Source organism: Vibrio sp. CyArs1 (assembly GCF_022432925.1).
Classification (GTDB): domain Bacteria; phylum Pseudomonadota; class Gammaproteobacteria; order Enterobacterales; family Vibrionaceae; genus Vibrio; species Vibrio mediterranei.
In genome coordinates this window covers 115,343-230,685 of sequence record NZ_JAKRBO010000005.1, presented here as the reverse complement: position 1 = coordinate 230,685, position 115,343 = coordinate 115,343, and the positions used below count along the sequence as shown (strand labels likewise).

General features: G+C 44.1%; 107 protein-coding genes, 1 pseudogene and 1 other annotated feature (1 of these 109 cut by a window edge). Of the genes and pseudogenes, 54 read left to right on the top strand and 54 right to left on the bottom strand.

Features of this window, described 5'->3' with window-relative positions; all coding sequences use genetic code 11:
- The 3 genes from rimJ to MMA19_RS16370 all read right to left on the bottom strand — a co-directional run.
- Positions 1-56: the beginning of a ribosomal protein S5-alanine N-acetyltransferase gene (rimJ, locus tag MMA19_RS16380; RefSeq protein ID WP_006072288.1), read on the bottom strand. The gene continues 523 nt to the left of window position 1, outside the view; only the first 56 of its 579 coding nucleotides appear in the window; its start codon is at positions 54-56; its stop codon lies beyond the left edge, outside the window.
- Positions 56-1,597, bottom strand: a complete 1,542-nt coding sequence (gene tyrR / locus MMA19_RS16375) for a transcriptional regulator TyrR (RefSeq protein ID WP_038228270.1) — start codon at positions 1,595-1,597, stop codon at positions 56-58. The genes rimJ and tyrR overlap by 1 nt, the downstream gene beginning before the upstream one ends.
- Positions 1,598-1,730: 133 nt before the next feature.
- Positions 1,731-2,060: an STAS domain-containing protein gene (locus tag MMA19_RS16370; RefSeq protein WP_006072285.1), complete on the bottom strand. Its 330-nt coding sequence runs from the start codon at positions 2,058-2,060 to the stop codon at positions 1,731-1,733.
- A 212-nt stretch (positions 2,061-2,272) separates the two neighbouring features.
- On the opposite strand from MMA19_RS16370, the gene MMA19_RS16365 reads away from it, so the two are divergent.
- Positions 2,273-3,160 carry a DMT family transporter gene (locus MMA19_RS16365; RefSeq protein WP_006072283.1) on the top strand — a complete coding sequence of 296 codons (888 nt, stop codon included), beginning with the start codon at positions 2,273-2,275 and terminating at the stop codon, positions 3,158-3,160.
- 66 nt (positions 3,161-3,226) lie between these two features.
- On the opposite strand, the gene glpD is transcribed toward MMA19_RS16365, so the two are convergent.
- A complete protein-coding gene (gene glpD, locus MMA19_RS16360) occupies positions 3,227-4,756 on the bottom strand; it encodes a glycerol-3-phosphate dehydrogenase (protein ID WP_171388694.1) in 1,530 nt (509 codons plus the stop codon).
- A 277-nt stretch (positions 4,757-5,033) separates the two neighbouring features.
- On the opposite strand from glpD, the gene glpK reads away from it, so the two are divergent.
- Positions 5,034-6,527, top strand: a complete 1,494-nt coding sequence (gene glpK / locus MMA19_RS16355) for a glycerol kinase GlpK (RefSeq protein WP_171388695.1) — start codon at positions 5,034-5,036, stop codon at positions 6,525-6,527.
- 59 nt (positions 6,528-6,586) lie between these two features.
- Here glpK and MMA19_RS16350 read toward each other — a convergent pair whose 3' ends face one another.
- The gene (locus tag MMA19_RS16350) at positions 6,587-7,741 is read right to left on the bottom strand and encodes a benzoate/H(+) symporter BenE family transporter (protein ID WP_240206691.1); all 1,155 of its coding nucleotides are present in this window, start codon (positions 7,739-7,741) and stop codon (positions 6,587-6,589) included.
- A gap of 98 nt (positions 7,742-7,839) precedes the next feature.
- Here MMA19_RS16350 and MMA19_RS16345 point away from each other — a divergent pair, with 98 nt between their 5' ends.
- On the top strand, positions 7,840-8,379 hold the full coding sequence (locus tag MMA19_RS16345) for an XRE family transcriptional regulator (RefSeq protein WP_240206690.1): 540 nt from the start codon (positions 7,840-7,842) through the stop codon (positions 8,377-8,379).
- A 42-nt stretch (positions 8,380-8,421) separates the two neighbouring features.
- Here the strand turns inward: MMA19_RS16345 and MMA19_RS16340 are convergent, their stop codons facing one another.
- Positions 8,422-9,033, bottom strand: a complete 612-nt coding sequence (locus tag MMA19_RS16340) for a TetR/AcrR family transcriptional regulator (RefSeq protein WP_124940999.1) — start codon at positions 9,031-9,033, stop codon at positions 8,422-8,424.
- Between the two features lie 111 nt (positions 9,034-9,144).
- On the opposite strand from MMA19_RS16340, the gene MMA19_RS16335 reads away from it, so the two are divergent.
- From MMA19_RS16335 to MMA19_RS16320, 4 genes are all read left to right on the top strand, one after another.
- Positions 9,145-10,032, top strand: a complete 888-nt coding sequence (locus tag MMA19_RS16335) for a DMT family transporter (RefSeq protein WP_171388698.1) — start codon at positions 9,145-9,147, stop codon at positions 10,030-10,032.
- A gap of 11 nt (positions 10,033-10,043) precedes the next feature.
- On the top strand, positions 10,044-10,466 hold the full coding sequence (gene tsaA, locus MMA19_RS16330) for a tRNA (N6-threonylcarbamoyladenosine(37)-N6)-methyltransferase TrmO (protein WP_240206689.1): 423 nt from the start codon (positions 10,044-10,046) through the stop codon (positions 10,464-10,466).
- Between the two features lie 143 nt (positions 10,467-10,609).
- Positions 10,610-11,074, top strand: a complete 465-nt coding sequence (locus MMA19_RS16325) for a hypothetical protein (RefSeq protein WP_240206688.1) — start codon at positions 10,610-10,612, stop codon at positions 11,072-11,074.
- 165 nt (positions 11,075-11,239) lie between these two features.
- Positions 11,240-12,544 carry an alpha/beta fold hydrolase gene (locus MMA19_RS16320; RefSeq protein WP_240206687.1) on the top strand — a complete coding sequence of 435 codons (1,305 nt, stop codon included), beginning with the start codon at positions 11,240-11,242 and terminating at the stop codon, positions 12,542-12,544.
- A 51-nt stretch (positions 12,545-12,595) separates the two neighbouring features.
- On the opposite strand, the gene MMA19_RS16315 is transcribed toward MMA19_RS16320, so the two are convergent.
- Positions 12,596-13,480, bottom strand: a complete 885-nt coding sequence (locus MMA19_RS16315) for a LysR substrate-binding domain-containing protein (RefSeq protein ID WP_240206686.1) — start codon at positions 13,478-13,480, stop codon at positions 12,596-12,598.
- Between the two features lie 104 nt (positions 13,481-13,584).
- On the opposite strand from MMA19_RS16315, the gene MMA19_RS16310 reads away from it, so the two are divergent.
- The gene (locus MMA19_RS16310; RefSeq protein ID WP_006072265.1) at positions 13,585-14,835 is read left to right on the top strand and encodes a D-amino acid dehydrogenase; all 1,251 of its coding nucleotides are present in this window, start codon (positions 13,585-13,587) and stop codon (positions 14,833-14,835) included.
- Positions 14,836-14,863: 28 nt separating this feature from the next.
- On the opposite strand, the gene MMA19_RS16305 is transcribed toward MMA19_RS16310, so the two are convergent.
- The 4 genes from MMA19_RS16305 to MMA19_RS16290 form a co-directional block, all read right to left on the bottom strand.
- Complete coding sequence (locus MMA19_RS16305; protein WP_038222536.1) at positions 14,864-15,622, bottom strand: DeoR/GlpR family transcriptional regulator; 759 nt, start codon at positions 15,620-15,622, stop codon at positions 14,864-14,866.
- 31 nt (positions 15,623-15,653) lie between these two features.
- Complete coding sequence (locus MMA19_RS16300; RefSeq protein ID WP_006072262.1) at positions 15,654-16,319, bottom strand: HAD family phosphatase; 666 nt, start codon at positions 16,317-16,319, stop codon at positions 15,654-15,656.
- A gap of 87 nt (positions 16,320-16,406) precedes the next feature.
- Complete coding sequence (locus MMA19_RS16295) at positions 16,407-20,015, bottom strand: ATP-binding protein (protein WP_240206685.1); 3,609 nt, start codon at positions 20,013-20,015, stop codon at positions 16,407-16,409.
- A 37-nt stretch (positions 20,016-20,052) separates the two neighbouring features.
- On the bottom strand, positions 20,053-21,090 hold the full coding sequence (locus MMA19_RS16290; RefSeq protein ID WP_031494127.1) for a two-component system response regulator: 1,038 nt from the start codon (positions 21,088-21,090) through the stop codon (positions 20,053-20,055).
- Positions 21,091-21,240: 150 nt separating this feature from the next.
- On the opposite strand from MMA19_RS16290, the gene MMA19_RS16285 reads away from it, so the two are divergent.
- Entirely contained in the window at positions 21,241-22,260 is a 1,020-nt protein-coding gene (locus MMA19_RS16285) for an AbrB family transcriptional regulator (RefSeq protein ID WP_239941163.1), read from the top strand.
- 3 nt (positions 22,261-22,263) lie between these two features.
- Positions 22,264-22,536: a DUF134 domain-containing protein gene (locus MMA19_RS16280; protein ID WP_006072255.1), complete on the top strand. Its 273-nt coding sequence runs from the start codon at positions 22,264-22,266 to the stop codon at positions 22,534-22,536.
- Between the two features lie 14 nt (positions 22,537-22,550).
- Here the strand turns inward: MMA19_RS16280 and nqrM are convergent, their stop codons facing one another.
- The 4 genes from nqrM to MMA19_RS16260 form a co-directional block, all read right to left on the bottom strand.
- Complete coding sequence (nqrM, locus tag MMA19_RS16275; RefSeq protein ID WP_006072254.1) at positions 22,551-22,751, bottom strand: (Na+)-NQR maturation NqrM; 201 nt, start codon at positions 22,749-22,751, stop codon at positions 22,551-22,553.
- 12 nt (positions 22,752-22,763) lie between these two features.
- The gene (locus MMA19_RS16270; protein WP_006072252.1) at positions 22,764-23,204 is read right to left on the bottom strand and encodes a NifB/NifX family molybdenum-iron cluster-binding protein; all 441 of its coding nucleotides are present in this window, start codon (positions 23,202-23,204) and stop codon (positions 22,764-22,766) included.
- 186 nt (positions 23,205-23,390) lie between these two features.
- The gene (locus MMA19_RS16265; protein WP_006072250.1) at positions 23,391-24,308 is read right to left on the bottom strand and encodes a pseudouridine-5'-phosphate glycosidase; all 918 of its coding nucleotides are present in this window, start codon (positions 24,306-24,308) and stop codon (positions 23,391-23,393) included.
- Positions 24,302-25,393: a PfkB family carbohydrate kinase gene (locus MMA19_RS16260; RefSeq protein ID WP_240206684.1), complete on the bottom strand. Its 1,092-nt coding sequence runs from the start codon at positions 25,391-25,393 to the stop codon at positions 24,302-24,304. The genes MMA19_RS16265 and MMA19_RS16260 overlap by 7 nt, the downstream gene beginning before the upstream one ends.
- 231 nt (positions 25,394-25,624) lie before the next feature.
- On the opposite strand from MMA19_RS16260, the gene MMA19_RS16255 reads away from it, so the two are divergent.
- Positions 25,625-26,767: an HD domain-containing phosphohydrolase gene (locus MMA19_RS16255; protein ID WP_240206683.1), complete on the top strand. Its 1,143-nt coding sequence runs from the start codon at positions 25,625-25,627 to the stop codon at positions 26,765-26,767.
- Here MMA19_RS16255 and MMA19_RS16250 read toward each other — a convergent pair.
- On the bottom strand, positions 26,764-27,528 hold the full coding sequence (locus MMA19_RS16250) for a DeoR/GlpR family DNA-binding transcription regulator (RefSeq protein ID WP_031493606.1): 765 nt from the start codon (positions 27,526-27,528) through the stop codon (positions 26,764-26,766). The genes MMA19_RS16255 and MMA19_RS16250 overlap by 4 nt on opposite strands.
- A gap of 63 nt (positions 27,529-27,591) precedes the next feature.
- A complete protein-coding gene (locus MMA19_RS16245) occupies positions 27,592-28,326 on the bottom strand; it encodes a glycerophosphoryl diester phosphodiesterase (RefSeq protein WP_240206682.1) in 735 nt (244 codons plus the stop codon).
- A 241-nt stretch (positions 28,327-28,567) separates the two neighbouring features.
- Here MMA19_RS16245 and ugpB point away from each other — a divergent pair, with 241 nt between their 5' ends.
- Genes ugpB through MMA19_RS16220 form a run of 5 tightly spaced genes read left to right on the top strand, consistent with a single transcriptional unit; the run spans position 28,568 to position 33,577 of the window.
- On the top strand, positions 28,568-29,875 hold the full coding sequence (gene ugpB, locus MMA19_RS16240; protein WP_198557678.1) for a sn-glycerol-3-phosphate ABC transporter substrate-binding protein UgpB: 1,308 nt from the start codon (positions 28,568-28,570) through the stop codon (positions 29,873-29,875).
- Positions 29,876-29,935: 60 nt separating this feature from the next.
- On the top strand, positions 29,936-30,817 hold the full coding sequence (gene ugpA, locus MMA19_RS16235) for a sn-glycerol-3-phosphate ABC transporter permease UgpA (RefSeq protein WP_006072238.1): 882 nt from the start codon (positions 29,936-29,938) through the stop codon (positions 30,815-30,817).
- Complete coding sequence (gene ugpE, locus MMA19_RS16230) at positions 30,817-31,665, top strand: sn-glycerol-3-phosphate ABC transporter permease UgpE (protein WP_240206681.1); 849 nt, start codon at positions 30,817-30,819, stop codon at positions 31,663-31,665. Before ugpA ends, ugpE begins: the two co-directional genes overlap by 1 nt.
- A complete protein-coding gene (locus tag MMA19_RS16225; protein ID WP_240206680.1) occupies positions 31,666-32,772 on the top strand; it encodes a sn-glycerol-3-phosphate import ATP-binding protein UgpC in 1,107 nt (368 codons plus the stop codon).
- On the top strand, positions 32,765-33,577 hold the full coding sequence (locus MMA19_RS16220) for an HAD-IIB family hydrolase (RefSeq protein WP_062461059.1): 813 nt from the start codon (positions 32,765-32,767) through the stop codon (positions 33,575-33,577). Before MMA19_RS16225 ends, MMA19_RS16220 begins: the two co-directional genes overlap by 8 nt.
- An 84-nt stretch (positions 33,578-33,661) precedes the next feature.
- Here MMA19_RS16220 and MMA19_RS16215 read toward each other — a convergent pair whose 3' ends face one another.
- Complete coding sequence (locus MMA19_RS16215) at positions 33,662-35,044, bottom strand: nucleobase:cation symporter-2 family protein (protein WP_240206679.1); 1,383 nt, start codon at positions 35,042-35,044, stop codon at positions 33,662-33,664.
- A gap of 249 nt (positions 35,045-35,293) precedes the next feature.
- Here MMA19_RS16215 and MMA19_RS16210 point away from each other — a divergent pair, with 249 nt between their 5' ends.
- Together MMA19_RS16210 and MMA19_RS16205 are read left to right on the top strand one after the other, a co-directional pair.
- Positions 35,294-36,433, top strand: a complete 1,140-nt coding sequence (locus MMA19_RS16210; protein WP_236109716.1) for a fatty acid desaturase — start codon at positions 35,294-35,296, stop codon at positions 36,431-36,433.
- A gap of 90 nt (positions 36,434-36,523) precedes the next feature.
- Positions 36,524-37,747, top strand: a complete 1,224-nt coding sequence (locus MMA19_RS16205; protein ID WP_240206678.1) for an MFS transporter — start codon at positions 36,524-36,526, stop codon at positions 37,745-37,747.
- Here MMA19_RS16205 and MMA19_RS16200 read toward each other — a convergent pair.
- On the bottom strand, positions 37,744-38,697 hold the full coding sequence (locus MMA19_RS16200; RefSeq protein WP_006072227.1) for a sensor domain-containing diguanylate cyclase: 954 nt from the start codon (positions 38,695-38,697) through the stop codon (positions 37,744-37,746). The genes MMA19_RS16205 and MMA19_RS16200 overlap by 4 nt on opposite strands.
- Positions 38,694-39,656, bottom strand: coding sequence for a response regulator (locus tag MMA19_RS16195; protein ID WP_240206677.1), 963 nt, complete (start codon positions 39,654-39,656; stop codon positions 38,694-38,696). The genes MMA19_RS16200 and MMA19_RS16195 overlap by 4 nt, the downstream gene beginning before the upstream one ends.
- A 421-nt stretch (positions 39,657-40,077) precedes the next feature.
- On the opposite strand from MMA19_RS16195, the gene MMA19_RS16190 reads away from it, so the two are divergent.
- Entirely contained in the window at positions 40,078-41,277 is a 1,200-nt protein-coding gene (locus tag MMA19_RS16190; RefSeq protein WP_240206676.1) for a helix-turn-helix transcriptional regulator, read from the top strand.
- Positions 41,278-41,385: 108 nt separating this feature from the next.
- Positions 41,386-43,872, top strand: a complete 2,487-nt coding sequence (locus MMA19_RS16185; protein ID WP_240206675.1) for a hypothetical protein — start codon at positions 41,386-41,388, stop codon at positions 43,870-43,872.
- Between the two features lie 32 nt (positions 43,873-43,904).
- Here the strand turns inward: MMA19_RS16185 and MMA19_RS16180 are convergent, their stop codons facing one another.
- Positions 43,905-44,159, bottom strand: coding sequence for a DUF1289 domain-containing protein (locus MMA19_RS16180; protein ID WP_240206674.1), 255 nt, complete (start codon positions 44,157-44,159; stop codon positions 43,905-43,907).
- Positions 44,160-44,388: 229 nt separating this feature from the next.
- On the opposite strand from MMA19_RS16180, the gene MMA19_RS16175 reads away from it, so the two are divergent.
- A complete protein-coding gene (locus MMA19_RS16175; RefSeq protein ID WP_006072222.1) occupies positions 44,389-44,844 on the top strand; it encodes an META domain-containing protein in 456 nt (151 codons plus the stop codon).
- 59 nt (positions 44,845-44,903) lie between these two features.
- Here MMA19_RS16175 and MMA19_RS16170 read toward each other — a convergent pair whose 3' ends face one another.
- From MMA19_RS16170 to MMA19_RS16160, 3 genes are all read right to left on the bottom strand, one after another.
- Complete coding sequence (locus MMA19_RS16170; protein WP_038222543.1) at positions 44,904-45,836, bottom strand: class I SAM-dependent methyltransferase; 933 nt, start codon at positions 45,834-45,836, stop codon at positions 44,904-44,906.
- Positions 45,837-45,862: 26 nt separating this feature from the next.
- Positions 45,863-46,549 (bottom strand): TIGR01621 family pseudouridine synthase, encoded by a 687-nt coding sequence (locus MMA19_RS16165; RefSeq protein ID WP_006072220.1) that lies wholly within the window; start codon positions 46,547-46,549, stop codon positions 45,863-45,865.
- Positions 46,550-46,641: 92 nt separating this feature from the next.
- Positions 46,642-47,985, bottom strand: a complete 1,344-nt coding sequence (locus tag MMA19_RS16160; RefSeq protein WP_240206673.1) for a sodium-dependent transporter — start codon at positions 47,983-47,985, stop codon at positions 46,642-46,644.
- Between the two features lie 509 nt (positions 47,986-48,494).
- Here MMA19_RS16160 and cls point away from each other — a divergent pair.
- From cls to MMA19_RS16145, 3 genes are all read left to right on the top strand, one after another.
- Positions 48,495-49,952, top strand: coding sequence for a cardiolipin synthase (gene cls, locus MMA19_RS16155; protein WP_038228207.1), 1,458 nt, complete (start codon positions 48,495-48,497; stop codon positions 49,950-49,952).
- A 142-nt stretch (positions 49,953-50,094) separates the two neighbouring features.
- Positions 50,095-51,300, top strand: coding sequence for a cystathionine beta-lyase (locus tag MMA19_RS16150; RefSeq protein ID WP_240206672.1), 1,206 nt, complete (start codon positions 50,095-50,097; stop codon positions 51,298-51,300).
- A 56-nt stretch (positions 51,301-51,356) separates the two neighbouring features.
- Entirely contained in the window at positions 51,357-51,671 is a 315-nt protein-coding gene (locus MMA19_RS16145) for a DUF6693 family protein (RefSeq protein ID WP_006072214.1), read from the top strand.
- Between the two features lie 69 nt (positions 51,672-51,740).
- Here MMA19_RS16145 and MMA19_RS16140 read toward each other — a convergent pair whose 3' ends face one another.
- Entirely contained in the window at positions 51,741-52,376 is a 636-nt protein-coding gene (locus MMA19_RS16140) for an SDR family NAD(P)-dependent oxidoreductase (protein ID WP_240206671.1), read from the bottom strand.
- A gap of 150 nt (positions 52,377-52,526) precedes the next feature.
- Between MMA19_RS16140 and MMA19_RS16135 the strand changes: the two genes are divergently transcribed.
- Positions 52,527-53,141, top strand: coding sequence for a DsbA family protein (locus tag MMA19_RS16135; RefSeq protein ID WP_239914056.1), 615 nt, complete (start codon positions 52,527-52,529; stop codon positions 53,139-53,141).
- Between the two features lie 61 nt (positions 53,142-53,202).
- Here the strand turns inward: MMA19_RS16135 and gyrA are convergent, their stop codons facing one another.
- Complete coding sequence (gene gyrA, locus MMA19_RS16130; protein ID WP_240206670.1) at positions 53,203-55,845, bottom strand: DNA topoisomerase (ATP-hydrolyzing) subunit A; 2,643 nt, start codon at positions 55,843-55,845, stop codon at positions 53,203-53,205.
- Positions 55,846-56,157: 312 nt separating this feature from the next.
- Here gyrA and ubiG point away from each other — a divergent pair, with 312 nt between their 5' ends.
- The 6 genes from ubiG (at position 56,158) to MMA19_RS16100 (ending at position 62,161) form a co-directional block, all read left to right on the top strand.
- On the top strand, positions 56,158-56,868 hold the full coding sequence (gene ubiG, locus MMA19_RS16125; RefSeq protein WP_240206669.1) for a bifunctional 2-polyprenyl-6-hydroxyphenol methylase/3-demethylubiquinol 3-O-methyltransferase UbiG: 711 nt from the start codon (positions 56,158-56,160) through the stop codon (positions 56,866-56,868).
- A 488-nt stretch (positions 56,869-57,356) separates the two neighbouring features.
- Positions 57,357-59,648: a class 1a ribonucleoside-diphosphate reductase subunit alpha gene (gene nrdA, locus MMA19_RS16120; RefSeq protein ID WP_006073933.1), complete on the top strand. Its 2,292-nt coding sequence runs from the start codon at positions 57,357-57,359 to the stop codon at positions 59,646-59,648.
- A gap of 74 nt (positions 59,649-59,722) precedes the next feature.
- A complete protein-coding gene (nrdB, locus tag MMA19_RS16115; RefSeq protein ID WP_006073932.1) occupies positions 59,723-60,856 on the top strand; it encodes a class Ia ribonucleoside-diphosphate reductase subunit beta in 1,134 nt (377 codons plus the stop codon).
- Positions 60,856-61,131 (top strand): class I ribonucleotide reductase maintenance protein YfaE, encoded by a 276-nt coding sequence (yfaE, locus tag MMA19_RS16110; protein ID WP_006073928.1) that lies wholly within the window; start codon positions 60,856-60,858, stop codon positions 61,129-61,131. The genes nrdB and yfaE overlap by 1 nt, the downstream gene beginning before the upstream one ends.
- Positions 61,132-61,456: 325 nt before the next feature.
- Positions 61,457-61,669 carry a cold-shock protein gene (locus tag MMA19_RS16105; RefSeq protein ID WP_006073927.1) on the top strand — a complete coding sequence of 71 codons (213 nt, stop codon included), beginning with the start codon at positions 61,457-61,459 and terminating at the stop codon, positions 61,667-61,669.
- 282 nt (positions 61,670-61,951) lie between these two features.
- Positions 61,952-62,161 carry a hypothetical protein gene (locus MMA19_RS16100; protein ID WP_038222859.1) on the top strand — a complete coding sequence of 70 codons (210 nt, stop codon included), beginning with the start codon at positions 61,952-61,954 and terminating at the stop codon, positions 62,159-62,161.
- Positions 62,162-62,352: 191 nt separating this feature from the next.
- Here MMA19_RS16100 and MMA19_RS16095 read toward each other — a convergent pair whose 3' ends face one another.
- From MMA19_RS16095 to MMA19_RS16080, 4 genes are all read right to left on the bottom strand, one after another.
- The gene (locus tag MMA19_RS16095; RefSeq protein WP_038222857.1) at positions 62,353-63,201 is read right to left on the bottom strand and encodes a sterol desaturase family protein; all 849 of its coding nucleotides are present in this window, start codon (positions 63,199-63,201) and stop codon (positions 62,353-62,355) included.
- 27 nt (positions 63,202-63,228) lie between these two features.
- Positions 63,229-64,248 carry a DUF2804 domain-containing protein gene (locus MMA19_RS16090; RefSeq protein WP_240206668.1) on the bottom strand — a complete coding sequence of 340 codons (1,020 nt, stop codon included), beginning with the start codon at positions 64,246-64,248 and terminating at the stop codon, positions 63,229-63,231.
- A 206-nt stretch (positions 64,249-64,454) separates the two neighbouring features.
- Positions 64,455-64,694 carry a hypothetical protein gene (locus tag MMA19_RS16085; RefSeq protein WP_006073920.1) on the bottom strand — a complete coding sequence of 80 codons (240 nt, stop codon included), beginning with the start codon at positions 64,692-64,694 and terminating at the stop codon, positions 64,455-64,457.
- 193 nt (positions 64,695-64,887) lie between these two features.
- The gene (locus MMA19_RS16080) at positions 64,888-66,129 is read right to left on the bottom strand and encodes a CinA family nicotinamide mononucleotide deamidase-related protein (RefSeq protein WP_124940975.1); all 1,242 of its coding nucleotides are present in this window, start codon (positions 66,127-66,129) and stop codon (positions 64,888-64,890) included.
- 162 nt (positions 66,130-66,291) lie between these two features.
- On the opposite strand from MMA19_RS16080, the gene MMA19_RS16075 reads away from it, so the two are divergent.
- Positions 66,292-66,861, top strand: a complete 570-nt coding sequence (locus MMA19_RS16075) for a TetR/AcrR family transcriptional regulator (protein ID WP_240206667.1) — start codon at positions 66,292-66,294, stop codon at positions 66,859-66,861.
- Between the two features lie 44 nt (positions 66,862-66,905).
- Here the strand turns inward: MMA19_RS16075 and MMA19_RS16070 are convergent, their stop codons facing one another.
- The 9 genes from MMA19_RS16070 to MMA19_RS16030 all read right to left on the bottom strand — a co-directional run bounded on the left by MMA19_RS16070 (position 66,906) and on the right by MMA19_RS16030 (position 75,994).
- On the bottom strand, positions 66,906-68,393 hold the full coding sequence (locus MMA19_RS16070) for an arylsulfatase (RefSeq protein WP_086027638.1): 1,488 nt from the start codon (positions 68,391-68,393) through the stop codon (positions 66,906-66,908).
- A gap of 32 nt (positions 68,394-68,425) precedes the next feature.
- The gene (locus tag MMA19_RS16065; protein WP_124940974.1) at positions 68,426-68,827 is read right to left on the bottom strand and encodes a DUF4345 domain-containing protein; all 402 of its coding nucleotides are present in this window, start codon (positions 68,825-68,827) and stop codon (positions 68,426-68,428) included.
- Positions 68,828-68,907: 80 nt separating this feature from the next.
- The gene (locus tag MMA19_RS16060; protein ID WP_240206666.1) at positions 68,908-69,375 is read right to left on the bottom strand and encodes a hypothetical protein; all 468 of its coding nucleotides are present in this window, start codon (positions 69,373-69,375) and stop codon (positions 68,908-68,910) included.
- 4 nt (positions 69,376-69,379) lie between these two features.
- Positions 69,380-70,621 (bottom strand): anaerobic sulfatase maturase, encoded by a 1,242-nt coding sequence (locus tag MMA19_RS16055; protein ID WP_240206665.1) that lies wholly within the window; start codon positions 70,619-70,621, stop codon positions 69,380-69,382.
- Between the two features lie 100 nt (positions 70,622-70,721).
- Positions 70,722-72,464 (bottom strand): arylsulfatase, encoded by a 1,743-nt coding sequence (locus MMA19_RS16050; protein ID WP_240206664.1) that lies wholly within the window; start codon positions 72,462-72,464, stop codon positions 70,722-70,724.
- Positions 72,465-72,477: 13 nt separating this feature from the next.
- On the bottom strand, positions 72,478-72,900 hold the full coding sequence (locus MMA19_RS16045; RefSeq protein WP_240206663.1) for a tetratricopeptide repeat protein: 423 nt from the start codon (positions 72,898-72,900) through the stop codon (positions 72,478-72,480).
- A gap of 9 nt (positions 72,901-72,909) precedes the next feature.
- Complete coding sequence (locus tag MMA19_RS16040) at positions 72,910-73,317, bottom strand: hypothetical protein (RefSeq protein WP_240206662.1); 408 nt, start codon at positions 73,315-73,317, stop codon at positions 72,910-72,912.
- A gap of 63 nt (positions 73,318-73,380) precedes the next feature.
- Positions 73,381-74,556, bottom strand: coding sequence for an iron-containing alcohol dehydrogenase (locus MMA19_RS16035; RefSeq protein WP_240206661.1), 1,176 nt, complete (start codon positions 74,554-74,556; stop codon positions 73,381-73,383).
- A gap of 22 nt (positions 74,557-74,578) precedes the next feature.
- Positions 74,579-75,994 (bottom strand): coniferyl aldehyde dehydrogenase, encoded by a 1,416-nt coding sequence (locus MMA19_RS16030; protein ID WP_240206660.1) that lies wholly within the window; start codon positions 75,992-75,994, stop codon positions 74,579-74,581.
- A gap of 290 nt (positions 75,995-76,284) precedes the next feature.
- On the opposite strand from MMA19_RS16030, the gene MMA19_RS16025 reads away from it, so the two are divergent.
- On the top strand, positions 76,285-76,800 hold the full coding sequence (locus MMA19_RS16025) for an ACT domain-containing protein (RefSeq protein WP_006073901.1): 516 nt from the start codon (positions 76,285-76,287) through the stop codon (positions 76,798-76,800).
- A gap of 100 nt (positions 76,801-76,900) precedes the next feature.
- Here MMA19_RS16025 and MMA19_RS16020 read toward each other — a convergent pair whose 3' ends face one another.
- A complete protein-coding gene (locus MMA19_RS16020; protein ID WP_031493125.1) occupies positions 76,901-77,581 on the bottom strand; it encodes a DNA-3-methyladenine glycosylase I in 681 nt (226 codons plus the stop codon).
- Positions 77,582-77,709: 128 nt separating this feature from the next.
- Here MMA19_RS16020 and MMA19_RS16015 point away from each other — a divergent pair, with 128 nt between their 5' ends.
- Entirely contained in the window at positions 77,710-78,504 is a 795-nt protein-coding gene (locus MMA19_RS16015) for a fumarylacetoacetate hydrolase family protein (RefSeq protein WP_240206659.1), read from the top strand.
- A gap of 3 nt (positions 78,505-78,507) precedes the next feature.
- Here MMA19_RS16015 and MMA19_RS16010 read toward each other — a convergent pair whose 3' ends face one another.
- From MMA19_RS16010 to MMA19_RS15990, 5 genes and pseudogenes are all read right to left on the bottom strand, one after another.
- Positions 78,508-79,113 (bottom strand): DNA-3-methyladenine glycosylase I, encoded by a 606-nt coding sequence (locus MMA19_RS16010; protein ID WP_240206658.1) that lies wholly within the window; start codon positions 79,111-79,113, stop codon positions 78,508-78,510.
- A 60-nt stretch (positions 79,114-79,173) separates the two neighbouring features.
- Entirely contained in the window at positions 79,174-82,275 is a 3,102-nt protein-coding gene (locus MMA19_RS16005) for an efflux RND transporter permease subunit (protein ID WP_240206657.1), read from the bottom strand.
- Entirely contained in the window at positions 82,275-83,351 is a 1,077-nt protein-coding gene (locus MMA19_RS16000) for an efflux RND transporter periplasmic adaptor subunit (RefSeq protein ID WP_038222853.1), read from the bottom strand. Before MMA19_RS16000 ends, MMA19_RS16005 begins: the two co-directional genes overlap by 1 nt.
- A gap of 1 nt (position 83,352) precedes the next feature.
- Complete coding sequence (locus tag MMA19_RS15995) at positions 83,353-84,387, bottom strand: efflux RND transporter periplasmic adaptor subunit (protein ID WP_006073890.1); 1,035 nt, start codon at positions 84,385-84,387, stop codon at positions 83,353-83,355.
- A 167-nt stretch (positions 84,388-84,554) separates the two neighbouring features.
- Positions 84,555-85,321: pseudogene (locus tag MMA19_RS15990) on the bottom strand (carbohydrate deacetylase).
- A gap of 192 nt (positions 85,322-85,513) precedes the next feature.
- Here MMA19_RS15990 and MMA19_RS15985 point away from each other — a divergent pair.
- A complete protein-coding gene (locus tag MMA19_RS15985) occupies positions 85,514-86,410 on the top strand; it encodes a LysR substrate-binding domain-containing protein (RefSeq protein WP_240206656.1) in 897 nt (298 codons plus the stop codon).
- An 82-nt stretch (positions 86,411-86,492) separates the two neighbouring features.
- Here MMA19_RS15985 and pspC read toward each other — a convergent pair whose 3' ends face one another.
- From pspC to pspA, 3 genes are read right to left on the bottom strand one after another with little or no spacing between them, the layout of a single operon-like run.
- Complete coding sequence (pspC, locus tag MMA19_RS15980) at positions 86,493-86,912, bottom strand: envelope stress response membrane protein PspC (RefSeq protein ID WP_207383189.1); 420 nt, start codon at positions 86,910-86,912, stop codon at positions 86,493-86,495.
- Positions 86,872-87,108 carry an envelope stress response membrane protein PspB gene (gene pspB / locus MMA19_RS15975; RefSeq protein ID WP_006073883.1) on the bottom strand — a complete coding sequence of 79 codons (237 nt, stop codon included), beginning with the start codon at positions 87,106-87,108 and terminating at the stop codon, positions 86,872-86,874. The genes pspC and pspB overlap by 41 nt, the downstream gene beginning before the upstream one ends.
- Positions 87,109-87,127: 19 nt before the next feature.
- Positions 87,128-87,796: a phage shock protein PspA gene (pspA, locus tag MMA19_RS15970; RefSeq protein ID WP_240206655.1), complete on the bottom strand. Its 669-nt coding sequence runs from the start codon at positions 87,794-87,796 to the stop codon at positions 87,128-87,130.
- 190 nt (positions 87,797-87,986) lie between these two features.
- Here pspA and pspF point away from each other — a divergent pair, with 190 nt between their 5' ends.
- The 6 genes from pspF to MMA19_RS15940 all read left to right on the top strand — a co-directional run bounded on the left by pspF (position 87,987) and on the right by MMA19_RS15940 (position 94,380).
- Positions 87,987-89,006, top strand: a complete 1,020-nt coding sequence (gene pspF / locus MMA19_RS15965) for a phage shock protein operon transcriptional activator (RefSeq protein ID WP_124940960.1) — start codon at positions 87,987-87,989, stop codon at positions 89,004-89,006.
- Positions 89,007-89,146: 140 nt separating this feature from the next.
- On the top strand, positions 89,147-90,766 hold the full coding sequence (locus MMA19_RS15960; protein ID WP_006073878.1) for an ABC transporter substrate-binding protein: 1,620 nt from the start codon (positions 89,147-89,149) through the stop codon (positions 90,764-90,766).
- Positions 90,767-91,729: an ABC transporter permease subunit gene (locus MMA19_RS15955; RefSeq protein ID WP_240206654.1), complete on the top strand. Its 963-nt coding sequence runs from the start codon at positions 90,767-90,769 to the stop codon at positions 91,727-91,729.
- Positions 91,716-92,603: an ABC transporter permease subunit gene (locus MMA19_RS15950; RefSeq protein ID WP_006073874.1), complete on the top strand. Its 888-nt coding sequence runs from the start codon at positions 91,716-91,718 to the stop codon at positions 92,601-92,603. Before MMA19_RS15955 ends, MMA19_RS15950 begins: the two co-directional genes overlap by 14 nt.
- Positions 92,603-93,598: an oligopeptide/dipeptide ABC transporter ATP-binding protein gene (locus MMA19_RS15945; protein ID WP_006073871.1), complete on the top strand. Its 996-nt coding sequence runs from the start codon at positions 92,603-92,605 to the stop codon at positions 93,596-93,598. The genes MMA19_RS15950 and MMA19_RS15945 overlap by 1 nt, the downstream gene beginning before the upstream one ends.
- Positions 93,595-94,380, top strand: coding sequence for an ABC transporter ATP-binding protein (locus MMA19_RS15940; RefSeq protein ID WP_006073870.1), 786 nt, complete (start codon positions 93,595-93,597; stop codon positions 94,378-94,380). The genes MMA19_RS15945 and MMA19_RS15940 overlap by 4 nt, the downstream gene beginning before the upstream one ends.
- A gap of 97 nt (positions 94,381-94,477) precedes the next feature.
- Here the strand turns inward: MMA19_RS15940 and rluB are convergent, their stop codons facing one another.
- The 3 genes from rluB to MMA19_RS15925 all read right to left on the bottom strand — a co-directional run bounded on the left by rluB (position 94,478) and on the right by MMA19_RS15925 (position 97,135).
- A complete protein-coding gene (gene rluB / locus MMA19_RS15935; RefSeq protein ID WP_006073868.1) occupies positions 94,478-95,410 on the bottom strand; it encodes a 23S rRNA pseudouridine(2605) synthase RluB in 933 nt (310 codons plus the stop codon).
- Between the two features lie 139 nt (positions 95,411-95,549).
- A complete protein-coding gene (locus MMA19_RS15930) occupies positions 95,550-96,170 on the bottom strand; it encodes an L-threonylcarbamoyladenylate synthase (RefSeq protein ID WP_062460921.1) in 621 nt (206 codons plus the stop codon).
- A 71-nt stretch (positions 96,171-96,241) separates the two neighbouring features.
- A complete protein-coding gene (locus MMA19_RS15925) occupies positions 96,242-97,135 on the bottom strand; it encodes a PHP domain-containing protein (protein ID WP_240206653.1) in 894 nt (297 codons plus the stop codon).
- A 135-nt stretch (positions 97,136-97,270) separates the two neighbouring features.
- Positions 97,271-97,373: a sequence feature (Trp leader region), on the top strand.
- Positions 97,374-97,499: 126 nt separating this feature from the next.
- Between MMA19_RS15925 and MMA19_RS15920 the strand changes: the two genes are divergently transcribed.
- The 12 genes from MMA19_RS15920 to gspS2 all read left to right on the top strand — a co-directional run bounded on the left by MMA19_RS15920 (position 97,500) and on the right by gspS2 (position 108,568).
- Positions 97,500-99,065, top strand: coding sequence for an anthranilate synthase component 1 (locus MMA19_RS15920; protein ID WP_240206652.1), 1,566 nt, complete (start codon positions 97,500-97,502; stop codon positions 99,063-99,065).
- A gap of 5 nt (positions 99,066-99,070) precedes the next feature.
- The gene (locus tag MMA19_RS15915) at positions 99,071-99,676 is read left to right on the top strand and encodes an aminodeoxychorismate/anthranilate synthase component II (protein WP_006073861.1); all 606 of its coding nucleotides are present in this window, start codon (positions 99,071-99,073) and stop codon (positions 99,674-99,676) included.
- A gap of 39 nt (positions 99,677-99,715) precedes the next feature.
- Positions 99,716-100,714 (top strand): anthranilate phosphoribosyltransferase, encoded by a 999-nt coding sequence (gene trpD, locus MMA19_RS15910; protein WP_006073858.1) that lies wholly within the window; start codon positions 99,716-99,718, stop codon positions 100,712-100,714.
- Between the two features lie 28 nt (positions 100,715-100,742).
- The gene (trpCF, locus tag MMA19_RS15905; RefSeq protein WP_240206651.1) at positions 100,743-102,107 is read left to right on the top strand and encodes a bifunctional indole-3-glycerol-phosphate synthase TrpC/phosphoribosylanthranilate isomerase TrpF; all 1,365 of its coding nucleotides are present in this window, start codon (positions 100,743-100,745) and stop codon (positions 102,105-102,107) included.
- A 46-nt stretch (positions 102,108-102,153) separates the two neighbouring features.
- Positions 102,154-103,344, top strand: coding sequence for a tryptophan synthase subunit beta (gene trpB, locus MMA19_RS15900; RefSeq protein ID WP_006073854.1), 1,191 nt, complete (start codon positions 102,154-102,156; stop codon positions 103,342-103,344).
- Positions 103,344-104,162, top strand: a complete 819-nt coding sequence (trpA, locus tag MMA19_RS15895) for a tryptophan synthase subunit alpha (protein WP_240206650.1) — start codon at positions 103,344-103,346, stop codon at positions 104,160-104,162. Before trpB ends, trpA begins: the two co-directional genes overlap by 1 nt.
- Positions 104,163-104,513: 351 nt before the next feature.
- Positions 104,514-105,749: a dicarboxylate/amino acid:cation symporter gene (locus MMA19_RS15890; RefSeq protein ID WP_124941237.1), complete on the top strand. Its 1,236-nt coding sequence runs from the start codon at positions 104,514-104,516 to the stop codon at positions 105,747-105,749.
- Between the two features lie 130 nt (positions 105,750-105,879).
- Complete coding sequence (locus tag MMA19_RS15885; protein WP_240206649.1) at positions 105,880-106,545, top strand: hypothetical protein; 666 nt, start codon at positions 105,880-105,882, stop codon at positions 106,543-106,545.
- A gap of 179 nt (positions 106,546-106,724) precedes the next feature.
- Positions 106,725-107,297 (top strand): septation protein A, encoded by a 573-nt coding sequence (locus MMA19_RS15880; RefSeq protein WP_240206648.1) that lies wholly within the window; start codon positions 106,725-106,727, stop codon positions 107,295-107,297.
- 85 nt (positions 107,298-107,382) lie between these two features.
- The gene (gene yciA / locus MMA19_RS15875) at positions 107,383-107,784 is read left to right on the top strand and encodes an acyl-CoA thioester hydrolase YciA (protein WP_006071599.1); all 402 of its coding nucleotides are present in this window, start codon (positions 107,383-107,385) and stop codon (positions 107,782-107,784) included.
- Positions 107,785-107,857: 73 nt separating this feature from the next.
- Positions 107,858-108,154: a YciI family protein gene (locus tag MMA19_RS15870; protein ID WP_006071598.1), complete on the top strand. Its 297-nt coding sequence runs from the start codon at positions 107,858-107,860 to the stop codon at positions 108,152-108,154.
- A gap of 9 nt (positions 108,155-108,163) precedes the next feature.
- Positions 108,164-108,568: a GspS/AspS pilotin family protein gene (gene gspS2, locus MMA19_RS15865; protein ID WP_124940956.1), complete on the top strand. Its 405-nt coding sequence runs from the start codon at positions 108,164-108,166 to the stop codon at positions 108,566-108,568.
- Positions 108,569-108,623: 55 nt separating this feature from the next.
- Here gspS2 and metE read toward each other — a convergent pair whose 3' ends face one another.
- Positions 108,624-110,903 (bottom strand): 5-methyltetrahydropteroyltriglutamate--homocysteine S-methyltransferase, encoded by a 2,280-nt coding sequence (gene metE, locus MMA19_RS15860; protein WP_240206647.1) that lies wholly within the window; start codon positions 110,901-110,903, stop codon positions 108,624-108,626.
- A 197-nt stretch (positions 110,904-111,100) separates the two neighbouring features.
- Between metE and metR the strand changes: the two genes are divergently transcribed.
- Positions 111,101-112,012, top strand: a complete 912-nt coding sequence (gene metR, locus MMA19_RS15855) for an HTH-type transcriptional regulator MetR (RefSeq protein ID WP_240206646.1) — start codon at positions 111,101-111,103, stop codon at positions 112,010-112,012.
- Between the two features lie 75 nt (positions 112,013-112,087).
- Here the strand turns inward: metR and MMA19_RS15850 are convergent, their stop codons facing one another.
- Positions 112,088-113,548, bottom strand: a complete 1,461-nt coding sequence (locus MMA19_RS15850; protein WP_240206645.1) for a glycosyltransferase family 39 protein — start codon at positions 113,546-113,548, stop codon at positions 112,088-112,090.
- A gap of 377 nt (positions 113,549-113,925) precedes the next feature.
- Entirely contained in the window at positions 113,926-115,299 is a 1,374-nt protein-coding gene (gene melB, locus MMA19_RS15845) for a melibiose:sodium transporter MelB (protein ID WP_038228117.1), read from the bottom strand.
- Between the last annotated feature and the right edge of the window lie 44 nt (positions 115,300-115,343).

The following is a 115,343-nucleotide window of genomic DNA, read 5'->3' as shown; positions in this document are numbered from 1 at the left end:
ACTAGAACATTCCCTTCGCGACGGTGCAACTGCACCGCCGAGCTAAGATCTTCCATTAATTCTTCCTGATATTGTAATCACGCAGCTTATTGGCAATGGAGGTATGTGACACATTAAGACGCTTAGCTAACTTACGACTTGATGGGAAGGACTGATAGAGTTTTTCAAGTACACGTGATTCATAGTCCTTCATGATGTCATCGAGAGAGCCATCGATGTTTAGATTGACAGAGCCGGAGTTCACACTTTCCAACTTAGGCAAATTAAAGTCTTCTAGCTCCAATGTTGACCCCGTTACCTGTGTCAACGCACGCAACACCATATTGTCTAGCTGACGCATATTGCCTGGCCATGGATAGTTGCTGAGAGACTTCACGAGTTCCTCATCAATATCAGGCTTGGCGATGCCTAGCTTATTGCTATGTTTTGCGACAAACAAATCCAATAGCGGTGCGATATCACTAGCTCTCTCGCGCAGGGGAGGAATAGTAAGCGTCAAAACATTTAATCGGTAATAGAGATCTTCTCGGAATGCACCTTGCTCTGCCAGATCCGCCAGATTATAGCGAGTCGATGCAATAATACGCACATCAACGTGTACTTCGTGCTCTTCCCCTACGCGTCTAAAGGTGCCATCTTGTAAGAAACGCAGCAATTTGATTTGTAAGTGAGGGCTCATTTCACCGATTTCATCCAATAGCACAGTACCGCCATTAGCTTGCTCGAAAATACCTTTGTGACCATGTTCATGATTAAATGAACCAGGAGCGTGACCAAACAGTTCCGTTTCTGCAACATCATCAGGCATCGATGCGCAGCTCAATACCAAAAAGGGATTAGAAGCACGATTAGAACGATTATGGCAAGCTTTCGCTAGCATTTCTTTACCGGTACCCGTTTCGCCTTCAATCAGTAGCGGTTGGTCTAACATAGCTAGCTTTTTCGCTTGACTCATCAGAGCTTTGTGACGGTTCGATACGCCAACAAAGTGCTCAAACCCTAGCGAATTGCTGTCGGCAAGTACCTCGGGCGCACTTGAGGTTGTAGTTGGGTGGATACTCATAACCGCACTGGCTAATAAAGTTTCATTCGACTCGCCAGTAATGTAAACCGGTAGGATTTCCATGGTGTAATCTAAACCATCAATAACAATGGCTTGTTTCTGTCGGGAGATCTCTCCTTCAATCCACTTGGTGAAGTTAAAGCTTGGTAATAGATGAGAGATTAACTGACCAATGGCTTCTTCTTCGCTTTTCGCAAGTAATTTCAAAGCTGCATGGTTAGCCATATCAATCGCCCCTTTAAGGTCAATTGACAATACCGGATAAGGTAAATTGGTGAGCAGTGACACGAGTTCTGTATTGTGTCGTTCGCTAGGCATAAACTGGATCTTTCGAACGTCTTTCACCCCGGAAATTCGGCGAATTTCGGCCATTAAGTCCCTAAACGTCTCGAAATCAATATCTGGACAGTTCAAGTAGATAATCCCAGATATATCGATTTCAATGCCACGCAAATCAATACTATTGGACGCAAGAATGTCCAATAGCTCGCGCGTGAGCCCCAGTCTATCTTCGCAAAAAACCTCTAAACGCACTTTGTTTTCCTATAGAAAGTGTCACGAAATGTTGACAGTAAGTGTGTATGACAAGCGGTTTCGCGTCAACAAAAACAGTATGTTGGCCCTACGATTTGACTTATTTTTGTACGTTATGCAAGCAAAGTGATAACTAGTTCGCAGTTATCGCTTGTTCAAGGTCGGGATAGACGGTAACTAACTGATCTACTTTGGTAACTTTTAACAATTGGAGAACAGGTACACTCTCAGTGATAAGGCAAATGGTGTCACATTGATGGGTTTTTCGCAGCGCCATCAGCGCTCCTAACGCACTGCTGTCCATAAACGTCACACTGGTTAAGTCCAATAACATGCACCGATTTAATGAATCATCTAAACCATCGATACATTGTCGAAAACTCGGGACAGTTTTAGCATCAAAGTGCGGCGCGTCTACTTCGATAACGGTGTGAGTTTCATTACTATAGGCAATGAACGACATCACTTTCTCCTTTTCGGATATTACTTACTCTAGATATGAATATAGTAGCATTTGCAAACTAATCCCAAATATTGCTGCAAACGTTAAGGGTGAAGGCAATCACCATCAAATCAGTAATTCTATTTATCAGATATATCAATAATTCCGCTCGGTTCTACTATGGTCTATCCGGCAAAAATAGCGCAGAATGAGCAAAAAAAAGAGTCCACTTTATGCACGTCAAATATCGCGCTGAATTTATTCTGGTCTTTACCACATTGCTTGCAGGGGCTGGATGGGTGTTTTCGAAAGAAGCCATTCAGGGTCTTCCGCCATTCGGCTTTATTGGTTTGCGGTTTATCTTTGCGTCGTTAATTTTACTTCCATTCTGTATGCGAGCGCTTAAAGCAGCCTCATTAGGAGACTGTCTTCGAGCTATGAGTGTAGGTTGTTTCTTAGGAAGTGCTATCTTTTGCTGGATTCATGCAATTTCTATCAGTGATACCTTAGGCGAAGGCGCATTCATCATGAGCCTGTCGATGCTGTTTGTCCCAATAGTCGCTTGGGTACTATTTAAAACAAAACCAATCCGTGCTTTTTGGCTGTCGCTTCCGATTGCGGCCGCAGGATTGTTTCTGTTGTCTTGGAAAGGAAGTTGGCAAACCGACCCTAGCCAGCTTTGGTTTTTGGCGTCCGCTGTTGGATTGGCGCTCCACTTTAACTTCAATAGCAAGTATTCAGCACAGTTGTCACCTATGCTGCTGACAACCTTGCAGCTGTTTTCAACTGGTTGTATAGGTATTATTCTTTCACTCAGTGTCGAAACTTGGCCTGAACATATTTCGTTGATCACTTGGAAGTGGTTTGCACTGAGCGTTTTACTTGCAACTAGCTTACGGTACTTAATGCAAACAACGGGTCAGAAACTAGCTAATCCGACAAATGCAGCACTATTGATGCTTCTAGAACCAGTGTGGACGTTAATTCTAAGTGTGCTTATCTATTCCGAGCCGATGCCCATTAACAAAGTATTCGGCTGTTTATTGTTACTTGCTTCATTAGTTTTTTATCGCCTAAGTTCGATGGTTTCGTTTCGAAAGGCCAAACGACTTAACCAATAACGGAACAGCGCCCTTACTCAAGGGCGCTGTTCGTTTAGAGCGATCAATGGTGAATCTTATAAAAGACTAGCTAACACGTTTAAGATTCACACCATTCTTTTTTGCAAGTGATGCGCCGAGATAATCGCTAAGTTGTTCGACTTGCTCCACTTCAAACTCTAAACCGAGCTTGCTTCGCCTCCAAAGAACATCGTCTACTGATACAGCCCATTCTTGCTGCACTAAGTAATCAACCTCTGCTTGATACAGGCCGTGTCCAAAATCCGTACCCAGCTCATCAACACTAGATTTACCTTCAAGGAACTGACTAATACGTGTACCGTATGCTCTGACCCATCGCTTTATAATGCCACTGTCTAGCCATGAGTACTGAGAAGCGAGCTGCTGCTCTAAATGATCACGATTAGAGAAATTACCACCAGGTAGAATTGCTTCACGAGTCCAAGCCTGTCCCATATGAGGGAAGAATGGAGCAAGTTTATCCACCGCTGCCTGACCAAGTTTGCGATACGTTGTCAGCTTGCCACCAAAAATAGATAAGAGCGGAGCATCGTCCATTTGATCATCAAGCTCGATCGTATAATCACGTGTTACTGCTTGCGGGTCGTCAGATTCATCATCACATAGAGGACGAACACCAGACCAATCAGAAATCACATCTTCAGGTGAAATTTTAGTCGTAAAATGTTGGTTAACGATATCACACAAGTAAGCAATTTCGTTATCATCAATTTTAACTTTGCTTGGGTCACCTTGATACTCTACATCTGTGGTACCTACCACTGAGTAGTTATCCATGTAAGGAATCACAAACACAATTCGTTTATCTTCGTTTTGCAGAATAAATGCATGATTACCATCGTACATCTTAGGAACCACTATATGGCTTCCTTTTACTAGACGAATACCTCTCGGCGATGGCATAGCCAATTGACTGCCGAAGAAACGGTCAACCCAAGGACCTGCGGCATTTACAAGTGCTTTGGTTTGTATTGAATTCACTTCACCTGTCAGCGTGTTCTCGATATCCACGCGCCATGCTTCACCAGAGCGTTCGGCTTTAACACATTTTGAGCGAGTGAAAATATCCGCACCTTTCTCTTCAGCTAACTTGGCATTAGTGACAACCAAACGCGCATCGTCAACGGCACAATCCGAATACTCGAAGCCTACTTTCATTTCTGGTAATAACGGACTTTGCTCGCCCTTAAACTTCACACTATGACTACCAGGCAAAGAAACACGTTTGCCCAAGTTATCATATAGGAACAACCCAGTTCTTATCATCCAGGCTGGACGCAAATGAGGTCGGTGGGGTAATTGGAAACGAAGTGGAGAAACAAGGTGCGGTGCATTTTTGAGCAAGACTTCACGCTCTGCAAGAGCTTCCGAAACTAAACGAAACTCATAATGCTCAAGATAACGTAAGCCACCATGAATGAGTTTACTACTTGCCGAAGACGTAGCCGAAGCCAAATCGTTCATTTCATAAAGTGCGACTTTCAAGCCACGCCCTGCTGCATCAGCTGCAACTGCGACGCCGTTAATGCCGCCTCCTATTACGACTAGATCATACACTTTATTGGTTACACTCATAGTTTCCTCGTCCAGCTCTTTATTCGCAAATGCGCGTTTATGTTCGTTTAGATACAATATAATCATCATAAACGAAAAGATCGAGTGTTTTTTACACCTTTCACGAAAGTTTCATTAAACCAAGATAAATCAAGGAATGAGAACTCAACCTTTGCAATACGCCGGAAAGTTCATTAACATTAATTTCATGTATATTTGACATTTCGAACACTACAGTGTGCGGAAACGAACATTTCGCGATGACAGCGAAAAAGCATAAAGAAATAACGAGAAAGATATGGAAAGTAAGAAGAAAGTCGTCGTCGCACTAGATCAAGGAACGACTAGCTCCCGAGCTATTATTTTTGATCATGACGCGAATACGATCAGTGCTGCTCAGCGCGAATTCACTCAAATTTATCCTAAGCCCGGTTGGGTAGAACATGACCCGATGGAAATCTGGGCCACACAGCGCTCTTCCCTTACTGAAGTATTAGCTCAGTCTGACATTGCTAACGAAGAAGTCGCTGCGATTGGTATCACCAACCAGCGTGAGACCACCATTGTATGGGAAAAAGAGACGGGTCATCCTGTCTACAATGCTATTGTCTGGCAGTGCCGCCGTACGGCCGATTTTTGTGAAAAGTTAAAAGCCGACGGCCATGAAGACTACATTCGTGACACGACAGGTTTAGTGGTAGATGCTTATTTTTCTGGTTCTAAGATTGCATGGATTCTCGACAATGTTGAAGGTGCACGAGAACGCGCAGAGAAAGGCGAATTACTATTCGGTACTGTGGATACTTGGTTAATCTGGAAACTGACCCACGGTAAGTCTCACGTTACAGACGTAAGTAACGCATCACGCAGTATGCTGTTCAATATCCATACCCTAAAATGGGATGAGAAACTACTCGATATCTTCAACATTCCAAAATCCATGTTACCTGAAGTTAAATCGAGCAGCGAAGTCTATGGTTACGCCCATATTGGCGGAGGGACTGAAGACATTCCTATCAGTGGTATCGCAGGAGACCAACAAGCCGCCCTATTTGGTCAGCAGTGCTTTAAGAAAGGCATGGTCAAAAACACCTATGGCACTGGCTGTTTCTTACTTATGAACACTGGCGACAAGCCCATCGCTTCGAAACACGGTTTGCTCACTACCATCGGATATAAAGTTGGCAATGAGATCACTTATGCGCTCGAAGGTAGTGTGTTCATGGGTGGCGCAACGATTCAATGGCTGCGTGATGAGCTAGGACTCATCCAAGATGCTCAAGATACTCAGTACTTTGCAGAGAAAGTCGATGACTCCAACGGCGTGTATCTTGTCCCTGCATTTGTTGGTCTAGGTGCGCCTTATTGGGACCCACACGCACGTGGCACTTTGACGGGATTAACACGCGGCACGAACCGCAACCACATTATCCGCGCAGCTCTTGAGTCCATCGCTTATCAAAGTCGGGATGTCTTACTTGCCATGGAAGAGGACTCAGGTATCAAGCTAAGCCAAATTCGCGTTGACGGCGGCGCCGTTGCTAACGATTTCCTGATGCAGTTCCAGTCCGATATTATGGGTAGCAAAGTCGTTCGTCCGGTTGTCAGAGAATCAACCGCTTTAGGTGCGGCAATGCTAGCTGGTCTCGCAGTTGGTTTTTGGCAAAACCAAGAAGAGCTTGCTGACAAGAAAGAAATCGAGCGTACCTTTAGTCCGCAAATAGAGCGAAATGAAAGAGAAGCGTTGTACGCCGGTTGGTTAGACGCGATCAAGCGAACTAAATCACACTAAGGTATAGTTCTTCATAAACTTATTAAATCCGTACTCGAACAAACGAGTGCGGTTTTTTATTAGGTGCGACGCGTAAAGCGGCTATAAATCAATCCTACTGCCAAGCCGAGCAAGGTTGAGCTAATGCCTAAAAAGCTAGCGCCCGAAAGGGTAATCAAGAAAGTCAATAATGCCGCCTCTCGGTACTCTTCCGTCATAAATGCCGAGTGTAAGCACATCAATAACGTTCCCAACAAGGCAAAACTGGCTAACATAGTGGTGATGTCAGCTGGCAGTGCGATAAAAAGAGCAACCACAGACGTCGCGAACAAACCGGCAACGAGATAAAACACACCAGCCCATATTACCGCTTTATACCGCTGATTCTTGTCGGCATCCACTGAGTCGTTCATGCAGATAGCCGCTGAAATCGCTGCCAAGTTCGCACTAAAACCACCAAAAGGAGCGAAAATCATATTTGCGACACCTGTGGTAATTAACGACGACTTCACTGGTGTCTGATAGTGATAACTTTTCATCATCGCAACACCAGGCAAGTTTTGAGAAATCATCGTGATAAGATAGAGCGGTAGCGCAAGATTGAGTAACGCGGATACATCAAAAGTTACCGGCATCCAAACAGGCTTAGCCATCGCTATTTGAAACTCGACAGCGTCATGCGGCGTAACAAACCATGCACAGATTAATGCTACCGAAAGAAGGAGCAGCATGGCATATCTGGTAGCAAAGTGCTTTGCCAACAGATACGTCAAGAACATGATGATAAACAAGATTGGTGACGTCTGAAGTGGTTCAAAGCCTTTAAGACAGAAAGGTAACAGAATGGCCGCCAACATTGCAGTGCCAAGTGATGAAGGAATTCGCTTTAAGGCTTCACTAAGGGGACCAATCAGCCCTGTCACGGTAATCATTAAACCAGAAACCACAAACGCACCTATCGCCTCACTTAACTGGTACTCCCCTGCTGACACAACTAACATCGCAGCCCCTGGTGTCGACCACGCGGTGAGGATAGGCATTTTGTAAAACCATGACAGACCTATTGAGGTTAGCCCCATCATTACGCCTAGAACCAACAGCCAGCTTTCGATTTGAATTGGGCTTGCACCAGATTGCGTCGCAGCTTGAATGATGATGACCACAGAACTGGTATAGCCAACTAATACCGCAGTGAAGCCCGCAGAGACATGACTCAAACTAAAGATTCCTTTCATGTTAGTTCCTTATTTCATCAATGGTGCTATTCTTGTGCGTGATAACGCACAAACCTAAGAGTACCACTGTGCGTTATAACGCACAATAAGAGAACCCTATGAACGACACCGTTTTTAAATCGCAAATCGCGGCGCACTTAAAGCAAATCAGAAAACACAAAGAATTGAGCTTAGACGCAACTGCCAAGCTAACTGGCGTGTCCAAAGCTATGCTGGGACAGATAGAAAGGGGGGAATCAAGCCCCACAATTTCGACACTATGGAAAATTTCTAGTGGTTTGGAGGCGTCCTTTTCTGGGTTCTTCGCAAACGACCCTGTGCTACGTGACAGCGAAATGACGTTCCCAGAAGATGAAAACATGCTGGTCAATACCCTATTTCCCTATACCAGCGACACCAACATGGAAATGTTTGAAATTACGCTAGCGCAGCACCATTGCCAACTGTCTTCACCTCACAGCGTAGGCGTCATTGAGCATATCATTGTGTTGGAAGGCAACCTCGAGGTTTTTTTTGAAGATAAGTGGCATGCCGTCGCACAGGGTGAAAGTTTACGCTTTTATAGCGATCAGCCACACGGTTATAAAGCCGTAACCGAGAGGGCGGTATTTCAGAATATTGTCTGCTATCCAAACTAGCCCGACGCATTGTGATAAGAACTGATAGTTAAATCTAGGCTATCAGTTACCCTTCGAACATTCCCTATTCTCGATAATTGCGTCTAACAATAAGGTCGTTGCCGACGCTACATGCACTCGAATTTCACTTTCGTCCATATCTTGTCGGCCAAGTAAAATACTCATTCTTGGCGCAAGTAGCATACCCGTCCACAAGTCCACTAACGTTCCAGCATTCTGCACGCCAAAGCGCGTCTCGAAGAACTGTTTCAACTGTTCATCAGATTCGTCTGAACCAAGTGCAAAGAAACGGTCAACGATCTCTGGCGCTTGTGCTTGCTCTGCAATAAGGAGTCGCAGCGTTGCAAGATGATCATTTGAAAAATGAAATCGAACAAATGCGTAGCCAAATTCTAACAATGCATGGGTTGTATCAGGCTCTTTGAGATAGTAAGAAAACTGAGCGTTGTTACTTTCACCAATGAATCGCAACGTCGCATCAAACAAGTCCATCTTTGAAGGGAAGTAACGATACAAGGTTTGTTTAGTCACTCCCGCCTTACTGGCTACCGCATCCATACTTGCCATGCTGTAACCCTCTGACAGAAAAATGCTTTGCGCACCTTCCATAATAGCGCGACGTTTCTTCTCGCGATTTTGTTCAATCTTACTCATGCCCTACTCTCAGCTCTGAAATAACAATCATACTCTAGAGTATGATCACTATTGACACAAGATAATTTAAAAATCATACTAATCAGTATGATTTTTAAATTAGAGGTTTTCATGTCCAATATCACCAGAAATTCATCCTTGCCGGTATCCAAACGCGCCAAAGGTTTCGCCCTTGCTGTCGCAGGAGCAATGCTTATGAGCCTTGACCCGATATTTATTCGTTACGCCCAAGTCAGTAGTTTCGACACCGCATTTCTGTTTGGGCTATTTAGTGCAGTGTCTATGCCACTTGTATTGAAACTGAATGACAATCGGGGAATAAAAAAAGCGGTCCAATCCAGCGGATGGCCACTATTAGTTGCAGGTTTACTTATGGTAGGCAGTGCTTCAGGCCTCATCTTTAGTGTTAAAAATACATCTATTGCCAATACCTTTATTATTCTTAGTACCACTCCAGCAATAGCCGCGATATTCAGTCGATTATGGCTTAAAGAACACATTAGCAAAGCTACCATGGTCGCGATCTTTGGTGTAATGATAGGAATCGCAACCGTCGTCTCTGGCTCTATGAGCACAGGAACTTGGTTTGGCGACCTGCTCGCCATGTTTTCAGTGATTTGCTTGTCATTCATGTTTACGTTGCTTCGCAAATACCAAAACGTCAGTCGTCTCGCTGCGGTAGGCTTAGGAGGAATGCTACTCGCGCTGGTAATGCTGCCGTTTACTGTTCCTTCCGCATATAGCATGGAAACTTGGTTAATTATGGCATTAATGGGACTAATTACTGCACCAGCAGGCCGAGTACTCTCCATGGTATCTACCCGATATATCACGGCACCAGAAGTATCTATGACACTAATGTTAGAAACAGTATTGGCCCCCATCTGGGCATTAACTTTCTTTCACGAAATACCGGCTAACGCCAGCATTGTTGGCGGAGCGATTATCCTAGCAACCATTTTCCTTTACACAAAGTTCGCGCTTAGCAATCATCAATAGGAATATTAACAATGAAGCCAACCTTAGATTCTATCGGGCATATTACTACGCCTTATCAACATATAAGCGACTGTCCCAACAACATTCAGCCAACAGATGGTCCAATGTGTACTATTCATATCAATCCGGCCTACAATGAGGGGATAAAAGGTCTATACAAAGGTGATTCTATACTAGTGCTTTATTGGTTGAACGAAGCCCAGAGATCATGCGATGTCTATGGAGATGACACCAATCACTCCAAAGGGACATTTGCGCTACGTACACCACACAGACCAAACCCTATCGGTGCTGCGATAGTTGAGATCGAAGGAATTAAAACGAATCAAATTTTCGTCCGCGGACTAGACTGTCTGAACAGTACACCACTTCTTGATATCAAACCTGCTATTTACAAAGAGCTGCCAAGTTTTAGTCATATCACTATTACATAACTAAATTTCAGAAAGTTATCTATCGTCGCGCATATCTCTAACATCCGAGACTATTATTTATTTACACAGCAATTGCTGCAATTGCAACAATTGCTGTGTAAGCTTTGTGTAATTCATACGATGACCACTCGAGGCTGACCACTATGCGACCTATCATTCCTGCTCTACACCGAACTGCAGCGATCATTGCTTTTGCTTTGATTTTGTCATTCTTCACCAGCAGCGTTTTAGTCGAACTGTTCGGAAGTGAGGAAGCTGTGACCACTGTGAAAACTGCCATTTTCTTTGCCGTATGGGTTTTGATCCCTTGTATGGCAATCGCTGGTATTACTGGTTCAAAGCTCGCGCCAAAAGCAAATAAGGGAGTACTTGGAGCAAAGAAAAAGCGGATGCCATTTATTGCAGTGAATGGCATGTTGGTGCTGCTACCTTGTGCGATCTATCTTCACACCCTTGCCTCTAAGGGCCAATTTGACCACACCTTTTATTGGATTCAAGGCGTAGAGTTCGTAGCAGGTTTTATCAACTTAACGCTTATGGGATTAAATATTCGCGATGGCCTGAGATTGAAAAATAAACGATCACCGCGTTTAAGTACCGAAAACTAATACCTGTGCGTCCATACTTTGTATTTGGTTCGATTGTCACTGGCGTTTTCATTACAAAAACGTTAACGTCGGTGCTACTTCACTGCTGTTTCTTCGCATAGCGATTACCTCATTTTCTGACATTGCAGAAATAGCAGTTTCCCTATTCATCACGGAAGTTCGAATATGACAGTCAACACCGCCTCTTTCATCGATTCAGGTTTACGGTTTACCCCTCACAACTTTATTGTTCCATTGGATTATCAGCACCCAGATAAAGGTAATATCAATGTCTTTGCACGAGAAGTAACTCTTGTCGATGACATTGCAGACAAGCCGTGGCTAGTCTACTTTCAGGGAGGTCCCGGGTTCCCTTCACCCCGTCCGAATGGCAATAATGGTTGGTTAAAACGCGCTTTACAGGATTACAAAGTACTTCTATTGGACCAAAGAGGTACCGGAAACAGCACTGTAATCAGCCATCAAACCTTGGCAAGTCAAACTCCACAGCAGCAAGCAGATTACCTCAGCCATTTTAGAGCGGACAATATTGTTCGCGATGCAGAGTCTATTCGTAAACAGTTTGGTGTTAAGCAATGGGCAATTCTCGGTCAAAGCTTTGGTGGTTTTTGTTCATTAACCTACCTCTCTTTATTTCCAGAAAGCTTATCGCGTTCATTTATCACAGGTGGTGTACCATCAATTTCGCGTCATCCAGACGACGTCTATCAAGCGACATTTAAGCGTACCAGAGAGAAAAATCAGGCATTCTTTCGTCAGTTCCCTCATGCACAAGCGCTCTGTAAGAACATTGCCAATCACCTAATGAATAATGACGTCTACTTGCCTAATGGCCAGCGTTTCACCGTTGAGCAATTTCAACAGATTGGCATTAATTTTGGTATGAGTGATACCTTCTTACCGACTTATTACAACTTAGAAAACGCTCTGGTTGAGGTCAACGGTGAGACTATTATGCGTTATGAGTTCCTTAATGAAATGTTGATGCAACAGGGTTTTCAAACTAACCCTATCTACGCCTTGCTGCACGAATCCATTTATTGCCAAGGCTTTAGCTCGAATTGGTCTGCACATCGAGTACGTCAAGAGCATAGTGAGTTCAACTACTCTGGCGAAGAAAGCGAATTCTACTTTACTGGAGAAATGGTCTTCCCTTGGATGTTTGAACAATACGAGTGCCTAAAACCACTGAAAGAAGCAGCTGAACTACTGGCAGAGAAATCAGATTGGGGCAAACTGTATGATGCCGAAACACTCGCCAATAACTCAGTTCCAGTAAGTTGCGCTGTTTATGCCGACGATATGTTCGTAGAAATGGATATCAGCCGCGAGACCCTTGCACTGATGCCTAATGCTAAAGCTTGGATTACCAATGAATACGAACACAATGGATTGCGGGCGGATGGTGAGCGCATTCTTAACAACCTGATTACCATGGGTAATCATACTTATCATTGCCAACAGGCTTGATGCTCTCGCTCACCTCAGCTGTGCACGTTGAGGTGAGCCTTTTATCTCACTTTACTGTACTTGTTCTTGCAGCCAACTCTTAAACAGTCGCGTATAAGGATTGTCAGTATGGGTGATGACAAAATATCCGGCATTCGCCGCCATCTTATCAAATGGTGCAACTAGCCTCCCTTGCGCGACTTCTTCTCCTAGCAAGGCTGTCCGAGCCAGAGCAATACCAACTCCAGCCTCGGCAGCCGACATCGCCATATCTGTACGATTGAAGAAATGCCCTTGGTTAGTGTCAAAATCCAGACTCTGTTGAGATGCCCAGTACAGCCATTCATAATCTTTAGGCGCACCTTCCCACGGCATAAGATCATGCAATAGTGTCACTTGTTCCCACGCTCTATTGCTGGTTGCCAAATCAGGGTGACGCTGCCAGTAATCATGACTCATTACCGGAATCAGTGATTCTTCTAGCAGTAATTCTGCATCGGAGCGTTTATAAGGTATCGGCCCATAATCTATCGCAACATCAAAATCGCGGCTGTCGCTATCAACGAGTGCGCCTTCAGCGAAAGTGTGTATCTGAACATCGGGATAACGGCGATAGAAGTCCTCCAATCGAGGCACTAACCACTTAAAGGCAAACGACGGGGTGAGTTTTAATCGTATCTGTTTGCGCTCAGACACCCGTGTTAGTTGAAACACCACTTCTTCAATGGACAATAGATGATGACCCGCCGCTTCTACCAGTTTGTTGCCACGTTCGGTGAGCCGAATTCCCCGAGCATGGCGTTCAAATACAGTAAAACCTAAGCGTTGTTCAATCTGATGTAGTTGCTGACTCACCGCACCGACCGTCAAATTCAACTCCTTTGCCGCACTGGTAATGCTGGTGTGGCGCGCGACAATACAAATTAGATTGATACCATGAAGTACAGCAGATTTCATACCTAGCCTTTAGTTTTACTAAAATCTATTGTCAATTTATATCGATTGTTAATTAGATGTAAACCGTTCATTGTTGCTGAAAATAAAAAATGTGAGAGTTGAATGTGAAAGTCGTCGTATTAGGAAGTGGAGTCATTGGATTAACCAGTGCATGGTATCTGTCTCAAGCTGGCTTTGAGGTGACTGTCGTCGACCGTCAATCCAGAGCTGCGGAAGAGACAAGCTTCGCCAATGCGGGACAAATTTCCTACGGCTACTCCTCTCCATGGGCTGCTCCAGGGATTCCCACAAAAGCACTCAAATGGCTTTTTGAGCAGCACGCACCGTTAAAAATAAAGCCTAGCTTAAGCCCTGAACTGATTCACTGGGCGAGCCAAATGTTGTTGAATTGCCAACTTAGTCATTACAAAACCAATAAAGCTCGCATGTTGACCATTGCTAATCGCAGTAGAGACTGTTTAGCCCAGCTTAATAGACAATACCAACTGCAATATCAAGGACGGAGGCAAGGTACACTGCAGGTCTTTCGTAAACACGAGCAACTGAATTCTGTAGAAAAAGATATGGCGTTACTCAGAGAAAGTGGTACTCAGTTTCAACTACTCGATAGACAGCAGTGCTTACAACAAGAGCCTGGACTAGAAAATATGAACGGTAAACTAGTCGGCGGCCTTTATCTACCGGATGATGAGACCGGTGACTGCTATTTGTTTTGCCAGCAACTACAAACCTTGGCGGAGCAAGCAGGTGTCAAGTTCCTATTTGATACCAATATCAATGAACTAGAGGTTGATAAGCAGTGCATCAGGGGGGTTAACACGCCACAAGGCACAATAACAGGTGATAGATTCGTCGTCGCACTAGGAAGCTACTCCAAATCTTTGTTAGCGCCTCTTGGTATTGACCTACCGATTTATCCGGTAAAAGGCTATTCATTAACACTTCCGGTGATCGATGATGAGCAAGCACCTACCTCTACCATTATGGACGAAACCTACAAAGTCGCGGTGACTCGATTTGATGAGCGCATCCGCGTCGCTGGAACAGCGGAGCTCGCAGGGTTTGATGCAACACTTCCTGACAAGAGACTTGCCACACTCAATCATGTCGTCAGCAACCTCTTTCCTAAGGGCGCAGACCTTACTCAAGCGGAATACTGGAGCGGGTTTAGACCAATGACACCAGATGGCACGCCGATTATTGGCAAGACGCCGATCAAAAACCTTTACACCAATACAGGGCACGGCACCTTAGGCTGGACGATGGCATGTGGTTCGGCGGATATTCTAACCGAGTTAATGGCTTCAGATGGTCGTCTAGAACTAGCAGAACTGAGCGTTGAGAGGTACCAGTAGAAGTACTGAAAATGTACGGCAGGTGTGTTTAACACACCTGCAAATCTACCTCATTATGTTCAAGAATATCTACTAATTCTTGAGGGGGCATCGCGTCAGTGTAAAATGCATCTACTTGAGAAATATGACCAAGGTTGACCATAGCACCTCGGTTAATTTTGGTGCTATCTGCCGCAAGTATAGTTTGCCCTGAACAAGCAATTATCGCTTGCGCAATACGAACTTCAGAAAAATCAAAATCGAGAAGACTGCCATCTTCGTGTATACCAGAGATACCGATGATGCCGTAATCGAGTCGGAACTGCTCGATGAACTCTTTCGCCGCCTCTCCGATAATACCGCCGTCTTTGTTACGAATCTGTCCACCAGCAACGATCACTGTGAAGTCATCTTTGACTCGTAATATGTTGGCAACGTTAATATTGTTAGTAACAATCTTAAGATCTTTATGCTCAAGCAGTGCCGTCGCTACCGCTTCTGTTGTCGTGCCGATGTCAATAAACAAAGAGGATGAGTTTGGTATACGCTTTACCAGTTCGTTGGCAATGCGGTTTTTTTCGTCTTGATACCGCACTTTACGTGAAGAGTAGGCTTCGTTTTCAGTACTAGAGTGAAGCGATGCGCCCCCGTGATGACGAGTGACAAGCCCTTGCTTCGCCAAATCATTTAAATCTCGGCGAATGGTTTGTGGGCTTACGCCAAACACATCCACGAACTCTTCAGTGTTCAAAAAGCCCTTTTCTGAAAGCATGGCAAGTATTTGTCTGTGGCGTTGGGTTTGCTTCAAAACATCACTCCAGTTCGAGTTCTTTTAAAATCTACTTAATAGTATAACTATCTGAAAGTTCACGGTATACCTCAAATAACGAAGTTCTAGTTTTCGCATTCAGGGCTTTCACATCTTCACAAGGCGAGACGAGATCGGGAATTTGGTAAGTATGCATAGAGGCCGCAACAGCAGCTTTGACGCCGTTGTTCGAATCTTCAAATGCTAAACATGTCTCTGATTCAACCCCAAGTCTTTGCGCCGCCAAATGATAAATCTCTGGGTCAGGCTTGCCTCTAGTCACCTCACAACCCGTTGCTAGACAGTCGAAGTACTTATCTAAGCCTGCCAATTTCAGTTTAGCTTCAGCGACATTTCGGTGAGTCGATGTCGCCACAGCGAGAGGAATATTTTTTGATTTCAAGAAATCCAGTAGTTCAATTACACCATGCTTTTTCGGAATAGCTTGATGGAACACGACCGAATCATAGCTTTTTCGCCACTCATCATTAATTACCTTGTAATCAATAATATCCTGATACGCCTCACCGAGTTTGCTATGAATGGTCTTTGAATTGCATCCAATAATAGATAAATAGCTCTGCTCTAAGAAAGGTACACCGAGCGTTTGGCATGCCTTTTCAAAAATGCCTTTACAGACATTTTCTGTATCGAGAAGCAATCCATCCATATCGAAAACTGCTGCTTTAAAGTTCATGAACTACCTTACTTACCTTCAAAAAACGCCGAGTATAGCAGATTCCCGACTAAGAAAGGTCGAGCAGCCCTTTAATAGCTTATCCTTTTATTTTCCACCTAATGACGCTTTGTAAGCTTGAAGGATAGCGCTCATCTTCTCAAAGTCATAATGTCCGAGCGCCACTTTTAAATCATTAATTACTTCCTCCGCGAGTCCGGCTTGAGACAAATAATCAACATCGCTCAATAACTCTGATACTTGCATATCAAAGTCCTCTGACAGAGCAATCAACTCATTAATTCGCTGCAGTTGCGGTTCGCTAAATGGAATCTCGAACTCTTGGGGTTCAGGGACACTCATTGATAAAGTGCTTTGGGTTAAGCTCTCAACTGTACGTTCAAGTTGAGTGTTGAGCATTGTAACTTCTTGTTCAACCGAACCGCCTTGCTTTAGCTGCCTTTCTATTTGGTCACAAATTTCAGCAATATCAGCCAACCCCAAGTTGCCAGCAGCACCTTTTAAAGTATGAACCTCAAACATTGTAGCTTCGCTGGTCTGTTCTTCTGAAGTACCTATTCTCACTCCGGAGTATTGTTCGATAAATCGTTGAATGAGTTTTTGATGCAGTGCCTCATTACCACCAGCTAAGCGCAGGCCTATTTCAGATCCAGCCAGTCTTTCAATATCGAGATGATCAACTGAAGACTGTTTGCTTGGCTGAATCCATTTGGCCATCACTTGGAACATTTCTTCAAGAATAATCGGCTTACCAATCACATCATTCATTCCACAGGCCAACGCCTTTTCTTTATCATCGACCATCACACTAGCTGTCATAGCTATTACAGGAAGCTCAACTAGACCAAGTTCTTTTCGAATATTCCTCGTGGCTTCATAACCGTCCATGATGGGCATTTGACAGTCCATCAGTACTCCATCATAGATTTCCGATTGCAAGGAGGTCACGGCCTCTTGTCCGTTTTCCACCACATCAACGGAAAGTCCTTTCGATTGCAGTAACTCTCTTGCTACCTCCTGATTGATCGTATTATCTTCTACCAATAGAACTTTAGCGCCTTGTAATGATGCTAGTGCTCGCTTTAGTTCTTCGCTATGGCTTCGATAATGGCCTACACGTGGCGACTCATTCAATGCAGCTGCAATCAAAGCATCGTGCAATGTAGAAGCAGTAAACGGCTTTTCCAAAACACTGGCGACTTGAATATCAGTCTCTTCTAACGCTTCAATGATATCTTGTCGAGAATCAGAGCACAGAATGATCAGCTTTGCGGTTAAGACTTGGGGCGCACGTTCTCGCATGGACAAGATCGTTTCTATGTTATCGGACACTTCATTTCGCCATCCATAAAGAACAACATTGGGAATAGTTTTCCCCTGATTAAGCGCTGACTCAAGTTGCTCTAAGTCGCGATAGCTGTCCACCTTGCATTGGATTCTTTCCAGCTGACTTAGCACCACTTGTTCTGATTCTTTCGAGCTATCTATCAGTGCTAATTTCTGACTCTGCAACTGAGCTGGATAAAACACCGTTGCGTTACTCTCTGAAACACCTAGCACCAGTGAAAAGCTAAAGCGAGCACCTTCGCCTAACCGACTCTCAACACTGACTTTACCTCCCATCAGCTCAACTAGATTTTTGGTAATGGAAAGACCCAACCCCGTCCCACCATATTTGCGAGTCGTGGATGAGTCTGCTTGAGAAAATGACTGGAACAGTGAGTCTATCTGCTCGCGAGTCATTCCAATGCCCGTATCTTTAACCGCGAAATTAATTTTGCACTCTCGCTCCCTCATCATCGCAGTTGATACCTTAACGCGTACTTCACCTGTCTCAGTAAATTTCACAGCATTGGAAGTCAAGTTCGTTAACACTTGTTTAATTCGCAATGGGTCGCCGATGAGTTGGTCGGGCACATCCGAAGCGACATCAATAATAAGTGATAGCTTTTTCTGTTTAGCACTGTCATCAATCAGGCTAATCACCTCCTCCAACACACTGTCTAAAGAGAAATTAATTGATTCAATTTCCACTTTTCCTGCTTCGATCTTCGAGAAATCAAGAATATCATTAATGATACCTAACAAGGCTTGAGCGGAGCTATTAACCTTGCTGATGTAATGACGCTGTTTGTTATCAAGTTTGGTCTCTAAAGCAAGGTGACTCATACCAATAATGGCATTCATCGGTGTGCGAATCTCATGACTCATATTGGCCAAGAAGTCGGATTTTGCCTGGCTTGCATTTTGAGTTTGGATATTACTTTCTTCCAACTCTTCGGTGACGATATGAAGCTCACGCTGTGATTTTCGAATCAGATAAGCAAGAAGAAGAATGGCCAAAGCAAACAAAATGCCGCCATAGGTTGTCATATTGGCAAGGCCCCTAGCTTCAGACATCTCATTAAATCGGCGATTTCTTATATCCAGAATGGCACCGTCGATATCAATAGCGGAATCCACCATCTGCTGTGCGATAGTACCTATATGACTCGACACTATTCGCAATTCTCCAAATCGCTCAAGGTAATTTTTAATTGCCGGTTCAAGTTCCTCAAACAGCACTTTTTCATCTAACTCTATTAATGAACCACGCAGTATGGAGGTGGTTTGCAGTCCCCTTTCTAAAACCATCACCACATTTTGAGCATGAATGGTTTTTGCTTCGGAAGACAAGGCCAGCGAAAAATCTCTATCGGTTTGCCTAGCACTGTCTAATTCTTGTATTAATTCAGTCACACTCTTCGATAGGTCCAGTCGTCGAGCCATCAAATTTTGAATGGCCGCTACTTTTGACTGAGCTCGCTCAAACACCAAGGTCTCGTTATTCCGTAGGTCCAACGCAGATTGTGCTAGGTCGAACGCAACACGACTTAAATCTGCCAAAGCGGGGTCATCTAGTCGAATTCCTTTCTTAACCTTATCACTTCGAAACACAGTCAAATTCTCATAATAAGCGCGTTCTAGTTGCTCCAACTCAACCAATAACTCCCGACTACGAGTGTCTTTGATTCGATCTTCCAAAAAATCCAAATAGCGCGATATTTTCTTCAATTCTCCTTTGCTAAGGTGATATTCCTTTAAATTTCCTGATACCAGAAAATCCTTCGCATGGTTGCGTGCTGACTCAACAGCAACGGAGAGCTGGAAAGAGGCCGTTGAGTTACGGGAAATATCACTCATTGACTGGCGCAAGCTATCCACCAAGCGTTTATCTTTCTCAATATATTTTATCTGTAAGCTATGAAGAGCATCGGCGATAGAACTCGCTCGTTGAGCCGCCTCAACCATCTGTTCTCTTTTTTCGACTGACTCCCAAGACAACGCCACGTATCTTTGAAAATCTGCTCGATATTGAGTAATTTGACTGACTAGTTCTTTGGTCCCTGAACTATCTTCATGCCTTTCTAAATGAAACGTTTCGGACAGTTTCAGTGCTTCTGTCATATGAGAAAGCGCGACTTCCGACTCTCTCTCCGATAAGTCTCGGGTAAAGGAAAGCTCATGCAGTCTTGCTCTATCTAATGTAAGAAGCAGCTGCCCCGCACCTTCATACCGATCGACAGAACGAAACAGCTTGTCTAGGCTGAACCACGCTGCTAAGCCGACACTGAGGAGCAGTACCAACACCACGAGAAAGCCAGCTGCAATTTTGTTTGAAGTTACGATGGAATGTTTAACGCTTTCAGAATTCATGTTTGTTGGTTACATCCTGTAATAGTGACTAGCGAAATTAATCAGCAAATGCACGTTTGATTTGTTCTATCTCAGGCTCCATACCAACAAAAGCCGCAACTAAGTCTGGCTGAAAATGAGAACCTGATTCTTTGCGCAGGTATTCGAAGGCATCCTCAGTCTTCCATGCTTGTTTGTAAGGGCGCTCGCTAGTTAACGCATCAAACACGTCAGCTATAGCAACGATTCTGGCGCTAAGAGGAATATCCTCTCCAGAAAGTCCTGACGGATAACCGCTACCATCCCATTTTTCATGATGACATTGAGCTATCTCTTTCGCTAAATCCAACAATGGTGACCGGTATGGACCCAGAATTGCGACACCATATTCCACATGCCGCTGCATCTCTTTCCATTCATGTTCGTCTAGTTTTTCAGGCTTCAACAACACATCATCAGCAATACCAATTTTGCCAATATCGTGCATAGGCGCCGCTTCAAACAATAACTCGACCCATTTAGGATCAGCGCCAATGTGCGTCGCTAACATTCGGCTGTAATGACTCATTCGTACAACGTGCATTCCGGTTTCGTTATCTTTAAATTCCGCCGCTCTTCCCAAACAGCTAATAATTTCTCTTTGAGTATCTTTGATGACTTGGGTGCGTTTCTGAACTAGCTTCTCAAGCTGTCGTTTTTGATGATGAAGTGATAAATGTGTTGCAACACGTGCTCTCACGATAGGAGGACTAACGGGTTTGATAATGTAATCCACAGCACCAAGCTCAAACCCTTTTGTTTCATCAGAAACTTCACCTTTTGCCGTCACAAATATCACCGGAATATCACTGGTTAAAGGATTTGCTTTGAGCTGCTCGCACACTTGATAGCCATCCATTTCTGGCATCATTACATCAAGCAAAACAATGTCTGGCCTGGGGACTTTTTGCGCAATTTTCAGGGCGATTCTGCCGCTAATCGCAACCTTTACTTTATAGGAATCTGTTAGAATCCCGTTCAGTACATCTAGGTTTTCTGGTGTGTCATCGACGACCAACACCGTAAACGGCTCTGTACTTTGCTCTACCTTACTCATTTCAGTCCAACCACTGTTATTATTATCAATAAAGTATTGTTTAGTTTGGATATATTGCAAATCTGAGTAGCATCAAATTCTGTAAATAGATGTCTTGAATTCCTGAAATCGCTTACAATCGTGTGAATTCATTTATCTGGTATGTTGTACATGGAAGTATTAAGAACCATCTTGGTAGGACTTATCGGGTCACTTCTTGGCGGTGTGTTACCGATACCGCTCGGTGAGCTATTTTCCGCGGCTCTCTTTGTTGTAATGTATCTGCGCTTAACCAAAACAGACGTAAGATTACCCAGTGCGATCCTCACTACGATTCAGATTATTCTTGGCCTGAGTATTGGTATCACTGTGCATACAAGTGAACTTATTGACTCTTTTTCACTGCCTTTATTTATGGGCTTGATTCTATGCATGTTGTCACAAACCACCGTGAATTTTTTCTGGCTCTATAAGCAAGAAAAATGGACGCCTTTTGAGTCCTTACTTGGCGCTATTCCCGGCGCAATGGCAGCAATTCTGGTAATCAGTGAAGAACAAGAAAAACCATCTCCCAAAATCATCTTTTCGCATTCAATCCGCTTACTTCTGCTAGTTGTCTTGGCGGGAATTGTTGCAACAACCGGGGAAGGAACGTCTCAGCTCAGCCAAACGGTTTCATTAGCACAAATCCCTTATCTTATTCTGCTTACTGTGCTGAGTTTTGTGTTTGGTAAGATCGTTGGAAAGATCGGTATCCCAGCCCCTTACCTGTTAACCAGTCTGATTGTTGCTGCGATGTTTAACGCTCAATTTTCGTCACTTCATTTGGTAGTACCTGAGCTATTTATTATGTTTGCAACAGCAATTCTAGGCGTGCTAATTGGCACCCGTTTGGCTCCTACATCATTAAAAGACGCCGTTGAATATTCTAGAGCTGGATTTATTGTAACTGCGCTGGGCGTCACCGTAACCGTAGTCTACGCCCTGATATTTAGTTACTTGACCAGCACAGATTGGGAAGTGTTATTGCTTGCTTGGGTACCTGGTAGCGTTGAAGCGATGACCGCAGTAGCTCTATTATTGGGTTTGGAACCCGCATTTGTTGCGATAAATCATGTGATGCGATTAATGATGTTGTATATGATGCCTGTGGTATTAAAATCGCCACTGCAAAGACTAAGTAGGATGTAAACAATGGCTAGGCCTAAAAAACAGCGTCGTATCTGCGGCCGTGCTCCCTTTGAATGTTTCAAACCTAATGGTGTACCACTTTCTGAGCTCGATAAGATGGCATTGTTACCCGATGAATTAGAGGCATTAAGGCTGGCAGATCTCAATGGTATGAACCAGATTGATGCAGCGAAAGAGATGCAAGTATCGAGGCAGACTTTTGCCAACATAGTAAAGTCTGCTCGTTTGAAAGTCGCGACTTGCCTAATTAACGGTCAAGCACTCGTTATCGAATAAGAACCCGTTAAAGATTAGTGCTTTCTAGGCTCTTGTATTTGATACAAGGTCTTATGAGTTGTCGCACACTTATCTTTGCAGTCACATTCGCCATCGATGCCAGCACTCGCAAGCCCACCACAACTACCTTGAATGGCTTTTCGCTTAAACATCACACCAATAGCCATTAACGCAATTGCCGCCAAAAACGCAATAATAGCGAACAGTACTTCCATAATGTTACCCCGTCACTTAATCGATTTGAGATTCATTCTAATATGATGGACCGTACTAGGTGCGAGTTTATTTCGTTTCGGTTCGTGGCCAGAACAACAAGTATTGTGTTTTGGCTTATTCACCCGGCCATAATCAAGTGATTCCACCTTATTTAGGGTATCAAAGTCGATATCGTCAATATGTGTTCTAACAGGTGCAGACCTGACATTGACGCCCGAATTGAACAAAGCTCCAAGCATTTTTTTGCCTATATTTCGAACCACGACGGTCTCTACGTCATATTGTTTGATGATGTCGAGCCAGTGTTTTTTGTTCCCGCAGCCACCTTGAGAAGCGTCAGGTAAGGTCAACCTATGCTGACTATTTTTCGAAGTATCAACCAACAAAATTTGAGGTGCTTTGGCGAAATGAGACGATATAGAATCATTATTGAATGGGATAGCAACGATCATAAGAGTTCCTCCATTTGAACAATGGTGCTTAAATTACTCCTATAATTAGCATATGCCAATAACTAAATTTGCAATATTAACATCTGTAAAATGAGAAACAGCGTTTTCCCAAGATCAAAAAGCCCCACCCTAGCAAATGAGCCTAACTAGGGCGGGGCTTGAATATAGAGACGAAGCTAGAAACTATTAAGCTTCACAATACGACTTAGCAATAGCGGCACCAAGACGAGCATTGTTTAAGACCAACTGAATGTTTGAATCAAGGCTGTTCCCACCTGTTAGTTCACAAACTCGAGCTAACAAGAATGGTGTCGATTCTTTACCAGCGATACCTTGCTCATCTGCTTCTGCCAACGCTTGCTCGATCGCAGAGTTGATAGTTTCCACTGGCATCGCGTATTCTACAGGAATTGGGTTGGCAATCACTGCACCACCAGCAAGTTGCATCTCCCACTTCGCTTTCAGCGCAATTGCGATCTCTTGTGCTGAGTCTAGGCGGTAGTCGATGCCATGCTCACTTTCACGGGTATAGAACGCTGGCAGACTATCGGTTTGATAACCAATAACAGGTACACCTTGCGTTTCCAAGTATTCACGAGTAAGTGCTAAGTCTAGAATTGACTTCGCGCCTGCACACACTACAGCAACATCTGTATTTGCAAGCTCTTGAAGGTCAGCAGAGATATCAAATGTTTCTTGAGCACCACGATGAACACCACCGATGCCACCTGTAGCAAATACACGAATCCCTGCCATTTCTGCCAAAATCATTGTCGCTGCTACTGTTGTCGCACCGTCTTTTTCGCCTGCCACCATAAAAGGAATGTCACGGCGGCTGACTTTGGTCACGCTAGTACCGGCTTTACCTAAATATTCGATCTGTTCTTTATCTAAACCAACTTTTAGGCGGCCTTTTATGATAGCAATAGTCGCTGGAATAGCGCCTGATTCACGGATTGTTTCTTCAACTAAAAGCGCGGTCTCTACATTGCGTGGATAAGGCATACCGTGAGAAATGATCGTTGATTCCAGTGCCACGACAGGTTTGTTTTCAGCCAATGCTTGCGCAACTTCAGGTTGAATATCTAGATACTTCTCTAACATGTTGATTCCTCTATTAAACGAGAGACTGCCTTTTCAGACATAATTGAATTAATTGTTGAACTGGATTGAAGTGCTAGTCGGGCTGCACCAAGTGCAAACTCCACGCTCTGCTGCCAATCCCAGTTTTGTAGATAACCATGAGCAAGACCCGCCATCAGCGCATCACCCGCTCCGGTGACATTGTTTACTAGTGTTTTCGAAGCCGGAATAAGCTCACCTTGACCCTCAACACTCGAATAGGCGCCCTCTTTACCAAGGCTGATTAGCAGACGCTTAACACCCAATGCGTGCAATTTGTTAGCAACGTCTGGCAACTGATCCGGATGCTCAATCTTACAATCCGCCAAAAGTTCGGCTTCAGAAAGGTTTGGTTTTAAGGTATGCACATATTCCAAATAAGGCTTTATTTTTCCTGCTTTAACTGATGACACAGGATCAACGAAAATTGCTTTATCCGCATGTGCGTGGAATAAATAATCCAGTGCCGACTCACTTAAGTTTGCGTCGAGCACAATGGCAGATGAGCGATTAAATACTGCAGCGCGTTTAGAAAGTTGCTCAACATTAAGCTCATCAATTAACGCCATATCGTTTAGTGCAAGCTGAAGCTCACCGCTCTGGTCGTGAATCGACAAATAAGTGCTGGTCGCTTTACCTGGAACGGTTAAACAATGGTCAACACCAACGCCTGCGTTTCGGCAAGAATCTAACAGCTGCTCGCCCCAAAGATCATCACCGATTGCACCAACAAACTGCACCTTACTGCCTAGTCGAGACAAGTTATCAGCAATGTTACGTGCAACACCTCCAGCTCCTGAAGTTAGTACACCAGGGTTAGAATCCCCCATCACCAAATCAGAACTTGAACGGCCACAAAGATCCATATTGGCACCGCCTATGACAGCGCTGAATCGTTCTGGAGCAATGACATAACCTTTGCCCTCAATGAAGCCTTTTTTAGTCAGGTTCATTATGTGGCCTGCAACGGCACTTCGACTTAAATCCAACATATCCGCAAGAGTATGCTGGGCTATCATTGGGTCTTGTTTGATTAACTCTAAAATCTGCTGCTCACGCTCAGTCATAAACACTTGTCCGGCTGTTCAAACTTTTGTTTGGATAATAATTTGTCAAATTACTCGAAGCAAACGTTTTCCACGCTCAAAGATTCAACTTGATAACGTGATCACAGATCATTGCCACTAGGCGCATATTCACTCCTTTACACTTTCAATCGTGAAATCCCTCACTTGAAGAAGTCTCCTAGTAGTGGCTAATATTACAATAACCATATAAAAGCTAATGATAAGAAACGTATGGATTATATTGATTGTATTGCCAGCACCAACCGAGCGTTAAGTTGTCGAAACGGCATTGATGAGCTCTTCAAAAGCCTCAGAAAAAAACACCCTTTTCTGTCGAGATTGTGTGTGTCCGTTACCAGTCACGACCATCTCGAAAACTTCCATGTCATTGACCATCAAGACACCAGCGATTACTTCGATGTCATTTCAATCCATGCAGAGCATTGCCAACCACTGACAGAAATCATAGATAATCAAGAAATTCGAGTAGTTGCAGACCTCAACGAGCTTAGCCCAAACACGAGAAATGAGCGGCTAAGGAAACTAGGACACCGAAGTAGCTTCACGATGGGATTAAAAATAGATGAGCGCCATGGGGCGGTGCTTTTCTTTAATGCTACTAAAGCCGACTATTTTAGCGACGGCGAGCTGCATGCGGACTTATTGTTTGTAAAAGAGGTGATCACAAGCTTACTTTGTCATGATAGGTACAAACATCAAATGTTTTTGCAGGCGTTGCAATTGGCACTTCGCATTAGTCATAAACGCGACCCCGAAACTGCGGACCATCTGCAACGTATGAGCCTTTACAGCAAGCTGCTGGCCGAATTATTAGCAGTAAAGTTACCTGTCGATCACCGTTTTATTCAATGGATTGAGCTCTATTCCCCTTTTCATGATATCGGCAAATATCGTATTCCTGACCATATTTTGTTTAGCCCTCATCGTTACACCCCTGAAGAAAAAGCCATCATGGATAAACACGTCGATTATGGTGTCGATATTATTGATGAAGTGTTGAACAACATTGATGTCATGACCGCCTCCAGCGCGGAGGTCGCATTTCTTAAGAATATTATTTACTGCCACCACGAACGATTCGATGGCAATGGTTATCCTTGCAAAATTATGGGGAATGACATTCCACTCGAAGCTCGCATCATCACTATCGCAGACGTGTTTGACGCCTTATTGAGCAAGCGTAGCTATAAGCACGCTTGGACAATGGACGATACTCAAAACTATATTCGCCAAGAAGCAGGAAGCTTGTTTGACCCTATCATTGTGCAAATGTTAATGGATAACATCGATAAGTTTAGAGCTATCTATGAGCGATTTCCGCCAGAGCCTTTGACATCAGGTCAAGTGGCTTAACTTACTCCTGAAGCCGAACCGAATATACGGTCAAAATAGCTAAGTGGCGCAACGCGGGCTCCGGCCTTCCGTTGCCATTTAGTACTGTTAGCCACTAGCCATTTTTGCTGCGAGCCGGCAATAATCGCTTGGCTGACAGAGGCTTCACGAAGCTGATGTTCCATGGCGTACTCTTCTTGTTTTAACTCTAGTGGTGAAATGTCGGCGCTCAATGAGACACTGGATGCGAGACTCACCGACGCACAACTCACTATCCCGATATCCGCGGAAAATTGGCCAAAGAAATGACCGATACTGTCACCCACAACATCACCATCGTTGGTTCTCAGTCGACCGCCTGGTATCCAAGTCTCTATATGGTCGTACTGAGACAATATATGAGCAGCCTGGAAGTTATTGGTCACAACTCTTAGCTCTTTCTGATTACCTAACTTTTCCGCGATGGCGGCTATGGTGGTGCCAATGCCAAGAAACAAAGTACAGCCGTCCGGTATTAACTCAACCACTTGTTTTGCAATAATCTGTTTTTCACTCAAATTCGTTGCGCTGCGAGAGGCAAAGCTTCGATTCGTTAATGTTGTGGGTAAACTGACGCCACCGTGATGACGTCTTGCCAGACCTAACGCACAAAGTTCGTTGATATCACGCCGAATGGTTTGTGTCGTGACATTAAAGTGAGCCGAAAGCTCTTCAATTGTGCAATATTCCTGATGCTGAATAAGTTCGATAACGTTTTGCTGCCGCAGGCTTAAATTATGCATTGTTTTTGGTTCTACTTTTTCAATATGTGTTATTCGATTTTAACAACTGAGTGTTAGCTACCACTACGAGAAAACCGTTTCAGCTTGCATCAAATAAGAATGAGGTTCGTCAGTGATCATCATATCAACCCCCCATTTCCAGTGCGCTTCCACCAATTCAGGGAAATTAGGGGTGTAACAATACAATTGGTATCCGGCAGTTTTTACATGTTTGGCGAGCTTTTCCGTCAAAAAACGATAATCACAATGCACACTAAACGCCTCTAGTTCATTTAATACACTTAAAGCATTCTCTGGGATTGATTGCCACAACTGTCCACGGCGAATACTAGGTATTTTAGCTTTCATTTCCATAAGTGCTTGGGTATTAAAGCTAGAAAACAACAATTGCTCATCGGAAACGCCAACCTCCGCTACGACTGCAGCTATCTGTTGACATAGCAATTCAATATCATCACCTGAGTAGACCTTTAACTCGATATTTAAGCTAATGTTATGTTGCTGTACAAAACACAATGTCTCTGACAAGGAAGGAATACGTTCATTTCTATATTGTTCTCCGAACCATAACCCCGCGTCCAACTCTTGCAGCTTTTTCAGTGACAGATCAGCTACCTTGCCACTGCCGTCAGTACAGCGGTTTACCGTTTGGTCATGAATAACCACAGGCACTTTGTCAGCACTCAATTGAACATCAATTTCAATCCACTCGACACCCTGTTGAGCAGCAAGTTGAAATGCTACTAATGTGTTTTCTGGTGCCAGACTCGATACACCGCGATGCGCTGTTGTTTTCATGTTTACCTCATATGTTCATTTATTTTCACATGCAGCATCCCAGCCTTTTATGACAAGCGTATTGCAGTTAAAACCATCTTTGATGAAAACAAAACCTTTCAAATAAGTTCATTTAACTGTCACCTAAGCGTCATTTTCGTCGTTTAACTTTCACTTGAACAAATGGAGCAGATAAAACAACACAAGCGAACATTTGCTCTTGTCTTGTTGAACAGATACTTAAAATCATAAGGGAAAAGATATGTCTATTAAGCACCTCACGGCAATTGCGGCAACAATGGCAGTTATCAGTGTTCAAGCACACGCGAAAACCGAGGTTGAATGGTGGCACGCCATGGGTGGCGCTTTAGGTCAAAAGGTCAATGAAATTGCCGCCGACTTTAACGCTAGCCAATCCGAATACGAGATTAAGCCAGTGTACAAAGGTAGCTACGCAGAAACCATGACCAGTGCCATTGCTGCTTTCAGAGCAAAAGAGCAACCAGCAATCGTACAGGTATTCGAAGTAGGTACCGCAACCATGATGGGTGCTAAGCAAGCTATCTACCCTGTTTATGAGCTAATGGCTGATACTAAAGAACCATTTAACGCAGATAACTACCTTGCCGCGGTAACGGGCTATTACACTACGAACGATGGACAGATGCTGTCTATGCCGTTTAACAGCTCAACACCTGTGATGTACTACAACAAAGACATGTTTAAAAAAGCAGGTATCAAAGAGGCACCAAAAACCTGGAAGGAAATGGAAGCAGTCTCGCGTAAGCTGTTAGCGTCAGGAGCGAAATGTGGCTTCACAACCACATGGCAATCTTGGACTCAAATAGAGAACTTCGGTGCACGTAACAACATTCCTGTGGCGACTGAGAATAATGGCTTCGGTGGTTTTGATACTGAGTTTAAATTCAATGACGCGCCTTATGTAAAACACATCCAACAAATGGGCGATTGGTCAAAAGAAGGCATCTTCAAATATGGCGGCCGTCAATCAGATGGCATGCCTCTTTTTTACACACAAGAGTGTGCGATGACTATGGGCTCTTCTGCTGGTCTAGCGGGGATTAAAGAGAACATGAAGGGCATTGATGTAGGCGTTGCGCAGCTTCCGTACGATGATGACCTAATTGCAAAGCCACAAAATACCATCATTGGCGGTGCATCACTTTGGGTACTTAGAGGCCATACGTCAGAAGAATACAAAGGTGTAGCTAAGTTCTTCACGTATTTGTCGAGCCCTGAAGTTCAAGCAGATTGGCACCAGTTCACTGGCTACCTACCTATCACCAAACAAGCCTACGAGCTGACTAAACAACAAGGCTTCTACCAAGCGAATCCAGGAACGGATACTGCGGTATTGCAAATGACATCAACAACACCAACAGCGAACTCAAAAGGCATTCGCTTTGGTAACTTCCTACAAACCCGCGACATCATTAATGAAGAGTTAGAAGCCGTGTGGGCAGGTAAAGCGTCCGCTAAGTCTGCACTTAACAATGCCGTTCGTCGTGGTGACGAGCAGTTGCGCCGCTTTGAACGCACACAAAAATAATTGTCTTTGTCTTTTCGCCGTCATTTTCTAATTGAGAGTGACGGCTCTTTGGTACACCGTATGTCATCACAAGTTGTTTTTAAAAATAAATGGCTGCCCTATGCGTTAATTGCACCTCAGCTAATTATTACCCTTGTCTTCTTTATTTGGCCCGCAGGTCAGGCTGTATTTCAGTCTTCTCAGTTGGAGGATGCGTTTGGCATCAGCCGTGAGTTTGTTGGTCTAGAGAACTTTACTAAGCTTCTCAACGATAGCTATTACCTTGATTCCTTTTTCACTACGATCCAATTTAGTATCAGCGTTGCACTGCTGGCATTAGTCAGTGCGCTCATTCTCTCTGCTTTTGCTGAGCATATCGTTAGAGGTGCCACGGTATATCGCACATTTCTCATCTGGCCATACGCGGTAGCACCCGTTGTTGCAGGATCTCTATGGCTATTTTTGTTTGACCCAACCATTGGGGTTGTTACCGATATTTTGAATTGGTTTGGGGTTAATTGGAATCCAACATTAAACGGAAGTCATGCCATGTGGATGGTAGTAATAACTTCAACCTGGAAACAGATCAGTTACAACTTCCTCTTCTTCTTAGCTGCCTTGCAATCGGTTCCTAAATCGTTGCACGAAGCTGCTGCAATTGATGGTAGTGGTCCGGTGAAACGCTTTCTAACGATTAGCTTTCCGCTTATTTCCCCAACCAGCTTCTTCTTACTCGTGGTTAACTTTGTTTACGCTTTCTTCGACACCTTCGCCATTATTCATGCAATGACACAAGGCGGTCCAAGTAACAGTACATCGACGCTGGTATACAAAGTGTATAACGATGGCTTTATCGGACTCGATCTTGGTTCATCAGCAGCACAGTCGGTAATTCTTATGGTTTTGGTAGCAATGCTGACCGTTATTCAATTCAAATACGTTGAGAAAAAGGTAGCGTACTAATGGTAGAAAGAAGACCTCTTTTCAATGTGTTTTGTCACATTATTCTTGTACTAGGCATTGTTTCTATTGCTTTACCGGTGTGGATCGCTTTGGTAGCGACGACACATGAGAACACAGAGTTTGCAACAGGCACACCGTTATGGTTTGGCGATCTGGGATTTAGTGTGTTCTCAGACCTGCTGAGCAATGAAAGTACATTTAATAACAACGCGCTTCCAATCACACACATGCTGACCAACTCTCTTATCATGGCGCTGTGTATCACCATAGGAAAACTGACTATTTCAATAACATCGGCTTATGCTGTGGTCTTTTTCCGCTTTCCTGGACGAATGATTGCGTTTTGGATGATCTTTTTCACATTAATGTTACCGGTCGAAGTGAGAATCATGCCGACGTTCGAAGTCATCACTAATTTGAACATGCTTAACTCGTTTTCGGGATTAACCATTCCTCTCATCGCGAGTGCAACGGCAACATTCTTATTCAGGCAGTTTTTTATGACCGTGCCGAATGAGCTAGTCGAAGCGGCACGCATTGATGGCGCAGGTCCGATTAAGTTCTTTTTCGATATTCTGCTTCCTCTCTCACGCACCAATATTGCAGCGCTATTCGTGATCACTTTCATTTATGGTTGGAATCAATACCTCTGGCCATTACTCATTACCACTGATGCCCAGTACTACACCATAGTGATGGGTATTAAACAAATGCTTGGCGTCGTCGACGGCGTGATCGAGTGGAACAAGATTATGGCCGCCACCATCATCGCCATGTTACCGCCAGTCATCGTAGTTATTGCTATGCAAAAAGTATTCGTCAAAGGCTTGGTAGATTCGGAGAAATAAATGTCAACGCTTACTCTTTCAGATATCGCTAAATGCTACCCAAATGGTTACCAAGCGATCCCTAATATCAACCTCGACATCGATGACGGTGAGATGGTTGTCCTTGTTGGCCCAAGTGGCTGTGGCAAATCCACCTTGCTACGTATGCTAGCCGGATTGGAAGAAATCAGTTCAGGTACTCTGCGTATCGACGATAACATCGTGAACGAGCTAGAACCCGGTGAACGCGATATTGCAATGGTATTCCAAAACTATGCGTTATACCCGCATATGACGGTATACGACAATATGGCCTATGGACTACGCAATCGCAAAACGCCAAAAGCGGAAATACAGCGCCTTGTCGGCCAAGCTGCGGAAATGCTCGAGCTCGATGGTTTATTAGACCGAAAACCTAAGCAGCTTTCCGGAGGTCAGCGTCAGAGGGTGGCTATGGGCCGCGCCATTGTGCGCGAACCAAAAGTCTTTTTATTTGACGAGCCCTTATCCAACTTGGATGCCAAGCTAAGAGTTCAAATGCGGCTTGAGATAAAACGCCTACAGCGTCGCCTTGGCACTACATCGGTATATGTTACGCACGACCAAGTCGAAGCCATGACACTAGCCGATAAGTTGGTGGTACTCAATAAAGGTAATATTGAGCAAGTGGGCACTCCTTTAGATATTTATGACTATCCAGAATCTCTGTTTGTGGCAACCTTTATTGGTTCACCATCCATGAACATTCTCGACGCCAAAATATCCGCTGAAGGTATAGAACTAGGTTCATCGCTATTCAAAATGGATACCAAAGCTCTTAACCTTGGCTCAGTCAAACTAGGGCTAAGGCCTGAACATTTGACGCTAAACGACATTGACCCTTGGTTTCATGTAGAAGTTGAGCTCATCGAAGCATTAGGGGCTGATCTATTGCTCTATTGCATAACATCCGGAAGTGAGCCTCAAAAACTGGTCGTCCGTGTCGAAGGTCACTCTAAAATAGCCATTGGTGACCAACTTGGTATTGATGTTGATCGACAGCATCTTCATCTTTTCAGCAGTGAAACCTCAAAGCGCCTTCATTTCAACGATCACACTACTCTTCAGCAAGAGGTCATTAATGCCTAAGTCGCTATCTGCGTTATCGCCACATCAAGCGAGAAAGATCGAATGGCTATTCACCGATGTGGACGATACATTGACTTGGGAAGGAGCATTGCCTCCCGAGACATTACTCGCCCTCAATAAACTAAGGTCGAGTGGGGTTAAAGTCGTTGCTGTCACTGGCGCTTGCGCTGGGTGGTGTGACCAAATTGCCAAGCTGTGGCCAGTTCATGGTGTCATTGGGGAAAATGGTGCATTTTGGATGATGAAAAACCAACAAGGATTTCACGTCCACTCACTACAACCGATGGACGAGATGAGAAGCAACCAGAAAATACTGTTACAGCGTCTAGAAACGTTACTTGTTCACTACCCTGGGATCGAGTTTGCTAATGACCAAAGTTATAGATTTTGCGATGTTGCTATTAACCTCGGACAAGACCGCGAACCTGTCGCAGACGATGTTAGCACACGACTACTCAATGAGATTCGCTCGCTAGTCGTTAACGGACAAAAAGTGAAAGCCACTCAGAGTTCCATTCACATCAATGTTTGGCTAGGTGAACACAGTAAGCGATTCAGCAGTGAACAGTACCTTAAAGTAAGCGGTAACCAGAACGTATTTGCATTGGAAACACTGACCTACATCGGTGATTCACTCAATGACGAGTCGATGTTTGATTGGCTACCCATTACATTTGGCGTAAATAACCTAACGCCTTTGCTGTCAAAGCTGCGGGCGAAACCCAGTTATATAACTAGTGCTAATGGTGGATACGGATTTGCTGAATTGGCTCAGCAACTGGTCGAAGCTCGTCACAGTGCTTAATTTAACGATAACCAAAGGGCCGTCTGTTAACGACGGCCTTTCCATCCCGACTAAATACCTGATTATGTTCGTTGCAGAAAGGTATTACGCCTCAGGTAATGACTGAGATTTCAGCACTGTCTCTTGCGGCTTGTCTTTCACCAATGACAGCAATCCAGTAATAACTAACGCCGCGATGCCCGACATTGTCACTGGTGACCCCAATATAGTTTGTACCAATTTTGGGGCTTCTTTTAGCAAATCCGGTACCAGCATAACGCCTAACCCTAGCCCCAGTGAAATAGCGATAGTCATAATTCGGCGTCTATCTAGTGTTTCGCTTGCGATGATTTTGATGCCTGCTGCAGCCACAGTACCAAACATTACCAAGGTTGCCCCGCCTAACACAGGCTTCGGTATCGTCATCAAGATAGCTCCAAGTATTGGAAACAGACCAAGTAAGAATAAGATGCCAGCAATGAAGTATCCAATGTAACGACTGGCAATTCCAGTCAGGTGAATCACCCCATTGTTTTGACTAAAGGTGGTATTCGGGAAGGTATTAAACACCGCTGCAATCATTGAATTTATGCCATCTGCCAACACGCCCGCTTTTACTCGTTTTATGTACTGCTTACCTTCAATCTTCTGCTTTGAAAACAGACAGTTGGCAGTTAGGTCACCCGTCGATTCAATAGCGGTAATCAGATAGATAAAAGCAATCGGTAGAAAAGCTTGCCAATCAAACGCGAATCCGTACTTGAAAGGGATAGGAATACTCAGAAATGGTTGCGATGAAAAGTCTGGCATGGTGACTTTTCCCAACATCATCGCCACTAACCACCCGATCAATAACCCAACTAGAATCGAAGATAATCTCACCATGGTATTGCGGCTCAAATTTAAAATCACTATGGTTGCCAAAACTACACCGCCTAGTGCTAAGTTAGATGCAGAGCCAAAGTCCTCGGCGCCGAAACCACCAGCGATGTCAGTAATACCCACTTTGATCAGCGAAATACCAATAGTCGTAATCACAATGCCCGTGACAACAGGAGTGATGACCGCTTTAAGTTTATCGATAAATCTCGACAAGATTATTTCAACAAAAGCACCGAAGAAACACACACCAAAAATGGTCGCGAGCATTTCATCCGGTCCTCCCCCGTTAGCCTTAACAAGAAAGCCTGCCCCCAAGACAGAGCCTAAAAAAGCAAAGCTTGTCCCTTGAACGCAAATCATGCCAGCACCAATTGGGCCAATTCGCTTCGCTTGTATAAAAGTGCCTACTCCTGAGACCATCAACGCCATACTAATAAGGTATGGGATATGGTCACCAAGTCCTAACACTCCTCCAATAATTAATGTCGGGGTAATAATGCCGACAAAACTCGCCAAAACATGTTGAAGTGCGGCGTAACTCGCGGCTTTGACCGAAGGTTTATCATCCAGTCCGTAGATTAAGTCACTGCTATGTTGCTGTTCCATGTGATTCCCTATGTATTTTTGATTGTATACAACTAAGACCACAAAGATTAAGCAATATGCATACCATTAATTAACCTTCTGTTTTTAAAAGATTTAGTCAAATTACATGCATCATATCGCACCACTTTCACCCGTCGATAGCTAGTATTGGTGCAATTTTCCGTTAAACACTGTAACAACTTATTCTTTGACTTACACGTGTACGCTGATATTCTAGCGAACAGTTGTAAGCTTAAATGGAGTTATTGTATGAACACGGCTCACAAGCCCCCGATAATTTGGTTAAACGTCACGATTTTTCTTGGCACTTTTATCCTAGCCACAGTAGGCACCACATGGTATGGCGTGACACACGGTTATACCCTTGCACACTGGGTTTGGTTACTCATTGCCTTTGTATTTTGTGGTATGTCCATTACAGCGGGCTATCACAGGCTGTGGTCACACAAGGCATACGAAGCACACAATTCACTGAAATACCTATTTGCTATTGGTGGTGCCTTTGCTCTTCAAAATAGCGCATTGCACTGGTCTTCAGACCATCGTGTTCATCACAAACACGTCGACAATAACGACAAAGACCCATACTCAGCGAAGCGAGGCTTTTGGTACTCACATATCGGATGGATGCTTAGGGAGTATCAAGCCGCACGATACGATGATTATCGTAACTGCCGAGATCTTCAAAAAGACAAGGTGGTGATGTGGCAACACAAACATTATGTCGCCCTTGCCCTACTCACCAATTTCGGTATCCCAATTGCTCTGGGAGCAATTTATGGCGATCTGATCGGTTTCATACTAATTGTTGGTGCACTACGATTGGTACTCAGTCATCACACGACCTTTTTTATTAACTCATTAGCTCATGTTTGGGGCTCTCAGCCGTACACCAGCAAAAACACAGCACGGGACAACGGGATTTTAGCGTTTGTTACTTTTGGTGAGGGTTACCACAACTTCCACCATATCTTTGAGCATGACTATCGAAATGGCATTCGTTGGTGGCAGTTTGATCCGACTAAATGGTTAATACGCTCTTGCGCTTATCTTGGGCTAGCTAAGGGACTAAAACGCGTGTCACCTTATCGCATTGAGAAAGCGCGTCTGTTGCAAACCATGCAAACGGCCAAGGGCAAAATCTTCCAACTTCCCAACGCAGAGCAAATTCATTCGGTGATTGAACAAGAATTGCAACATTTGATCAGCAAACTGAATGAATGCGACGAACTAAAGACGCAACTTATCAAGTCGGCAAAATCCAATGTCAAAGAAAAGTATGAGCAAGCTTTATTGCGAGTGCGAATAGAGCAATTAGATTTAACGTTAAAAGAACAAAGACGTCGTTGGTACAGTATGGTTAATAACCCTAGGCTAGCGATCAGCTAATGTGGTAGTCAATTAAGTTGACACTGGGCGAGCATCATTGATGCTCGCTTTTTTTTATACTTTCTGCCGTATTTATCACATGGTTTTGCTATGAAAAAAAGCAACTTATGGCAGCTAAGCCAAGCGTCAATGGGCATTGTTCAATGGATAGGTCTCGCGATCATTGTTGCCCCTCTCATCCTATCCCGGACCAACAGCGCGCTACTCGTTGGTCAAGTGATGTTGATTTTAGGTTTAAGTGGCTTAACTGCTCCTTTGCTTGGTTCTATCGCCGATAAATACATGCTTCATAAACCTATGCACCTACTAGCACTCATATGTCATGCCAGCGCATTACTGCTATTACTTTTCGTTTCTACAACTCAATGGCATTACTGGGGTATTGCCTGTTTGATTGGTCTTGGCAGTAACCTCCTGCTTATTCTCAATCCAACGCTTGCTTTACGCTTAAATAGTTCGCCAAAAAGCCAGTCAAACGCACTGAAACACCTTTTCCAAATTCAAATGCTTGGGGTAGCCGTGGCTGGCGTAACCATTGCTTGTCTTGACTATTTGCAGCTATCCGTGAATATACAGTTGGGCACACTCTTTGCCTTCGACCTGTTGTTGATTGTCGTTACAGTTCTTTATCCACCCAAGACCCTGGTCTCTATTACTGAACCTCATGAATTAAACACGAATTCGGATCGTAGCCATTCTAAAGTTGTTTGGTTTGGATTCGTCGTTTGCGTATTGATGTCTATGTTTGTGGGTTCAAATATGGTGGAGATGGGACCAGTCATTATTGATAAAGGGTTTGGCGTTAACGTATCGAGTTCCGCATTCGGAATGGCTATCGCAGCACTTGTCACCCTCGTCGCACTTACACCCGCAGGCACTTGGATGGCAACTCATGGAGCCCACTCTCTTTGGTTCATCACCGTGATAGTAAACCTAATTGTAGGCATCAGTATCTGGTTTATGTTCGGCCACAATATTATGGCACTTTTACCGCTCTCTCTGATATTAATCTCCATTATCAATGGTGCGTGGAACGACATTTCTATTGCCGCTCTTGCGGACGAAATTAGCCCTTATCGACCTGCAACAGCGCAAGGGTTTATGGCAGCCGCCGTATCCTTAGGGTTCTCTATTGGTACTTACATCGTGGGGGTTCTGTTAGATCACGATAAGATTGCCAACGTGATGGGCTTTTTGGCGTTAAGCGGTCTTGTTGTTGCTATGCTTGCAAGTTGGGTACTAGTTAAACTGCCAAAAACCAAAACGCTGCCTATTGAACAGCAGCGCTTTGAGTCAAAAGATAAACAGTGCTAGAGGATGGACGTGGCGTTACGACCAGCTTCTTTGGATTGGTAAAGGGCTTTATCCGCGCGCTTTAGCCAATCTACATGATTATTATCTTCAGCGCTGCACTCGGTGATACCTAAGCTAATGGTGTATTGGAGTGACTGACCATCGAACTCTAAACAGAGCTCCTCTACTCGTTTACGCAACCTTTCTGCAAAATACGACGCTTGATCTGCTGTCGTGTCGGTGAGTAAAACGGCAAATTCCTCTCCGCCGTAGCGACCACACACATCACTACCTCTCGCAGCCTTTAACAGCTGCTGAGCTGTCTCTTTGATCACGTTATCGCCAGTGGCGTGGCCATAGTTGTCATTGACACGTTTAAAATGATCAATATCGAACATTACCAGCGTTGACGTACGTCCCGTGGTCTGTACCGAATTAAATTCCTCAATAAACTGTGATTCCCAGTAAGCCCGGTTAAACAGTCCAGTAAGTCCATCTGTGCGACCTAACTCCGTCAACTTCTCATTGGAGCGCTTGAGGTGCATTTTACTCTTAGCAATATCCGACACATCTTGCAGCATAATAGCAAAATGCGTGACATCTCCTTGGGGAGACTTAAGTGGCGTAATCACCATGTTCTGGTACATGTTGAGCAAGCCTTGTGAAACAGGTGAGAAGTTTTTGAATTCAAAGATAATTGGACGATCTTCCCAGTTTGAAAAGCCCCGAGTTTTTAGAGTTCCAGTCGATTCCAGTTTCGCTCTTAACCACTTTTCAGGAAGATTGGGATAACTTTCAAACAAGCACTTGCCCATAATGCTGTCTGCATTAATACCGCTATAGTTTTGCATGAAACTATTCCATGCACAGACATTGTATTCACGATCTACCACAATAAGACCCGCATCTAGCGTATCCAGCAACTGCATCGTCCAATGAAAGTCGGAAAGCTCGAGTGTCATAGTGGTCATTGTAAAAGCTCCATTTGACGATGGATAATCTCCACGGATTCCACATCAAACATAAACAATACGGAGCAGAATAAGTCTAATGCTTCTGCATCATAGGTATATTCAATCGTAAATACGTTTTCATTAGCATTGAGCATCGAGTTTTCGGGACTGAAATCTTCTATTCTTAACGGTTCACGTAACGAGAACTCTAACCCTAGTTGCTCCGATAACGATACTAAGAAAGAAGAAACGAGGACATTCACTAAATTGACAACAATTTCATCGTGGGAAATTTCACCATCGTCATACCCTAAACGTCGTCCCACTTGTGCAACCGACTCACCCTCGATACAAACTAATGCCTCACCATGTAAACCACCACCAACAAACCGCTGTGCCGCCGCGCAGCTATTATCACGATTTAGGGTATCTTGAATCATCATGGTGAGCTCACTAAACGTCAGTTCGCCGACTCTTGGAACCGGTAATAGGATGAACTCTTTAAGCTGTTCTGAAATCGTTGCAGCACCCGTCCCCAAAGCGATATTCGACGTTTCTTGGAAGCGTTCAAACATCTGTTGTTTGCTAAATGACTGCTTTGAAGAATGCGCATGATGAATTGGGATCTGCAGATCATGAAATAGAGGAGTTGCCGATTCTGCTTTTAACGGTTTCTCTATGAATGCATAAGCACCGAGATCGAAACAGCGTTGTTGGGCAATTTCTTGAATGTCGCCAGACACTACGACCACTTTGGTCTGATGGCTGAATTCTTGAAGAGCTGTCAGTACTTCAAAGCCATCCATTTCGGGCATTGTTAAATCAAGAAATAAGATATCAATGTTATCGCACTGCATTGTTTCAAGTGCTTGGCGGCCATTTTCCGCAAATATGATCTCACCATCAAAAGAGCTTGCGATAAAACTCGCTAGACTTCTTCTTGCTACCTTTGAATCGTCACATATAAGTATCCGCATGAATCCATTAATATTATTGATAATTGACTAACCTATAATAAACAGAATTCCATCTGGGATACCAGTACCAATTTGAACTAAGATCACATTTTCATTTTAAATACGCCGTGCGATTAATCTATTTACAAGGGAGAAATATCGTCTGACTTCTGCTCAAACTGTGGAATAAAGACCAGCCTTAATCTCTTTATTTTCCCCTATTCGCTACATTTAAAAAGTCAGTCAGCGGCATCTCTGAAGTTGTTCTAGGTACCTATAAGTAACAACATACTCATTAGTGCTTTGAATTAGTTTGATCGCACCCTCAAAATGCACTTAAACACTGTGCAACTCATTCAGCATACAGAATAGCAACCTATATTTACCTCTTACTACTAACAATATTGCCATTAAGACAACCAAAATCAGATTCACACTACATATGGAAAAGTCACTTACAAGCCCACAGCAGGATGATATCGATACAAGTTATGTTGAACTGTTTGCTCAATATAGCGAATTGTTGGAATTACTCTATTCGGCAAGTCTGTCTCCAACAGGATTTCAACCGTTTCTAGATAAGTTGGTCGAGGTGTTTAACCTTGCTGATGCAACCATATACTTCACCAAAAAGTCGACACTAGATGTCTATTCTGCCTGGCTCTCTGGTCCCAAAGCTCCCGCCTTAATCGAGTTTGTAGATCGCAAATTGGATAGTGCTAACTATGTTATGGACTATGTACAAAGCAATCCGATGAGTCGTTTCTACTCCCTTGATAAGGACATTGGTCGCTCCCCTATTGAAACGCGTTCGGGAACTATTCTGGAGTCCGAAGAGTGGTTTGATTCCCATGGGTATCGAGATATGTGTGGTGCAGTCATACACCATGACAGTGAGAGTGTCGCTTGCATCGCGGCACACAGACTCATTGCTCAAGGCCCATTTGAACCTAAAGAGATGCTGATTTTGGATAATCTTATGCCTCACATTAAACAGGCGTATCTCTTGTATCAGCAAAATGCCAAGCATGGCAATTTCTCGAATTGGGCAAATATCATCGAACATATTACCCAACCTACCTTAGTGTTTGGCCCCAGAGTAGAGCTGCTCCAATCAAATAGTAAAGCTCGTCAACTGCTCCATGAGCTGGAAGACGTGTACATCGATGGTCAACAAGTCATTTTTGAAAACCCCGACTATTTTCGACAGTTTACCGTGAAGGCTCTAAAAACCTGTTGCCTTGATTTTTCCGAAGATCAAACATTTCAGGTCTTAAACATCCTTGACACTTCAACGCGAAAGCTCACTTTGGTTTTTACACCAATTCAAGTAGAAACAGGGATACAAGGTGTTCTAGTTTATTTGATCGATAAAACTTCTCATCCTCAAATTAACCCAACGCTTCTTCACGATCTTTATCAGTTATCGGAAACAGAAATTCGCGTGTGTGAATACACATTACGAGGATACAGTCGTCAGGAAATTGCCGACCAACTCAATCGGTCACCGCACACGATTAAAGATCATTTAAAGTCAATCTATTCCAAAACAGGAACCAGAAAACAGGCAGAGCTAATTGTGATGATTCTCACAACTACTAATCTGACTGCCCCCCCCACTTGGGGGGAAACAAAGCCATAGCGTTGCGTCATCCTCCATTGTCGATTTTATTAATAGCCATCTGTCCAAATATAAAAACAACGTCAGTTTGGGCTAGGTAATAAACCTTCAAAGGAAATGAGGCTTACTATGAAATTTGTAAAATCTGCGCTGACTCTGTCTATTGTGTCAGTGCTTGCTGCTTGTGGTGGAAGTGATGATGATTCCGGCACATCAAGTGTTAATAGCTATGCATTACAGGGCAAAGTGGTTGATGGATATATCTATCAGGCTTTGGTTTGGATTGATATCAACCAAAATAGTGTAAGAGACAGTAGCGACCCACAAGCAAAGTCGGGATTGGATGGTTCATATACGTTGGAGCTTTCGGAAGAACAGCAAAACAAGCTAGTAGGGTTACCTATTCTCGCCGAAATTACTAATGAATCCGTTGATGTAGGAGATACCCCACCCGCCACAGAATCAGAGTTGCAGTCACTATTAGAGGTGGGAACATTAAAAACGGTATTTTCTGCCTCTCAAACCAGTCATTTCATAACGCTAAGTATGCCTCCATTAAGTAAAGCCGATCTTACTAGCTTAGAAAGCCAGGGGAGCCTGGAGGGGGGGATTATCAACCCGTTTACAACGGAAGCGCATGAAGCAATTCAGTCTACTTTAAACACTATGTTAGACCAAAATGAGCTGGATTCGCTCACAAGCGAACAAATGGAAGCGTTTCAAAACAATATTGATAGCTTAGTTAAAAAAGCAGTCGATGATAAAGTAGCAGAGATTAAACAAAGTTTGTCCAGTAACCTATCTGACGAAGCACTGGTTAATCTGCTAACGGGTGACTTTATTCTTGAGGGTGGCGACGCTAAAAGTGAACTAATGAGCGCGGCAGAATCTAAGGTTTCAGCTAAAGTCACGCTAGAGAACGAAATCAAAGAACTCGAGACACTCAACCCTGGTGCAGAAATCACTAAGGAATCTGACTCCGGTACTTGGGTTTTCACTCCCGAGCATACGGATTTAGAAATCTCCGTTCGTTATGAGTGGGAAGAGATAGAAAAGAAAAAAGACGGCGTAACCGAATACGAGTATAGCGAAACCACTTACTACACGCCTGAAGGCGCAGATGAACAAGTTTATAGCCAATTCACCGAAGTCTATTCTCAGGACAGCAATGGTAGCTACACCGAAAAACACAGTTATCAAGCCGACCTAAATCTAGACGGCACTCTCGATTATTCCAGCTTCTTCTACGATGTTGGGACTGAAACCAAGGTCGACGGGGTTACGATTGATACCTACGAACGTTATTTCGATGAATCCAACCCAGGAGATATTGTTGGCAACAACATTGTTGAAGATATACCAGAAAGAAACCTGACTTACGATTCGGTAGATGCGCTAGCTGCTGCTATTGAGAGCGGTGATCTTTCGGGTGTTGATTCAAAACAAATGATTACTCGAAATAAATCCGCGACCAGTGAGTATGAATTTACTACAGTGAATATGACAGAATTTAAGGTCTCTGACTCGAGTGACTTAAGCGTAGCGTCCTACAAAGAGTACAGTGAATCTTGGGAGTACTTCACCGGTGCAGAGAAAAATGTCGTGTACATGGATTGGAATGCCGATGACACCTTTAACTCAATCGACACCGTCGAATTAAACGCAGACGATAGTGAAGTATATCGATATCAACAACCTGTTTGGAATTGGGATGGATCTGAGAGTTCAGAATATCAGTTTAACTACTGGCAAGATTGGACCGTCGAGATTTCAGAAGATAGCAATGGGCATGAAGTGGTTCGAAATTTTGGGTCTAAATCGCTATTAGATGAGAGCACCAACTCACCCGAGCTTGATGACCAAAACGAGACGCAGGTATTCCATAAGTGGGACGAAACTACCGTGGAAAGAAGCAGCACGGACATACGCACACTGCTCAAATGGAACCATTATGAGCTTACTGGGCACAGCTTTTTTAAAAATGAAAGCGGGCAAAAATACTCGGTAACTATAGATGGAACTACTACGACCTATCCGGAATACTGGGGACAATATGCCGCTGACTTGGATGAATTTGTTAATCAGCTTGTTGATGAGGGTCTCAACTCTCAAGAGATTTGGCTAAAAGTTATTAATGAGTCGATTCGCGGAATACGTCGAACAGAAGGTTTTGAATGGTGTGATGTCGATATTGAAGGTGACAGTGCGACTGCTGACAACTTTAGTACCCAACTAGCTAACTGTGGTGGGGCGCTTAGTTTTACCGTTAGTGATGTGCAGGACTCTCGCTTAACTCGACGTAAGTCATCAGATACTGAGGTTCGTTTTTGGACACTGTATAGCAATGGAAGCAGCTTGAGAGAAACATGGAAGAGTAGTGGCAACACAAGTAGAAGCAACTATAGCTGGACAGTAAACAGTTCCGGTCACCTTGTATTGACCAATGATGATAACACTTTCACTCGCACCATCGTTCCTTACTTTAAAGGCGAACACGGCGCTGGCGTGTTAGTACTGGACAAAGATTCTTATGAGCCACAATACGATGCGATTTGGAGTGCCTACTTTACTGACACTTGGGGACTTTATATTCCAACCACCCCAGAGATAAACTAGAGGAAAGAAGCAGGAGCGATATCGCTCCTGCTTTAAAACAAATCTTGTTGAGGGCTATTGTCCTCTTCCAGTACCGCGTTTGTCACCGGTATTTTGCCTTGCATTAGTTTGCGGCGATAACGTTGACGACATAATTTAATAATATGAAGTTGCTGTGCGGTGGTGAAGCTCAACCAATTAAAACGCTCATCACGCTTACGCATGCATCCTTGACAATACCCTTTCTCATCAACTGTGCATACACGTACGCATGGACTTGGTACGGTGAAAAACTCTAGTTGCTCCATCGACATCCTTTATTCATATATTTGGACTACACTCTTTGAGCGAAAACAAACTTGGATAGTAAGAATAGTCTGATTTATGTGGCTTTTGCGAATCCAATATCACTGTTACGCAATGGTTTACACTTATCCAATTAAAAAACCACTATACTAAACATAACCTACTCCTGACAAAAAACAGTGTTTTATTAGTTAGGCTTGTCAACAATTTCATTCAGTTGGAGCAAATTATATGAAGATTTTTTCTAAGAAGTTACTTGCCGCAGTTGCACTTCCAGTACTAATGACGGCTTGTGCCGCGAACGACACTAAAGAGGAAGCGATGAAAGCTGTAACCGCACAAGATCTTCAACACCACAATTGGAACTTGGTTCAAATTGACGGCAACGCTATTCAAGTTGATGAACAGAACCAAACACCTCGCCTAGAGATCGGTGAAAAGATGACGGCAAACGGCAATGCTGGTTGTAACAACTTCTTCGGTCAAGGTGAGCTTAAAGATGGTCAATTCCGCATCGAAAAAATGGGGATGACTATGAAGATGTGTGCCGGCACAGCGATGGATATTGAACAAACGATGTCTAAGACGTTGTCAGATTGGAGCGATATCACCGTCACTAAAAACGGTCTTGAGCTAAAAGGCGCGGAGCACACACTTACGTTCGAATTGAAAGATTGGATGAACTAATTCCAATTACTTCCTACAGAAAACGGCACGCAACGTGCCGTTTTTTATTTTAAGTTTATTTAGCGAAAGAGTAATACCTTCAAACTGGCATCGTCATCTTTATCAGCAAACTCTGATGGATTAGCTAATCGCTCAATATAAGCAAGTGTTGGTGCTTCTTCTTTCATGCTGTCAATCAGAAAGCTTGGTGTAACACTAGGAGAGTTCACACACGCCATCACCTCACCTTGCTTATTCAACAGTTCAGGCAAACGTCGTAAGATCTTTTTGTAATCCTTAGTCAAGGCAAAACTCCCTTTTTGGAACGACGGAGGATCGATAACAATGATGTCATAGGGTCCGTGCTTTTTGATTTTGCCCCACGACTTAAAGATATCGTGCGCCATAAAGGTTACTTTAGACGTGTCATGGTCATTTAATCGGTGATTATCGCGTCCTTTATTTAACGACGCGCGCGCCATATCAACGTTAACCACATGTTCTGCCCCACCTTCAATTGCTGCAACGGAGAATCCACATGTGTAGGCAAAAAGGTTAAGGACTCGCTTTCCAGCAGCACGGTCTTTGACCCACTCCCGACCATTTCTCATATCAAGGAAAAGTCCAAAGTTTTGGTTGCGACCAATATCGAGTTGATATTTACAACCTAGCTCTGAGACAACTGGTCTTTGGTCAAGCTCACCCCATAAGACTTCTGTTGGTGCGCCATCACTGTACCGGTGCTGTAAGACAATCGACTTGCCTTGCACTTGTTGCCAAAGTTCGCTAGTTGATAAATCCTCAAGCCCTTGCGTGAGCACAGCCATAAACGTCTCATCAACGGGCTTGAACAAATTCACCAGCAACTGATTAGATGCCCAATCACAAGTTAATTGCTCCAAACCTGGCCAGCACTTTCCTCTACCGTGAAAAAGACGTCTTACCTCTGCATTGGATTGAGACAGCCCAATTGAGATTTGCTCAAAGAATACACCTAACTGGCTAGCTTGCATCGCCTCGTTTTCGCTGTTTGTCTGTTCTATTTTTTCGGCCATGCTAACTCCCACGGTTGTGACCATTTATCGATAGCGTCCTCAACTTCTGCTGAGCGCCATTTTTCCCCAAGAGAACCCTCTCGCGGGTCACACCTAAACTGAAACAACTCACCACTTAGCTCAAAGCGCAGCGCATAGGCATGTAAATAGCCACGATCAGAACTGTCACTCGTGTTATAGATAGCATCGCCTTTAATTGGAGAACCAATCGACTTCAATGCAACACGAATTTGGTGTGTTTTGCCGGACAGCGGCTTACACAAAAAGACCCGTTCACCGTTTTCTGCTGCAGCAGAAAAAAACTGTGTCACCGCTGGATTATTCTTTGAATTAACCAACTTCCAAGACGAGCGTCTTGAGCGCTCCATATCGCCAATTATCGTCCCTTGCTTTTTCTTTGGCTTTTTACTGCCTATAGCTAGGTAATACTTGTCTATGTCGCGTTGCTCAAATAAGCGTGAAAACTGTGCCGCGACTTCAGCTCGTTTGGCTAATATCAGTAATCCCGATGTCATTTTATCGAGTCGATGGACCAGATGAAGTGACGATGCGCCAATAGCAATTGCAACGTCCGACACCAACATAGTGTCGCCATCATCTTTATGAACGCTAACTCCTGGATATTTGTTGATGACAACAAAGTCCTCATTTTCATAATGAATATCGAACATACGATGCCTTATCGCTAAGGAATAATGGGCAGGGATAATACACAAAAGCTGCTCAATGAGCAGCTTCTAGTTTGCGATAATGTGTAGATTGCTTACAAGAATGGGTAAGCAAACACCATTATGATGGCGATAGGACAAACCACTTTGACGTAAATAGGCCAAATACGCCAAAACCAAGTTTTCTCGATCTCTGGGTTGCCTTGTTGAATTTCTTTAAGCAGAGCATTCCGACTCCAAACCCAACCAATAACCACAGCCCAAACCACTCCCAACAATGGCTGCATATACATGGTTGACACTTTAGCTACCCAATCAAATAGCGTATCGAAATTCGCAGCGATGAGTACGCTGAACAAAAGAATAGCAGCACCCAGAATAATGGCTGACTTCTCTCGCTTGATTTTTAATTCTTCTTGCAAACACGATACTGGTACTTCCAACATAGCAATAGATGACGTCAAGGCAGCGATCACCATTAAAGCGAAGAAGGCGACACCAACCACCTCTCCCACTAATCCCATTGAGTCAAACAAACTTGGTAAGACCGTAAATACAAGATTTCCTGAACTGATCAGCTGACCTGTTTCACTAAAGATCTGCACACCATTTGCTTTTGCAACGAACATTGCTGGAAGAATTAGTAAACCAGCAAAAAACGCTACACCAGTATCAATTATGGCGACTTGACCCGCCGTCTTGGGAATATTGACATCTTTACTTAGATAAGAACCATAAACCATCATCGCACCAACGCCGAGCGACAGGGAGAAAAATGCTTGCCCCATAGCGTTAACGACCAATCCCCCATTTACATGCTCCCAGTTAGGAACGAGGTACATTCTTAACCCATCGAGAGCACCGTCTTGAGTGAAAATGTAGATAATGAGAACCAAAAACAGTGCAAACAAAACTGGCATCAATCGTGATGACCATTTTTCGATACCATCTGCGACACCACGGCGTACCACAAACACTGTCATCAACATAAATATGACGGTCAAGAGGACGTTGCGTCCTGTTCCAAAGGTGATTAACCATTCAGAAAACTGCTGTAAGCCAATTAACTTCATAATTGGAGAGATTCCAAAGCCAATTAACCAGCCAGCTAAGATGGCGTAAAAGCTCAAGATCATTGATGCAGTTAGCATTGCAGTGGTACCAAAAAACACCGCTAATAAACGATTATTTGTCCAAATCTTTCGTAGTGATCCGATGGGGTTAGATTGCCCATATCGACCAATTGTAAGCTCAGCGACAAGCATTGGGAAAGCAAGTAGAGCCATCATCAAAAGATAGATAAGGAGGAATGCGGCCCCGCCATTACTGGCTGTTTGTGTCGGGAACCCCCAAACATTACCTAAACCCACTGCTGAACCAGCAGCAGCCATAATAAAACCAAAGCGAGAAGAGAATTGGCCTCTATCGGAACTTGCCATCAGTATGTACCATATGTGTCTATTAACTAGACGAGTTTGCGGCTGTCCATGAGATGATTTTGGCGCACAAAAAAGCTGCCTTTGATTGGCAGCCTATCCCTGTGCTCACGATCTTTTGCTTTTAAACATATGAAGTGTAATCTTTAGTTTACACTTCATATGGAATTTATATCCAAGAGCGATATAGCAAGTAAAACAGCTTATCTTTAAAATTGGAAGCACCAAACTTCCAACTGGCCATTTTCCATTCGCTTTGCCGATAGTTTGCGGTTTATTCCATCAACTGTAAACCCCTCAACTAAGCAACTCTCCTATTCTCTTACGACTTGGTATGCCGTGCTTCGATATTAATAACATCGTCATCAAAACAACGCCGATTTGTATAGAAATTACCTATTTCATTAATTTTTATGGCTTGTGTAACAGGTTGTATTTGACAGGCAACTAACTATTCCAAATACTTGATTCTGAGCTTATTATTTGCGAAAGCGTCTTTCTATCGAGGCATAATGGACAAGGTATACCACTTTCTTACTCTCGCAGGCATCGGACTTTATTGGGTCCTAGTGGCTGGTGTCACTTTGCGCGTTGTACTAAAACGCCGCGCCGTCAGCGTTTCTCTAGCTTGGTTAATGGTGATATACATCATCCCAGTCGTTGGGGTCTTATGTTACTTCATGTTTGGTGAGCTTAACCTAGGTAGAAAGCGAGCAGATCGAGCTAGGGAAATGTTCCATCCATTTGGTGACTGGTTTTATCAACTGAATGACTGCAACGCACATGTTACCGATGGGTTAGGCACTCATATTTCGAAAATCGACCATCTGTGTAACAACAGAATGGGCATTCCAGCTCTATGTGGTAATCAACTTCAGCTACAAACTACACCACAAGAGATCCTGTTATCAGTGATCAAAGATATTGAGCAAGCCAAAGAGAGCATTCGTATGGTGTTCTACATTTGGTATCCAGGTGGATTAGCGGATTCGGTTGCATCAGCGCTCATACAAGCCGCCAAACGCGGTGTAGACGTTAAAGTCCTTCTTGACTCCGCCGGTAGCCCCACGTTCTTCAAAAAGAGTCATTGGGCACAAATGATGCGTGATGCGGGTATTGAACTGGTCGAAGGGCTAGAAGTGTCTCCTTGGCGTATTTTCCTACGTCGCTTAGATCTCCGTCAGCACAGAAAAATCATCGTTATAGACGATGAAGTGGCTTACACCGGCTCAATGAACATGGTCGACCCCGCTTACTTCAAGCAAAACTCCGGCGTGGGCCAATGGATTGATATTATGGTCCGTATCGAAGGTCCTACAGTCAATGTGCTGTCTGCAATACATTGTTGGGACTGGGAAGTAGAAACAGGCGATCGACAGCTACCAGCTCAACCCGAATGCGCTATAGAGATCCCTAAAGACTCTAAACCAGTTCAGGTCGTACCGTCTGGGCCAGGTATGCCAGACCAGTTAATTGGGCAAGTCCTCACCCTCGCAATGCATCAGGCAGAAGAGTCGGTAAGAATCACCACACCTTATTTTGTACCTAGTGCTGATTTGTTGGAAACGATCAAAACAACCGCACAACGAGGGGTCAACGTTGAGCTCATTATCCCGAAGAATAACGACTCGATTATGGTGAAATGGGCATCACGCGCATTTTACACTGACTTACTTTCCGCTGGTGTCAAAATCTACGAGTTTGATGGCGGTTTACTACATACTAAGTCGGTTGTTATCGACGAGCTCTTTTGCTTAGTGGGAACCGTCAATATGGACATGCGCAGCTTGTGGCTTAACTTTGAAGTGACCCTTGCTGTGGAAGATCCAAGCTTCACCAAAGAGATGCACCAGCTACAATCGAGCTATATTCAGCGCTCGGAGTTAGTCGACTACAGCGTGTGGAAGCAAAGAAGTATTTATCATAGATTTTTTGAAAGACTATTTTATCTCTTCAACCCACTGCTCTGACCTTAGATTTCACTCCTACCCGACAACGTTTTATGAAGGCTAAAGACTTGAAACTCTTTAGCCTTCGTGTTTTATTGCGTCTATCCTCTTTTAAAAACTCGCCTTCCTACACGAAAGTTCAAGGCTAAGACAGGGAATCTAAATGTCAGAAAGCAAGACCACCAAATTTGTAACTGCTGGCCGCAGTAAGAAATGGACTAACGGCGTAGTTAACCCGCCTGTACAACGAGCTTCTACCGTTGTCTTTGACACCGTGGCGGAAAAAAAGCACGCCACCATCAACCGAGCCAACAAGACACTGTTCTACGGACGCAGAGGCACTAACACACACTTTGCCTTTCAAGATGCTATGACTGAAATTGAAGGTGGTGTTGGATGCGCGCTTTACCCATGTGGCACGGCCGCTATTTCTAACGCCATTTTGTCGTTTGTTGAGACTGGTGATCATATCCTGATGGTGGATACTTGCTACGAACCAACGCGCGATTTTTGTGATTCAATCATGAAGAAAATGGGGGTAGAAACGACCTACTATGATCCGATGATTGGTGAAGGCATTCGTGAACTGATTCAGCCCAATACCAAAATTCTATTTTTGGAATCACCTGGCTCTATCACAATGGAAGTTCAAGACGTTCCTTTGATGGCTAAGATCGCACACGAAACCGATATTATTGTCATGCTTGATAATACTTGGGGCGCTGGTGTGAATTTCTCACCTTTTGAACACGGGGTCGACGTTTCTATTCAAGCAGCTACTAAATACATCGTTGGTCACTCCGACGTTATGCTGGGTACGGCAGTAACTCACGAAAAGTACTGGGATCAATTGCGTGAACAAAGCTATCTGATGGGACAATGTGTTTCTCCAGATGATGCCTACTTAGGACTTCGTGGCATTCGTACGCTTGATGTGCGGCTGCGCCAACATGCAGAGAACAGTTTGCAAGTTGCGAAGTGGTTAGCAACGCGTGCCGAAGTCGACCATGTGCGTCACCCTGCCCTAGATACATGCCCTGGCAGTGAATATTTCCACCGAGATTTCACCGGCGGCAATGGGCTATTTAGCTTTATCCTTAAGACCAGTAATACCAAAGCAACAACGGCATTTTTGGATGGTATGAAGCACTTTAGTATGGGTTATTCTTGGGGTGGATTCGAAAGCTTAGTGTTGGCAAATGAACCAAGTAGCTTCAATTCATTACGAACGGTAGCCAAGCCTAATTTTGAAGGGACGCTAATTAGACTTCACATTGGGCTGGAAAGCATTGATGATCTGATTAACGATCTCAAGCAGGGCTTTGAGCGCTATAATTCCGTTATACAAGAACAAACTCTTACCCAATAAACCTCAAATGGCTTTCAGTGTTGAAAGCCATATTTAATTTACGATAAGGTACTCTTATGAGATTACGAGCAGATGTCGCTATCTTTGACATTCTGGGCCACTTACTCATCTGGTTAATTCTCAGCATTGTCACGTTTGGCATCGCGCTGTTTTTCTTCCCTTATTCATTTTCCAAGTTCATCATTAATCGTACTTACGTCATTGATGAATCCGGCAGAGAGCGAAGAATGGACTGTGATATCGATCTATTTAGCGACTTAGGTCATGTATTGCTCTGGTTTGTTATTTCAATACTGACATTAGGGATCGGCTATGTATTTTACTTTTATCGTGTTTGGAATTACGCACTCAATCACACCCGAGTAGAGTAGCATTACAGATAACCAATGAAGCTCATCGACATGTTGGTGAGCCTCGTGTATTTCTGTAGAAAATTTCCTTTAGTTATAATTCACCGTCGGATCAACACACTGGTATATCTGACCAATTGACGCCTCGTTCAACAAAATTTGATGTGCAAGGCGAGCGACTTCACTTCGAGTGATCGCACCATGTACTTCAACTCCTTGCGATAACTCCCCACAATTTGTCACCTCCCCGTCTTTCAATCCACCAGGTCTCAATACTGTGTATTCCAGTTGACTGCTGGCTAACCAAGCTTCAGCTAAGGACTTCTCCCTTACCGCTGCCCCAAAGCCTGCTTTCGCTCGCTCCGAAAGAAACTTCCATGAATCTCCACATCCTAATGAAGTAACCAACAGGAAACGTTCAATACCTTTTGTCTCCAGTGCGTCTATCAAGTGACGGTGTCCGAGATAATCGACCGGTACTTCGGCTCTAAAGCTGCCCATGGTTGAAAGCACTACGGTGTCTTTCGGAAGACATTCCACCGCTGCCTCGACATCCGGCTGTTTAGTTGCATCACAAGCAATTAATTGAACACACAAGCTGGCCAGTTCGTCGGTCTTTTTCGGATCTCTTGCAACACCAATAACTTCCACTCCTTGACTTGCAAAATAGCGAACGGCAGCCAAGCCAAGGCCACTGCTTGCACCAAAAATAGTAATACTCTTCATTTCAACACTCCACATTGATAATGATAATAATTTACACTATCAAAAATACCAGTCTAGGTGTTAAATCAAACAAGTGTGGGTTATAAGACAATTTTTCATGATAAGGTGAACCATTACACTCTTCGTTTAGCGAGAGACAAGGATGATCTTATGAGTAAAGCTGCGAAACTGTATTATGTTTATGACCCGATGTGCTCATGGTGCTGGGGTTATGCACCTACTTGGAATTTGGTTAAGACACAGTTGGATGACCAACTAGACATTCAATACGTGCTCGGAGGCTTAGCCCCCGACTCCAACGTACCAATGCCATCAGAAATGCAAACTCAAATCGCCTCTTATTGGCGCAAAATCGAAAGTTATTTAGGCACTGAGTTTAATCATGAGTTTTGGACCTTAAATACGCCTAAACGCTCCACTTACCCAGCCTGCCGCGCGGTGCTGGCTGCACGTAAGCAGCAGTCCGAACAAGACATGTATCGTGCTATACAGCAGGCGTATTATCTTGAAGCAAAGAATCCGAGTGAGTCAGAAGTACTTTTCGACTTAGCTATACAGGTTGGACTAGATATTGAAGCATTTAGACATGACTTTCTTTCAGCTGAGATCAGTCAGCAGCTTTCGGAAGAGATAAGATTTGCTCGTAGCATTGGCGGTAACAGCTTTCCTTCTTTATTTTTAGCCCATGATGACATCCTTGTTGAGCTACCCATTGATTATAAAAATCCCAACACAACAATCGATTTAGTCAAACAGCAACTCTGAACGTTCTAGAGACGAAAAAAAACCTGTCTCATTGAGACAGGTTTTTCACTACAAATGTTGATTAGTCTTCAGTAGCAGAATCGTCAGCCGCTGAGTCGTCAGCCGCTAAATCTCCAGATTCTGGCGCTTGAGTCTCTGCATTTGCTTCAACTTCTTCGCCCTCTGGCAACTCTAACTCTTCGACTTCATCAATACGCTGCAAACCAACGACTGACTCGTCAGACGCGGTGCGGATAAGCGTAACACCTTGAGTATTACGACCAACCTGACTCACTTCAGCAACACGAGTACGAACTAGCGTCCCTGCGTCGGTGATCATCATCATTTCGTCGCCTTCTTCAACTTGAATCGCGCCAACTACTGGACCGTTTCGCTCAGAAACTTTGATAGATACAACACCTTGTGTTGCACGACCTTTCGTTGGGTATTCTTCAAGCTCAGTACGCTTGCCGTAACCATTTTGTGTCACGGTTAGAATGTCACCTTGGTTAGAAGGAACAATCAACGACACCACTTGGTCTTCATCTGCCAGTTTCATACCACGGACACCTGCCGCAGTACGACCCATAGCACGTACTTTGTCTTCGCTGAATCGAACTACTTTACCTTGCTTCGAGAACAGCATGATGTCACTTTGACCATCGGTAATATCAACGCCGATTAGCGAATCATCATCACGTAGGTTTACAGCAATTAGGCCGTTTGCACGAACGTTAGAGAATTGGTCTAGAGAAGTCTTCTTAACGGTACCGTCACCAGTCGCCATAAAGATAAATTTCTCTGGGCTAAATTCACTTACAGGAAGAATCGCCGTAATACGCTCACCTTCTTCTAGTGGAAGAATGTTAACGATAGGCTTACCACGAGCAGTACGACTTGCGAGTGGCAATTGATACACTTTCAGACGGTAAGTCTTACCGCGCGTAGAGAAGCACAAGATATTGTCGTGAGTATTTGCAACAAGCAGACGCTCGATGTAATCCTCTTCCTTCATCTTAGTCGCACTCTTACCTTTACCACCACGACGCTGTGCTTCGTAGTCGCTTAGGATTTGATACTTCACATAACCTTCGTGAGACAAAGTGACTACTACGTCTTCACGAGCGATTAGCTCTTCCATATCAATGTCGTGAACCGCCGCTGTGATTTCACTACGACGCTCATCACCATAAGTTGCTTGAACTAGTTCAAGTTCTTCGGTGATCACTTCCATCAAGCGCTCTGTGCTTGCAAGAATGTGCATCAGTTCTGCAATTTCTTCTAGAAGTGCTTTGTACTCATCAAGAATCTTCTCATGCTCTAGACCAGTTAAACGGTGTAGGCGAAGTTCAAGAATCGCTTGAGCTTGTTGTTCCGTTAGGTAGTACAGACCGTCACGAATACCGTATTGGTCTTCTAGCCAATCTGGACGAGCTGCATCGGTACCAGCGCGCTCTAGCATAGAAGCTACGCTACCTAGCTCCCAACCACGAGAAACCAGGCCTACTTTTGCTTCAGCTGGTGTTGGTGCGTTCTTGATAAGTTCAATAACTTCATCGATGTTCGCAAGTGCTAGAGATAGCGCTTCTAGAATGTGAGCACGGTCTCTTGCTTTACGAAGTTCGAAGATAGTACGGCGCGTCACAACCTCACGGCGGTGATCAACAAAGCACTTCAGCATGTCCTTAAGGTTGAACAGCTGTGGCTGACCATTGTTTAGGGCAACCATGTTGATGCCGAATGTCGTTTGCAGCTGAGTCTGTGAGTACAGGTTGTTTAGAACCACTTCACCTACTGCGTCACGCTTACATTCGATAACAATGCGCATACCGTCTTTATCAGACTCATCACGTAGTGCGCTAATGCCTTCTACTTTCTTATCTTTAACTAGCTCTGCAATCTTTTCGATTAAGCGAGCTTTGTTCACCTGATAAGGGATCTCGGTAACAATGATGGTTTCTTTACCATTCTTGTCTTCTTCGATCTCTGCTTTAGAACGCATGTAGACCTTACCACGACCCGTCTTGTAAGCATCGATGATGCCTTTACGACCACTGATCAGTGCCGCTGTCGGGAAATCTGGGCCCGGGATGTAATCCATGAGCTCGTCAATCGTGATGTCTTCATTCTTGATGTATGCCAAACAGCCATCAATAACTTCGTTTAAGTTATGTGGTGGAATGTTTGTCGCCATACCTACAGCGATACCTGACGCACCATTAACCAAAAGGTTTGGAATTTTTGTCGGTAGTACGGCTGGAATTTGTTCCGTTCCATCATAGTTAGGAACGTAGTCAACCGTCTCTTTGTCTAGATCCGCTAGCAACTCATGAGCGATTTTCGCCATGCGGACTTCGGTATAACGCATTGCCGCCGCAGAGTCGCCGTCAATCGAGCCGAAGTTACCTTGACCATCGACCAACATGTAGCGAAGTGAGAAAGGCTGCGCCATACGAACGATGGTGTCGTATACCGCACTATCACCGTGTGGGTGATACTTACCGATTACATCGCCGACCACACGGGCAGACTTTTTATATGGTTTATTCCAATCATTACCTAGAACATTCATCGCGAACAAAACGCGGCGGTGAACAGGTTTTAGACCATCACGCACATCTGGAAGAGCACGACCCACGATAACTGACATCGCGTAGTCGAGATAAGAGCCTCTCAGCTCATCTTCAATGTTTACGGGCGTGATCTCTTTAGCTAGATCGCTCATAGAGCCAATATCCCTCTATATTTTGATCGTATACTCGATACGTATAAGGTGACAAAATATAACACATTAATACCGTGTTCGGCATCACTTTCCCTTCGCTTTTATCATGTTGTGACCTTGGTTGCGATTCAAACGTCCACAATTTGCACATTTCCAATCTATGACTCTGAAAATCGGCGAAAAAACCGTCAATTAATCAGATAAATAGTGTGCTGGATAAAGAATTCTGAGGATTCTGCCTACGAGAAGATATTTCCCAATCCAATTTGCGGTATACTGCGTCGCAACCTTGGAACAACACTCTTGGCATATATGGATAAGCAACAAAACGTAGACCTCAACGAAATTAAGAAATTTGAAGAGATGGCAAGTCGCTGGTGGGATCTTGAAGGTGAGTTCAAACCACTACATCAAATCAACCCTCTCAGACTCAATTATGTTTTAGAAAAGGCCAATGGCTTGTTTGGTAAAACCGTTCTTGATGTAGGTTGTGGCGGCGGTATCCTTGCAGAAAGTATGGCGAAACAAGGTGCTGAAGTTACAGGGTTAGACATGGGTAAAGAGCCGCTTGAAGTCGCCAGGCTGCATGCATTAGAAACAGGCACCAAACTGACCTATGTGCAAAGTACAGTAGAACAGCACGCCGCTGAAAACGCAGGCAAATATGATGTCGTAACATGTATGGAAATGCTAGAACACGTGCCAGATCCTGCATCAGTCATCGCATCATGTTCAAAACTGGTTAAGCCTGGTGGCCAAGTGTTCTTCTCCACCCTTAACCGCAACTTGCAGTCTTACTTATTTGCTATCGTTGGTGCAGAGAAGCTGCTTAAAATAGTTCCAGATGGCACACACTCACATGACAAATTCATCAAGCCTTCAGAACTTATCAAGATGATCGATAAAACTGACCTTACGGAGAAAGGGATTACAGGACTTCTCTATAATCCACTAACCGATACCTATAAACTGGGTAATCGTGTCGATGTGAACTACATCGTGCTCACCGAAAAGTCACTTTAAGTTCCTCTATATCTAGTGCCAATTTCCTTCGGTTAATTGGCACTCAGCTTCGTTAATTTTCACACACAAATCATTTACAAAAACAAGACACTTTCGCCGATTTTGTGTGCCGATATCGCAGTTTTATTGAGCTAAAGAATAACAACCAAAAATTGGCAAAGATCAAGGAATTTTTTTTCGTCTTTGTTTAAAACAAAACCAATCTGCTAGCACGCAAATTTCACTACTAAGTCAGGTCTATCTTCAGTGGTAAGTATCTACTAACTGAAATTTTTCTTTCCCCTAGTTATCCACAAGACATTCAATTTCTCAAACTTGAAAATCTCCCGCTATAGCACTATCTTGTAACTCGTAGTTAAGATGACCCCTATATCTTGTGTTGGAAGCCGAAACGTATAGGGTGACATTGATCACGAAGCTATCGCTAAGACTCAACAAAATTTCATAAAAGCGAAGCTTCATATTGTTTTGTTAGGGAACACCTCAGAATGAACCAACAACTTACCGTTACTAAGCGTAATGGCCGCAAAGAAAGTATCGATCTCGAAAAAATCCATCGCGTCATCGCATGGGCTGCAGAAGGGCTTAACAACGTTTCTGTATCTCAGGTAGAACTCAAGGCTCACATCCAGTTTTATGATGGTATTACTACGTCAGATATCCACGAAACTATCATCAAGTCTGCTGCAGATTTGATTTCAGAAGATGCACCAGACTATCAATATCTAGCTGCGCGTTTAGCTATCTTCCACCTTCGTAAAAAAGCTTATGGCCAATATGAGCCACCAGCGCTATTTGACCATGTTTCTAAAATGGTAGAGATGGGCAAGTACGATGCACATCTATTGGAAGATTACACTAAGTCTGAATTAGATGAGTTAGATAGCTATATCGACCACACTCGAGATCACGACTTCTCATATGCTGCCGTAAAACAGCTTGAAGGTAAGTACTTCGTTCAAAACCGTGTTTCTGGTCAGATTTACGAAAGTGCACAGTTCCTCTACATCCTGGTAGCGGCTTGCCTATTCGCTAAGTATCCAAAAGCGACTCGTCTTGACTATATCAAGCGCTTTTATGATGCAACATCAACATTCAAGATTTCTCTACCAACACCAATTATGTCAGGTGTTCGTACTCCTACGCGCCAATTTAGCTCGTGCGTACTGATTGAATGTGGCGATAGCCTAGATTCTATTAACGCAACAGCAAGCTCAATTGTTCGTTACGTTTCGCAACGTGCTGGTATCGGCATCAATGCCGGTCGTATTCGCGCGCTGGGTTCTGAAATCCGTGGAGGCGAAGCATTCCATACTGGTTGTATCCCATTCTACAAGTACTTCCAAACAGCGGTTAAATGCTGCTCGCAAGGTGGTGTTCGTGGTGGCGCAGCAACTGTGTTCTACCCTATGTGGCATGGCGAAGTACAATCACTACTTGTTCTTAAGAACAACCGTGGTGTAGAAGAAAACCGTGTACGTCACATGGATTACGGCGTTCAGCTGAACAAACTCATGTATGCTCGCCTAGTTCAAGGTGGCAACATCACTCTATTCTCGCCTTCAGACGTACCAGGTCTATATGACGCGTTCTTTGAAGATCAAGATGAGTTTGAGCGTCTATACGTTAAGTACGAAAACGATCCATCAATTAAGAAAGAAACCGTTAAAGCGGTAGAGCTATTCTCTCTACTGATGCAAGAGCGTGCTTCTACAGGTCGTATCTACATTCAAAACGTAGACCATTGTAATACGCACAGCCCATTCGATTCGAAAGTTGCGCCAGTTCGCCAATCTAACCTATGTTTAGAAATCGCACTGCCAACTAAGCCATTGTCAAACGTAGAAGACGACTCAGGTGAAATCGCGCTATGTACACTTTCGGCATTTAACCTTGGTGCAATCAACGAGCTCGATGACCTAAAAGATCTATCGGACCTAGTGGTTCGTGCTCTTGATGCTCTACTTGATTATCAAGACTATCCATTACCAGCGGCTTATAAGTCTACGATGAATCGTCGTACGCTGGGTGTCGGTGTTATTAACTATGCCTACTACCTTGCGAAAAATGGTGTTAAATACTCTGACGGTTCTGCAAATAACCTCACTCACCGTACGTTTGAAGCGATTCAATACCACTTGCTAAAAGCGTCTGTTGAACTGGCGAAAGAGCAAGGTCGTTGCCCATCGTTCCATGAGACAAACTATGCGAAAGGTCTATTACCTATCGACACTTACAAGAATGATGTCGATTTAGTGTGTGACGAGCCACTGCACTATGATTGGGATGCACTACGTTCTGAAATCATGGAATTTGGTCTACGTAACTCAACACTGACGGCGCTAATGCCATCTGAGACTTCCTCTCAGATTTCTAACGCGACTAATGGTATTGAACCACCTCGTGGCTACGTTTCAGTGAAAGCATCAAAAGACGGTATCCTGAAACAGGTTGTTCCAGACTTCGCTAATCTAAAAGAGAACTACGAACTACTTTGGAACATCGGCAACAACGACGGTTACTTGCATCTAGTAGGTATCATGCAGAAATTCGTTGACCAAGCGATCTCAGCAAATACTAACTATGACCCAAGCGTTTACGAAAGCGGCAAAGTGCCGATGAAGAAATTGCTTCAAGACCTGCTTACTGCGTATAAATATGGCGTGAAGACACTTTACTACCATAACACTCGCGACGGGGCGAAAGACGACCAAAGCGACAAGTCTGTAGTAGTGGTTGAGCAAGATGACGATTGCGCAGGCGGCGGCTGTAAGATTTAATATCTCGCAGTAAACAAGTTAAGATTTTCTCGCCCTTCCCTTAAACGGAGGGGCTTAAAAAGGATTGCAGCACAATGGCTTACAGTACTTTTACCCAAACAAAGAATAACGCATTAAAAGAACCAATGTTCCTAGGTCAACCAGTGAACGTTGCGCGTTATGACCAACAAAAATTTGAGATTTTTGAAAAGCTGATTGAAAAACAGCTTTCCTTCTTTTGGCGTCCAGAAGAAGTAGATGTATCAAGTGATCGCATTGACTACAACAAATTGCCAGAGCATGAAAAACACATTTTCATCAGTAACCTGAAGTACCAAACGCTTCTAGACTCGATTCAAGGTCGTAGCCCGAACGTTGCTCTGTTACCGCTCGTGTCACTTCCAGAACTAGAAACATGGATCGAGACATGGTCATTCTCTGAGACTATCCACTCTCGTTCTTACACACACATCATCCGTAACATCGTGAACGATCCAGGTGTGGTTTTTGACGATATCGTTGAAAACGAACACATCCTAAAGCGTGCGAAGGACATCGCACACTACTACGATGATCTAATTCAAGCGACAAACGACTACCACCGCTTCGGTGAAGGTACGCACAACATCAAAGGCGAAGAAGTTAAAGTTAACTTGTACGACCTGAAGAAGAAGCTGTACCTATGTCTGATGTCAGTAAACGCACTAGAAGCGATTCGTTTCTACGTGAGTTTCGCTTGTTCGTTTGCGTTCGCAGAGCGTGAACTGATGGAAGGTAACGCGAAAATCATCAAGCTGATTGCTCGTGATGAAGCGCTGCACCTAACCGGTACTCAGCACATGATTAACCTGCTTCGTAACGGTCAAGACGATTTCTCATTCATGCAAATCGCTGAAGAATGTAAGCAAGACTGTTTCGACCTATTCAAAGAAGCGGCAGAGCAAGAAAAAGAGTGGGCAGAATACCTATTCAAAGACGGCTCTATGATCGGTCTTAACAAAGATATCCTGTGCCAATACGTTGAATATATCTCGAACGTTCGTATGCAGGCAGTTGGTCTTGATGCAGCTTATCCAGAAGCTACATCGAATCCAATTCCTTGGATTAACGCTTGGTTATCATCTGATAATGTACAGGTTGCACCACAAGAAGCAGAGATCAGTTCTTACCTTGTCGGTCAAATCGACAATGAAGTAAACGCAGACGACTTCGAGGGCTTCGAACTTTAATGCCAACCATTAAGATAAACTCTATCACCACTATAGAGTCTAACCCTTCAAACACAGTCTTAGAGACTATGGAGCAAGCAGGGTTAGAACCTGAATACAACTGTCGAGACGGGCACTGTGGCGCTTGCCGCTGTACACTGGTTTCGGGAGAAGTGGAATATGTAGGGTTTGCAATGGCATATACACAAGGTAATGAAATCCTGCCTTGTATTTGTCGAGCGAAAACTGATATCGAGCTCGACAATATTGCGCATCAAGTTAAGAAGCGAGCATAGCTCAAGTCATTCCCAAAACGGCTCTCCAGAGCCGTTTTTTATTGCTGCGGGTTTGAGCAGGTGTAGTCAGCGAGTGTGCAATTCCCTTCACTAAATCGTACAACATTAAAAATAACCCTTTACAAGGTGTTTTATAAGCCCCATACTGGCGTCGCTCTGTTGTTCAGAGTTATTAAATGAAATATCCAGTTGTAAAAGTAAAACTCTCAGAATCTCTTCGTTATTGTCGTCATCCTCAGTGTTTCCCTAAGCTTCATCGATACATTAAATAATTCCAGCCCATCAGCGCATCGCAACAATTTTAAATTTATATAAGGGACACATCATGTCTAACAAAGTAAACGGCACAGTAAAATGGTTTAACGAAGAGAAAGGCTTCGGCTTCCTAGCTCAAGAAAATGGCGGTGCTGACGTATTCGTTCATTTCCGTGCTATCGCATCTGAAGGTTTCAAAACTCTAGCAGAAGGCCAAAAAGTGTCTTTTGAAGTAGAGCAAGGCCAGAAAGGTCTTCAAGCTGCAAACGTTGTAGCTCTATAAGATTTTATTGATGAAAGCGGCATCATTAACCGCTTTCATCTTATCTTTTCACTTTGGATTTTAGAAAAAACTAGCAATAACCTCTCCTCTCAACGTTCTCGCTATACATTTCTCTATCAAGCAACACGCTCAAACATCCATCACTCTCTGATGGTATTAAATCTACAATTAGCATCATTATATTTAGGTAAATTATGTCTCGATCTATCGGCAGAAAACGCTTTTGGTTTTACCAAAACCGTGAATCCACTAAAAACACACAAAAATCCAAATAGGAGAAATATGAAAGTAACGTTTAAATCAATCAAAGATAATGTAACTTGGGTCTCTGAACCGCACCAACTAAACAGCGATATTTTGCTTAGACACTTTCTCACCAGAGCAAAAACCAAAGACCTAAATTTGGCGTTTAGTTACTGTGAATCTACTCATACTGGCACCATTACCAACGTCCATGACGAGCTAATCGGAAAGTTCTCACTACAGGCTTGATAATCAGTACCTTCACTACTAAGGCCAGTATCCATTGACCATCACTATAACTAATAATAAACACTATCCATCAACGTGCTTACCGCCTTCAGCACCTTGATAATATTGCGACTTTTATAGTGACTCTCTCGCCTTACTCTCTCGTCACAACACTCAACCTTTATCACAGCAGTAATTTGATCAATCTTAGGTTAATGCGTATCCGTTGGCGGAGATAAAATCATTTTGATTTTCGCTCTTAACGTCAGATCTTTGCGTGATAAGTCATTTAGCATATCTTTCCATTCGGCAAAAGTAACCGTGATTGGATTGAAGCTATTAACTGGCTTGCTGATTCCATAACGAACTTCTTCTACTTCGGGCTCAAAAGTCCCAAACATTCGATCCCAGATAATCAGAATTCCCGCGTAGTTTTTGTCTATGTATTGCGCGTTGACACCATGATGAACCCGATGGTGCGATGGGGTATTAATCACCCATTCAAGGGGCCCCAAGCGACGTATCCATTGTGTATGAACAAAGAACTGTAGACCTAGATTCAGCAGCACTACAAATACCACCCATTTAGGGTCGAAACCTATAATGACCAGTGGCATCCAAAACAGCCACATTCCCGCTAGCGGGTACATTAAGCTCTGTCTAAATGCGGTACTGAAGTTCATATTCTCGGAACTATGGTGGACAACGTGAGCAGCCCACATCCAGCGAATGCGATGACTCGCTCGATGGAACCAATAGTAGAAAAAGTCTTGTAATACCATTAACGCCAAAAACATGCTTAATGACATCTTGATATCAAAAAGTTTCCAGCCAAACACTAGCAGGTATAGTTTGGCGATAAACAGCCCCGCAACGAGATCGGTAAGTTGATGAAGCCCAGCCAACGAGAAGTTACATGCCAATTCCTTTAGAGAGTACTGCGCAGAGCTTGGCAGGCGGTTTCCCCGTTGACCAAGCCAATACTCGAGCACCATCATAATGACAAATAAAGGAGCTAATACAATTAACAACCACTCCGGGTTTTGAACAAGTTTATCCATCATATTCCATTGATTCTTTGTTTGTATTTACCACTTTGCAAAGTGGTCTTCGGTTAATCCCATTACTTGCGAAAGTTGATACTCGCGACCTTCTTCATCCTTTACAACACCAGAAAAGTGGCCAATGAACTGGCGAAAATTACTTTTAAGTACCCAAAGATTGAGTTTTTCTTTACGAGCATTAAGCGGTTGAAAGGTCAAATCGACTCGCCCTTGGTCATCATAAATGCGCCAGTCAGAGTCTGGTACTTGTCGGTCAAAATCAAACATTACACCCGCTAATAGACTACGCTTACCATTAACCCAAAGTACATTTTCAGTTACTCCCGTCTCGTTAACTCCAGCCGCGAGATTAAGACCAATTGTCACACCTTGAGCTTTGCCGTTAATACTCGCCCAGCGCCAACTTGTTTCACGCCTCATAAAACCTGCTGAAAAGTCATACCCGCCTAGACAACTTTCCATCGGTTGCGTTTGACCACCTACCTTGAACTCTCCCCTCACATTCAATGCATTATGCTTTTGCGTATAAGTCCATCCGTTGTAGCCTGTAGGCGATGAAACCATTAGCGGTGTACTTTCTGCATCTCCGGCATCAAGCAATACGTCCAATTCGAACGCTTTACACTTAGCTCGAACCCGCCACTCTCCCTCTTCAATATCAAAACAAATCTGCCCTTGATTGAACTGTGCTTTCCCTTTCCAAGGCGACGCTGTGAGTGAATACCCTAATCCCACGGGACGCATCCAACTCTCTTCAACGAGTTGTTTTTTTTCAATGTCATAGAGATAGCAAAAACTGGTTCCAAGGTAGCGAATATCAGCGATCGCTATGCCTAAAACGTATTTGGAAGTAAAAATACTGACAAACTGAAACTGCTTGTAATGGAAATATTTAGCGAGTGAACTGCGTTCTCTATCCATTGTGGAATAGTAGCGAAAGCTGGCAATGTCTAGAGCTTCTGGAATGGATAAAAGATGACCGTAGTTAGGTTTACCATCTACTCCCATTAGCGATTTAATTTGTTGAACAGAAGGCGTGTTCATTCTAATACTTTCTCTTCTCATAGCCTTATTTAGGCCTTATTTTTGTTGGTTCACAAAGTGTGGGTTCGCAAAGTATGAGACAAGAATCAGCAACTGTGGACAAATTAGAGCAAAAGCACAAAATGGATCACAGAATCGTACAAATAAACATCAGAAAAAGAAAAGGCTGATCAAATTGATCAGCCTAAAGTAACTTGAATTGGGTCTCAGTCGACAGTCGACAATATGGAGTCTGCTGTACCCATAGAAACATGTTTGTCTGCAATGCGACGTCCACCATCATCGTAGAGCGAGATTCTAAAACCGTCATCAGACAGGATCTCTTCCATAGGAGCCTTCAACCACATAGCCGCTATATCACCGCATTTTTTGCTGAGTGCTTCGCCAAGCATAATCTGCTCATTGGCGATCTGATAAAACACTCTTATTCTTGATTGCTGGATCATATTTACCCCTCCTACACACCACCATTTTCAGGGTGAACATTGATTTTAATCAAATAAAAAGAAAGGGCTACTCTCAAAAATGAGAATTTGAAATTCCTGTTAGAGATCAGCTTATTGTGAGCTAGATCTAATTTTCATATATACATAACAAAATAGAATATAGGCACTGTGTTGAATATTTATCTTAGTAGGATCAAGTTAACTGATCCGTTGGTAGAAATATCTCTTCGGTACGAGTAAGAAAGCCATAATCAGGGAACATTGGCTTATTATCTAGGTAACGTCTAAGCATATCTCCCGCCACCGTACTAATGACAGTTTTTACACTTTGAGAGCTGTAGCTTCGTTGCAGTTTTAGCGTCTGCCCCCATTCACCTTTGGGCGTTGAAAGCGCCACGGAGAACTCTCCACCTTCAAGCTTTCCTGTGGACAAGGCAATATCTGAACTGCAGTTGCTTTTTGTCGCTCCTGCTAGCGCTAGAGTGGCCCCCAACCTTTCACTGTCTCTATCAAGCGGCGATGCCGTTTTAGAGCCAAGTACCCATGTTGCCCCGCAATATTGCTCAATCTGTTCATTGTCTTGAAGCCAAGAGGCTAGGTAACCCTTGGTACCATGTTCAGATATAGCAATGGTTGGTTTATGTAACTCAACCAAATGACCAATTCTGTCCAGCATAGGTTGATCGACACTGACAACATTACTATGCAAGAGCTTCTCTATCATCGAGAGCACTCTTGACCCTATTTCTAAATCGTCTGAAGGACCAAACAGTTTGACTTCGATAAAAGGAAGATAAGAACGATAGCCCAACTCATATTCCGGCGGTAGATTAAGACTTGAAAGCGTGTCTGCAATACCAGATTCCGATAGGCCAAACGTATATAAACGTCGGCATACCCTACCTTGTTGATTAGGGAATTCATGTTTTAAGTCAGGCAAAATCTGCTCAAGCGTCATTTTTTTGAATTCGCTTGGGACACCTGGAGTGAAGTAAAACAAGCAATCATTGATCATCATTTTGAAACCACATGCGGTGCCAATTGGGTTATCAACCACCACCGCGCCCTCTGGCAACATTGCTTGTTTGATGTTGCTGTCAGGCATGGATTTACCGCGTTGAGCATAGAAGGCTTTGAGTGTTTCCAACCAACCTTGGTTCAACACTAAAGATTGATCCGCGGCTTCCGCTGCTACTTCAGCAGTGAGATCATCAGACGTAGGCCCCAAGCCACCATTGACGATCACCACATCCAGATTCAAACTTAGCATGATCATTTCTTGTAGCAACTCAGCTCGCTGGTCACCTACTGTAGAGCGCTTCGACATGGAAAACCCATGCTCATAAAATACACGGCTGAGCCACGCGGCATTGGTATCAACAATATCGCCATACAATACCTCTTCACCAGTACTCAACATTGCAATTTTAGGCATGATCTCTCCTTGTAGGTTTTTTCATAAGGATGACATGAGTTATTGAAATAGCAATAGCGATTTCGTGGCAAATCATCCGATTAACGATGTTAACGCTGCTAGACTGTACGGTCTGTTTGTTCAGAGTTACAATAGTCGCCGATTTCAAAAAAGGGCGGACTTATGGCTGATTTAAAACAAACACTTCTCGACGCTGGGTTTGACCTCATTAGCGAACATGGATTCGCTGGCATTGGTATTATGAAGATCATTCAGCAAGCGAACGCAACGAAGGGCTCTTTTTACCATCATTTCAAATCGAAGGAAGATTTCGGCCGCCAGTTATTAGAAGACTATTTTGAAGACCATCTAAACACGCTCAGTCAATATCTAGAAGACAGCTCCATTGCCTATGAACAGCGCGCGTTACATTACTTCGAGTTTTGGTCAGATTCAAAGGTAACAGAAGATTTTCGGATTAAATGTTTAGTGGTGAAGTTGTCTGGTGAAATATCTGGAACATCATCAAGTATGCAAGTCGAACTGGATAACGGCGCTGAAAAAGTCATTAATCGCATGGCGGATTATTTCGCATCTGGCAACGAGCAAGGTCTGCTAGCTATAGAAAATCCATACATGGTCTCGCGAACGCTTTATGCCAAGTGGTTAGGTGCCACATTACTTTGCGCGATGCAAAAAGACCGAACGCATTTAGAGCAAGCCATGATGGAAACCAAGTTACTGATAAAATAAGGGCTGCAAGCAGCCCTATAGTAACTATTTTAATTAACAACCATTTAGCGCCCTATTCCGGACGCATCCACCGCATCCGGCTCAAAAGTGACAGGAGGCCACTCTTTAAAGGTTTCTAAGTGTTGTTGTACCGCTGCCTGAGCTGGGCCAAATGCCCACATTTTCTTGCCCATCCAGTTGATGTACATACCAGACTCCTCAGCAGCACGCTCATAAGGATCGCGGCGTAGGTTGAAGAGCAGCGGTGCATTAAGCTCTTCCTTCGGTCCACTCCAGCCATGATTTTGCACCACAAAATGAGCTTTCCAATCACCAACGCGAACCGCTTGAAGTCTGTCACGTTCGTAGTAAATGATTTCTTTACGATTTGACGGTGCTAGTTCAGTGAGCATCGATATTTGATTGTAACCATCTAAATGCGCTTTAAAGCCTTCATACCCTGTCAGCATTTGTTGTTTGAGATCGCTTGGTCCACCTGCGGCTTCAACCAGCGTAGGTAACCAGTCCATACCATCAAACATCCCGTTGTGTATTTTTCCTGCTGGAATTTTACCTGGCCAGCTCACCAACAGAGGCGCACGGACACCACCTTCCCAAGTTGAGCCTTTTTCACCATGGAAAGGCGTCATTCCGCCATCAGGCCAAGTCATGATTTCTGGCCCATTATCCGCTGTAAAGATCACAATCGTGTTATCCGCTACACCCAACTCTTCTAATTTGGCAAGCATCTCACCGACATGATCATCGAGGTCTTTCATCACGACTTCTTGCAAGCCCCAACCGTTTTGTCCGAGCATAGCTTCGTACTCTGGAGACAAGTGAGTCCAAACATGGCCTCTTGAAGGGCAATACCAGGTGAAGAAAGGCTTGTCTTGTTTCACCGCATTTTCGATGAAGTTGATGGCATGTTTATTAACCTCATCATCTAAAGTACGCATGCGTTCGATGGTCAAAGGCCCGTCATCTTTGATGGTTTGTCCACCCTTGCCATCTGACTTGGAATGAATCACATTTCTTGGTGCGAATTTCTGGAACGCTTCGTCTTTTGGCCAATCAGGATCTTCAGTGTATTCCATCGCATTAAGATGGTATAACCAACCCCAATATTCATCGAAACCATTCATTGTTGGTAGCACTTCATCTCGGTCACCTAAATGGTTCTTACCAAACTGGCCAGTTGTATAACCTAAGGTTTTCAGTATTTCCGGTAGTGTCGGTGTTTCAGCATTCAGTCCTACTGGGCTACCTGGAAGACCAACAGTATGCATGCCGGTACGAACGGGGAACTGTCCGGTAATAAACGCAGAGCGTCCTGCTGTGCAAGAAGGCTGAGCATAATAGTCCGTCAGCAACATTCCTTTTTCAGCAATACTATCAATATTGGGCGTCTCACTACTCATTAACCCTCGATGGTAAGCACTTAGGTTAGAGATACCAATATCATCAGTAAAAATAACAAAAATGTTTGGTGGCTTTTCATTCGCATTCGCAAGTGAACTCAAGCCTAATAAACTCAGCACTAACCATTTCATTAATATACGGTGCATCCTGCCTCCTAATATATTCACGCGACTCGTTTGGTTTCAAAATCATCTTTTTTGAGAAGCACAATCCCTACTACTCCAAACCCTATTTCGAGGAGAAGATAAACGACTAACAGCCCATTTGGTATCCCATCGACGACCATGCTAATAGCACGACCTAAACCCAGCCCCCACATAAACACAATCAGACTTTGTAGTGCAGAACGCGCCATTTGCTGCGTCCCGAAAGCCCCCATAAGCCAATAAACCGCCAATGCAAGATAAAGCCCCATTACAGCGCGAAAGATATGACTCACATTAATCGGTGATGCATCAATATCAAACAGGAAAGGTAAGGTAATGCTAGGAACCAAGCCATACATTAAGGCAATAGGGATTAATCCAAGGACCGCCAATAACAAGAACTTTTGTGTATGCGTCATGTTGCTTCTCCTGTTTATTCTTACAGACTAGTTGCTGGTATCTATAAAGCAAATTTTCAGATTTAATAGAGTAAGTTAGCTCAAAGCCCTATCTGACTAAGTAAGCCTTGTAAATTGAGATGTGTACTAAGATTTAATGCATTGACTAGGCTATAACTCAAACCGCTCCAACACAAAATAGACAATGAAAGTAAAATAAAGGTAGTAATGTGACTTTGTCTGAGGCGCCTAGCGATTAAGGTGTAGAGTGGAATGCCAACCAGAACAGGAGCAAGTGTGGCCATAGTCTTATTACCGTACCTTTTCCATGCGGTTACGAATCGCCTCAACTTAGGCCTGTAGGGCTGAAAATTCTTTCTCGTATAAAGGTAAAAGGAATATCGTCCTATAAACCAGCCGAAATAGCCTGCGATTAATGCCGGAACCACATTAAACAGCAACATCTCTGGATAACTAAAACCAACAAAACCTGCTAATGCGGGACCAGAATAGGTTTTCCAAATACTGAGCAGCGCCATGACCAAGCCGAGTAGTAAATAACTATCCATATTCTCACCCAATAGCTTTACATGTTATTTTCGCAATTCCATTTAGCCCAAGTATATGCGTAATCACTGGATCAACATGATGAAATATTTGTTGCCAACCTTGGCATAAGTAATTAAGTCCAGGGTTACCGTACTTATCTTTTATGATTCGGTTCTTTGGACACTCACCATGACAAGCAAACCTCACCTTGCACTCCAAACATTGTTTGGGCAACGCTCTTTGTTTCGCAAAACCAAAGGTCATTTGCTGTTTTGATAAAGCGATTGCCGCCAATGGCGTCTGCTCAATATTGCCAATTTTGTGTTCAGGATGAACATAGTGATCGCAGGCATAAACATCGCCATTAGGTTCGACAGCAATGCCCTTGCCGCATATATCGCTTAGCGTACACATCGAACTCGGTTTACCCATCCAAATTCCGAAAAAGTTTTCAAAGTAAGGAATATGAACTTTGCCAAAATCCTGCTTCATCCATTCATCAAAAATGGTCGTTAAGAAGTCTCCCCATTGAGTCGGAGCGACACTCCAACTTGTTGTTTGAGCGGATACAGGGATGATTGCAGCTTCAGAACACTGAGCCCATTTTATCTCTTCATCTCGGTCAACAACTGGGATAAATTGAATTTGTGATGGTTGAATCTCATCTCTTAAGAAGCGATACACCTCTAAAGGGTAATTACCATTGACGTTGTTGACACAAGTCAGCGTCGCAAAGTGGATACCATGACGCTTTAGATGTTCGGCGGCTTCAATCACCTTGCTAAACGTCCCCTGCCCGCAGCGGTTCTTGCGATATGTATTGTGAAGCTGTTCTGGGCCATCAATACTCAAACCTACACTAAACGCGTGTTTCGCCAAAAATTGACACCATTTGTCATTGATTAACAGCCCATTGGTCTGAATATCATTCACTATCTTCACATAGGGTTTGGCGTATTTCGTTTGAAGCTCTACTATTCGTTCAAAATAACTAAGGCCTAGCATTGTTGGCTCGCCACCATGCCAAGAGAAGACGATCTCTGGCGTGTTTTGACCTTGAATGTACTGGCGAATATAACGCTCTAGCATCTCATCACTCATCTTGTACGAGCGATTCTTGGGATACTCTAGTAGCTGTTGTTTATCCAGATAATAGCAATAGTCACAGTTAATATTACACACCGCTCCAATTGGTTTCGCCAACGCCTGAAACTTAGCATGAGGCTGACCTTGGTACTGAGGTACATTAAGATGATAGTGGGACATGGTGTGTTCCTCTTAAGAAAGTATCCAAACTGTTCAACATTTTTAAATGGATGAACTCGCCTCAATACAAACCGGTCAGTTTGCATTGAGGCGAAATTTTTTACTTCACGTTTTCAAATGGATTCCATTGTTCATCCACTGGTACGATACCCATTGTTTTTTCGTACTCTTTGTAAGCAGCTAACATTTGTTGGAACTGCTCAGGACGTTGGTGTTTCAGGTCTATCATTTCAGCAGGGTCTAACTTGGTGTTGTACATATGCCACTCACTGTCCCCTCCCATCCCTTTCGAAATTCGAATGATCTTAAAGTCCCCTTGAAGAAGAATGCCGCTGCCGAATAACTCGAACGCGATAGCATTGTCTTCGCTATGGACAGTCTCTTGCTCACCTTGTAGATAAGGCATAATGCTTTGACCGCTCATTGGGGCCACTTTTCTGCCTTTATATTTACCGCCAGCGGGTTCAACATCGGCCACATCCAATATTGTGGCAGCGAGGTCTTTTACTTGAGCCAATTCATTAGTTTGAGTTCCGGCCTCCAGTGACTCCTTCTCTCCAAGGACACCTTTGGCAGGTTTGATGATCAGAGGAACACGTACTCCCCCTTCTGCTGTATACGCTTTAAACCAAGACAATCCACCAGTGGATGCACTTGCCCATTCTGGGCCCAATGAGACACTTGAGTCTGCGTTACCCAGATTTTCGGTACTATTGTCAAAGTGATAATCGGTCCAAGTACGAATCAGATCACTTACATTTTTCCCCGTAATATCCGTCGCTTCCGGACCGTTGTCTGCGAGATAGATAATATACGTATTGTCGTACTCACCTATCTTTTTCAAATAATCAGTTACCTGACCTATCTGCTGGTCTTGAAGCTCCATCATTCCCATAGCAATGGCCATTTTTTTGCCATACCATTGCTTTTGTTCATCTGACAGATCATCCCATGGTCTACTCAGTGAATTTCTATCGGACATCGTAGCGCTCTTCGGAATTACGCCCATCTGTTGCATTCGTTTAAAGCGGTCTTCTCGAACTGAGTCCCACCCGTGCTCTACGTAATAAGCAATCTTATCTTCAAACGATGCTTTAGGTGCTTGTAGTGGCAAGTGAATCGCTGTGAATGGTAAGTAGGCAAAGAAAGGTTTTCCCGAGTCCTTATTACTATCAATCATGCTGATTAACTCTTCGGTATAACCTTGGTCTGAATACTCTCCCGGATACTTATCTTTTACTTGTTGACCATTTTGATAAGTCGGCTCGACCTCTACGCCAGGCATTTCACCTTTTTGCAACGCTTTTGCTGTTGCTTCATTTTTCGCCGGGAACATCATATCTCTATTGAAATGATTCGAACCGCCAGCCAAAATTCCGTAGCTCTGTTCAAAGCCACGATCATCCGGCAGGAAACCATCATCATGACCCAAGTGCCATTTCCCAGAAAGGTAAGTATGATAGCCATTATCACGAAGTAACGTCGCTACGGTTACGCCATCTTTAGTGAGGTAGCCTTCATAACCTGGCTTGCCAATAGCTGGCGGATAGACGGCATAGTCAAACGTGCCTAACCCAACCTCATGACTGTTGGCACCCGTTAACATCATAGAGCGAGTGACAGATGACGTGGGTGAAGCATGGAAGTTGGTAAATTTCACCCCCTCTTCAGCCAGTTGCATCAGGTTTGGTGTTGACACTTCAGAGCCATAAGGTTGCGTATCAGCAAATCCGACATCATCACCAACGATGAGTAAAATATTAGGTTTTTCCTGCGTAGCAAATGCATTTGGTGCACAAGTGGCTGCTATGGCCGTGCATAGGATAGTTTTGGAATTATTCATGGTTCACCCTTGTTTAGTGAGCACTTTGTGACATCCAATGGAGCATATCCAGTGCTCTAGGATGATTCTGTTCAGCGGCTTTGCCTATCCAGCTAACCGCTAGAGAATGATCTTTCTCGCCACCAGTCCCTGCTGCGTACATAAGACCAAGCTGTAATTGAGCGTCTGCATTCCCCTGAGTCGCTGCTCGTAATATCCATTTGCGTGCTTTTTCTTGAGTAGATTCAAGATATTCACCCTCAGATTCCACACCTTGCAGATAAAACATACCAATCTCGTACTGCGCCGCAGCGTCACCCGCATAACCGTTTTGAAACGTAGTACCAACATCACTAGATAAGGTATTTGGTGTGTCTGTTACATACCCCAGGCATGCCGTCCCAATAAAAAGCAAACAGAGAAAGCTAAGCGACAAATTTTGAATGCGTTTATTCATAGTTTGACGCTAGTGTTGCAAGGTTGAGGCTTGTAAACGTATGGTTTTCTGCTCTTTCCAGTATACTAACGTCCAAATCACAACGAACGTATCCATGGCTCCTGCAAGTAAAAAACCGGTAATATGCGGGCTGTTGTAGTTAAGCAGAAGAAGAATCACCATAAAGCCTTTCTCAACCGCAGAATAAAGCATGATGCTCTCTCTCCACTGAGGTTTGAAAGCCGCACCCACCATCATCACTCCCATCATGCCTACCATGACACCCCAGTGTTGATAGAACACAAAATCCTGCTCCAAATAAGGTAATTGCCCGATGTGAGTAATGGCCCATTGTGGGAAAAATGCATAAGCGAAAGCCGCCGCGGTCCCAATACCGGTAACCAATAGCATCTTGTTGACGTGTTGAGTAAAAAACATAGTTGCCTCCTAGTATTCAAAAAGTGAGGCACATCCCTATGCCGCAATGAGTAAGTTGGAAAATTAACAAGTAGTCTCGAGTATTGCGGTGACCTTTTCTTGAGCAATCGGGTAGAACTGGAAACTGATGTCTTTTTCTATCCCAGAGACAATCTGCGCTTTTTTGTTGTCATCTAGCTTCCATTTGGCAAAGCTCTGCGTCGCATTCACTAACGCCTGGAAAGCACGTAATGAATGTACAACCTCTTGGTGTTTTTCAGCGTCTGTTAAGCTAGGTGATATACCAAACACCGCTGCTAATTTGTTAATGCTTGGGAGGTAAAACTCTGGAAGCGCCTCAATCACCACTGGTAGTAAGACACTATTGGCATCACCATGTGGGATATGCGCTACCGCGCCAAATGCGTGCGCGCAGTTATGGATCGGTATGCCACCTAAAGACGAATAGAAAGCAGAAATAGCCATGGTACTTGCTTGCAGGAGCTCACAACGAGCCGCTACATTTTGCGGAGACTGAAGTACTTGCGGTAGGTTATTCAGTATCAAGCGACACGCCTGCGTCGCATAAGCATCAGTGAAGGTATTACTTAAAGGCGATGCCAGTGCTTCAATAGCATGGGTCAATGCGTCCATACCTGTCGATACTGTTAACGCTGCTGGCAAATTCACTGTCAGCTCAGGGTCTAAAACAGCAATATCGCACTCAAGTCCAGAGACGACTAAACTCGCTTTAACCTGCTCTCTGTCATTATAAAAAACCGCGATAGGCGATGCTTCTGCACCTGTCCCCGCCGTTGTCGGTACGCCTATATGAGGAATTGAAAACGGTTTTACATCAGGACCAACTTCAAGACGCCCACCACCTTGAATCGCATCACGGATATCATCAAGCTTATGTTCTAAACCATATTTGATACCTTTTGATGCATCGATAACGCTCCCCCCGCCAAGCGCCAAAATACTGTCTGCATTCACCTGTTTTGCAAATTCCAGAGCGCGATTAATATCCAAACAGCTCGCGTCCGCTTCAATATCGGTGTAAATCCCCGCAAGCTTCACCTTCTCTTCTGTCGAAAACAGCGATGCCAAACGCTCTACGAAACCCAATGACTCAAGGCCTTTATCGCTGACCAACAACACTCGCTGCGCCCCTTTCGCTTTAAACAGGGTTGGGATCGCTTCTATGGATGATGCACCAGAGTGAACGACGGTTCTAAGGTTGAAAGTAAAGTTATTCATAGTTGAATCTCCAATTAGTCAGTTATGCGCACAGTGTTTTTAGTACTGCACGTTTGAATTCGTTATCTTCAGGACCAAGTAATAAGCTGACATTGTGTTGCTCTGCATCGGTCGTCATCACCGTCTTGGCATGAGAGAAAGTTAGGAAGCCTTCTTTACCGTGGTAAGCCCCTTTTCCAGACTCACCAATACCTCCAAATGGCGCATCATCGACCGCTAGGTGGAAAACGCAGTCATTAATACACATACCACCAGAGTGCACCTGATTAGCAACTTTGCGTTGCAATGAGTCATCTTCGCTCATCAGATAAAGTGCTAGGGGCCTCGGTCTCTCAGTAATAAAGTTAATTGCGCCATCAATGGTGGAATAGGTGATGATCGGCAATAAGGGACCAAAAATTTCTTGAGTCATAACCGCTGATTGCAGAGATGGATTAACAATTAAGTGTGTCGCCATCAGTTGTCTTTCCACATCGAGCGCTTCTTTATGACAGGCAGTAACAAGAGACTCTGCCGCCACTTCATTGGAGAGCAAATCATGAAGACGTTGGAATTGACGCTGATTAATCAGACTAGTCATCGAGTCGCTGTTTACCCCTTGGGGAAACAGTTTTTGATAATGCTCAACATATGCCTTAACAAAAGCGTGCTGCTTGCCTTCGGGAATCAATACATAATCAGGAGCTACACATACCTGACCATTATTCAAACTCTTGCCATAAATAATGCGTTCCACAGCCATCTCAATATCAGCGTCATCCGCGACAAGAACTGGCGACTTGCCGCCAAGTTCTAAGGTGACTGGCGTTAGGTTTTCTGACGCAGCTTTCATGACCTTACGACCAACTTCTGTCGAGCCAGTAAAGAGCAAATGGTCGAATGGTAAAGAGGTGAACTGAGCAGCAATATCGGCCTCACCTTCAATGACGACAACCTCAGTATCGCTAAAGCAGCTTGCAAGCATTTCACGAATGACCGAATTGGTGGCAGGGGTGAACTCACTCAGTTTGATCATCGCCCTGTTACCCGCAGCAATCGCAGATATCAAAGGACCAATAGAAAGCATGACAGGGAAGTTCCAAGGAGTAACGATGCCGACAACTCCTTTAGGTTGATACACCACCTCTACAGTTGAGCTTGAAAGTAATGGGCCCGCGTCTCTCGGACATGGACTCATCCATTGCGCTAACTGGGATAAGGTGTGGTCAATATTGCCAATACATGGCAAGACGTCGGCAACTAATGTGTCCTGTCGGCTTCTCTTTCCATAGTCTTTATCCAGAGCATCACAAAGCGCGTCACTGAATTGTTGCAACGACACTTTTAACGACGTAAGCACGGCAACACGAGCCTCATAGCTTGGCATTGGTTCACTTTGATAGTGCTTTTTTAATCGCTTGTGAATGAGTTTCAAATCATCAAAAGTCGTGTTTTGCATGGTTGTCCTCCTAAGAAAGTGATCACACAATAATCAAAACAAACCGGTCGGTCCAGTGATTAAATGTCAGAGAACTGTAAATTAGATCTGCGAAAGGGAGAGGTATTATGGCTAACTCTTTGTTGACCAAATAAAAACCATGAAAATTGTGCGCCTAACTACAGTTCAATAATCTTGTTTTGTTTTTAGAGTGAATACTTGACGTTCATCATGCGACCGACCTTTTTTAGATCTAAACTGGAGTTAACTATTCAAATAGTTGTTGGTTTTAAACCTGTGGAGGGAATCGTATGAGCAGCAGTACTTTCATTGTCAACTTTGTTGGCCAAGCTAGCCCAGCCACCATTAAAAACCTTGCATCAGTTACCCACGAAAACGGCGGTAAATGGCTGGTGAGCAAAGTGAATTTTATCGAAGACCATGTGGCCGCCGTCATAAAGGTCGAACTTCCTACGGACAATGTTCAAGCAGTCAAAAGCGCTTTCAGTGAACAGCAAGGATTATTAGTTCAAATCACCGATACCGAAGAGCATCGTCATGATCAAGAAAAGGTATTCCAGTTACGATTAGATGCTAACGACCGAGCCGGTATCGTTAACGAAATTACCCAGTTCTTAGATGGGCAAGATATCCGTATTCTAGATATGGACTGCCAGCGTGTATTTATCGCGGGGGGCGGTGGTATTGGTTCAAGCCTATTTACAGCAACAATGGCGCTCAAAATACCTGCTGCAATGCAAATTAAAGATGTGGCAAGTGAGTTAGAATCGTTGAGTGAAGATACGCGAGTGATTCTGGAATCATAAATAGATTTACTTAAGAGTTTGCCCTACTAAATCTTCCCCCTGCGCAGCAGGGGGAACTTATGTCTAAAAGACATTGGAAGAGAAAGCCTCCCTTACCTAGCTAAACTCGATTATCGCCAAAACCATAAGCAATGATTTGGCTGATTTCTGAAAGTGACCTACCCGACTCTTGGTGCCATTCCATAAATGCTTTGTTTGCAGCATTCATCGCACGTTTTGTGCCTCTACCCGAGTCAATGATATTGGTATTACGTAAATAGCCTTCTACATCATTTGATAAAATAAAGGTGTCTACACCCAATTGTCTTAGCGCATAAGGTCCAGTATTTCCGCCGAGCCTTGCACCATGTTTTTTAAGGTGTGCCCAGAGTTCGACAATCGATTCTTTCGGCCAATCGGCAACCATTTGCGAAAAGGATTCGTGCTCGTAGCGAGCAGATTGGATCATCGAGGCATTAACTGGTATCGACATGACTTTAGTCATGTGACGAATGATTTTTGGGTCTTGGGCTTTTTGTTCCCACTGTTCTTCAGACAGCATCAGTAGCGGATCGATTCTGAATTGGAAAAAATGTTCTTCGAAGTTTGGCCATTTGTTTCTTACCACTTTCCACGATATTCCACTTTGGAACACTTTCATTGAAAACGCAGACAACCAACGATCTTCAGGAATAGCTGCCACTTCATCTCGGCTCAGAGGTTTGGAGACAATCGACTCAAGTCCTTGCTCACCACCTTTTCTATCTGCCGCTCTGGCGTAAATCGAATCGAATTTTTCCATATCTTTCCACTACCTACTAAGTTCTATTGAACCAGACATCTATTTTCACGTAATTAATAACTCAACACTATACTCTGTTGAGCACACTTTCATAGATGTATTCAGGAACCTATTCTAGGACGGCGGCAATGAGACTCTTACTGTTACTGACTTTTCTACCATTTCAATCGCTAGCGGCGCAATATGGACTCGTCGAGTATCAAAACAAACAACACTGGATACGCGTCTCACAACAAAACCCAAGCCACTATGATCTGTTGTCTTCAAGACCATTTGATAATCCTTCTACCGTAAAAGTCATCACAGCCGATGAAGCAACGTTACTAGCCCCTATTACTCACGGTAGCGTTTACGCTGTCGGCCTCAATTTTCGCAGTCATGCAGGCAACTTTGGAGCTGCAAAGCCGGAGATTTTCTTCAAGTCTATCGACGCTGTTAGGTTGAGCGGTGCATTGTCATTTCCCGATGAGGCAAATAATGTTCATTTTGAGGGAGAGCTTGTCATTGTGATCGGCAAGACATGTCACGACACAAGCAATCAAAATGCGTTGAGTTGCGTCTTTGGGTACTTAGCGGGCAACGATTTGACGGAACGCAGTTGGCAAGGTCAAGATCTGCAGTGGTGGCGTGCTAAAGGTGCAACAGGTTTTGGTCCTGTATCTAACTTCATTACAACTAATGTCGATATCGGCAACCAAGAAATCGTTACGCGTCTTAATGGCAAAATCATGCAACAAGAAACACTGGCAAACATGATTCACAATGTCCCAGCAATCGTTAGTTATATCAGTAAATACATTACGCTACGACCTGGTGATATGATTTTTGCTGGTACACCAGGTCGAACAAGAGCACTTAGGTCGGGTGATAACGTGTCGGTCTCAATTGAAGGGATCGGACAGGTTTCCAACACCATAGAGTAGTCTCTAAACTAACTGGTATTCTAGGCCAAGCTGCGGATAGCTATCTATAACCTCTTGGCGTCGATAGCAAGAAACACTGTGATCATTGATTAGTCCCGCCGCTTGAAGGTGAGCGTAGATAATGGTCGACCCAACAAACTTAAAGCCGCGCTTCTTAAGGTCTTTACTTAACCGATCCGAGACCTCAGACGTGGCTGGATAATCTTCTAGCGTCTTAGGACTAGTTACTAATACCTTATTGTCGACAAACGACCAGATATAATTACAAAAGCTACCAAATTCTTCTTGTATCTCAATGAAATGCTGAGCGTTGGTGATAGTTGAGCTGATTTTCAATTTATTGCGAATAATCCCACTATCCTCCCGTAAACGACGTTCATCTTCTTGGGTAAAACGGGCTACTTTCTCTACATCAAAGTTAGCAAATGCGTTTCGATACCCTTCGCGACGTTTTAAGATGGTATACCAACTCAATCCTGCTTGAGCGGATTCCAACACTAGATACTCAAACATAGTTTGGTCGTCTAGTACGGGGACACCCCACTCCTTATCGTGATATTCCACATAATCTGGCTTGGTTTCATCAAGCCATGGGCATCGTTTGCACATCGAATTCATTTCTCCTTAATGGATAGAGGTATTTGGGAGCATTACGCTGCTCCCAAATACCTAGATTGGTTTAACTCTGTGGAAGATACGATACAGCACTGGAACGACAATTAACGTCAATACAGTCGCAAATCCTAAACCAAACATAATTGTTACCGCCATCGGCTTGAAAAAGATATCCGGTAATAACGGAATCATCCCCAAGATAGTAGTGATCGCTGCCATACACACTGGTCTCACTCGACTTAACGCCGCATCAACAACCGCTAAATACGGCTCTTTTCCGGTTTTAATTTCTATCTCAATCTGGTCAAGTAAAACGATACCGTTTTTTAATAACATCCCTGACAGACTTAGAAAACCCAATAATGCCATAAAACCAAATGGAGTATTTAAGGCAAGTAGTCCGGTGGTAACACCAATGACGGCCAGAGGCACAGTTAGCCAGACGATAAGTGCTTCCTTCACCGCATTAAACAAGAAGATAGTAATTAAGAACATGAACAGATAGCCCATAGGCATTGTTTGGAACAGAGACTCTTGCGCGTCCCCAGAAGACTCATATTCTCCCCCCCACTCTAATGAATAACCTGGCGGTAGGTCTATCGCCTCAATTTTAGACTGGATACGCTTTTGGAGCGTAGCAGCAGTTTCTTCGCCCAGTAGATCTGGATCTGCCATCACCGTTAGCATCCGTTTGCGATTCTTGCGGACAATGATCGGGTCTTCCCAGCGAGTATCATATCCCTGTGTGACCTGTTGGAATGGAATAAACTCACTCAGTGCGGGACTCCAAATCATCATCCCTTCTATGTTACGAATATCCACTCGCTCTTCGTCTGGTAGCCTTGCCACAATAGGCATCAAGGTTGTTCCATCTCGGTACAAACCAACGGACTTACCGGAGAAGGACATCATTAGCACATCATCCACATCAGATTTTGTAATACCGTAACGTCTAGCCTGACTCTCATTAAACACAGGCTCAAGAACTTTAGTGCGTTCGCGCCAATCGTGTCGAATGTTGTAAGCACCTGGGTCGGCATACAAAATATCCATAACTTGCGACGCAATACTTCTAAGTACCGTCGGGTCAGAGCCAATGATTCTCGCCTCAATCTTTGCACCACCTCCAGGACCGAGTTCAATTTGCTTAAGCTTGTAGTTGATCTCAGGGAAAGTTGCGTCTAGATAATCTCGGAACCGAGCCATTAGTGGCTGCAATGCCTCATAGCTAGTGACCCTAGTGGTAATTTCTCCATAAGCGGCATAACTCTTTTCCGGTGCATAAGTCAGCATAAATCGCTGCAACCCTTTACCCGCCGTTGTCGTGATATGGTCAGCTTCTGGTTGCTCAGAGATCCAAGTTTCAATTGCTTTAAGCTTGGTATTGGTCGCTCTAATGTCGGTTCCTTCTGGTAGCCAAACATCCACTTGGAACATCGGCGTTGTAGAGGCTGGAAAGAATGACTGTTTAACTTGAGTAAATCCATATAAGGCCGCCACTAGTGCCATAATTAATACGACCACCGTCGACCAAGCTCGATGCATACAAAACTCAAGGAACTTTCGGTAAGCAACAAAAATAAATCCGTTATAAGGATCATTGCCTTCCTCTCCCTCCTTCACCTTCATACCTCGGAAAAACAGATCGGCGAAGAAAGGCGTAAGAGATATAGCAGTAAACCAACTTAGCATGAGTGAAATTAATAGTACGGAAAATAATGTGCCGCAATATTCGCCTGTTGAGTCTTCGGACAAGCCAATGGGCGCAAAAGCAGTAACCGCAATCACAGTCGCCCCCAGCAACGGCCATTTCGTTTGCGTCACAATATCGGTTGCGGCTTGAAGCCGAGTCCTCCCTTTTTGTGTTCCTATTAATATCCCTTCAACGACCACGATGGCATTATCCACCAGCATCCCCAACGCTATGACTAGGGCTCCCAGAGAAATCCTTTGAAGATCGATAGCCATGTACTGCATGAAAATAAAAGTCCCGAGGACCGTAAGCAGTAAAATCAGTCCAATCAATAAGCCCGAGCGTAGTCCCATAAAGAACAACAACACCACTATTACAATGGCAACGGCTTGCCCCAAGCTAACTACGAACCCACGAACTGATTTATCCACTTCCTTTGGTTGACTATAAACTTCGTTAATTTCGATACCAACTGGCTGTTGATATTTTAGCTCCGCTAATCGTCTGTATAACCTGTCACCAACTTCGACTACATTGACGCCACTAGCAAACGAGATTCCTACGTTGAGTGCAGTATCGCCATTATAAGTAATGATGTTCGATGGGACTTCGATAAACCCTCGCTTTATCTCTGCGACATCTTTCAAGAAGATCAGACCTTGAGCTCCACCTTCCGTAAGGATAAGGTCTCCGAGCTCCGACACATCCGTAAACTCTCCGGTTGGTTGAATACGAATGTATTCATCACCAATTCGGGTTGCACCTGCGTTAGAAACAATATTCTGAGTTTGAAGCAAATTGAAAATCGTGCTTGGCGCGATACCAAGAGCGCTGATCCGTTTTATCGAAATCTCAATAAATACTTGTTCTTGTTGGTCACCTGTTACCGAGACCTTACTGACTCCGTCTACCAGTTCTAATTCACGTCGCAGATAGTCGACATAATCTAGAAGTTCTTTGTAGTTGTACCCTTCTCCCGTTAAGGCAAACAACACACCATATACATCACCAAAGTCATCAATTACCGATGGCTCATTCACCCCTGGAGGCAACGAGCCTTTCACGTCATTTACTTTACGACGCAGTTCGTCCCATATTTGAGGTAAGTCATCAGGGCCATAGTTGTTCTTCATAGTCACAGTTATCTGAGACAGACCACGGCTCGATATCGAGTTGATCTCATCCACATAAGTGAGTTGCTGAATAGCTTTCTCTATCGGATACGTAACTTCCTCTTCCACTTGTTGAGGCGTCGCACCAGGGTACGAGGTCACGACCATCGCATCTTTTATCGTAAATGCCGGGTCTTCCAATCGACCCAGTCCAAAGAATGCCGAAACACCACCTATCAGGAATATTAACGACACCATCCAACTGATGACTTTATTGCGAATAAAATACGCGGCAACGCCAGTAACCTCGTCATCCGATTGAGGCAATGACTGTTGTTTTTCTTGGTTCATCACTTCGCCTCCTGCGAGAGTACTTCCACTTTAATGCCGTCTCTGAGCCTTGCAATACCAGCAATCACTATCTGTTGCGTTTGCTCCAAGCCATCAACTATTTGAATCGTGGTTTGAGAAACTTTACCCGTCGTCACTTTCTGTTTAGTTACCGTACTGTCTTCGTTTAGCAGCCAAACGAACTTCTCATTGTCATTGAGCGAATCGCCATCTTGATTAAAGACAGCCTCTATTGGAACACTCACTCCTCGGGTCAAATTCAGACCAACATCTTTAGCTTTGGATGTCACGTCCACCGCCATACCATCTAGAATGTATTCGTTTTTCGGCATAGGCAGCACTAATGTAGCTGTAAAAGTACCCAAGGAGGGGTCAGGCTCGGTGGTAAACTCTTTCAGCCGTGCGGTATATTCATTACCAGAAGGCACGCGGACGAGAGTTTCAATGCTAGCTAGATCGCGATTCGTAGGTTGGTTTAGTGAAAAGCTGTCAGGGAGTTGAACAATCACCTCTACTTCATCAACGCTATGGATATTGACCACTTGCTGACCGATTTGAACGTTCTCAAATTGTTCTGCTGACACTCGCGATATTACACCATCCACCGGAGCAAGAAGCTCTGTAAAAGATAGTCGTAACTTAGCAAGCTCTAGTTCCGCTTTGGCATAGGCTCTTTGTGCTGCAATTTCATCGAATTGTGATTGCGCTAATAGTCCCTTTTTAACCAAAGGGCTTGAGCGACGAAATTGACTGTCAATGACGCCAAACCGTGCTTGCGCATTATCTACCGCCAATTGGTAATCTGTGGGTTCAAGCACTGCCAACACATCACCTTTTTTCACAAAATCACCTTCTTTAAGATCGATAGAGCTGATTTCTCCTGCGACTCTAAAGCTGAGGTGAGAGCGGTCCGCCGCCATAGCAAGAGCAGGAAAATAAAGACTATTTTTCAGCTCGGTTTTGCCAATCTCCGTGACTCTCACCTTAGGAACTTCCTCTCTCGTTCCCACTTCGGGTTTGCTACATCCTGATATTATTGCAGCAAGAACTAGAATACTTACTAGGCGACTATGCATATCAAAGCCCTCTTTCCTTGACCCACTCACGGACCTTAATACCTGATTCAATCCCTTGCACCCCAGAAACTACTATTTGATCGCCATCGTTTAGCCCACTAATAACCTGTCGCTTGTCGTTAAGCTCCACTGCTACTTTCTCGACAATTCCTTGTTCACTAACCCGCCAAACACACTTAGTATCCCCTTCCATAAACAGTGCTGACTGAGGGATTACCGTAGCGCCAGTGCTGCGAGTGACTACGCTTACCTGACCAGCCATTCCAGGTAGGATCCCCACGTCTGTCGGTCTCTCCATGATCATGGTCACTTTGTAACTGCCCGTCTTTGGGTCAGCCTCAGTATCAATTTCTTGAAAAGTTAGTTCGAAAGCACGTGATGGATAAGCATCAAAGACCATGGAAGCATCTACTTGATTTTTCGATTGGAATCGATTCAACAATAGATCAGGCAGCTGAAAAATAACCTTAATAAGTTGATTCGATTGGATATTCATAACCCCTTCTTTGGCTTGAATGTACTCGTAATTGTCTGCAGGGATTATGGAAATAGTACCGTCATACGGGGCAAGCAATTTGGTATAGCGCAAATTGGCCTTAGCTTGAGACCAATTGGCTTGAGCGGAATTCATGTTTGCCTTTGCTTGGTCAAAGTCTTGTTCGGACACGACTTTATCCTTGCGTAACTTAAGAGCCCTTTGATATTGAACATCCGCCAATTGGAAATTCGCCTTGGCTTGCTTCTCTAATAATTGATATTCGTCGGGGTTGAGCTGAGCAAGTAATTGTCCCTTAGAAACGGGTTGGCCTGCGCGGACTACTATTTGCTCTAATTGCCCGGGAACACGGAAAGCGAGAACGGCTTTATCACCCGCTTCTGAAGTAGCAGGGAATGTGCGCTCAAATTTACTATTGCCGACAGCGACGTTAAACAGTTTGGCTGGACGAGAGTCCGGTTCGGGAATTGGCGGTGGTTCTTGTCCACAGCCACTTATAAGACTGGCGACTATCGCCAAAAAGGAAAGCTTGCTCTTCATTCTCAACTGCCTTGTTCTTAATGTACTTTAAAACATAGTCGAGAGAATCGTGCCTTGCCAGCAACTCATTAATTAATAATAGATTTATGCTAATTCTCTTAAATTTCACAAGCTAGTGAGCAAGGTGAATATCCTCACCTTGCTCTATTGAATTTTCGTAAATGATTTTATACATTCAATGCATCAAAGCCGACACACTCAATTCCTTGTTGCTGCAACCACAATGACATCTCTAAGTTGGTGAGAATTCGCCATTCTTCAACCCTTGAGTCGGTGTAACTTGAGAGTGCGACAGCTCCTCACTAACCTTTCGAGCGGGATGGCACATGAGCTCTATCGTACCACTCGGCTTTTGCTCTTGGTAAGCAAGAAGCATCGCTTTTAAGTGTTCGATCGTCGCTCCCTCAGCATAGAACCCCATATCAAATACATCCGGTGTAGGGACAGCTAACAACTCTTGCCCTTGGATGATGTTATCGATTCTCCGCACAGGAAGTCCAACCTTGTTCACCGCTTGAGTAAAACCTTGTTTTAGGGGTCGATAGACGCCTCCAAAATGATGACTATCGATGTGATTAATGTTGAATCCCATATCTAACGCAGCGCCGTACTGAGCCTTCAGCTCAACTTCGACCTCGTCACTCGAAACATCTGATTTGTTAAACAGTATCGTCTTATCAAAGAATTCTCCGTCATCATTCACCAAGCTAGGGATAAGATCAGGATCTGAGATCGGTCTACCTGCGGTAACGGTAAAGTGTAAGCCAACCTCCGATATAAGCCCTCGTCGATACAATTCAGCGGCATGCTCTACAGCAGGCTGATTCATCATAATCGTCGTCGACTTCACCATTCCAGCATGGAAGCAATCTGCTATCGCTAAGTTCACCGATTCAGTCAGCCCAAAGTCATCTGCGTTCAATATAAGTTTCATAACACCCAACTTTATTATTCCAAGAAGACGTTTACAAACGCTGGCTCATAACTAGAAGCAATACCGATTATTCGTTTTAGTCTATAGCACAACGAATACCCTTTCAGCTTTAGATTATGTGACGTAATTTATAATCAAGTAAAACGTTAAACAAACCAATAAATCGAACCAATACATTAGCCGGAGTAATCCATGAATCTAAACCACAATCGACATCAGTTGTTATCACTCTTGCATACGTTTAATGTGGCGGCTCGACATCTTAGTTTCACTCACGCCGCACAAGAATTATTTCTTACTCAAGGAGGCGTAAGCCAACGCATTAAAAAGCTTGAAACGCTGCTTAACTTTAACTTGTTCATTAGGAAAACGAGGAAACTCGAACTTACCCCAGAAGGACAGCGGGTTTTCAGTATTCTGAATACCTCATTTGAATCTATATTTTCCGAACTGTCAGACATTCAAACAGGTGAGTTAACGGGTGAGCTGTACATCGCGACCTCCCCCTATTTCGCATCATCGTGGTTAATGCCAAGACTGCCGGATTTTCGTCATCAATATCCGAATCTAAGCATCAAACTGGACACCAAACAGAATCAAAGTGAATTTCAGTTCGAACCATACGATGCTGCTATTTTTTACAGCAAAGGTCTTTATCCTAATCACTTTAGCCGGCGACTCTTTGCTGGTCAGCGTATATCGGTTTGCAGCCCAGAGTACGCTGAAAAACACCAACTTCACCTTGATGATGCTCGATTAAAAGATATCCGCTTTATTCACAACAGTGACAGCATTGCTTGGCAGCACTGGCTCAATGAGATGCAGCTCGACATCAACTGCCAGGTTAAGTGTGACTATTATAGCGATAACAGGATTGCCATTGATGCGGCCCAGCTCTCCTTGGGAGTCGCTCTCGGAAGAAAGGAGTTTATTGCACCGTTAATTAAGCAGGGAAAGTTAGTAGCTCCATTTGCCAGCGTGGAATCAGGTAAAGGCTATGATTTAGTCTGCCCAAAAGGAATGGAACAGCGGGCAAAATTTCAAGCGTTGTCAAACTGGTTAACAGTACAACTGCGCGACACGCATTAACAACAACTGTTTCTCATCTATTCTCCAGCAAATATAAAAAAGAGGTGCCACTGCACCTCTTTATTCATTACGCTATAAGGTATTAAAGCTTGCTGAACTCTCGATTCACTTTGTATGCCTCTGACGTGACATACGCTTCCATATCTCTCACTTTATGCTCCATCGAGTCAAAATCGCGCTCTAACGTATTCAGCAAGTCTTTCGCGTTTTGCCCTTGTTGCCAAGGTTTACTCTTCAATGAGTGCTCTTTCTTGGTTTTCATGGCTTCAACAAAGTTGTCAGGTTGCTTTTCTAGCATCAAGCTCATTGCCACGTACGCCAACAAGACTAAAAAGCTCCCCCCTAACAGCGCCGCCGAAATTACAAGAATTCGTATCAGCCAAACCTCAACACCGAAATAATTGGCTAAACCTGCGCACACCCCTGTCAACTTACCATTGACCGGATCTTTATACAGCTCTCTATGAGTCATAGGTTTGCCTCCAGTTTGGGGACTCCGCATCCAGAATTCGCTCTAGGTTTTCCACACGTAGCTGCATTTTTTCCGCACGTTGAGACAGCGATTGCAGCTTTTGGAAGTCTTGCTGCGACAGACCACTCTCTGATTTACGCTTGCTGCGGTAGTGGAGAAAAAGCCACAGCGGTGCAACAAAAATCAAAAAGACAATTAATGGACCCGCAATTAAAAATGACGACATACTTTTCTCCTAATCCGCATTATTTTTCGTTATTCATTTGCTCTTTAAGCTTAGCGAGCTCTTTATCAATTTCGTCCTGTGCTTGCAGCTCAGCAAACTCTTGATCTAAAGACTTCGCGTTACCTGTTTTCGAATACAGATCCGCTTCCGCTTCTAGTTCATCAATTTTGCGAGAGTATTGTTCAAACTTCGCCATAGCTTCGTGAGTGCGACTGGTATGCAAGTGCTTCTGCACATCACGACGATTACTTGCTGCTTCCGAACGAATGATCAGTGCTTGCTGCTTCGCACGTGTCTCGGTAATTTTGGCTTCTAATTTAGCTATTTCATTAGTGAGCTTGTCGATGGTTTCTTCCACCAAAGTTTGCTCATCGTCCAGCCCTTTCACCACATTTTCAAGCTTCTGCTTTTCAATCAGTGCTGCTCGCGCTAAATCTTCACGCTGTTTTGTTAACGCGAGTGTCGCTTTTTGCTGCCACTCTATAATTTGCTCTTCAATCGCTTTCACTTTGCGAGCTAACTCTTTTTTGTCGGCAATCGCTTTTGCTGAGTTAGTGCGAACTTCAACTAATGTATCTTCCATTTCTTGAATGATCAGACGAATCATTTTCTCTGGATCTTCTGCCTTATCAAGTAAAGCGCTCACGTTTGAATTTACAATATCTGCAAAACGAGAAAAAATACCCATACTACTTCTCCTAATTGGATGAGCTCGCCAATGAACTCTGAATCGTTGCTACAGCTAATCCAATTAACGTGCCAATTTGTTAAACCCATAATATTCAATAAGATAGATATTACACTCGCTTAATCAGATTGACATGCTATGATGACTCTAGCCAACTATTGGTAATATTTACCAACCTAGAGGACTCACTATGGCGCAAAACTTAATTGGCGAATCTCCTGCTTTTCTAGCTGTACTCGATAAAGTATCTCGGCTCGCTCCCATTGACCGTCCTGTACTGGTTATCGGTGAGCGTGGTACAGGTAAAGAACTGATTGCTCAGCGTTTACACTACTTGTCTAAACGTTGGGATCAACCTTTGGTTTCTCTTAATTGTTCAACCTTGAGTGAAGGGCTAATCGACTCTGAGCTGTTCGGGCATGAATCTGGCGCTTTTACCGGTGCAAAAGGTCGTCACCAAGGACGATTCGAGCGAGCAGAAAATGGCACACTGTTCTTAGATGAGCTCGCTACTACCCCTTTATCTGTGCAAGAGAAGCTCCTTAGAGTGATTGAATACGGGCAGTATGAGCGTGTAGGCGGAGCAAAAGCGTTGGAAGCAGACGTTCGACTGGTTTGTGCCACCAACGAAGATTTACCAAAACTCGCAGAGCAAGGAAAGTTCCGTCCTGACCTTCTTGATAGGCTGGCATTTGACGTGATCCATCTGCCGCCTCTGCGCCATCGTCCCGAAGATATTCCACTATTAGCCGAGTTCTTTGCGATAAAAATGTGTCGAGAGTTGGGTCTACCGTTCTTTGTTGGGTTCACCGAACAAGCTTGGCAAAGCATGGCTGACTACCCTTGGCCAGGTAACATTCGTGAATTAAAAAACGTAGTTGAGCGTGCTGTGTATCAACAAGGGACCAATGAACAGCCCATTGAGTCATTAATATTCAATCCATTTGAAGGTCAATTCGGTGCACTCCCATCAATGAGAGCGGAACATAGTGAGAAGCCTTCTGAACAAGAGTCTCAGTCCTCTCAACCTTCAACTGAAGAAGCGTTCACCTTTCCACTCGATTTTAAAACATGGCAGGATGAACAAAATATAAAGTTGATTAATGAAGCACTTAAGCAAGCTCAATACAATCAACGCGGTGCTGCTAAGCTGCTAAGCTTGAGCTATGATCAGCTAAGAGGTTTAGTGCGAAAGTACAAACTGGTTTGAGCAGGGTCAGACAGTTGCCACACTTTTTAACCAATTGCACGATAAGTACTTGTGATTATTGGTTTAGCTGACGATTTAGTGGTAAATTACCCTGATCTCGATACAGATATTACGTTCGCTAAAATGAATGTAGCGTGTTTATGAAGGCATTAATCAATTTATCGCTTGGACTTTGCGGTCTCATCCTATTGACAGGTTGCGAAGAAAAAGTCGATCACTCGAAAGTTAGACAAGACGGATTCGTCTATTGCGACCAAGGTCGTCCTAGTACTTTTAACCCGCAATTAGTAGACGGTGGCATCACTGTCGAATCTATTGCGCCGCAGTTATTCGATACGCTACTGACGCTAAACCCGGGCACTCACCAACCCGTTCCAAACTTAGCGAAATCCTGGCAAGTTAACGAGGAAGGCACAGAGTACACGTTCACTCTGCGCAAAGGTGTAGAGTTCCAAACCACTGAATGGTTTACTCCCACACGTCCGATGAATGCGGACGATGTTGTATTTAGCTTCACGCGTATTATCGACCCTAACAATCCGTTCCACGACGTAGGCGGCAGTGTCTATCCTTGGTTCGCAGGCATTGACTTCGCAAATTTGGTCGAGAAAGTTGAAGCATTGGATGACAATACGGTCAAGTTTACTCTATCGAGGCCAGACAACTCGTTCCTTTCCAACATTTCGACGGCACACGCACCAATCTATTCTGCTGAATATGCTGATCAACTCGTCTTTTCCGATCATAAACTCGATATTGATATTTACCCTGTTGGTACTGGGCCTTTCTACCTAGACGAATACCAAGTCGCAGATTTAGTTCGCCTAAAGCGTCACGAAAACTACTGGCGTGGCAAAGTAGATATGGAACAAGTCGTATTTGATATCTCTCATCGCGGAGCTGGCGCCTTAGCTAAACTATTAAGAAATGAGTGCGATGTCCTGAACTCGCCTATTTCGAGCCAAATCCCTGTGATATTGAATGAAGAGTCCATCGTTCTACAAGCCAAACCAGCCATGAACGTGGCTTTTGTGGCTATCAATACTCAGCATAAAGCACTTAGTGACCCTAGAGTTCGTAAAGCCCTGAATCTCGCGATAAACCGCGACAACATTCTCGAAGCGGTTTATTTTGGCACCGGAGAGAAAGCTTATAGCCTTCTTCCACCAAGTTCTTGGGCACACCAGAAAGATGCCACTCAAATTCGCTACGACCGTAATTATTCAATGGCGCTGCTAAAAGAGGCTGGCTATGAGAAAGGTCTAGAGCTCACTATGGCGGTACCTCTTGAGCCACGAGTCTACAACCCGAGTCCACGTAAAACGGCAGAACTTATCCAAGCTAACTTAGCCGATGTGGGGATTACCCTTAACCTACTCACCGATGATCGAGTCGATCGCCAAGAACTATCGAATATTGAGTCCGTTGATCTACTGCTAACAGGTTGGGTGGGAAATACTGGCGACCCAGATAACTACTTACGTCCTTTGTTATCTTGCACGTCAAAACGTGAAGGTTTGAATCTATCTATGTGGTGTAATGATGACTTTGACTTTCTGTTAGATCTGGCGCTTGAGGTGAGTCAACCAAGATATCGACTCAATCTATATCGACAAGCACAAAACATTTTGAATGAGGAAGTTCCTGTGTTGCCTATTGCACACGGTCAAAAATATCAAGCACATAGCGATAGCCTGACAGGTTTTAGAACCAGTCCATTCAACGCCCAACCGTTTGATCAAGTTGTGAGGTTGAAGTAAATGTTTTGGTATTCTGTCCGCAGACTAAATCTATTTGTCATTACGTTATTGATCCTGACTTTCGTCGGCTATAGCTTAGTCAGACTTGACCCTGATTCTTTCTGGACTACTCAAGCGTTTTTCCCTGGCTGGCTTGATTATGTCGCTCAATTGTCTCGTCTAGATTTTGGACTGACTAAAGCTGGTGTACCCATTACCCAAGAGCTTTCAGCTGTACTTCCTGCAACTCTAGAGCTATGTTTTGCCGCGTTTATGATATCTGTGTTTGTGGGTATTCCAGCTGGCACCATCGCGGGTATGAGACAGGGTAAATGGTTGGATAACATCATTTCGTTCTCATCCATGGTGGGTTATGCCGCCCCCTTATTCTGGATTGCGTTATTGATGATTATGTACTTCTCGCTGAATTATCAATGGTTCCCTGTTGCAGGACGCCATGACCTACTTTATGAAATTGATCATGTAACAGGGTTTGCACTCATTGATGCTCTGCTGTCGGACGCACCTTATCGCAAAGAGGCGTTACAAAGCGTTATTGAACATATGATTTTGCCGTGTTTAGTGCTCGCACTCTCACCAACAATGCAAGTTATCCGTATGATGCGTACTTCAGTAACCGAAGTAATGGGACAAAACTACATTCGAGCTGCTCGAATTAAAGGTTTGTCGAATTATGAAATCGTCATTGAGCATGTGCTACGTAATGCCATTCCACCTATTATTCCTAAACTTGGAGTTCAGCTCTCAAGTATGATCACACTTGCCATTATGACCGAGTCTATTTTTAACTGGCCGGGTATTGGACGTTGGCTGCTGGATGCGCTCTCCAATCAGGATTACGCATCAATTCAAGCAGGCGTCTTGGTCGTGGCTTCTATCGTCTTAGCAGCAAGCATTTTGTCAGATTTGTTGGGTGCGATGGTCAACCCTCTAGTAAGGAAGGAATGGTATGCTGTCAGATAACGTCTACCAAGAAGAGCGCATTCCTACTCAGCTTGAGCGATTCTGGCGTAGTTACCGCTCGAATAGCCTATCAATGTTTGGCCTTTGGTGTTTGGTCTTTGTCATTATCATCACTATTGCATCGCCATTTATCACTCCCTACGACCCAATGGCGCAGAGCTCCTATTTGTTGATTCCACCATCTTGGGATCCTCAAGGTACCGTCGATTTCTTCTTTGGAACTGACGACTTAGGTCGCGATATTTTGTCGCGCATTATCGATGGCTCTCGCCTCTCTTTTGGCGCAGCAATTATCATTACCGCGATTGCAGCAGCAGTAGGATGCTTGATTGGTATTTTAGCAGGAATGACACGTGGCCTGCTCTCGAGTACGCTGAACCACCTTCTCGATACCGTAATGTCTATCCCATCGCTACTACTAGCGATCATTTTCGTAGCATTTTTAGGTCCCGGTGAGTTCAACATTCTATTAGCGATATGTTTAGCGCTCATTCCTAGATTCATTCGCTCAATCTATGTTGCGGTTCATACCGAAGTTGAAAAAGACTACATCATGGCTGCTCGTTTAGACGGTGCGAACGACTTTTATCTGCTGTGGAACTCTATATTGCCTAATATACTAACGGTCATTGCAGCCGAAGTAACATTTGCATTATCCATCGCCATTTTAGACATTACCGCACTTGGTTTCCTTGGCCTTGGCGCACAAGCCCCAAGCAGCGAATGGGGAGCAGTGTTAGGTGATGCCGCCGAGTTGCTCTATTTAGCACCATGGACCGTTATCCTTCCAGGTTTAGCTATTCTGTTTACCGTTGTCGTGGTGAATATTGTTGGTGAAGGTGTGCGCAGCGCACTAAACGCGGGGATCGAATAATGCCAGTTTTAGATATTCGACACTTAACCATCGAAATCGAGACACCACAAGGTCTCGTCAAAGCGGTGGATCGCATGAGCTTCACCATTAATGAAGGTGAAATTCGAGGTTTGGTTGGCGAATCCGGTTCAGGAAAAAGTCTTGTTGCCAAAGCCATTGTTGGTGTCTGTAAGGACAACTGGCGCGTGACTGCCGATAGAATGCGGTTAGGTAATATCGATCTACTACAACTCACGCCTCGTGAACGCAGACGTGTTATTGCTCGCGATGTGGCAATGATCTTCCAGGAACCTTCAACCTGTCTAGACCCGTCTGACGAAGTGGGCAAGCAACTTATAGAGTCGATCCCTTCTCGTTCCTTTGAAGGTAAATGGTGGGAGCGATTTAAGTGGCGTAAAAAACAAGCTATCGCGTTACTTCATAAGGTTGGCATTAAAGACCATACCCGTATCATGAACAGCTACCCCTACGAGCTCACTGATGGCGAATGTCAGAAAATCATGATCGCTATGGCAATTGCAACCAAGCCAAAGCTGCTGATTGCCGATGAACCAACCAACGACTTGGATCCAATTACTCAATCGCAAATATTGCGTCTTTTAAGTCGTATGAATCAGTTAAATAACACCACCATCATTCTGATTGGTCACGACTTAACAACTATTACTCAGTGGGCGACTCGAATTACAGTGATGTACTGTGGTCAATCTGTTGAATCGGCAGATACCGCAAAACTACTCGCGAAACCCAAGCATCCCTATACAGTGGCGCTGCTCAAGGCAATGCCGGATTTTGGCGATTGGATTCCGCACAAAGAGAAGCTGCAATCTTTACCAGGTTCTATTCCACCATTGCAGCACTTACCGATTGGTTGCCGCCTTGGGCCTCGTTGCCCCTATGCGCAAAGACAATGCGTGGAAATCCCTAGCGCTAAACGCATTAAGAATCATAAATACAGTTGTCACTTCCCTCTTAATACGGAGAAAAAAGCATGAGTGCGTTGTTAGAAGTCTCCGGATTAAAAAAGGACTTTGTAACTCGATCTAAGCTATTTAAGAAGAAAGTTCAGCACGCAGTTAAACCGGTGAGTTTTGACCTAGAGGCTGGGCAAACTATCGGCTTTATTGGCAAGAATGGCTCTGGTAAATCCACACTAGCTCGTATGCTTGCGGGTGTAGTTGAACCAACCGCGGGAGAAATTCGAGTCAATGGCGATTTACTTGAACACGAAGATTACTCAACCCGTTGCAAACTGATTCGCATGATCTTTCAAGACCCAAACACGTCTTTGAATCCAAGAATTCAGATTGGTCGTATTTTGGAAGGCCCGCTAAAACGGAATACGAATATGCCTCCAGAAGCGCGTATGCGACGAGTAAAAGATACTTTGGTTCGCGTCGGTTTACTTCCAGAGCACGCCTACTTCTACCCTCAGATGCTGGCAACCGGTCAAAAGCAGCGTGTCTGCCTTGCTCGTGCTTTGATTCTTCAACCTTCCATTATTGTCGCAGATGAAGCACTTAACGGGCTTGATATGGCGATGCGCTCGCAAATTATTAACCTATTCTTAGAGCTTCAAGAAGAGATGGGGGTTGCGTTCGTTTACGTGTCACAACACTTAGGCATCATCAAACATATTACCGACAAGGTCATGGTGATGCACGAAGGCGATGTAGTGGAATATGGCAACACGAACGAGATCATGACCAACCCACAACATATTGTGACTCAGCGTATGGTGGAAAGCCATTTCCGTAAAACTCCAATGCACAGGTAGAAATTGTGTAGGTAAGACTTTGCACCGTTATAAGATACGAGTTCTTAAGACGAAAAAAAGCCAGCTGTTTGAGCTGGCTTTTTGCTAACTGGAACGCTTAGCGTCGAGTCTTAGAACGAGCGCTTTGCTCGCCAGCAGACTTTTTGTTACGACGCTGCTGGTTGCTGCGACCTTTAGGTGCATTAGCACGTTCTTCATGACGACGTACCGCACGACGAATTTTCTGGCTACGAGAACGTTCACGTTGACGTGACGTGTTCTGGCTAAGGTCTAGCATGGTTTCTTTTTCAGGACGTAATTCAACGAGCTCACGAAGATAGTTCACCTCTTTCAGTGTCAGCTCCATCCATCCGCCACGTGGCAGTTTCTTATCAAGATAGATGTCACCATAGCGAACACGTTTCAAGCGGCTAACTGTCGTTTCTTGTGATTCCCAAAGGCGACGAACTTCACGGTTACGACCTTCGTTGATAACTACGTAGAAAGTATGGTTCATACCTTCACCACCGGCATAAACTACATCTTCGAAACGAGCCATACCGTCTTCAAGTTCTACGCCGTTTACCACATTGCGAACTTTCTTCTCGTTAATTTCACCAAATACACGTACCAAGTACTCACGTTCAACTTGACGGCTTGGGTGCATTAGACGGTTTGCTAGCTCACCATCAGTAGTGAAAAGAAGTAGACCTGATGTGTTGGCATCAAGACGACCAACAGAAATCCAGCGCGAACCACGGATCTTAGGTAGGCGATCAAATACTGTGCGACGACCCTCAGGATCGTGACGAGTACACAACTCACCTTCCGGCTTATAATAGGCCAGCACTCGACAAACCACTTCTTCTTGTGCTTTGGCGGAAACAGTATGACCATCAATACGGATAACCGCATTTTCGTCTTCTAGACGTTCACCCAGTCTTGCTACCTGACCATTAACACTCACGCGCCCAGATTTAATTAGGGCTTCAAGTTCACGGCGTGAACCATGGCCTGCGCGAGCAAGCACCTTTTGTAATTTTTCGCTCATTTACCTACCTATAATGTCGTCTTCACAGACGTCGAAACCAGATAATGCGACCTTAAAAATCGCGGTCGCACATTATTGCAAAGAATTCTGTTAGACGCACCAAGTTTCTTACCTTTATTAGTAAGAAAACATTGACCTATTATTGGAATGGCGTTGGGTCACCAGCCCCGGTTCTTAGGACCTTCGCGTCATCATCACTGAAGTCGATTACTGTGGTTGGTTGTTCACCCAAATAACCACCATTCAATATACAGTCAACCGCATGTTCCAGTTGGTCGCGAATCTCTTCTGGATCCGATTCTGTTACTTCGTTGCCCGGTAAAATCAATGACGTTGACATTAAAGGCTCGCCTAAAGCTTCTAACAGATCCAAAGCGATTTGGTTGTCAGGAACACGAATACCTATTGTCTTACGTTTAGGATTCATCAAACGACGAGGAACTTCTTTAGTCCCTTTAAAAATAAAAGTATAAGGGCCAGGAGTATTGTTCTTCAACAAACGGAAAGCGGTGTTGTCTACTCGAGCATAGAGAGATAGCTCAGACAAATCTCGACATAATAATGTGAAGTTGTGTTTATCATCCAAACGACGAATTTGACAGATACGCTCTAGCGCCTGTTTGTTCTCAAGTTGACACCCCAATGCATAACCAGAATCGGTTGGATAAATAATCACACCACCATTTCGAACAATGGCAACCGCCTGATTGATCAAGCGTGCTTGTGGGTTTTCTGGGTGTACGTAAAAAAATTGACTCATTGTTATTCCTTCAAGCTTTTAGGATGCTCTCGGTACAACCTTCCATGTTGTTCGACTTCAAGAGCGATCTCTTAACTACTGCATGCAGCATCTCCACTATCTAGTGTAGCGTTGTCCAGAGAGGTTGCTGTCTTTAATGATAATTGGTCCCATACTGGTTCTACTCCAGATGGAAGCCATAAATTCCTGCCTAACTCCATCCAAGGTGATGGGTAATGGAAATCCGACCCTTGTGAAGCTAATAGATTGTATTGTATCGCATAATCGGCAAGGTTGCGTCTTTCTTGAAGACTTTGTTGTGGCTGTGCTACTTCCATGGCATCGCCGTTAGCCTCACAAAATGCAGCGATCAGTCGCTTGAGCCACTTTGCGGTTAATTGGTAGCGCCCTGGATGAGCGAGAACTGCCATTCCTCCCGCACTATGGATCGCCGCAACAGCTTCTTGCATTGAACACCAGTTGGGCGGCACATAACCGGTATTATTGCGCGTCATATATTTCTTAAACACTTGTTGCATGGTTTTAGCATAGCCATTATCCACCAACCACTTTGCAAAGTGTGCTCGAGTGATTGGGGCATCTCCCGCGATAAGCTTTACTTCTTCGAGAACACCTTCACGAGTAGCCTTTTCTAACCTATGTGCAATGAGTTCGGAGCGCTCAACACGTCTTGCTTGCTGAGCTTCAATAAGCGCTAACAGTTCAGGAGAATCAAGTGACACACCCAGCCCCACAATATGAATGTCTTTGTTCTGCCAGACGGTCGAGATTTCAATGCCATTAACCAACTCAATCGGCAGTGACTGTTGCTCAATAAGTTCAAGCGCTTCGGGAATCGCATCCAAAGTATCATGGTCAGTAATAGCAAGAACCTTGACATCAAAACCAATAGCTCTGTCTAAAAGTTCGGCAACCGATAGTCGGCCATCTGAGGCTGTGGTATGGCTATGTAAATCTATCTTCATTTTTTCACAATTTCGGTTGACTTTCGCACCACGAACTAGTTAACTAGTACGCAGATACATTATTTGAGTTAAGCACGTATGTTACTAGATATTCATACAATCAAAAAACCTTTAAACCGTACGGTTAATTCTCTACAAGGTTGGTGGCGCACTTGGACACAATCCGAGTGGGCTTTTTTGCGTGCATAATCAAAACCTAATTTGATTAAAGCCCACTCAAACGAGTGGGCTTTTTTGTTTTTCGATTTAACTGATTAATTAAGCAACAAATTGAACCTATTCAACGTTGGGCAAACGTTTTAATTATGCGAGTATGTATCAAGATTGTTGCAAAAGCAGATTCAAAGAATTTAGAGGAGGTTTTGTGAACAAAGCCATTACCATCAAAAAGCAAGGTCGTTTGGAAGTACTGTCATTGCAAGTACCTTATACCCAAGATCCGACTCGACTGTTTCATACGCTATGTGAAAACAAAACAGACAGTCTGTTGCTTGAGTCTGCTGAGATTGACTCTAAACAAGATCTCCAAAGTCTGCTTATCGTTGATTCAGCGGTAAGAATTGTTTGTGAGGGTCACAAAGTTCGCTACGAAGCCTTAACCACAAACGGCGTTAACTTGCTCAATATCATTGCTCAGAATCTTGCTGAAGGCATTGAATTTACCCTACAAGAACGTGAGTTGGTCGTTCAGTTTGAGATGCCTGATGATACGCTTGACGAAGATTCTAGACTTCGTGAAGCCTCTTCTTTTGATGCACTTCGTCTTGTACAACACAGTTTCGACCTGACAGGCCAAGATAAAAATGCATTATTTATGGGTGGGCTTTTCGCTTATGACATCGTTGCCAACTTCGAACCACTAGGTGATGCTAAACAATCAAACCAATGTCCAGACTTCGTATTTTACGTTGCAGAGAGTCTACTTGTTGTTGACCATCAAAAAGAATCATGCGACCTGCATACAACGTTGTTTAATCATGATGAAGATGAATTAGCTCGCATCCGTGGAAGAATTCTACAAATCAGTCAGCAATGCGATGACCTCAAACTTGTTCCAGAGGCGAAGAAAGTTGAAGGTATCGAAGAGAGCGTTAGTATCTCTGATGAAGATTTCTGCCAGATAGTAAGAGATTTAAAAGAGTACGTCGTTCGTGGAGACATTTTCCAAGTCGTTCCATCACGCCGTTTCACTCTGCCATGTCCTTCTCCGCTTGCAGCATACAAAGAGCTGAAGCAAAGCAACCCAAGCCCATACATGTTCTACATGCAGGACGAATTATTCACCCTATTCGGAGCATCACCAGAAAGCGCACTTAAGTACGGTTCTGACTCCAATCAAATTGAAATTTACCCTATTGCTGGCACACGGCGTCGCGGTAAAAACGCCGATGGCTCCATCAACAAAGATCTCGACAGCCGCATTGAACTCGAACTGCGTAGCGACATGAAAGAGAACGCTGAGCACATGATGTTGGTCGACTTAGCACGTAACGATGTTGCACGTATCGCAGAACCCGGCACTAGGCATGTCGCCGATCTGCTTCAAACCGACCGTTATAGCCACGTCATGCATTTAGTGTCCCGTGTTGTTGGTCAGCTCCGTGGTGATCTTGATGCCCTTCATGGCTATCACGCATGTATGAACATGGGAACACTTACAGGCGCACCAAAGATTCGTGCGATGCAGCTCATTCGTCAATTTGAAGGACAAACACGCGGTAGCTATGGTGGAGCAGTTGGTTACATGAATGGAGCTGGTGATCTTGATACGTGTATCGTAATCCGCTCCGCCTATGTGGAGGATGGTGTTGCTCAGGTTCAAGCCGGCGCAGGTGTTGTATTTGATTCCGACCCGCAGTCTGAGGCAGACGAAACACGAGGCAAAGCACAAGCTGTTATTTCTGCTATCAAAACGGCGCACAAGGGGTAATCACGATGTCTACTACTATTTCCAGCAAAGCCAACATTGTGTTTGTCGACAACTTCGATTCATTTACCTACAACCTTGTCGACCAATTCCGTAGCTTAGGCCACAACGTAAAAATCTATCGTAATCACATTGCCGCTGACGTCATAGCTAACGCGGTACTTGAATTGGACAATCCGGTGGTTGTACTTTCTCCTGGCCCAGGCGCGCCAGCAGATGCGGGCTGCATGCCAGAACTCATCAAAACGCTGCGTGGCAAAGTTCCTATGATCGGTATTTGTCTAGGTCACCAAGCGATTGTAGAAGCTTACGGTGGTGTTGTAGCTGGTGCTGGAGAAATCATTCACGGCAAAGTCTCGATGATGGCTCACGATAACCACAGCATTTATCAAGGACTGCCGTCACCAATGGCCATCGCACGTTATCACTCCTTGGTCGCAACAACAGTGCCTGACAGCTTAAATATCACTGCAGAGGTCGATGGTTTGGTTATGTCTGTAGCGCATGAACAAGACCGCGTCTGCGGTTTTCAGTATCACCCAGAGTCGATCATGACGACGTATGGTGCAACGCTGTTAAGTAACGCTATTGCGTGGGCAACGAAACAGCTTTAATCATTCAAACAACTGAAACAAATTCAAGGAATCGTAATCATGGAAACTATTATTAATAAACTTTACGACCAACAAGACCTGTCTCAACAAGAGAGCCAGCAGTTGTTTGACACTATCATTAAAGGGGAACTTGACCCTATTTTGATGTCTGCCGCGTTAACCGCTCTGAAAATCAAAGGGGAAACCCCAGAGGAGATCGCAGGTGCAGCCAAAGCGCTATTAGCCAATGCTAATCCCTTCCCCCGTCCTGACTATGACTTCGCAGATATCGTGGGTACTGGCGGCGATGGAGCCAACACTATCAACATTTCCACAACCGCGGCATTTGTTGCCGCAGCTTGTGGTCTAAAAGTAGCGAAGCATGGTAACCGCGGTGTGTCGAGCAAATCTGGTTCTTCTGACCTGCTCGACTCTTTTGGTATCAACCTAGCGATGTCTGCCGAGGACACACGCAAAGCCGTTGATGATATTGGTGTTGCCTTCCTATTTGCACCGCAATATCACGGTGGTGTTCGTCATGCGATGCCCGTTCGCCAAACCATGAAAACTCGTACTATCTTCAATATTTTGGGTCCACTGATTAACCCAGCAAGACCAAACATCGAATTGATGGGCGTTTATGACGCGAAACTGGTTCGTCCTATCGCAGAAACCATGCTACAAATGGGGATGAAACGTGCAGCTGTAGTACACGGTAGCGGTCTAGACGAAGTAGCAATTCATGGCGAAACGCTAGTAGCAGAAATCAAAGACGGGAAAATTACCGAGTACACGTTAACACCAGAAGATTTCGGCTTAGATGCTCATCCACTTGAGGCTATCAAAGGTGGTGAGCCAGAAGAAAACCGCGCAATCATCACCAATATGCTGACCGGAAAAGGGACTGACGCTCAACTTGGCGCTGTTGCTGTCAACGTTGCATTATTGATGAAACTATTTGGGCATGACGACCTTAAGTCCAATGCTCAACAAGCGATAGACGCAATGAATTCAGGTAAAGCGTATCAACTCGTCCAGCAACTCGCTGAGCGCGGATAAACCATCGACGACAACATAGGAAAAGAAAATGGAAACGGTATTAGCAAAAATCGTCGAAGACAAAAAAATCTGGGTTGCGGCTCGTAAAGAGTCTCAACCGCTAGAAAGCTTTAAGGCCGATCTAGTGCCATCAGATCGCAGCTTTTATGGAGCGCTGTCTACAGGAAAAGCTGCCTTCATTCTTGAGTGCAAAAAAGCGTCCCCATCTAAAGGGTTAATCCGCGACGATTTCGACTTGGACTACATAGCCTCGGTATACAACAACCACGCAAGCGCGATCTCTGTTTTGACCGATGAGAAGTATTTCCAAGGTAACTTTGACTTCCTACCCCAAGTTCGTCGTCAGGTTAAACAGCCAGTGCTGTGTAAAGACTTTATGATTGACACTTATCAGGTCTATCTTGCTCGCCACTACAATGCTGACGCTATTCTTTTGATGCTTTCAGTACTCAATGATGAAGAATATCGTGAGCTTGCAGCCGTTGCAGAGTCTCTCGACCTTGGTATTCTCACCGAAGTAAGTAACGAAGAAGAACTAGAGCGAGCTATTGCGCTTAAGGCGAAAGTTGTCGGTATCAACAACCGCAACCTTCGTGACCTGTCGGTGAATCTTGAACGCACTAAGGAGCTTGCTCCAAAACTTCCTGAAGGAACCATCATCATCTCTGAATCTGGTATTTATAACCACCAGCAAGTTCGAGATCTTTGTCCGTTTGCTAATGGCTTCCTAATCGGTAGTTCGCTCATGGCAGAAGACAACTTAGAACTTGCCGTTCGTAAAGTGCTGTTCGGAGAAAACAAAGTGTGTGGCCTGACCCAAGCAGACGATGCGGCAAAAGCTTACCAGGCTGGCGCAGTAAAAGGTGGTTTGATTTTCGTAGAAAAGTCTCCGCGCTACGTCGATTTAGAATCAGCTCGCATGGTCATGAGTGGCGCTCCACTTGAGTTTGTTGGCGTATTTCAAAACCATAACCCGGAGTTTGTCGCAGATACAGCAAATCAACTGAAACTGTCTGCGGTACAGCTGCACGGTAACGAAGACCAAGCCTACGTAGATACACTCAAACCTCTTCTTAATGAAGATATAAAAGTGTGGAAAGCACACGGTGTCACCGATGAGCTGCCAGACCTAAACAGCATCAATGTTGACCGCCACTTATTAGATGCCAAGGTGGGTGAACAATCAGGCGGTACCGGAAAGAGCTTTGATTGGCAATTATTAAATAACACCACTGACATTATGCTAGCTGGAGGACTGTCTCCTGAGAATGTTAAGCAAGCTAGTGAGCTTGGATGTATCGGCTTAGATCTCAATTCGGGCGTTGAGTCCGCACCGGGTAAGAAAGATGCCGAAAAACTCAACCAAGCCTTCGCATTAATTCGAGATTACTAAAACTTGCTCTAGTACGAGTAACAAGTTTCAACTTAAGGAATTTACCATGTCTAAATTAGATGCCTATTTTGGCGAATACGGTGGACAATTTGTTCCACAGATCCTTGTCCCAGCACTGGATCAACTAGAGCAAGCCTTTATCGACGCTCAGGACGACCCTGAATTTCGTTCAGAGTTTATGTCCCTACTGCAAGAATACGCAGGGCGTCCAACGGCGCTAACACTAACTCGCAACCTCACCAAAGGCACCAAAACGAAGCTTTACCTTAAACGTGAAGATTTACTTCACGGTGGTGCTCACAAAACCAACCAAGTACTTGGCCAAGCTTTGCTTGCCAAACGTATGGGTAAAAACGAAATTATTGCCGAAACAGGCGCTGGTCAGCATGGGGTTGCAACAGCACTTGCTTGTGCGTTGCTTGGACTAAAATGCCGAGTATATATGGGTGCAAAAGACGTAGAACGTCAAAGCCCTAACGTTTTCCGCATGCGTCTGATGGGTGCTGAGGTAATTCCTGTTCATTCTGGTTCAGCAACACTAAAAGATGCCTGTAATGAAGCTCTACGTGACTGGTCAGCCAGCTACGAAGATGCGCACTACTTACTAGGTACAGCGGCAGGCCCTCACCCGTTCCCAACAATTGTACGTGAATTCCAACGTATGATTGGTGAAGAAACCAAAAATCAAATCCTAGCACGTGAAGGGGTTCTTCCTGACGCTGTTATTGCCTGTGTCGGCGGTGGCTCAAATGCCATTGGCATGTTTGCAGACTTTATTGAAGAAGAGAGCGTTCGCCTAATCGGTGTAGAGCCAGCTGGACTAGGGATTGATACAGACCAACACGGCGCACCATTGAAGCATGGTACTACTGGTATCTTCTTCGGCATGAAAGCACCACTTATGCAAGATCCACATGGCCAAATAGAAGAGTCTTATTCCGTATCTGCAGGTCTCGATTTCCCATCCGTTGGACCACAGCACGCTTATCTAAATAGTATTGGTCGAGCAGAATACGAGTCTATTTCTGACGACGAAGCGCTCGAATCATTCCAAGAGCTAGCGCGCGGAGAAGGTATTATCCCAGCTCTTGAGTCTTCACACGCACTGGCTTACGCGTTAAAGATGGCACGCGAAAACCCAGAGAAGGAACAACTTCTCGTTGTTAACCTATCAGGGCGCGGAGACAAAGATATATTCACCGTTCACGATATCTTAAAAGAAAAAGGAGTTATGTAATGAGCCTGAATCAAGATCGCTACAAAGAAATGTTTCAACGCCTAGGCGAGAAGAATCAAGGCGCTTTCGTTCCTTTCGTGACAATGGGAGATCCGAATCCAGAGCTGTCTCTGAAAATCATCGAAACCTTAGTTGAGTCTGGCGCTGATGCGCTAGAGCTTGGCATGCCGTTTTCAGACCCTCAAGCTGATGGTCCTACTATTCAAGGCGCAAACATTCGTGCTTTGGACTCAAAAACCACACCCACTATATGTTTTGAGCTGCTGGCAAAAATACGCTCAAAATACCCAGAGCTTCCAATTGGATTGCTCATGTACGCAAACCTCGTCTATTCAGGTGGCGTTGACACTTTCTATAAGAAATGCGCGGAAGTGGGCGTCGACTCAGTACTAATCGCTGACGTTCCAACTAACGAAAGCAAAGAGTTTGTTGAAGCGGCTCATAAGCACGGTATTCACCCTATCTTTATTGCGCCACCAACAGCGAGTGAAGAAACCATTCAGCAAGTGGCAAAACTAGGCGGCGGCTATACCTACCTGCTTTCGAGAGCTGGGGTAACTGGTACTGAAACTAAAGCTAATATGCCTATGAATACTCAGCTAGATAAACTCACTAAACATGATGCTCCGCCATCATTACTTGGTTTTGGTATTTCTGAGCCGAAGCAAGTCTCTGAAGCATTGGCTGCTGGTGCTGCAGGAGCTATCTCTGGCTCTGCGGTCGTTAAAATCATCGAAAACAACTTGGCAGAGCCCGAAAAAATGCTAAACAAACTTTCTGAATTTGTTAAAGCGATGAAAGCAGCGACACAAAAATAGGCGTTTTTTTAGACAGTTCATTTTGCCCTTTCATAACAAAAAAGTTGCGCCAGTTGCGCAACTTTTTTTTTACATCTCAACCTTCACAACTATTATCAATATCTTTCAATCCGTAAGTAATTATTAACCAAATTCAAAGCAAACGTTTGCTATCGGTCAATAGAACAGCATTCCTTCTAATATTCTTATCTAAATCACCTCTAATTGATTTCTATCTATTGCTAACAGTGCTAATAAAGTGTAAAAACTTCAACGAACATTAGTCTAACATTTGCCGTTCATCTGGAAGACTATGCTAGGATTTTATAATTTATTAGCACAGGAGTTAAGGAAGTGTTAAAAGAAAAGTTGATGCTAAACAATATTGGCGTCCAAGTCGTGATTGCAATGATCCTAGGTACCCTAATCGGGGCCGTAATGGGTGAATCTGCGTCTATGTTTGCCCCATTGGGTACTATCTTTATTAATTTAATTAAGATGTTAGTCATTCCTTTGGTTGCTGTAGCTCTGATTTCAGGTGCTGCTGGTCTTGGCAACAGTAGTAACGCAGGTAAAGTTGGTGTCACCACACTAGCTTATTTTGGTTTAACTTCAGCTCTAGCAGTGGCGTTGGCGCTTGTTATGGGTGAAGTGTTCCAACCAGGTATTAATATCGATACAGCAGGCATCGAGGGCATGTTCTCTGCTGAATACGCTTCTAAGGGCGACCTACCTTCTTTCTGGGCAACCATTACAGGTATGATCCCGACCAACGTTTTTCAGTCCTTAAATGAAGCAAACATCCTACAGATCTTGGTGTTCTGCCTATTCTTTGGTATCGGCCTTTCTAAACTAGAAGAAACCCGTCGCAACCCTCTTCTTAATGGCGTGAACGCAATTGTTGATGTTATGGTGTGGATGATCAACAAAGTGATGATCATCGCTCCTATCGGCGTATTCGGCCTAATGGCAGAAGCCGTTGGCACCTTCGGTTTTGGTGCGCTAATGGTTGTGTTCAAGCTGTTCGTCGTCTACATCGCAGCCATTCTTATCTTCGGCTTTGTTGTATACCCTCTAATGATTCAAGTGTTTACAAAGACCTCAGCGAAGAAGTTCATTAGTGCCATGAAAAAGCCTCAAGCAGTTGCGCTTTCGACGGCTTCTTCAATGGCGACACTGCCTGTGACTATGGACACAGTAGAAAAAGAGTTAGGTGTTAAGAACTCGACAGCATCGTTCGTACTGCCACTTGGTGCGACCATCAATATGTCTGGTAACGCAATTTACTATGGTTTGGTAGCTATCTTCTTTGCACAGTTATTCAATATCGATCTTTCAATGGGCGCATACATTGCTATCATCGTGACATCGACATTGGGTGCGGTTGGTCAAGCCGGTGTTCCTGGTCCGTCATTCCTTGTCGTAGCGGTACTACTGGCGGCAGGCATTCCTATTGAAGGCCTACCTCTGTTATTCGCTCTAGACCGTATCTTCGACATGATTCGTACTGCTCTAAACATCACTGGTGATGCAGCTTGTGCGGTCATCGTTGATGCTCTGGTTGAAGAAGAAACACAAGAGGCTGAGTTACAAAAACAACAAGCGTAACTTAAGTCATTAAACAGATTTCAAGGGTTGTCACTTTATAGTGACAACCCTTTTTTATATAAAACTGTTTTAATATGTGTTTTTCTACTAGGTTATTTATGGTTACAAACAAAAGGAGTTTGACGTACCCATGGGAAAGATAATCTTTTATATGCCGACACCAACCTCTGACGCTCGAGCTTGGATGGAGTATGGTGAAATGACCGACGAGGATGGCAATTTCTCTGACAACATAATGCATCGCAAAAACCATCGCTGGATACAACATCCTGCTACGACCAAAGATAAAGAAGCCATTCAGATCTGGTATCAAAAAGGCGTTACCATTAACGAGCTAGTCAATATTTCTAATGATGATCAAATATATATCCGTGGACATGGATTCCCGGGGAAAGAACATATCACCATGGCTAAATGCTGGGGTACTGTCGTAGGTCACAGGTTTGTCGTCGACCGACTAAAAGAAAATGGCCTTCCAAAGACTTTTACAGGCAAAATCAAATGCTATAACTGTAACAGTGCCTCCTGGGTAAATGGTCAGCGAAGCTTCGCTCAAGCTCTTGCTGATTATATGTATGGCTGGGGCTACGATAAATGTACTTACTACGGTTACAGAGGAAAGCTCGACTCCTACTATAAAAACGGATTTGATGGCATACACAAGTACATCCGTGGCGGCAATTTCACCGATGGTGTGTGCCGAGCCAGTGATGCCAGAGTGCAAATAAAACCGCAGGATCTTAATCCCCCTCAGTACGCATCGATCTCTGGTTTAAAAAAACCTATCACCGAATAGTGTATTAGGAATAGAAGATTAACAAAGGCCCGACTTTTCGGGTCTTTCTAACTCGTCTCGTCACTGGCACACCTCCCTTGGTCCCGAGCATCTTCATCACCAATTTGTTCAAATTGTTTTGTATTGGCAAAGTTTTGGTTACACTGTCGTGAATCATCACTGAAAGGTTTGCGATAAACATGAAGCAACTACTTGATTTTATTCCACTGATTATCTTTTTCGTTCTATATAAAATGCAAGATATCTACGTGGCAACGGGCGCATTAATCGTCGCAACCGCAGTTCAAATCGTCATCACCTATTTCCTATATAAGAAAGTCGAAAAAATGCAGGTCATTACATTCTTAATGGTCGCTGTGTTTGGTGGCATGACGATATTCTTGCACGATGACAACTTCATAAAATGGAAAGTGACTATTGTTTACGTGATATTTGCGATAGGTCTAGCGGTTAGTCATGCGATGGGGCGAAGCGCTATTAAAGGTATGCTGGGTAAAGAAATCACCTTACCTGACGCGGTTTGGACCAAAGTAAACTATGCGTGGGTCGGCTTCTTTTCTTTCTGCGCGGGTTTGAACATTTACGTCGCTTACTCCCTTCCACTCGACGTTTGGGTCAACTTTAAAGTCTTCGGCCTATTGGCAGCTACCCTGCTCTTCACCATTCTCACTGGCGTGTATATCTACAAACACATTCCGAAAGATGAAGAAGGCAAACCTGCCAAAAATGAGAACCAAGATCATACATCTTGATTCAAGGCGGAAGTTTTGTATACTCCGCAGGTAATTGAAAACAGCGACCTACGGGTCGCTGTCTTGTTTCAGGAAAATGATAACCATGACCAATACAACATCAAACACACCTAAAGGCCAACCTATAATTCGCACTCTAGCTATGCCTGAGAATACCAACGCGAATGGCGATATATTTGGTGGTTGGATTATGTCTCAATTGGACTTAGCCGGCGGTATCCTGGCGAAAGAGATCTCTCATGGCCGTATCGTGACGGTTTCAGTTTCAGGAATCACGTTCAAACACCCTGTAAAAGTTGGTGATGTAGTTTGCTGCTACGGTGAATGCACCAAAATTGGTAACACCTCAATGACTATCAATCTAGAAGTATGGGTTAAACCAGTAAGTCTAGAGGGTGTCGGTGACCGTTACCAAGTATGTGAAGCTACCTTCCATTACGTTGCCATTGATGCAAATGGACGCCCTCGTCCAATTAATCCAAATTAAAGCGGTTCTAGCGATGACTTTTCCGTGAAAAAATGACATCTTAAGAGGACATGACTATTTGAAGGAAACAAATATGTGGTACGTTATTTTTTCACAAGACGTTGAGAACTCGCTAGAAAAACGTCTCAGCGTTCGCCCACAACATCTGGAAAGACTTCAAACACTCCAAGATGAAGGTCGATTGCTCACCGCAGGCCCAATGCCAGCCATTGACAGTGATAATCCGGGAGATGCTGGGTTTACAGGCTCAACCGTTATTGCTGAGTTCGAGTCGTTAGCGGCAGCGCAACAATGGGCAGATGCCGACCCGTACATTGAAGCTGGTGTTTATGCTAACGTTATCGTTAAACCATTTAAGAAAGTATTCTAAAGGCGAACGATGAAAAAATCTCTTTGGATGGCTCTCACGGCAGTGACCGTGTTAGCGGGCTGTTCTAGCGCCAATGATGACCAACAGCGTCAGATAGAAATGCTAGCTCAAAGCCGCGCTAGCGTGTTGTCTTCTGGTTTGCCTATTGAACAAGGCCCGTTGTCCATCATGAAGGCCTCAGCCAACAAAGGCACGGTTGAAATTATGATGATCTACAATACCGATGCCAAAGGCGCTAAACCGCTTGATACGGTATTGCGTAACAGCATGAACTATTACTGTACCGATCGTGAAGTGAAATCAAATCTGGATATGGGTTTGGCCTACCGGATCAAAATTCGCAACTCGCGCGGTCAACTTATGGTAGACCAGCTTGTCACCAAAGACTATTGCGACAAGCCGCCTGCCAACTAACTCGAATCATCGAAAAAAGGCTTGCATCTGCAAGCCTTTTCTATTTTTCTACCGATTAACTTAGCTTTTTACGCAAGTTACTCGCAGCTTTCACCAAGTTGTTTAATGATGCTTCCGTTTCTTCCCAGTTACGTGTTTTTAAACCGCAGTCTGGGTTCACCCATAGTCTCTCTACAGGAATGCGCTCAGCCGCTTTCTCAATCAACTGCTCAATCCATTCAACGGTCGGGATGTTTGGAGAGTGAATATCGTAAACCCCCGGCCCAATCTCATTTGGATAGTTAAACTCTTCAAACGCATTTAGCAGTTCCATATTTGAACGAGAAGTTTCAATGGTAATCACGTCTGCATCTAACGCAGCCACAGATTCAATGATTTCATTGAACTCGCTGTAACACATATGAGTGTGTATTTGAGTTTCTGGTTTAGCACTTGCCGCGGACACTTTGAACGCTTTCACCGCCCACTCTAAATATGCTTTATGGTCACGCTGTTTTAACGGTAAACCCTCGCGAATTGCAGGTTCGTCAATCTGAATGATATTAATTCCAGCGTTCTGCAAATCATTAACTTCATCTTGAAGTGCTAATGCAAGCTGATTGGCTATCGTTTCTCGCGTCACATCCTCACGAGGGAACGTCCAGCATAAGATGGTCACAGGCCCCGTTAACATACCTTTCATTGGTTTTGAGGTTAACGACTGAGCATAGGTTGACCACTCGACTGTCATTGGCTTGTCACGTTCGATATCAGCAACCACGATGGCAGGTTTAACACAGCGCGATCCATAACTCTGTACCCAACCAAATTGAGTAGTTTGAAAGCCTGAAAGATTCTCTGCAAAATACTCCACCATATCATTACGTTCAGCTTCACCGTGCACCAAAACATCTAATCCGGTGGCTTCCTGTCGCTCTACCGTATCTTTGATAAACGCATGCATAGCAGTTTGATAACTTGGGAAATCAATGTCATTACGTTTGTACGCCGCACGTGTTTGTCGAACTTCAGAGGTTTGCGGGAACGAACCTATCGTCGTAGTTGGCAATAAAGGAAGCTTCAATACTTCTTTCTGATGATGGGCTCGCTCATCATAAGGTGCGCAGCGATCACCGTTGGTTTGGCCCAAAGCGGCAACACGCTTTTGAACCTCAGGCTTATTTACCCAAGTCGATAGCTCACGCTCTATAATTGGTTGACTGTATTGAGCACAATACTGTTTTGCATCTTCATCGCCATCTAATGCCTTAGCCAACCATTGCACTTCACTAACCTTCTGTTTGGCAAAAGAGAACCAGTTTTTTGTCCCTTCTGGAAGTTTGGTTTCCAGTTCTAAATCAACCGGGCTGTGTAGCAAAGAGCATGAGGTGGCCACCCACAAGCGTTCACCAAGCTTTTCTTTTACTGGCAGCAATTGTTGGAGCTTACTGTGTAAATTTGCGCGCCATACATTTCGACCATTGATAGTACCGACCGATAACACCCAATCTTCTGGTAATTGATCAACCACGATATCTAGCTGTTCAGGAGCCGCAGCCACATCAATGTGCAGGCCATCAACACTTAGTTGCTTAATCACATCTAACGATTCAACAACCGAGTCAAAATAGGTTGTCAGTAGCACCTTCACATCACTTCTAATTACCTGATAAGCCAGCTTAAAACTACTTAGCCATGGCTTTGGAAGCTCAAGAGATAGTATTGGCTCATCAATTTGTACCCACTCTACACCCAGTTTTTCTAGCTTCGCTAAGATAGCTTGGTAGGCTGTCAAAAGACGTGGCAACAGCGTGAGTCTATCAAAACCGTCTTCGACTTCTTTACCAAGGTAAAGGTAACTCAAAGGGCCTAGAAGCACAGGTTTCACATTACTGCTGTTTTGCTGAGCTTCATTTATTTCATCAAATAACTGGGTCCAACTTACTTGAAAACTATCTTGAGAGGAAAACTCAGGAACAATGTAGTGATAGTTTGTGTTAAACCACTTCGTCATGTCTGACGCTGCTTCGCCACTGCAACCGCACTGAGCCTGTGACTGACCTCGCCCTACACGAAAAAGCGTATCAAGGTCAGGAAAGCCTTTAGCATGTCGCTTTGGCACATGGCCTAGTAGTAGGCTGGTACTAAGTACATGGTCATACCAAGCAAAATCACCCGCTGTCACGAAAGATAGTTCATTGTCGCGTTGCAGCGCCCAGTTATTCTGTTTGATGTTACTTGCAGTTTGCTTGAGAGCAGCTTGGTCGCTCTCCCCTTTCCAGTATTTTTCTAGAGCAAATTTGAGTTCGCGTTTTTCACCGATGCGTGGATAGCCAAGAATGTGCGTTACTGTCATGTTGATGTCCTTTATCTGAAGCAGTCTGGATGGCTAAACTATCCCCCAGCCAATAAATATGAACAATCTCAAATTATTCACATTGAATATGAAATTAATTCAACAACAGATAGAAAACACTTTTGGACGTCTAGATGTTTACACATCTTATAAATCACGTTAAGTTAATAGTTAAGGGAACAGGATGAGGGATATTCATGATAGAGCTAAAGCACTTAAAAACATTGGCATCGCTACGAGATACAGGATCACTAACTGCGACCGCCACATCGCTACACCTAACTCAGTCCGCCCTCTCTCATCAACTAAAGGACTTAGAAGCGCGTATCGGCTCACCGTTGTTTATTCGCAAGACACGCCCAGTTCGATTTACCTCAGAAGGTGAGATACTGCTCAACCTCGCGAACGAAATTCTTCCACGCATCGCGCAAGCAGAAGGTGATTTAGCGGGTCTCAAGGAAGACATCAACGGTCGTTTACACATGGCTATAGACTGTCATTCTTGCTTTCAGTGGCTGATGCCCGCTTTGAAAGAGTACCAACTCGCTTGGCCACATGTAGAGCTTGATTTTTCCTCTGGCTTTGGCTTTGAGCCTATTCCTGCTTTGGTTGCTGGAGAGCTAGATCTGGTGATTACCTCTGATATTCAGCCGCGATCTGAAATTCATTATGAACCCCTGTTCGATTTCGAGATGCGTTTAGTCACGTCCATCTCTCACCCATTAGCAGAAAAATCTGTAATTGAACCCGAAGATCTATCAGAGCAGACCTTATTGACGTATCCGGTTCAAAAGCAACGTCTTGATATAGTCAAACATTTCTTAACCCCAGCAGGGATAGAACCAAAGAAATGGAAGCAAGCTGACAACACCTTAATGTTGGTACAAATGGTTTCGGCGGGTTTAGGGGTCGCTGCTTTACCTAACTGGGCAGTGAGTGAGTTTTCTCGTCAAGGATTAATTACCAGCAAGCCACTGGAACAAGGGCTTTGGCGAAGACTCTTTGCTGCGGTGAGAAATGGAGAAAAGGATAAACACTATCTGCAGGCATTTTTCGGCACAGCAAGAACGCAATGTCAGCAACATCTGGAAGGTATCAAGATCGCTTAAGTTCTATTGTAGAAGTCGATTCAAAAAGTAAGCCCTCCATAATGGAGGGCTTAATTCGTTGTAACGCAGCACTGGTTAAGAACGTGGACTCACGATTCCCAAACATACTGCTTGTTGTTTGTCCTGTTGAGAATCTTGATAAATCACTTCTTGTTGAATATCAGGTACAAACTGCGGCCATTCATTAGTAAAGCGAGCAAATACTCCTTCTTTACATCCTGCCCCCATATTGCCCATCAACAACACACCTTGCTGCTCAATTGCCTCTGCTGTGATATGACGATTGTAAACATTGGGTAGCGTCTCATTGCTCCACTGGTTTGTCATTTTTGGATGAGGTGCGATATAGAAGGTAAACCATTGAGAAAGCTCTGTCCCACCAACTAATGTCAGTGGCTTATCATTGTGCTGATACCAAAACTGTTCTGCTTCAATGCTTAACGTCTTAATGCCGCTAAAGCTCTGCCCCGCATTGCGAACGTTAAAGATCATCACCGAGGCATAACCAACAATCATAACTAATGCCATCACTGACAATACTTTAAATGGTCTCGATAGTTTACCCACAACATCTTTTGCTAGATAGGCAACTAATACTGCTGGTGCTGGCATGAAGAACGGGTGTAGCCATTCCACAAGGCGATTACCTTTATGGAAGGTGAACCAAGCCATGATAAGCACCAGAGGAGCCAATAAAACAAACGTTGTTAGCCATACTTTTTCAGGCACATCTTTAGTTAGTTTCAGCGCCCGTCTGCCCAGCAACGCCGCTAACAAAACAAACGGATAGAATACCGATAACAGCGCTAACCAACTACCAGGACTCAACTGTGCCGATACTTGACCACTCACCCACTTCACCGACGAGAAGTTGTTAGCAAACATCCAAAAGAAGTTTGGTGTTACTAAAGCTAGAAACGCAACAATGCCGGCATAGAAATACGGTTCTTTCCAAAAGCGACGCACGCTTGGCACTGTAAGGCTAAGTACAAATACCATCGCAACTGGTGCGAAGGTCGTGTATTTAGCCATTGCAGAGCAACCGGCTAACACACCAAACGGTAACCACCACTTCGCGTTTTCATAAACCGCTTTAACAAAAAACAGCAAAATCCATGACCAAGAACCAAACAACAAATAGTTGTCGTTATATGGGATGGCTTCAAAATTGATAACACCTGATAAGTTTAGAGTCAGCAGCCCCAACCAAGCTAAGGCCGTTGAATCTGTAAGTTTGTAAGCGAGTCTGTAGCAACCCAGCATACCCAATGCGATAACAGAGAAGTGTCCTACATACCAAAATGCTGATGCAAACTCTGTGGTATCTGAGACAAGTAAAATACGGGCAAAGAAGCCTACAAACCACGGATTGTTCGGACTTCCCCATTCCCCATTACTGGCCCAGTTCAACGCTTCCACTGCGTCATAAGGTACGGTTGGATCTAGGTGATAAGACACCAAAGACCAAGCGACGGCATAGAAAAAACACCACATGAATGCAAAGCGATGCGAACGCTGCAAATCTGTTGAACTCATGGATGCTCGGTCAAAACTGAGAATAGTTGAAAACATTGGCTAAAAAGGGCTCCCCTAAAAAGTCAAAATAGAAGGTTTTGGCGATAGACTTTACTCACTTGAAGTGCATCACAAAATGGCTTCAAGTCATTTTTCTGTAAATATCTTAGTTATTAATAAGTTATATAAATTAATGACACTTATAATATGAATAGTCTATATGGATAGATAGTCAAGAGCTGTAATGAAATGTCAGCATCGAAGGGACAGAAGAGTACCTTCAGATCGGAAGAGTAAAACGAGAAGTGACTGATTCTATTTATGAATCACACCATTCAATACATTCTGTACAAACTGCATTAAACCGTGTGATTCATAATAATTAGAGAGATGTTGAATTATTGCGCGTTAGCTGTTTGAGATTCCACCTGTTCGATGTGTTGAACCGCACTCTCAGAAAACCCATCGTGCAAGTGATAATAGCGTTTGTAAACAATGCCACTAATTGCCATTAAGATTGCAGGTAAGCCCACCATCATGAACTCAATGCCAAAAATAGTATCCGCAGTTTGTTCTACGTTCGGTACATAGCCGACTAATGACAGTCCCACACCAACGATGAAGCCACCGGCTGCACCCGCGAATTTTACCAACATGGTTTGAACTGAGAAAATAACACTCTCGCTGCGACGACCAGTTTTATATTCACCATAGTCCACAACATCAGCAAGCATCACTGTTTGTAGAGCATTCGCAATACCGATACCAAATTTGATAGCTGCACCTGAGAGACCGATAAGCACCACGTTACCCGGAGCCAAGCCACTCATCGCAAGTAACAGGCCACATGAGAGTATCGGGAAACCACAAGCGATAAACCACAAGTTCTTTCTAGGCAACTTAGCAGCAATGCGTGGGAATAAGAAAACACCCGCGACTTCCGCAGCACCAGCAACCATCATATAGATAGGGAAAAGTTCAGGATTTCCTAACGCATAAGAAAAGTAATAGATAGCAAATCCGCCCACTAGCAAGTTAGCGATTTGGAAAGATAATACCGTGCCAATCAGTGCTTTTAGTTGGTCATTTTGACCAATAATTACCATGACATCTTTGAAATTAAACTTCTCCGCTGCGTTTGCTTTGATGTTGGTATCTTCTTTTACGTTACGAGCTACCAAGAAAGCACTTAACACAAATAGAATCGCGATTAGGATTGATAGATTGAAGAAACCGTCTCCTTGATTGCCATCTCCTAACGTACCAACAATATGCAAGCCGTAAGTACCGATGATAAACCATGCCAAGCTAGCGAATAGACGAGGCCATACGACTAACTTCTCGCGTTCTTGTCTAGAGCTAGACAGCGCTGGAATCATTGACCAATAAGGAATGTCCATAATGGTATAGGTCAGCCCCCATAAGATATACGCTGCCGCAGCATATACATATAAGGTTGTACCCTCAAACATATGAGTACTAAACAACGCAATCAGAACAACCGCATTTAGAATCGTCCCAACAACAATCCACGGACGGAACTTACCCATTTTTGAACGAGTGTTGTCAACGATCACGCCCATAAGTGGGTCAGTCACAGCATCGAAAATTCGGGCCACAAGGAAGATTGAACCGACAAACGCAGCGGACAACCCTGCGACGTCTGTAAAGTAGAACATTAGGAAGATGTAGATAGGCGCACAAGCAAAGTCTTTGCCTAAAGCACCTAGGCCATATGAGAGTTTGGTTTTTAGAGTCAGTTGATCAGACATAGGTTACACTTAGTTTCTTTGATTTATTGGTCTGAGCGCAATCC

Excerpts from the sequence above, each read along its gene's own strand:
- MMA19_RS16370 (WP_006072285.1), bottom strand. The coding sequence starts at position 2,060 with ATGTCGTTCATTGCCTATAGTAATGAAACTCACACCGTTATCGAAGTA.
- MMA19_RS16365 (WP_006072283.1), top strand. The coding sequence starts at position 2,273 with ATGCACGTCAAATATCGCGCTGAATTTATTCTGGTCTTTACCACATTG.
- glpD (WP_171388694.1), bottom strand. The coding sequence starts at position 4,756 with ATGAGTGTAACCAATAAAGTGTATGATCTAGTCGTAATAGGAGGCGGC.
- glpK (WP_171388695.1), top strand. The coding sequence starts at position 5,034 with ATGGAAAGTAAGAAGAAAGTCGTCGTCGCACTAGATCAAGGAACGACT.
- MMA19_RS16350 (WP_240206691.1), bottom strand. The coding sequence starts at position 7,741 with ATGAAAGGAATCTTTAGTTTGAGTCATGTCTCTGCGGGCTTCACTGCG.
- MMA19_RS16345 (WP_240206690.1), top strand. The coding sequence starts at position 7,840 with ATGAACGACACCGTTTTTAAATCGCAAATCGCGGCGCACTTAAAGCAA.
- MMA19_RS16340 (WP_124940999.1), bottom strand. The coding sequence starts at position 9,033 with ATGAGTAAGATTGAACAAAATCGCGAGAAGAAACGTCGCGCTATTATG.
- MMA19_RS16335 (WP_171388698.1), top strand. The coding sequence starts at position 9,145 with ATGTCCAATATCACCAGAAATTCATCCTTGCCGGTATCCAAACGCGCC.
- tsaA (WP_240206689.1), top strand. The coding sequence starts at position 10,044 with ATGAAGCCAACCTTAGATTCTATCGGGCATATTACTACGCCTTATCAA.
- MMA19_RS16325 (WP_240206688.1), top strand. The coding sequence starts at position 10,610 with ATGCGACCTATCATTCCTGCTCTACACCGAACTGCAGCGATCATTGCT.
- MMA19_RS16320 (WP_240206687.1), top strand. The coding sequence starts at position 11,240 with ATGACAGTCAACACCGCCTCTTTCATCGATTCAGGTTTACGGTTTACC.
- MMA19_RS16315 (WP_240206686.1), bottom strand. The coding sequence starts at position 13,480 with ATGAAATCTGCTGTACTTCATGGTATCAATCTAATTTGTATTGTCGCG.
- MMA19_RS16300 (WP_006072262.1), bottom strand. The coding sequence starts at position 16,319 with ATGAACTTTAAAGCAGCAGTTTTCGATATGGATGGATTGCTTCTCGAT.
- MMA19_RS16295 (WP_240206685.1), bottom strand. The coding sequence starts at position 20,015 with ATGAATTCTGAAAGCGTTAAACATTCCATCGTAACTTCAAACAAAATT.
- MMA19_RS16290 (WP_031494127.1), bottom strand. The coding sequence starts at position 21,090 with ATGAGTAAGGTAGAGCAAAGTACAGAGCCGTTTACGGTGTTGGTCGTC.
- MMA19_RS16285 (WP_239941163.1), top strand. The coding sequence starts at position 21,241 with ATGGAAGTATTAAGAACCATCTTGGTAGGACTTATCGGGTCACTTCTT.
- MMA19_RS16280 (WP_006072255.1), top strand. The coding sequence starts at position 22,264 with ATGGCTAGGCCTAAAAAACAGCGTCGTATCTGCGGCCGTGCTCCCTTT.
- nqrM (WP_006072254.1), bottom strand. The coding sequence starts at position 22,751 with ATGGAAGTACTGTTCGCTATTATTGCGTTTTTGGCGGCAATTGCGTTA.
- MMA19_RS16270 (WP_006072252.1), bottom strand. The coding sequence starts at position 23,204 with ATGATCGTTGCTATCCCATTCAATAATGATTCTATATCGTCTCATTTC.
- MMA19_RS16265 (WP_006072250.1), bottom strand. The coding sequence starts at position 24,308 with ATGTTAGAGAAGTATCTAGATATTCAACCTGAAGTTGCGCAAGCATTG.
- MMA19_RS16260 (WP_240206684.1), bottom strand. The coding sequence starts at position 25,393 with ATGACTGAGCGTGAGCAGCAGATTTTAGAGTTAATCAAACAAGACCCA.
- MMA19_RS16255 (WP_240206683.1), top strand. The coding sequence starts at position 25,625 with ATGGATTATATTGATTGTATTGCCAGCACCAACCGAGCGTTAAGTTGT.
- MMA19_RS16250 (WP_031493606.1), bottom strand. The coding sequence starts at position 27,528 with ATGCATAATTTAAGCCTGCGGCAGCAAAACGTTATCGAACTTATTCAG.
- MMA19_RS16245 (WP_240206682.1), bottom strand. The coding sequence starts at position 28,326 with ATGAAAACAACAGCGCATCGCGGTGTATCGAGTCTGGCACCAGAAAAC.
- ugpB (WP_198557678.1), top strand. The coding sequence starts at position 28,568 with ATGTCTATTAAGCACCTCACGGCAATTGCGGCAACAATGGCAGTTATC.
- ugpA (WP_006072238.1), top strand. The coding sequence starts at position 29,936 with ATGTCATCACAAGTTGTTTTTAAAAATAAATGGCTGCCCTATGCGTTA.
- ugpE (WP_240206681.1), top strand. The coding sequence starts at position 30,817 with ATGGTAGAAAGAAGACCTCTTTTCAATGTGTTTTGTCACATTATTCTT.
- MMA19_RS16225 (WP_240206680.1), top strand. The coding sequence starts at position 31,666 with ATGTCAACGCTTACTCTTTCAGATATCGCTAAATGCTACCCAAATGGT.
- MMA19_RS16220 (WP_062461059.1), top strand. The coding sequence starts at position 32,765 with ATGCCTAAGTCGCTATCTGCGTTATCGCCACATCAAGCGAGAAAGATC.
- MMA19_RS16215 (WP_240206679.1), bottom strand. The coding sequence starts at position 35,044 with ATGGAACAGCAACATAGCAGTGACTTAATCTACGGACTGGATGATAAA.
- MMA19_RS16210 (WP_236109716.1), top strand. The coding sequence starts at position 35,294 with ATGAACACGGCTCACAAGCCCCCGATAATTTGGTTAAACGTCACGATT.
- MMA19_RS16205 (WP_240206678.1), top strand. The coding sequence starts at position 36,524 with ATGAAAAAAAGCAACTTATGGCAGCTAAGCCAAGCGTCAATGGGCATT.
- MMA19_RS16200 (WP_006072227.1), bottom strand. The coding sequence starts at position 38,697 with ATGACCACTATGACACTCGAGCTTTCCGACTTTCATTGGACGATGCAG.
- MMA19_RS16195 (WP_240206677.1), bottom strand. The coding sequence starts at position 39,656 with ATGCGGATACTTATATGTGACGATTCAAAGGTAGCAAGAAGAAGTCTA.
- MMA19_RS16190 (WP_240206676.1), top strand. The coding sequence starts at position 40,078 with ATGGAAAAGTCACTTACAAGCCCACAGCAGGATGATATCGATACAAGT.
- MMA19_RS16185 (WP_240206675.1), top strand. The coding sequence starts at position 41,386 with ATGAAATTTGTAAAATCTGCGCTGACTCTGTCTATTGTGTCAGTGCTT.
- MMA19_RS16180 (WP_240206674.1), bottom strand. The coding sequence starts at position 44,159 with ATGGAGCAACTAGAGTTTTTCACCGTACCAAGTCCATGCGTACGTGTA.
- MMA19_RS16175 (WP_006072222.1), top strand. The coding sequence starts at position 44,389 with ATGAAGATTTTTTCTAAGAAGTTACTTGCCGCAGTTGCACTTCCAGTA.
- MMA19_RS16170 (WP_038222543.1), bottom strand. The coding sequence starts at position 45,836 with ATGCAAGCTAGCCAGTTAGGTGTATTCTTTGAGCAAATCTCAATTGGG.
- MMA19_RS16165 (WP_006072220.1), bottom strand. The coding sequence starts at position 46,549 with ATGTTCGATATTCATTATGAAAATGAGGACTTTGTTGTCATCAACAAA.
- MMA19_RS16160 (WP_240206673.1), bottom strand. The coding sequence starts at position 47,985 with ATGGCAAGTTCCGATAGAGGCCAATTCTCTTCTCGCTTTGGTTTTATT.
- cls (WP_038228207.1), top strand. The coding sequence starts at position 48,495 with ATGGACAAGGTATACCACTTTCTTACTCTCGCAGGCATCGGACTTTAT.
- MMA19_RS16150 (WP_240206672.1), top strand. The coding sequence starts at position 50,095 with ATGTCAGAAAGCAAGACCACCAAATTTGTAACTGCTGGCCGCAGTAAG.
- MMA19_RS16145 (WP_006072214.1), top strand. The coding sequence starts at position 51,357 with ATGAGATTACGAGCAGATGTCGCTATCTTTGACATTCTGGGCCACTTA.
- MMA19_RS16140 (WP_240206671.1), bottom strand. The coding sequence starts at position 52,376 with ATGAAGAGTATTACTATTTTTGGTGCAAGCAGTGGCCTTGGCTTGGCT.
- MMA19_RS16135 (WP_239914056.1), top strand. The coding sequence starts at position 52,527 with ATGAGTAAAGCTGCGAAACTGTATTATGTTTATGACCCGATGTGCTCA.
- gyrA (WP_240206670.1), bottom strand. The coding sequence starts at position 55,845 with ATGAGCGATCTAGCTAAAGAGATCACGCCCGTAAACATTGAAGATGAG.
- ubiG (WP_240206669.1), top strand. The coding sequence starts at position 56,158 with ATGGATAAGCAACAAAACGTAGACCTCAACGAAATTAAGAAATTTGAA.
- nrdA (WP_006073933.1), top strand. The coding sequence starts at position 57,357 with ATGAACCAACAACTTACCGTTACTAAGCGTAATGGCCGCAAAGAAAGT.
- nrdB (WP_006073932.1), top strand. The coding sequence starts at position 59,723 with ATGGCTTACAGTACTTTTACCCAAACAAAGAATAACGCATTAAAAGAA.
- yfaE (WP_006073928.1), top strand. The coding sequence starts at position 60,856 with ATGCCAACCATTAAGATAAACTCTATCACCACTATAGAGTCTAACCCT.
- MMA19_RS16105 (WP_006073927.1), top strand. The coding sequence starts at position 61,457 with ATGTCTAACAAAGTAAACGGCACAGTAAAATGGTTTAACGAAGAGAAA.
- MMA19_RS16100 (WP_038222859.1), top strand. The coding sequence starts at position 61,952 with ATGAAAGTAACGTTTAAATCAATCAAAGATAATGTAACTTGGGTCTCT.
- MMA19_RS16095 (WP_038222857.1), bottom strand. The coding sequence starts at position 63,201 with ATGGATAAACTTGTTCAAAACCCGGAGTGGTTGTTAATTGTATTAGCT.
- MMA19_RS16090 (WP_240206668.1), bottom strand. The coding sequence starts at position 64,248 with ATGAACACGCCTTCTGTTCAACAAATTAAATCGCTAATGGGAGTAGAT.
- MMA19_RS16085 (WP_006073920.1), bottom strand. The coding sequence starts at position 64,694 with ATGATCCAGCAATCAAGAATAAGAGTGTTTTATCAGATCGCCAATGAG.
- MMA19_RS16080 (WP_124940975.1), bottom strand. The coding sequence starts at position 66,129 with ATGCCTAAAATTGCAATGTTGAGTACTGGTGAAGAGGTATTGTATGGC.
- MMA19_RS16075 (WP_240206667.1), top strand. The coding sequence starts at position 66,292 with ATGGCTGATTTAAAACAAACACTTCTCGACGCTGGGTTTGACCTCATT.
- MMA19_RS16070 (WP_086027638.1), bottom strand. The coding sequence starts at position 68,393 with ATGAAATGGTTAGTGCTGAGTTTATTAGGCTTGAGTTCACTTGCGAAT.
- MMA19_RS16065 (WP_124940974.1), bottom strand. The coding sequence starts at position 68,827 with ATGACGCATACACAAAAGTTCTTGTTATTGGCGGTCCTTGGATTAATC.
- MMA19_RS16060 (WP_240206666.1), bottom strand. The coding sequence starts at position 69,375 with ATGGATAGTTATTTACTACTCGGCTTGGTCATGGCGCTGCTCAGTATT.
- MMA19_RS16055 (WP_240206665.1), bottom strand. The coding sequence starts at position 70,621 with ATGTCCCACTATCATCTTAATGTACCTCAGTACCAAGGTCAGCCTCAT.
- MMA19_RS16050 (WP_240206664.1), bottom strand. The coding sequence starts at position 72,464 with ATGAATAATTCCAAAACTATCCTATGCACGGCCATAGCAGCCACTTGT.
- MMA19_RS16045 (WP_240206663.1), bottom strand. The coding sequence starts at position 72,900 with ATGAATAAACGCATTCAAAATTTGTCGCTTAGCTTTCTCTGTTTGCTT.
- MMA19_RS16040 (WP_240206662.1), bottom strand. The coding sequence starts at position 73,317 with ATGTTTTTTACTCAACACGTCAACAAGATGCTATTGGTTACCGGTATT.
- MMA19_RS16035 (WP_240206661.1), bottom strand. The coding sequence starts at position 74,556 with ATGAATAACTTTACTTTCAACCTTAGAACCGTCGTTCACTCTGGTGCA.
- MMA19_RS16030 (WP_240206660.1), bottom strand. The coding sequence starts at position 75,994 with ATGCAAAACACGACTTTTGATGATTTGAAACTCATTCACAAGCGATTA.
- MMA19_RS16025 (WP_006073901.1), top strand. The coding sequence starts at position 76,285 with ATGAGCAGCAGTACTTTCATTGTCAACTTTGTTGGCCAAGCTAGCCCA.
- MMA19_RS16020 (WP_031493125.1), bottom strand. The coding sequence starts at position 77,581 with ATGGAAAAATTCGATTCGATTTACGCCAGAGCGGCAGATAGAAAAGGT.
- MMA19_RS16015 (WP_240206659.1), top strand. The coding sequence starts at position 77,710 with ATGAGACTCTTACTGTTACTGACTTTTCTACCATTTCAATCGCTAGCG.
- MMA19_RS16010 (WP_240206658.1), bottom strand. The coding sequence starts at position 79,113 with ATGTGCAAACGATGCCCATGGCTTGATGAAACCAAGCCAGATTATGTG.
- MMA19_RS16005 (WP_240206657.1), bottom strand. The coding sequence starts at position 82,275 with ATGAACCAAGAAAAACAACAGTCATTGCCTCAATCGGATGACGAGGTT.
- MMA19_RS16000 (WP_038222853.1), bottom strand. The coding sequence starts at position 83,351 with ATGCATAGTCGCCTAGTAAGTATTCTAGTTCTTGCTGCAATAATATCA.
- MMA19_RS15995 (WP_006073890.1), bottom strand. The coding sequence starts at position 84,387 with ATGAAGAGCAAGCTTTCCTTTTTGGCGATAGTCGCCAGTCTTATAAGT.
- MMA19_RS15985 (WP_240206656.1), top strand. The coding sequence starts at position 85,514 with ATGAATCTAAACCACAATCGACATCAGTTGTTATCACTCTTGCATACG.
- pspC (WP_207383189.1), bottom strand. The coding sequence starts at position 86,912 with ATGCGGAGTCCCCAAACTGGAGGCAAACCTATGACTCATAGAGAGCTG.
- pspB (WP_006073883.1), bottom strand. The coding sequence starts at position 87,108 with ATGTCGTCATTTTTAATTGCGGGTCCATTAATTGTCTTTTTGATTTTT.
- pspA (WP_240206655.1), bottom strand. The coding sequence starts at position 87,796 with ATGGGTATTTTTTCTCGTTTTGCAGATATTGTAAATTCAAACGTGAGC.
- pspF (WP_124940960.1), top strand. The coding sequence starts at position 87,987 with ATGGCGCAAAACTTAATTGGCGAATCTCCTGCTTTTCTAGCTGTACTC.
- MMA19_RS15960 (WP_006073878.1), top strand. The coding sequence starts at position 89,147 with ATGAAGGCATTAATCAATTTATCGCTTGGACTTTGCGGTCTCATCCTA.
- MMA19_RS15955 (WP_240206654.1), top strand. The coding sequence starts at position 90,767 with ATGTTTTGGTATTCTGTCCGCAGACTAAATCTATTTGTCATTACGTTA.
- MMA19_RS15950 (WP_006073874.1), top strand. The coding sequence starts at position 91,716 with ATGCTGTCAGATAACGTCTACCAAGAAGAGCGCATTCCTACTCAGCTT.
- MMA19_RS15945 (WP_006073871.1), top strand. The coding sequence starts at position 92,603 with ATGCCAGTTTTAGATATTCGACACTTAACCATCGAAATCGAGACACCA.
- MMA19_RS15940 (WP_006073870.1), top strand. The coding sequence starts at position 93,595 with ATGAGTGCGTTGTTAGAAGTCTCCGGATTAAAAAAGGACTTTGTAACT.
- rluB (WP_006073868.1), bottom strand. The coding sequence starts at position 95,410 with ATGAGCGAAAAATTACAAAAGGTGCTTGCTCGCGCAGGCCATGGTTCA.
- MMA19_RS15930 (WP_062460921.1), bottom strand. The coding sequence starts at position 96,170 with ATGAGTCAATTTTTTTACGTACACCCAGAAAACCCACAAGCACGCTTG.
- MMA19_RS15925 (WP_240206653.1), bottom strand. The coding sequence starts at position 97,135 with ATGAAGATAGATTTACATAGCCATACCACAGCCTCAGATGGCCGACTA.
- MMA19_RS15915 (WP_006073861.1), top strand. The coding sequence starts at position 99,071 with ATGTCTACTACTATTTCCAGCAAAGCCAACATTGTGTTTGTCGACAAC.
- trpD (WP_006073858.1), top strand. The coding sequence starts at position 99,716 with ATGGAAACTATTATTAATAAACTTTACGACCAACAAGACCTGTCTCAA.
- trpCF (WP_240206651.1), top strand. The coding sequence starts at position 100,743 with ATGGAAACGGTATTAGCAAAAATCGTCGAAGACAAAAAAATCTGGGTT.
- trpB (WP_006073854.1), top strand. The coding sequence starts at position 102,154 with ATGTCTAAATTAGATGCCTATTTTGGCGAATACGGTGGACAATTTGTT.
- trpA (WP_240206650.1), top strand. The coding sequence starts at position 103,344 with ATGAGCCTGAATCAAGATCGCTACAAAGAAATGTTTCAACGCCTAGGC.
- MMA19_RS15890 (WP_124941237.1), top strand. The coding sequence starts at position 104,514 with ATGCTAAACAATATTGGCGTCCAAGTCGTGATTGCAATGATCCTAGGT.
- MMA19_RS15885 (WP_240206649.1), top strand. The coding sequence starts at position 105,880 with ATGGGAAAGATAATCTTTTATATGCCGACACCAACCTCTGACGCTCGA.
- MMA19_RS15880 (WP_240206648.1), top strand. The coding sequence starts at position 106,725 with ATGAAGCAACTACTTGATTTTATTCCACTGATTATCTTTTTCGTTCTA.
- yciA (WP_006071599.1), top strand. The coding sequence starts at position 107,383 with ATGACCAATACAACATCAAACACACCTAAAGGCCAACCTATAATTCGC.
- MMA19_RS15870 (WP_006071598.1), top strand. The coding sequence starts at position 107,858 with ATGTGGTACGTTATTTTTTCACAAGACGTTGAGAACTCGCTAGAAAAA.
- gspS2 (WP_124940956.1), top strand. The coding sequence starts at position 108,164 with ATGAAAAAATCTCTTTGGATGGCTCTCACGGCAGTGACCGTGTTAGCG.
- metE (WP_240206647.1), bottom strand. The coding sequence starts at position 110,903 with ATGACAGTAACGCACATTCTTGGCTATCCACGCATCGGTGAAAAACGC.
- metR (WP_240206646.1), top strand. The coding sequence starts at position 111,101 with ATGATAGAGCTAAAGCACTTAAAAACATTGGCATCGCTACGAGATACA.
- MMA19_RS15850 (WP_240206645.1), bottom strand. The coding sequence starts at position 113,548 with ATGAGTTCAACAGATTTGCAGCGTTCGCATCGCTTTGCATTCATGTGG.
- melB (WP_038228117.1), bottom strand. The coding sequence starts at position 115,299 with ATGTCTGATCAACTGACTCTAAAAACCAAACTCTCATATGGCCTAGGT.